The organism is Niastella soli (assembly GCF_017742245.1).
Lineage (GTDB): Bacteria > Bacteroidota > Bacteroidia > Chitinophagales > Chitinophagaceae > Niastella > Niastella soli.
This window is the reverse complement of record NZ_JAGHKO010000006.1, coordinates 115343-210681: the sequence shown is the minus strand read 5'-3', so window position 1 is coordinate 210681 and position 95339 is coordinate 115343. Positions and strand designations below refer to the sequence as shown.

At 42.4% G+C, this 95339-nt stretch carries 94 protein-coding genes and 1 tRNA gene (1 of these 95 cut by a window edge); 45 read left to right on the top strand and 50 right to left on the bottom strand.

The genetic code is table 11. The annotated features are described in order from the left end of the window. Positions 1-154 precede the first annotated feature (154 nt). The gene (locus J7I42_RS24250; RefSeq protein ID WP_209141469.1) at positions 155-1132 is read left to right on the top strand and encodes a Gfo/Idh/MocA family protein; all 978 of its coding nucleotides are present in this window, start codon (positions 155-157) and stop codon (positions 1130-1132) included. On the opposite strand, the gene J7I42_RS24245 is transcribed toward J7I42_RS24250, so the two are convergent. Next, entirely contained in the window at positions 1119-1550 is a 432-nt protein-coding gene (locus tag J7I42_RS24245; protein WP_209141468.1) for a response regulator, read from the bottom strand. The genes J7I42_RS24250 and J7I42_RS24245 overlap by 14 nt on opposite strands. Positions 1551-2022: 472 nt before the next feature. Between J7I42_RS24245 and J7I42_RS24240 the strand changes: the two genes are divergently transcribed. After that, entirely contained in the window at positions 2023-2427 is a 405-nt protein-coding gene (locus J7I42_RS24240) for a nuclear transport factor 2 family protein (RefSeq protein ID WP_209141467.1), read from the top strand. Between the two features lie 343 nt (positions 2428-2770). Here the strand turns inward: J7I42_RS24240 and J7I42_RS24235 are convergent, their stop codons facing one another. The 7 genes from J7I42_RS24235 to J7I42_RS24205 all read right to left on the bottom strand — a co-directional run bounded on the left by J7I42_RS24235 (position 2771) and on the right by J7I42_RS24205 (position 14963). Next, positions 2771-3640: an FHA domain-containing protein gene (locus J7I42_RS24235; protein WP_209141466.1), complete on the bottom strand. Its 870-nt coding sequence runs from the start codon at positions 3638-3640 to the stop codon at positions 2771-2773. Positions 3641-3775: 135 nt separating this feature from the next. Beyond that, on the bottom strand, positions 3776-7795 hold the full coding sequence (locus J7I42_RS24230; protein WP_209141465.1) for an FtsW/RodA/SpoVE family cell cycle protein: 4020 nt from the start codon (positions 7793-7795) through the stop codon (positions 3776-3778). A 332-nt stretch (positions 7796-8127) separates the two neighbouring features. Further along, positions 8128-9909 (bottom strand): serine/threonine-protein kinase, encoded by a 1782-nt coding sequence (locus tag J7I42_RS24225; RefSeq protein WP_209141464.1) that lies wholly within the window; start codon positions 9907-9909, stop codon positions 8128-8130. Positions 9910-9912: 3 nt separating this feature from the next. Beyond that, positions 9913-11382, bottom strand: a complete 1470-nt coding sequence (locus J7I42_RS24220; protein ID WP_209141463.1) for a PP2C family protein-serine/threonine phosphatase — start codon at positions 11380-11382, stop codon at positions 9913-9915. Between the two features lie 93 nt (positions 11383-11475). Beyond that, positions 11476-12462, bottom strand: coding sequence for an FHA domain-containing protein (locus J7I42_RS24215; RefSeq protein ID WP_209141462.1), 987 nt, complete (start codon positions 12460-12462; stop codon positions 11476-11478). Positions 12463-12877: 415 nt separating this feature from the next. Further along, entirely contained in the window at positions 12878-13738 is an 861-nt protein-coding gene (locus tag J7I42_RS24210) for an SMP-30/gluconolactonase/LRE family protein (protein ID WP_209141461.1), read from the bottom strand. Between the two features lie 349 nt (positions 13739-14087). Beyond that, positions 14088-14963 (bottom strand): helix-turn-helix transcriptional regulator, encoded by an 876-nt coding sequence (locus tag J7I42_RS24205; protein ID WP_209141460.1) that lies wholly within the window; start codon positions 14961-14963, stop codon positions 14088-14090. A 264-nt stretch (positions 14964-15227) separates the two neighbouring features. Here J7I42_RS24205 and J7I42_RS24200 point away from each other — a divergent pair, with 264 nt between their 5' ends. From J7I42_RS24200 to J7I42_RS24175, 6 genes are all read left to right on the top strand, one after another. Next, the gene (locus J7I42_RS24200; protein ID WP_209141459.1) at positions 15228-15584 is read left to right on the top strand and encodes a VOC family protein; all 357 of its coding nucleotides are present in this window, start codon (positions 15228-15230) and stop codon (positions 15582-15584) included. A gap of 87 nt (positions 15585-15671) precedes the next feature. After that, positions 15672-16514: a helix-turn-helix domain-containing protein gene (locus J7I42_RS24195; protein ID WP_209141458.1), complete on the top strand. Its 843-nt coding sequence runs from the start codon at positions 15672-15674 to the stop codon at positions 16512-16514. 90 nt (positions 16515-16604) lie between these two features. Continuing rightward, entirely contained in the window at positions 16605-17375 is a 771-nt protein-coding gene (locus J7I42_RS24190; RefSeq protein ID WP_209141457.1) for an isocitrate lyase/PEP mutase family protein, read from the top strand. Between the two features lie 27 nt (positions 17376-17402). After that, positions 17403-17780, top strand: a complete 378-nt coding sequence (locus J7I42_RS24185) for a YybH family protein (RefSeq protein WP_209141456.1) — start codon at positions 17403-17405, stop codon at positions 17778-17780. Between the two features lie 197 nt (positions 17781-17977). Then, a complete protein-coding gene (locus J7I42_RS24180; RefSeq protein ID WP_209141455.1) occupies positions 17978-19273 on the top strand; it encodes a beta-propeller fold lactonase family protein in 1296 nt (431 codons plus the stop codon). A 345-nt stretch (positions 19274-19618) separates the two neighbouring features. Then, the gene (locus tag J7I42_RS24175; RefSeq protein WP_209141454.1) at positions 19619-20182 is read left to right on the top strand and encodes an RNA ligase 1 family protein; all 564 of its coding nucleotides are present in this window, start codon (positions 19619-19621) and stop codon (positions 20180-20182) included. 78 nt (positions 20183-20260) lie between these two features. Here the strand turns inward: J7I42_RS24175 and J7I42_RS24170 are convergent, their stop codons facing one another. The 3 genes from J7I42_RS24170 to J7I42_RS24160 form a co-directional block, all read right to left on the bottom strand. After that, on the bottom strand, positions 20261-20956 hold the full coding sequence (locus J7I42_RS24170; protein WP_209141453.1) for a hypothetical protein: 696 nt from the start codon (positions 20954-20956) through the stop codon (positions 20261-20263). A gap of 323 nt (positions 20957-21279) precedes the next feature. Next, positions 21280-22356 (bottom strand): hypothetical protein, encoded by a 1077-nt coding sequence (locus tag J7I42_RS24165; protein WP_209141452.1) that lies wholly within the window; start codon positions 22354-22356, stop codon positions 21280-21282. Between the two features lie 182 nt (positions 22357-22538). Continuing rightward, positions 22539-22775 (bottom strand): hypothetical protein, encoded by a 237-nt coding sequence (locus tag J7I42_RS24160; RefSeq protein WP_209141451.1) that lies wholly within the window; start codon positions 22773-22775, stop codon positions 22539-22541. A gap of 510 nt (positions 22776-23285) precedes the next feature. On the opposite strand from J7I42_RS24160, the gene J7I42_RS24155 reads away from it, so the two are divergent. Then, positions 23286-26222: a LamG-like jellyroll fold domain-containing protein gene (locus J7I42_RS24155; RefSeq protein ID WP_209141450.1), complete on the top strand. Its 2937-nt coding sequence runs from the start codon at positions 23286-23288 to the stop codon at positions 26220-26222. A 65-nt stretch (positions 26223-26287) separates the two neighbouring features. On the opposite strand, the gene J7I42_RS24150 is transcribed toward J7I42_RS24155, so the two are convergent. Then, a complete protein-coding gene (locus tag J7I42_RS24150; RefSeq protein ID WP_209141449.1) occupies positions 26288-27391 on the bottom strand; it encodes a helix-turn-helix domain-containing protein in 1104 nt (367 codons plus the stop codon). A gap of 428 nt (positions 27392-27819) precedes the next feature. Between J7I42_RS24150 and J7I42_RS24145 the strand changes: the two genes are divergently transcribed. The 4 genes from J7I42_RS24145 to J7I42_RS24135 all read left to right on the top strand — a co-directional run bounded on the left by J7I42_RS24145 (position 27820) and on the right by J7I42_RS24135 (position 29646). After that, positions 27820-28260: a hypothetical protein gene (locus J7I42_RS24145; protein ID WP_209141448.1), complete on the top strand. Its 441-nt coding sequence runs from the start codon at positions 27820-27822 to the stop codon at positions 28258-28260. 18 nt (positions 28261-28278) lie between these two features. After that, complete coding sequence (locus tag J7I42_RS24140; RefSeq protein WP_209141447.1) at positions 28279-28890, top strand: metallophosphoesterase; 612 nt, start codon at positions 28279-28281, stop codon at positions 28888-28890. Next, positions 28887-29012: a hypothetical protein gene (locus tag J7I42_RS35455; RefSeq protein ID WP_262898154.1), complete on the top strand. Its 126-nt coding sequence runs from the start codon at positions 28887-28889 to the stop codon at positions 29010-29012. The genes J7I42_RS24140 and J7I42_RS35455 overlap by 4 nt, the downstream gene beginning before the upstream one ends. Positions 29013-29094: 82 nt before the next feature. Further along, positions 29095-29646, top strand: coding sequence for a hypothetical protein (locus J7I42_RS24135; RefSeq protein ID WP_209141446.1), 552 nt, complete (start codon positions 29095-29097; stop codon positions 29644-29646). A gap of 72 nt (positions 29647-29718) precedes the next feature. On the opposite strand, the gene J7I42_RS24130 is transcribed toward J7I42_RS24135, so the two are convergent. From J7I42_RS24130 to J7I42_RS24085, 10 genes are all read right to left on the bottom strand, one after another. Continuing rightward, positions 29719-30048: a hypothetical protein gene (locus J7I42_RS24130; protein WP_209141445.1), complete on the bottom strand. Its 330-nt coding sequence runs from the start codon at positions 30046-30048 to the stop codon at positions 29719-29721. 546 nt (positions 30049-30594) lie between these two features. Beyond that, positions 30595-31059: a peptidoglycan DD-metalloendopeptidase family protein gene (locus tag J7I42_RS24125; RefSeq protein ID WP_209141444.1), complete on the bottom strand. Its 465-nt coding sequence runs from the start codon at positions 31057-31059 to the stop codon at positions 30595-30597. An 18-nt stretch (positions 31060-31077) separates the two neighbouring features. Beyond that, entirely contained in the window at positions 31078-31521 is a 444-nt protein-coding gene (locus tag J7I42_RS24120; protein WP_209141443.1) for a hypothetical protein, read from the bottom strand. A gap of 303 nt (positions 31522-31824) precedes the next feature. Beyond that, the gene (locus J7I42_RS24115; RefSeq protein WP_209141442.1) at positions 31825-32340 is read right to left on the bottom strand and encodes a hypothetical protein; all 516 of its coding nucleotides are present in this window, start codon (positions 32338-32340) and stop codon (positions 31825-31827) included. Between the two features lie 48 nt (positions 32341-32388). Next, entirely contained in the window at positions 32389-32562 is a 174-nt protein-coding gene (locus J7I42_RS24110) for a hypothetical protein (RefSeq protein ID WP_209141441.1), read from the bottom strand. Between the two features lie 245 nt (positions 32563-32807). Continuing rightward, positions 32808-33215 carry a hypothetical protein gene (locus tag J7I42_RS24105; protein ID WP_209141440.1) on the bottom strand — a complete coding sequence of 136 codons (408 nt, stop codon included), beginning with the start codon at positions 33213-33215 and terminating at the stop codon, positions 32808-32810. Between the two features lie 380 nt (positions 33216-33595). Further along, on the bottom strand, positions 33596-34729 hold the full coding sequence (locus tag J7I42_RS24100) for a PDDEXK nuclease domain-containing protein (protein WP_209141439.1): 1134 nt from the start codon (positions 34727-34729) through the stop codon (positions 33596-33598). A gap of 1 nt (position 34730) precedes the next feature. Beyond that, entirely contained in the window at positions 34731-35450 is a 720-nt protein-coding gene (locus J7I42_RS24095; RefSeq protein ID WP_209141438.1) for a tyrosine-type recombinase/integrase, read from the bottom strand. 230 nt (positions 35451-35680) lie between these two features. Then, on the bottom strand, positions 35681-36367 hold the full coding sequence (locus tag J7I42_RS24090) for a hypothetical protein (protein ID WP_209141437.1): 687 nt from the start codon (positions 36365-36367) through the stop codon (positions 35681-35683). 531 nt (positions 36368-36898) lie between these two features. Continuing rightward, positions 36899-37120 (bottom strand): hypothetical protein, encoded by a 222-nt coding sequence (locus J7I42_RS24085; RefSeq protein ID WP_209141436.1) that lies wholly within the window; start codon positions 37118-37120, stop codon positions 36899-36901. 1010 nt (positions 37121-38130) lie between these two features. Here J7I42_RS24085 and J7I42_RS24080 point away from each other — a divergent pair. Genes J7I42_RS24080 through J7I42_RS24070 form a run of 3 tightly spaced genes read left to right on the top strand, consistent with a single transcriptional unit; the run spans position 38131 to position 42449 of the window. Then, positions 38131-38925 carry a hypothetical protein gene (locus J7I42_RS24080; RefSeq protein ID WP_209141435.1) on the top strand — a complete coding sequence of 265 codons (795 nt, stop codon included), beginning with the start codon at positions 38131-38133 and terminating at the stop codon, positions 38923-38925. 1 nt (position 38926) lies between these two features. After that, complete coding sequence (locus J7I42_RS24075; protein ID WP_209141434.1) at positions 38927-41263, top strand: hypothetical protein; 2337 nt, start codon at positions 38927-38929, stop codon at positions 41261-41263. 4 nt (positions 41264-41267) lie between these two features. Continuing rightward, positions 41268-42449, top strand: a complete 1182-nt coding sequence (locus tag J7I42_RS24070) for a hypothetical protein (RefSeq protein ID WP_209141433.1) — start codon at positions 41268-41270, stop codon at positions 42447-42449. 38 nt (positions 42450-42487) lie between these two features. On the opposite strand, the gene J7I42_RS24065 is transcribed toward J7I42_RS24070, so the two are convergent. Together J7I42_RS24065 and J7I42_RS24060 are read right to left on the bottom strand one after the other, a co-directional pair. Next, the gene (locus tag J7I42_RS24065; protein WP_209141432.1) at positions 42488-42817 is read right to left on the bottom strand and encodes a hypothetical protein; all 330 of its coding nucleotides are present in this window, start codon (positions 42815-42817) and stop codon (positions 42488-42490) included. A gap of 38 nt (positions 42818-42855) precedes the next feature. Beyond that, positions 42856-43857, bottom strand: a complete 1002-nt coding sequence (locus tag J7I42_RS24060) for a WG repeat-containing protein (RefSeq protein ID WP_209141431.1) — start codon at positions 43855-43857, stop codon at positions 42856-42858. Between the two features lie 492 nt (positions 43858-44349). On the opposite strand from J7I42_RS24060, the gene J7I42_RS24055 reads away from it, so the two are divergent. From J7I42_RS24055 to J7I42_RS24045, 3 genes are all read left to right on the top strand, one after another. Then, positions 44350-44796, top strand: a complete 447-nt coding sequence (locus tag J7I42_RS24055; RefSeq protein WP_209141430.1) for a hypothetical protein — start codon at positions 44350-44352, stop codon at positions 44794-44796. 441 nt (positions 44797-45237) lie between these two features. Further along, entirely contained in the window at positions 45238-45501 is a 264-nt protein-coding gene (locus J7I42_RS24050) for a hypothetical protein (RefSeq protein WP_209141429.1), read from the top strand. Then, on the top strand, positions 45494-46123 hold the full coding sequence (locus tag J7I42_RS24045; protein WP_209141428.1) for a zeta toxin family protein: 630 nt from the start codon (positions 45494-45496) through the stop codon (positions 46121-46123). Before J7I42_RS24050 ends, J7I42_RS24045 begins: the two co-directional genes overlap by 8 nt. 62 nt (positions 46124-46185) lie before the next feature. Here the strand turns inward: J7I42_RS24045 and J7I42_RS24040 are convergent, their stop codons facing one another. Beyond that, on the bottom strand, positions 46186-46356 hold the full coding sequence (locus J7I42_RS24040) for a hypothetical protein (protein ID WP_209141427.1): 171 nt from the start codon (positions 46354-46356) through the stop codon (positions 46186-46188). A gap of 564 nt (positions 46357-46920) precedes the next feature. On the opposite strand from J7I42_RS24040, the gene J7I42_RS35730 reads away from it, so the two are divergent. Continuing rightward, positions 46921-47232, top strand: a complete 312-nt coding sequence (locus tag J7I42_RS35730; protein ID WP_209141471.1) for an energy transducer TonB — start codon at positions 46921-46923, stop codon at positions 47230-47232. A 295-nt stretch (positions 47233-47527) separates the two neighbouring features. On the opposite strand, the gene J7I42_RS24030 is transcribed toward J7I42_RS35730, so the two are convergent. The 4 genes from J7I42_RS24030 to J7I42_RS24015 form a co-directional block, all read right to left on the bottom strand. Further along, positions 47528-47863, bottom strand: a complete 336-nt coding sequence (locus J7I42_RS24030) for an ORF6N domain-containing protein (protein ID WP_209141426.1) — start codon at positions 47861-47863, stop codon at positions 47528-47530. A 29-nt stretch (positions 47864-47892) separates the two neighbouring features. Beyond that, positions 47893-48120, bottom strand: a complete 228-nt coding sequence (locus J7I42_RS24025) for a hypothetical protein (RefSeq protein WP_209141425.1) — start codon at positions 48118-48120, stop codon at positions 47893-47895. 41 nt (positions 48121-48161) lie between these two features. Further along, positions 48162-48431, bottom strand: coding sequence for a GIY-YIG nuclease family protein (locus tag J7I42_RS35725; protein ID WP_209141424.1), 270 nt, complete (start codon positions 48429-48431; stop codon positions 48162-48164). Between the two features lie 513 nt (positions 48432-48944). Beyond that, the gene (locus tag J7I42_RS24015) at positions 48945-50627 is read right to left on the bottom strand and encodes a BACON domain-containing protein (RefSeq protein WP_209141423.1); all 1683 of its coding nucleotides are present in this window, start codon (positions 50625-50627) and stop codon (positions 48945-48947) included. Positions 50628-50992: 365 nt separating this feature from the next. On the opposite strand from J7I42_RS24015, the gene J7I42_RS24010 reads away from it, so the two are divergent. Further along, a complete protein-coding gene (locus J7I42_RS24010; protein WP_209141422.1) occupies positions 50993-51826 on the top strand; it encodes a hypothetical protein in 834 nt (277 codons plus the stop codon). Between the two features lie 80 nt (positions 51827-51906). On the opposite strand, the gene J7I42_RS24005 is transcribed toward J7I42_RS24010, so the two are convergent. Further along, positions 51907-52239, bottom strand: a complete 333-nt coding sequence (locus J7I42_RS24005; protein ID WP_209141421.1) for an EF-Tu C-terminal domain-related protein — start codon at positions 52237-52239, stop codon at positions 51907-51909. A 161-nt stretch (positions 52240-52400) separates the two neighbouring features. Here J7I42_RS24005 and J7I42_RS24000 point away from each other — a divergent pair, with 161 nt between their 5' ends. From J7I42_RS24000 to J7I42_RS23990, 3 genes are all read left to right on the top strand, one after another. After that, positions 52401-52736, top strand: a complete 336-nt coding sequence (locus J7I42_RS24000) for a helix-turn-helix domain-containing protein (protein ID WP_209141420.1) — start codon at positions 52401-52403, stop codon at positions 52734-52736. 468 nt (positions 52737-53204) lie between these two features. Next, a complete protein-coding gene (locus J7I42_RS23995; RefSeq protein WP_209141419.1) occupies positions 53205-53600 on the top strand; it encodes a plasmid mobilization protein in 396 nt (131 codons plus the stop codon). Further along, positions 53585-54907, top strand: coding sequence for a relaxase/mobilization nuclease domain-containing protein (locus J7I42_RS23990; RefSeq protein WP_209141418.1), 1323 nt, complete (start codon positions 53585-53587; stop codon positions 54905-54907). The genes J7I42_RS23995 and J7I42_RS23990 overlap by 16 nt, the downstream gene beginning before the upstream one ends. A gap of 58 nt (positions 54908-54965) precedes the next feature. On the opposite strand, the gene J7I42_RS23985 is transcribed toward J7I42_RS23990, so the two are convergent. The 4 genes from J7I42_RS23985 to J7I42_RS23970 all read right to left on the bottom strand — a co-directional run bounded on the left by J7I42_RS23985 (position 54966) and on the right by J7I42_RS23970 (position 57096). Further along, complete coding sequence (locus tag J7I42_RS23985; RefSeq protein WP_209141417.1) at positions 54966-55604, bottom strand: hypothetical protein; 639 nt, start codon at positions 55602-55604, stop codon at positions 54966-54968. 168 nt (positions 55605-55772) lie between these two features. Further along, positions 55773-55988 carry a hypothetical protein gene (locus J7I42_RS23980; RefSeq protein ID WP_209141416.1) on the bottom strand — a complete coding sequence of 72 codons (216 nt, stop codon included), beginning with the start codon at positions 55986-55988 and terminating at the stop codon, positions 55773-55775. Positions 55989-56005: 17 nt separating this feature from the next. Next, positions 56006-56662, bottom strand: coding sequence for an XRE family transcriptional regulator (locus J7I42_RS23975; protein WP_209141415.1), 657 nt, complete (start codon positions 56660-56662; stop codon positions 56006-56008). A 41-nt stretch (positions 56663-56703) separates the two neighbouring features. Next, positions 56704-57096, bottom strand: a complete 393-nt coding sequence (locus J7I42_RS23970) for a hypothetical protein (RefSeq protein ID WP_209141414.1) — start codon at positions 57094-57096, stop codon at positions 56704-56706. Between the two features lie 383 nt (positions 57097-57479). Here J7I42_RS23970 and J7I42_RS23965 point away from each other — a divergent pair, with 383 nt between their 5' ends. The 4 genes from J7I42_RS23965 to J7I42_RS23950 all read left to right on the top strand — a co-directional run bounded on the left by J7I42_RS23965 (position 57480) and on the right by J7I42_RS23950 (position 59639). Further along, complete coding sequence (locus J7I42_RS23965) at positions 57480-57707, top strand: helix-turn-helix domain-containing protein (RefSeq protein ID WP_209141413.1); 228 nt, start codon at positions 57480-57482, stop codon at positions 57705-57707. A gap of 100 nt (positions 57708-57807) precedes the next feature. Next, positions 57808-58083: a hypothetical protein gene (locus J7I42_RS23960; RefSeq protein ID WP_209141412.1), complete on the top strand. Its 276-nt coding sequence runs from the start codon at positions 57808-57810 to the stop codon at positions 58081-58083. A 108-nt stretch (positions 58084-58191) separates the two neighbouring features. Beyond that, positions 58192-58845, top strand: coding sequence for a DUF3885 domain-containing protein (locus tag J7I42_RS23955; protein WP_209141411.1), 654 nt, complete (start codon positions 58192-58194; stop codon positions 58843-58845). A 35-nt stretch (positions 58846-58880) separates the two neighbouring features. Then, positions 58881-59639 (top strand): hypothetical protein, encoded by a 759-nt coding sequence (locus J7I42_RS23950; protein WP_209141410.1) that lies wholly within the window; start codon positions 58881-58883, stop codon positions 59637-59639. Positions 59640-59825: 186 nt separating this feature from the next. Here J7I42_RS23950 and J7I42_RS23945 read toward each other — a convergent pair whose 3' ends face one another. The 4 genes from J7I42_RS23945 to J7I42_RS23930 all read right to left on the bottom strand — a co-directional run bounded on the left by J7I42_RS23945 (position 59826) and on the right by J7I42_RS23930 (position 62802). After that, positions 59826-60233: a hypothetical protein gene (locus J7I42_RS23945; RefSeq protein WP_209141409.1), complete on the bottom strand. Its 408-nt coding sequence runs from the start codon at positions 60231-60233 to the stop codon at positions 59826-59828. Between the two features lie 389 nt (positions 60234-60622). Then, a complete protein-coding gene (locus J7I42_RS23940; protein WP_209141408.1) occupies positions 60623-61183 on the bottom strand; it encodes a PDDEXK nuclease domain-containing protein in 561 nt (186 codons plus the stop codon). Between the two features lie 10 nt (positions 61184-61193). Next, positions 61194-62567 carry a site-specific integrase gene (locus tag J7I42_RS23935; protein ID WP_209141407.1) on the bottom strand — a complete coding sequence of 458 codons (1374 nt, stop codon included), beginning with the start codon at positions 62565-62567 and terminating at the stop codon, positions 61194-61196. A 161-nt stretch (positions 62568-62728) separates the two neighbouring features. Then, positions 62729-62802: transfer RNA gene (locus tag J7I42_RS23930), tRNA-Asp, on the bottom strand. 307 nt (positions 62803-63109) lie between these two features. Between J7I42_RS23930 and J7I42_RS23925 the strand changes: the two genes are divergently transcribed. Together J7I42_RS23925 and J7I42_RS23920 are read left to right on the top strand one after the other, a co-directional pair. Next, entirely contained in the window at positions 63110-63571 is a 462-nt protein-coding gene (locus J7I42_RS23925; protein ID WP_209141406.1) for a hypothetical protein, read from the top strand. A gap of 16 nt (positions 63572-63587) precedes the next feature. Then, positions 63588-64352 (top strand): glycoside hydrolase family 16 protein, encoded by a 765-nt coding sequence (locus J7I42_RS23920; protein WP_209141405.1) that lies wholly within the window; start codon positions 63588-63590, stop codon positions 64350-64352. A 2-nt stretch (positions 64353-64354) separates the two neighbouring features. Here the strand turns inward: J7I42_RS23920 and J7I42_RS23915 are convergent, their stop codons facing one another. Beyond that, a complete protein-coding gene (locus tag J7I42_RS23915) occupies positions 64355-65041 on the bottom strand; it encodes a putative periplasmic lipoprotein (RefSeq protein ID WP_209141404.1) in 687 nt (228 codons plus the stop codon). Positions 65042-65130: 89 nt separating this feature from the next. Between J7I42_RS23915 and J7I42_RS23910 the strand changes: the two genes are divergently transcribed. Together J7I42_RS23910 and J7I42_RS23905 are read left to right on the top strand one after the other, a co-directional pair. Continuing rightward, positions 65131-65658, top strand: coding sequence for a hypothetical protein (locus tag J7I42_RS23910; RefSeq protein ID WP_209141403.1), 528 nt, complete (start codon positions 65131-65133; stop codon positions 65656-65658). A gap of 10 nt (positions 65659-65668) precedes the next feature. Then, positions 65669-66481 carry an ATP-grasp domain-containing protein gene (locus tag J7I42_RS23905; protein WP_209141402.1) on the top strand — a complete coding sequence of 271 codons (813 nt, stop codon included), beginning with the start codon at positions 65669-65671 and terminating at the stop codon, positions 66479-66481. A 15-nt stretch (positions 66482-66496) separates the two neighbouring features. Here the strand turns inward: J7I42_RS23905 and J7I42_RS23900 are convergent, their stop codons facing one another. Continuing rightward, the gene (locus J7I42_RS23900) at positions 66497-67222 is read right to left on the bottom strand and encodes a tetratricopeptide repeat protein (protein ID WP_209141401.1); all 726 of its coding nucleotides are present in this window, start codon (positions 67220-67222) and stop codon (positions 66497-66499) included. Positions 67223-67451: 229 nt separating this feature from the next. Beyond that, a complete protein-coding gene (locus J7I42_RS23895) occupies positions 67452-68594 on the bottom strand; it encodes a histidine decarboxylase (protein WP_209141400.1) in 1143 nt (380 codons plus the stop codon). A gap of 172 nt (positions 68595-68766) precedes the next feature. Here J7I42_RS23895 and J7I42_RS23890 point away from each other — a divergent pair, with 172 nt between their 5' ends. Together J7I42_RS23890 and J7I42_RS23885 are read left to right on the top strand one after the other, a co-directional pair. Beyond that, positions 68767-69243: an Lrp/AsnC family transcriptional regulator gene (locus J7I42_RS23890; protein ID WP_209141399.1), complete on the top strand. Its 477-nt coding sequence runs from the start codon at positions 68767-68769 to the stop codon at positions 69241-69243. Between the two features lie 58 nt (positions 69244-69301). Then, the gene (locus tag J7I42_RS23885) at positions 69302-69772 is read left to right on the top strand and encodes a hypothetical protein (protein ID WP_209141398.1); all 471 of its coding nucleotides are present in this window, start codon (positions 69302-69304) and stop codon (positions 69770-69772) included. A gap of 71 nt (positions 69773-69843) precedes the next feature. On the opposite strand, the gene J7I42_RS23880 is transcribed toward J7I42_RS23885, so the two are convergent. Next, entirely contained in the window at positions 69844-72546 is a 2703-nt protein-coding gene (locus tag J7I42_RS23880) for a glucuronyl esterase domain-containing protein (protein ID WP_209141397.1), read from the bottom strand. A gap of 214 nt (positions 72547-72760) precedes the next feature. Beyond that, positions 72761-74662 carry a carbohydrate-binding protein gene (locus J7I42_RS23875; protein ID WP_209141396.1) on the bottom strand — a complete coding sequence of 634 codons (1902 nt, stop codon included), beginning with the start codon at positions 74660-74662 and terminating at the stop codon, positions 72761-72763. 333 nt (positions 74663-74995) lie between these two features. Here J7I42_RS23875 and J7I42_RS23870 point away from each other — a divergent pair, with 333 nt between their 5' ends. Beyond that, the gene (locus J7I42_RS23870) at positions 74996-77377 is read left to right on the top strand and encodes an ABC transporter permease (RefSeq protein WP_209141395.1); all 2382 of its coding nucleotides are present in this window, start codon (positions 74996-74998) and stop codon (positions 77375-77377) included. A gap of 131 nt (positions 77378-77508) precedes the next feature. Here the strand turns inward: J7I42_RS23870 and J7I42_RS23865 are convergent, their stop codons facing one another. Together J7I42_RS23865 and J7I42_RS23860 are read right to left on the bottom strand one after the other, a co-directional pair. Further along, entirely contained in the window at positions 77509-77943 is a 435-nt protein-coding gene (locus tag J7I42_RS23865) for a TonB family protein (protein ID WP_209141394.1), read from the bottom strand. Between the two features lie 134 nt (positions 77944-78077). Continuing rightward, entirely contained in the window at positions 78078-78428 is a 351-nt protein-coding gene (locus tag J7I42_RS23860) for an energy transducer TonB (protein ID WP_209141393.1), read from the bottom strand. A 158-nt stretch (positions 78429-78586) separates the two neighbouring features. Here J7I42_RS23860 and J7I42_RS23855 point away from each other — a divergent pair, with 158 nt between their 5' ends. The 3 genes from J7I42_RS23855 (at position 78587) to J7I42_RS23845 (ending at position 80806) form a co-directional block, all read left to right on the top strand. Next, positions 78587-79507: a helix-turn-helix domain-containing protein gene (locus J7I42_RS23855; RefSeq protein ID WP_209141392.1), complete on the top strand. Its 921-nt coding sequence runs from the start codon at positions 78587-78589 to the stop codon at positions 79505-79507. 110 nt (positions 79508-79617) lie between these two features. Continuing rightward, on the top strand, positions 79618-80358 hold the full coding sequence (locus tag J7I42_RS23850) for an SDR family oxidoreductase (RefSeq protein ID WP_209141391.1): 741 nt from the start codon (positions 79618-79620) through the stop codon (positions 80356-80358). Positions 80359-80380: 22 nt separating this feature from the next. Continuing rightward, positions 80381-80806, top strand: coding sequence for a nuclear transport factor 2-like protein (locus J7I42_RS23845; RefSeq protein ID WP_209141390.1), 426 nt, complete (start codon positions 80381-80383; stop codon positions 80804-80806). 96 nt (positions 80807-80902) lie between these two features. On the opposite strand, the gene J7I42_RS23840 is transcribed toward J7I42_RS23845, so the two are convergent. From J7I42_RS23840 to J7I42_RS23830, 3 genes are all read right to left on the bottom strand, one after another. After that, positions 80903-81520, bottom strand: a complete 618-nt coding sequence (locus tag J7I42_RS23840; protein WP_209141389.1) for a class I SAM-dependent methyltransferase — start codon at positions 81518-81520, stop codon at positions 80903-80905. Between the two features lie 152 nt (positions 81521-81672). Continuing rightward, the gene (locus J7I42_RS23835; RefSeq protein ID WP_209141388.1) at positions 81673-82176 is read right to left on the bottom strand and encodes a hypothetical protein; all 504 of its coding nucleotides are present in this window, start codon (positions 82174-82176) and stop codon (positions 81673-81675) included. Between the two features lie 88 nt (positions 82177-82264). Next, positions 82265-82612: a hypothetical protein gene (locus J7I42_RS23830; protein WP_209141387.1), complete on the bottom strand. Its 348-nt coding sequence runs from the start codon at positions 82610-82612 to the stop codon at positions 82265-82267. 127 nt (positions 82613-82739) lie between these two features. Between J7I42_RS23830 and J7I42_RS23825 the strand changes: the two genes are divergently transcribed. After that, positions 82740-82904 carry a hypothetical protein gene (locus J7I42_RS23825; RefSeq protein WP_209141386.1) on the top strand — a complete coding sequence of 55 codons (165 nt, stop codon included), beginning with the start codon at positions 82740-82742 and terminating at the stop codon, positions 82902-82904. A gap of 281 nt (positions 82905-83185) precedes the next feature. Here J7I42_RS23825 and J7I42_RS23820 read toward each other — a convergent pair whose 3' ends face one another. Next, positions 83186-83821, bottom strand: coding sequence for a hypothetical protein (locus tag J7I42_RS23820; protein WP_209141385.1), 636 nt, complete (start codon positions 83819-83821; stop codon positions 83186-83188). 84 nt (positions 83822-83905) lie between these two features. Here J7I42_RS23820 and J7I42_RS23815 point away from each other — a divergent pair, with 84 nt between their 5' ends. Beyond that, positions 83906-85519 (top strand): Na+/H+ antiporter, encoded by a 1614-nt coding sequence (locus J7I42_RS23815; protein ID WP_209141384.1) that lies wholly within the window; start codon positions 83906-83908, stop codon positions 85517-85519. A 24-nt stretch (positions 85520-85543) separates the two neighbouring features. Continuing rightward, positions 85544-85933, top strand: coding sequence for a DUF1398 domain-containing protein (locus J7I42_RS23810; RefSeq protein ID WP_209141383.1), 390 nt, complete (start codon positions 85544-85546; stop codon positions 85931-85933). Between the two features lie 750 nt (positions 85934-86683). On the opposite strand, the gene J7I42_RS23805 is transcribed toward J7I42_RS23810, so the two are convergent. Continuing rightward, complete coding sequence (locus J7I42_RS23805) at positions 86684-86890, bottom strand: KTSC domain-containing protein (RefSeq protein ID WP_262898155.1); 207 nt, start codon at positions 86888-86890, stop codon at positions 86684-86686. Positions 86891-86948: 58 nt separating this feature from the next. Here J7I42_RS23805 and ligD point away from each other — a divergent pair, with 58 nt between their 5' ends. From ligD to J7I42_RS23785, 4 genes are all read left to right on the top strand, one after another. Then, a complete protein-coding gene (gene ligD / locus J7I42_RS23800) occupies positions 86949-89000 on the top strand; it encodes a DNA ligase D (protein ID WP_209141381.1) in 2052 nt (683 codons plus the stop codon). A gap of 260 nt (positions 89001-89260) precedes the next feature. After that, a complete protein-coding gene (locus tag J7I42_RS23795) occupies positions 89261-92581 on the top strand; it encodes a SusC/RagA family TonB-linked outer membrane protein (protein WP_209141380.1) in 3321 nt (1106 codons plus the stop codon). A 21-nt stretch (positions 92582-92602) separates the two neighbouring features. Continuing rightward, complete coding sequence (locus J7I42_RS23790; protein WP_209141379.1) at positions 92603-94693, top strand: RagB/SusD family nutrient uptake outer membrane protein; 2091 nt, start codon at positions 92603-92605, stop codon at positions 94691-94693. Positions 94694-94839: 146 nt separating this feature from the next. Further along, positions 94840-95339: the 5' end (the start) of a glycoside hydrolase family 2 protein gene (locus J7I42_RS23785; RefSeq protein ID WP_209141378.1), read on the top strand. It continues 2560 nt past the right edge of the window; the window shows 500 of its 3060 coding nt (coding positions 1-500); it begins with the start codon at positions 94840-94842; the stop codon falls past the right edge of the window.

Below are 95339 nucleotides of genomic sequence, written 5' to 3'. Positions count from 1 at the left end.
TAAATGACATTGCTTGCCTAGTCAGCAACCATGTGTCAGGGTCGCGTGTAAAGACCTGTCACGTCTGTTCATCTCGCTGGCCCGGCAAGTTCAAAAGGCAGACCTTACAGGTCTTCCTTTTTACATTACATTTGCTCCATTCAAAAACAGTCATATGAATAAAGTACGCTGGGGAATATTAAGCACCGCCAAAATTGCCCGGGAAAAAGTAATTCCCGCCATGCAACAAAGCCCTTATTGTGAGATAACGGCTATCGCCTCGCGCAATAAAGAACAGGCGCAGGAAGCAGCCGGCAAACTGGGCATTCCGGTGGTATATGGTTCGTATGAAGAATTATTAAGCGATCCCAATATCGATGCGGTATACATTCCCCTGCCCAATCATATGCACGTAGAATGGGCCATGAAAGCCATACAGGCAGACAAACATGTGTTGTGCGAAAAACCAATCGCGCTCTCTGCTGAACAGGCCACTGAATTGCTCCAGACCGCACAACAGCACCCCAATCTGAAAGTGATGGAAGCCTTTATGTACCGCTTTCACCCCCAATGGATACAGGCCCAAAAGCTGGTGAACGAAGGCCGCATTGGCCAGTTAAAGACCATTCATTCTTTCTTCTCTTATTATAATGCCGATCCTAATAATATCAGAAATCAAAAAGACTATGGCGGCGGTGGTATGATGGACATAGGCTGCTACTGCGTTTCACTGGCACGCTTCTTATTTAACAGCGAGCCGGTTCGGGTATTGGGCCATGTTACCATAGACCCTGTTTTGCAAACAGACACCATGACCTCCGGCATTTTGGAATTCACAACCGGCACGGCCACCTTTACCTGCAGTACCCAGTTGATGCCTTATCAACGCGTGCAGATCATGGGCACTGATGGCCGTATTGAAATTGAGATCCCATTCAATGCACCACCCAACCAGGTCACCCGGTTATGGCTGCATACAAAAAACGGTTCGGAAGAAATAAGTTTTGAACGGGTTGATCAATATACTTTGCAGGCCAATCTGTTTGCTCAGGCGATCTTGAACAATACACCGGTGCCTACCCCATTACAGGATGCTATAAACAATATGAAAGTAATTGAGACAATATTGAATACCGGTCTTAGCAGCCTTTAAATGCTTCCTGGCGTACGCCTGAGGCAGACTCGTGTAAATAACGAGCAGCTGAGATCGTTTGCTGGAAACGGGCGGGCTTTTTTATAAAATCAGCCGCTCCTATTTCAAGACATCGTTCTTTCTCCACCTCATGTATAGAGGTAGTGAACATAATTACGGGGATGCTTTTGTAAACGTTGTGCGCTTTCAAACGCGCGAGGGTTTCCATGCCATCGAGGATGGGCATATTCAGATCAAGCACTATAAGAGAAGGCATGCTTGATTCATCAAATGAGGTCTCCAGGTATTTAAGAACCTGCAGTCCGTTTTCTACCAGGTATATATCATTTGACCGACCAATTTCTTCAAATGCAGTATGCAACAAGTAGCGATCTTCCTGGTCATCGTCTGCGATTAAAATAAAAGGTTTCTGACTCATCTTTTTTTGGATAACAGTTAACAATACAAATCAGGTAAGTACACGAGGTAATTACACAAATGGACTCTAACTCGGGCTTTCCATCCTGATAGAAAAAATTCCAAAACAGTGTCTTAATTTGGTACAGAGTACTAATAATCAGAGAGAGAACCTTGATCCTTGTAATGAAAGTGGTCTTTGGGCTTGCTAATTTCAATCGTGGAGTAAGTTAGCCTATTCGTATGAAAAATAAAAACATTTCATAAAATTTCATACAATTCCCGTCATTTTACGGTGAAGTGATTACACATCGAAGTTAAACCTTTAAACAGTTTACACTGACCGTGATCAGTAAATAAAATAATCCGCTTCTTCATTGTCACGATCATTTTTAAAATGTAGTATATTTAATATCCGCTTCAGTTTTTACCATCTTATCCCAATCAATACTTATCCCGCTAATACATCATTTATTAACCTAAAAAATTTGATTATGGAAACGCTCGTTCACTATGGTCAAAAAGTTAATCAATTGTATGATTGCTTCATGCGGCGCGATTTAAACCCAATCATAAACACTCTGAGCCGTGATTGCATTTGGGAAGTAATGGGGCAACCCGACATTCCTTATGCCGGCATTTATCATGGCCGCGAAGATGTAAAACAATTCTTTACTAAATTGAATGATTGTCTTGACATGACCGACTTTGTGGTTGAACACATTCTTGAAAATGGCAACATGGTCATTGCAAGTGGTCATATGAATGCCGTGGCAAGAAAAACCAATAAACGTTTTTCTTCTTTCTGGTGTATGACCTATGAATTTAATGAAAACGACGAATGCGTCCACTTCCGCGATTGCGTTGATACCTTAGCTTGTGCAAGGGCTATGAAGTAATAAGAAGACCTGTAAGAGCCTGTCCGCCTTTGGCGGATTCGCCTTTTGAGTTTGAATAAACGGAGAGATGGACGATCCTGACAGGTCTTATTGAATTATGAAGACCTGTTAGGTTCGCCATCTGAGTTTGCATAAACAGAGAGATCAGCGATCCCCGATAAATCGGGGCGGGCGCTGACAGGTCTTATTGAATTATGAAGACCTGTTAGGTTCGCCATCTGAGTTTGCATAAACAGAGAGATCAGCGATCCTGACAGGTCTTATTGAATTAGTAAGACCTGTCAGGTCCAAGACATCAGACTGAGAGTGCAAGACTCAATGATGGACCTTACAGGTCTTACTATTAAACTTTCATAAACACAAGAATAGCAGCCCCACCCAATTCAATCTGATCGCCATTTTCGAGCTCATGCGACACGCCCGGTACGTTCAGTGACTTCATTTTGTCATCCGTGGTATAGATGCGGGTTTTATTGCCATTTTCGGGCAATCCGCCTTTATCGGGAAACAGGAAGAATTTATCGAGTTGTGGATTATATAATATATAAGCATGATTACGGCTTACATGCAAATTGGCGGTGCCTCGTTGCGCGTCGAATTGCGGATCGTCCTGCGCCCAGAAAACAATATCATTCGTATGGATCCTGCCTGTAGACAGCTTCGGATTTTTTGTCCGGCCTATATTGAACTTTAATTGTTGTTGCGGATCCAATTCGTATTCAGGAAACTCTGTTTGTCCTACCAACACCTGCAACCGCGCAACGGAATATTGTTGAAAAAGGTCCTGCCCCCGCCTAATCACTTCCAAACCAAAAGAACCACGGGTGATGCAGTAATCAGGCACTTTATCATTGACCAGGTGATGTTCAAAAAACCAGCCGCCCGCCAGTTGAATGAAATTATTTATCAGCTTACGTTCCAGGTGATCTTTTTGGAACATACCCGGCGTATCGTCGCACAGGGCTACCTTCAGCGTTTCTTCCAGCTCTTTACTATTGCATACTACGTATAACCGCAAACCGGCAATGGTGTGTCCTTTTTCATCAATATATGGTTTCAGGCCATTTATGATGAATTTGATGATCTCCTCCCGCTTGGCTTTTGTGGCAGGTATCGACAAGGTGGGTTGCACATTACCTGTTGGCAACGACTCGCTTTGCTCGGGCGCTGCCGGCGTGGGGTTGGTGAGGAGCCTTTTAAAAAAGTTTTTCATTCGGTCAATTGTTTATTGATTGATTAAAGGGGCAGTAGTTTTAATTTGGAAGTTTACTGTTGAAAGTTTCAAGTTGAAGGTTTCAAATTGAAAGGTTCACCTATTGGCTTTCAACTTTGAACTTTTAACTTTCAACTAGAAAGACGTTATATACCCTCTCTTCTCCAACACTTTTGCTATCGAATTAGCCACCAGCACAGCGTTAGACGACCCCTTTCCTCTTTCAATCCTTATACAGGTCACAGTGCGTGAGCGGCCATCGGGTGTGGGCGCAAAGAACACATACCATCCATCGGATTCTATTTCACCATTGATCACCCGCTCGGGCGTACCGGACTTTCCGGCCACTACTATATTCTTTACCTTTTGTTTTCCCGGTTGGTTACTTTGATCTATCATGAACCGCATCAACGTGCCGGCATAGGCCGAATCTTCAGCTACCTCAACACCAGTTGCCATTGGCTGTTTAACCCCTGCTTCTTTCAACAAATACCTCGATGGCATCATCACACCGTTATTGGCAATGGCGCCCGCCATCCGCGCCATAGACGCCGGTGTGGAGGTGAGCGAACTTTGCCCCCAGGCCAATCCCGAAAACGGACTGCGGTACCGGTTCTTGGTACCCATTAATTTGGGATTGTTATAAGCCCGGCGATCGTGGTTCATCACTTGCTTCTGCCAGTCGGCCAGGTCTTCTGCTGCTTTTACTTTATTGGTAGTAGGTGCATAATCATAACCACCGCGCTGATCGATATTCATCCCCGTTGCCTGGTACAAGGTGGCCATCTGTTCTTCCAGGTTGTTCTCATTGGCCATGCGAATAAAAAAGATATTGCTTGAATTAACGATGGCCTCATGCATATCTACATAATTCACCTTGGGAATAAACGGCTCCTGTTCTGTTGGGTTATCCCGGAAGATCTCAGGGCGATAGATATCTTTATATTTTACTTTGGTGGCATCAGGGCCCAATTTATTAAGGGCAGCCATCCCGGTCAGGATCTTTGCAGTAGAACCAGGCGCCGTGGCATAGGTCATCCCCAGATCACGATCGGTAACCGGTTTAGGCAGTTTATTTCTTTCCCGATCGGGTAATAACATCAGATCGGGCATTTGCAAATTCGGTAAGGGATTCAGTGCAGAAGCCAGCAGATCGCCAGAGCCGGCATCTAACACTACCACGGCTATACGATCGTTTTTGAAATTGCTTTTATGCAGCGAATCCTGTATTTCCTTTTGCAGCGCCGCATCGATGGTCAAATGGATATCCCGGTCTTTGTGTTTTATACTTCGAAGGGTTTCATTGGTAGTATCGATACCCGATTGCAGGCTTTCTACCAGGGGCGAATAATCATAGCTCACCAGTTTGATGGTCTTTTGTACCGGCCGGGTAAATTTATCAGGGCGATATTCTGAGCTTACATAATCGCGCTTTTCCGGACTGGTAGCATAACCGCGTAAAGCCGTAAGGTGTCGGGCCTCGGCAAAATAACCATTGCTTTGTCCCCAGAACAGCCGGGTATTATAATCGCCCGTCCAGAAGAAGAGATCTTCTTCAAAGGGGTAAAAACGCACCACTCTTTTCTGCATCAGGTTATCGAGCCGGGTGGTATCGATGCCTGCTGCGAGATAAGCATCCAGATGATCTTTGATCACCTTTGGTTCACTGGTAGCGATCACCAGTCCATTACGATCGTAAATAGAACCGGCCGCCAGCACTCGCGTCAATTTATCAATACGTGGGTTGTAACTATAAATAGGCAATCCGTTGCGATTGATGACCCGGGCTGGCCGCACTAAGATCTCTTTACTATGCACCACCTGTACCTGGTACAACTTCACCATCAATACGGCAATGCCCGATAAAAAGAACAGGATACCGGTACCCAATACAAAGTCGTAATACTTACGCAGGTGTTGGGTTTGAATGGCCAGTCCGGGCCGGGAAGAAATACCGGCTACAATGCCCATGGCCGCGAGGTTAACAATAAGGGAGATCTTGCCATAACTAAGAAAAGGAACGGTGACCCCTGTCAATGGCAAAAGCCCAATGGAGCCACCAGCAATCAGCAGGAATTGTATACCCGTTGCAATGGCAATACCGGCGCACAAATAAAAGCTAAACGGCTGACCTGCCCGGCGGGCATGCAAAAAAGAACGATGGATCAACATACCGAAGATCAGGAACACCGCTACCAGCCCCAGCCAGCCCAGTTCTTCGCCAATGCTGGGCAGGATCATATCTGTATGCGCAGCGGGCATGGTATTGGGAAACCCACGACCGGGCCCTTGTCCGGTCAACCCGCCCGATGCGAGTGTCCAGTAACTATGTGCAAGGTGGTCGCCGCCAAAAACGTCATTATCCCATTGGCTAAGCCACATGGCTTTGCGATCGGCCAGGCGATCGCCAATACCGGGCAATTGATCCCCAAAGGCAAAGGCTGCAATCACTAATAATACGATCACCGGTGCATCGGCCAATACCGCTAAAACACCATACCATTTCACCGTTTTTACCTGGTGCTGAATGATCATAGTTAGAATAACAGCCACGAAGCTGATGGAGGTTGCCAGCCAGCCGGGGAGATAATTCAGCAACACACAATACACCACACCTGCCAAAACCGTCAATAATAAATTGCCCCGGGCAATGCTATAGAAGAATAAAAAGGTAAAACAAACTACCATAGCTGGCCCCATATCACCCATGAGCAGGTACAGTGCCAACACCACGCCTACCCCTGCCAGCACACCAATACTCACCAGAAAACGCCAGCGGATATCTGATAAATTGCGGATGTTCTCTTCATTGGCGGCAAAGAATCCGGCCAGGAACAACAACAACAGGTACTTGGTTATTTCGCTGGGTTGAAAAGTAAAACCACCGAGTTGAATATTTACTTTCACCCCACTTCCTTCAGGACCTGTTCCTATCAGCAGCGTCAACAATGCCATACCAATGGCCAGTGCCAGCCAGGTCCAGCCACGCAGGCCGTATACATTCTTTTTCCTGAAATTGAACAGGGCATCGAACCACCAGCGCGTATATAATTTACGGATGTCGATCAACGCAAAAACAACAAACCCCACTAATCCAATGAGCACACCTTGCATGGCCTGTGCAGCATGCAGGGTATCGGTTAGCGGGTTTTGTATACTAAATAATAACAGGGTAGAAATGCTGCATAATAACAGCAGCAGTGGCAGCATAAAAACGTCAGGTTCTTTTTTTCGCAGCCATAAAATGATATGCGCCAGGAAGAAGGCCAGGATGCAACCACCGGCAATCAGCCAGTAAGCCGTAGTAAATTCTTCCGGCGTTCTTACCAGCAGCACGCCGTCTTCTTTCATTTGCGCATAGGCGATAGGCCCTATCAACCTTATCTTATGCGGTTTGCCAGTGAAGGTAAAGAACCTGTCTTTTGACAGCCGGGCACTCCCCTGACGGGCGCCAAATTCAAAACCGGGTTTCAGCGGTAGCACACTATAACCTGAATCTTTTATCAGACCAGTAAAATGAAATTCACCATTAGCACCGGTACGGGCATACAGCACATGATCATAGAGAGAGTCTTCATCGAGGGTGGCAATGTGTTCGCGCAATTGCACCAGGGTGCCCGCCATGGGTTGGTCCTGGTATAGGATACGACCGCCCATTTCATGCGTCCCGGTTGATACATTCACCGATGCCGGGTAGGCAGTAGGATCATGTAATTCTTTTTGATACAACACCGAATCAAAACCCAGTCGTTGTCTGGAGGCTTCCAACCGGCCCTGAAAATCTACACCGCCATTGGGTGCTTTCCATTCAACAGGCGCCAGCAGGCCAAAGCTGCCTTTATTGATGGCACCGAGATTATCTACGCTGCCCACGGTGATCAGCCGCATCGATAAGCTGTCAACCAGCAGATCAACATCGCGATCGTCGGCAAAGAAGTTACCGTTGGTGATTATCTTTCTTAGGGAGTCTTTATTTAACCCGGCTTCCAGCTTGATGGCCCGGCCTGTTTTCAAGGCCACCTCGGCGCGGTTCAATGCGGGTGAGAGTGTAATAAATAATTTTACAAATAGTACGAGCATCAACACGGCGGCGCCTGCCAGGAGTAACCAGGCTTCCTGTCTGCTCTTATTAGTATTTTTCGGGTTAACTTCCATTTTCGTATTACTTATATCGAAGACCTGTAAGGTCCGCCATTCGAGCTCGCATTAATAGTGTGATGACGCGGTCCTGACAGGTCGGATTTACAAAAACAAGCAATGTGACCCAAGGTAGAACTACTCTTTGAACAAGACCTGTCAGAGCCTGCCCCGCTTTGCGGGGTGCAATTCAATTGTGGCAGGCGGCTCTTCGAGCAAGACCTGTCAGGTGCAATTCAGCCCACTACTATGGCAACCTCAAATGATGGACCTTACAGGTCTTCCTCTCTATTACCTCGTGCCATTCATCTCTGCCGTTTGCTCTCGGCTGAGCCGAGACCGTTTGCCGTCTACCTGGTTCCTTTAACAATCAACTGATCAAAAGCCACTGTCTGTGCGCCATCTACCCGTAAGCCAAAACAATTGCCATAGGCACCGGTAAACGGCAACACGTTCTCAACCTTATCATTTATATAAAAGAAGATCGCGTTGTTCCTTTTCTCAATAGACAGGGTGTTCATATCATTCCTGGTGCGGATATTGGTGCTGCGCGTCCAGTTTATGATCGGCTGCCAGTCGCCGTTGGTCATAGACCCAATGGCGTAATAACCGCTGGAAGTGATATAATACACATAATAGGCATCAGTATCGGTATTGCCGCAAAAGTTAATACCATAAGCTTCATCGGGTTCATTGCCCCATTGGGTAGCGCTGGCCGAGATGCTGAAGTTCCGTTCTATATTCAGGTCGAATTTTACCGTAGCGTGATAAGTCAAACTATCTGTAAACCCTTTGATGATATATTTACCATGAGAGAATTTAAATTCACTGTTCTCATCCTTGCCGGTTTCCCAAATGCTGTCCACGTCTTCACTAAAATCATCGTAATACATCCCGTTGTGTAAGGTTACCCCTGCATCGGTTTGCACGGCAGGTTTTGCATTTGCCCCGGGACTTAATTCAGTCTCCGTCTCGGGGTTGGCATGCACAACCGGGGAGATCAGGTCCTTGTTATCATGTGAGGGCATCGTTTTACGGGTTACCGCGGCAACAGACACCGAATCAACCGGTAACACGGTGGCGGCATTGTCGCTGCCCGACTCCCCTTCTTTATGGGGGTACACGGCCCACATGCCCATCATAAAACCACTGAACAGCAATACGCCCAGTATCGTGAATACGATCTCTTTCTTTTTACTACCCCCCGCTGCCGGCACATTTGCTTTGGCATGTACTTGCGTCACCTTTTTTGTTTTATTGACGCTCACTGGTTTTACATACCGGGCCTGCGCATTTTCCACGGCGGCCTTTTGCAATAGCTGTCGCACCTGTTCTGTATCGCTCATTCGAAAGGTGGCCTGTTTAGCCAGCAGGCCATGTAACAATTGCAACAAGCTGGGTGGCAGGATGCGGTTATCGGGTAAAACGATCTCCGGAAAAGGGCATTCAATTACCCGGTTGATGTGCCATAACAAATCTTCTTCATTATAAGCAAAGGGCACGGAGCCCGTTAAACATTCATACAACACAATACCCAGGGAGTAATAATCGGTAGGCGTTGAAACGGTACGGGCATGACTGAACTGCTCAGGTGAAGCATATTCATAGGTAAGCATGGAAGAACCGGTAACCGTATTGGTTTGCTCCCTGAGTTTGGCGATGCCAAAATCGGTCAGCAGAAAATGGAGCTCGCCATTGGGCAGTCGGCGGTACATGATGTTCTCCGGCTTTATATCCCGATGCACAACGCCTTTGGCGTGAATGGCGTCCAACGCATCGGTCATGTGTTGCGCCAGTTGTATTACGGTGTCCACCTCCAGTGTGCCGCGGTCTTTTAGTAACCGGCGTACATCACCACCTTCTATCAGCTGCATTACGATGTAAGGCAACTCTGCATCGAGGTGAACGTCTACTATTTTTACGATGTGATCATGTTGGATGGATTTCATGATCTCTGACTCACGCTGAAAACGACGCAGCGTATCGGCATCGGTATTAAACGCAAAGTGTTTAATGGCAACCAGGTTACCCGATTCCAGGTGCCTTGCCTTCAGCACGCGGGCATTGCCCCTGCCGATCTCACCCAGGATCTCGTATCCTTTGAAGTATTCTTTAAAAATTGAAGTTGCCATATTTTATTGCATCTCTGTGCTAACTACTTGTATAGAGAGACTTTTATTTGTACTATCAGGTTTAACCTGGTTACTCACAGGATACTTAACGTTTTCAAAAAATGTATTCTCTAACCTTATATGTACCGGAATACTTACTTTGATGCCAACTTCAAACCCTTTCAATCGCAGGTTTCTTATTACTAAGGTATCACCTGCTTTAGCAGAAGCCTTGTTAATTTCCAGCGCTGCAAAATGATTAACTTTTTCTTTAGCCGGCAACAACAGTATAGTATTACCAACACTATCGGCATAACGCTGCACCGCTACCAGGTTACTGGTGGCCGACAGCCGCAGGGTATCCGGTGTTTGTGCCGACCCAGGCCCCGAGGGCGCCGCATGTTGTCCACTGAAAAGCGTTGCTCCCATTTTATGCGTGGTATCGTCAACCGCCTTTACTTCCTGCACCTGCGTGGGTTGTTCAGGCGTTGGGCTTTCATTACTTCGTGAGAAAAAGAACCAGGAACTCGCTGCCAACAACACAATGACCGGGACGTTCCATTTCAACCACTTGTTACTGCTACCTGCTTTTTTAACAGCAGCGGTATCTGATTGCGAAGTTTTGTTTGGCTTCTCTATGGCTTTATTAGACGATGGAGAGGAGGTAGAATCTTTTGGATCGGACTTTGGTTTAACAGTTTTTTTAACCCTGGTGCCATTGGCGGGTTGTGCCACCTGTTTAACGCGATTGTTCTTTAACAGCACCACGGTTATGTTATCATGGCCGCCCATTTCATTGGCCAGTGCAATAATATTATTGACTTTGTTATTCAACGCAACACTGGTAGCCAGCACCTCAGAAATCTGTTTGGCGGTGACCATATCGGTGAGCCCGTCGCTGCACAACAACAAGCCATCACCCGGCAACAACTCTTCTTTGCCATACTGCATAAAATCTTCATCATCGATGCGGTGAATGGCAGAACCTACTTCGCGTAAGATCTGGTTGCGTTGCGGATGGTCCATGGCTTCGCGCTCGGTTATTTCACCGGCGTCTTCACGCAGGCCAACAAAGGAATGATCGCGGGTGAGCTTTTTCAGTTCGCCTTTGCGGTACCGATAAAGGCGGGTATCGCCCACATGCACAAAATACACAAGGCCGGCCGCAGTATCGGCCACGGCAGCCGTAAGTACGCAACACATTTCACCGTACTTCGGGTCCTGCATCCGCTCTTCAGCAATCCGGTTGTTGGCAAAGATCATTGCTTCGCGCAACATAGTAAGCGTATCGCCCTTGGGCGTTTGCATATACTGATCAATAGAATCCCTGGCAATAGCCGCCGCCCGTTTTCCGCCCGCATACCCACCAACCCCATCAATCACCACCAGCAAGGCCTTATCAGGCGACCATAACTGATGGCAGCTGAAGGTGTCTTCATTCTCCTTTCGCCGCATCCCGGGATGCGTATTGCCACTAAGCAAAATAGTTTTCATATTTATCGTGGCAGGTTTTTAAAATGCCGTAACAATAAAACAATCACAAATACAAACAGCGCTATGGATGAGATGGTATTGATCATAGATCGTTTAAAGCTGTTTTAATGTAAGGGTAACCATGCCATTTAACAAGACCTGGCTTTTGTCGTTCAAATCGAACCAGCGGGGATTACCGGCTTCACTTTTCTCGATCACTGTTTCATTTACCCGGGTTTCATTGTTGCTGAAGGAAGCGATCTGGAACGACTGCTGCGCTTCATTCCACCTGATCCTTGCATGCGGGTTCGACACAAACCCCGACTCAATGAGCAGGTAATTGCTATAGCCCAGGTTCTCTGGTTCCTTTCGTGCAATTACAATCTCTGTATCCTTCATAATGTACACTGCATCCCTGTTTTTATCGGCCATGTGGTATTCAATCTGAGCCAGACCGGCGTCGGCATTGCGGGCCGTTTTTTGTACCATGTTATTGGTAACCGCCACATTGGTGACATTTAATTCGGGGTTGAACTTCACCGTGAAGGTGCCATTCTCGGCAAAATGTAAATGTCGCAACACATCGAGGTTGATATCCATTTTGTCGAACACATTGGTAGCCTTCGATTTCATGGTCACCTTGGCCGTATTATGCCGGTCGTTGCCGCCACTGCCGGCCGGTTTCATCCCCGTGAGCATCCCGATCACGCGCACATCGTCTATGGCGATCTTTTCCTGGTTGAAATCGGTACCGGGCGCAAATCGGAACTGCCAGTGAAACGACACGGGCGACAGTTCATCATATTTCTTTCTATAACTTTTCAGATTATTGTAAAATGCCTTCAGCGCTTCTTTAACGATGATGGGAAGTGAGGGTAAGCGCTCTTCGTACACTTCAGGGTGCAGAATGATGAGGTAATGCATGTTAAACAACAGGCTTCTGCCAACCGACTCCCGTTTACACGAATTATCAAAACAATCCAGCAATTCTTTTAAGATAACGTTGTTGGTAACCGGACCATTGGCGGGGCGATGGTCATTGCTTTCCGGTAGTATTATTGATTTGAGGGCCGCAAAAAAATCACCTGATTTTTTCTTCATGGTTATCCCTGGTTTTACACGGTTATTATACGAACTAAAAGTAATGGATTTGGTGTTTGGCACTTTGTAAAGAAAATATAATGTTTGGTTATTGGAACGGTCTTTGTGTACGGGAGAAAATCCTGCCAGAATTAATTTAACAGTTTTGGTTAGTGGGTTTAACGTTGTGTTAAGGAATGGGTAAACGGCAGACGGCAAACGGCAGACGGCAAACGGCAGACGGCAAACGGCAGACGGCAGAAGGCAGACATGAAAGACAAGTTGATAACGTTGACTGAGGATAGAGGGAATAAATTTAGAACGCTTTATTATATAAGTGAAAGAGCCTTGAGGTTATCCCCAAGGCTCTTTCTTTAAAATATTTTATGACTAATGGCTTTCGGCTGTTTCTTTCTGCCGTTTGCCGTTTGCCGTCTTACAGTTGCTGAATCACCAACTTACCTTCCACCAACGCCGGGATAAAGATCTTCTTATCGCTGGCATTCAGGTAAAAGTCGGCCGGACCGCTGATCACAGGCCAATCGAGTTTGGTGGCCTTATTTGTTTTAAGATCAAACTTTTCTACAAAACCAGCCGGATGGTCCATAGCGCCCCAGTCAGAAACAACAAGGGTATGGTCATCGAGCAGGGCCAATCCGTCAAAAGCGCCATGAACGTCACCTAATTTTGCATAAGAGGGTTGTTGTTTTTTCCAGCTGATCACACCGAGTTCACCACCCTGCATATTCTGAAAATCGAAACTACAGGTATACAAGCGGTCGGTTGCTTTATCATATTTAATACCATTGGCACCTTTTACCTCAGCAATAACCTTTACCTGGCCTGTTTTCAGATTCACTTCTGCAACCTTGCCCACATCGGTACACGAAGCAAATAAGGTGAGATCGTCTTTTGCAGTGAGATCGTTAACAAAGCTGGAGCCGGTACCAGGAGCCAGGTTTATTTCAGCAGTTTGTTTACCGGTAGCCAGGTCAAAACCCACGATGCGGTCGATATCGGCCACATACAGGATGCCTTTGATAATGGCCGTTCCTTTTGGTGCATTCAATGTTGTAGTGGCAAAAGAACGGGCTATTACTTTACCATCGAGCGACAATTTGCTGATATAGCCATCCCCGTCCTTTGCAGTAGGGTCCAGGGCATTACCAATATTGGTTACATATAAGAATTTACCATCGGAGATTACGCTTTCCGGATGCGCCAAAGCCGTGCTATCCTGAGCCATGGTGTTAATAACCAACACCATAACAATCAAAAATGAGAGTACCTGTTTCATCTGAATTAATTTAATACTGCTAAGGTATTGGATACCGGGCGGGCGATGATAACGGGAAAAGCTCAAATAATAGCGTTTTTTTAAGGCAGTGGGTAATGGGTAATGGGCAATGGGCAATAGGCAGTAGGCAATGGGCAGACGGCAGACGGCAGAAGGTCTCGGCTCAGCCGAGAGCAGACGGCAGACGGCAGACGGTCTCGCTCAGCCGAGAGCAGAAGGTAGAAGGCAGAAGGCTCGCGAATTACGAGACTTCCGCCAGCTGGCGGATCGAAGTTTTTCAATTTCGCAGATAGCTCCAATGTCGCGAGTCCACTCACCACTCACTACTCACCACTCACTCTTCAACTGATCAACTGGTTAACTGATCAACCTCCCGCCCCCTCACGCTATTAGGCGTAACACCAAATTTCTGCTTGAAGATCTTTATAAAGTGCGGGATGTTTTCAAAACCGCATTCCATAGCGACTTCCGTCACGTTCTTATTGGAATGCAACAGCAACATCCGGGCATGGTCTAACCGTTGTTCGTTGATCCATTTTTTGGGAGCACTGTTGTATTGATGTTGAAAATCGCGTTTAAAGGAAGCCAGACTGCGGCCTGAGAGTTTGGCCAGTTCATCCAGCGACAGCGGTTGAAACAAATGTTTGCGAACAATAAAATCGATCTCGAGTGGTTGTCCAAAGGCAATGCTTTGAAAGAACGTTTTTACCTGTTGTCCTTGTGGTCCTGCCAGCAGCAACAACATTAACTCCTGCAACTTTAATTGTAAAATGCTTTCCAGTCCCGGGAGGTTTTTACCAAAATAGCCCATGAACTGCGTTTTAAAACCATTCAGTAACTCATTGGTGGGAACCACCAGGTGCGCGCCAGTGACAGGCGATTGCGTGGTGGTTAACTGATGGGTATGCATGAATTTCTTTACAAAATCATCCGTAAAAAATAACAAGAGGGCTTCATAGTTCAGTCCGTCCGGCACAAATTCAGACAGCGCATAAATACCTCGCTTTAACAAAACCAGGTGACCGGCTTCCGCCATATGGGTTTGCTCTTCCAGATGCAGGTATTTATGTCCATGCAGTACAAAAATGAGCGTATGTTCCGTGATAAAACTGGTCCTTTTACCAGCCGCTGTGGCTTTTCTATATCTGGCCAGCGGCGAATTTCCCAGTTGGAGCACATCGAGGTCTTCTATGTCTTTGGAGGAAGTGGGAAAACGTATTAACATAATACAAAGTAAAGAAATCCTTAAATAAAGATCATTCATTCTATTTCCACATATAAATAATACCCTCATTCGCAGTAGGTTAAATTGATGAGGTCCCCATCAAGTTAACATGAGTTGGATCATTCAGGTGTTAGCCGCCTATAATTCAATTGGTTAATAGCGTAAAATTTTGTAAATTATAGTAGATAATTTTTTCCATTATCCTTCGTACGAACATTGGTTGCCTTCCGCTACAAGCTCAACTATAAAAAAAACTTACATAATATGACAGCGTTAATTAGCAACCCGGTTGTCTTTTTTGAGATCGGTTGTAAGGACCTATCCAAAACCGCTACATTTTACTCCGATCTGTTTGGCTGGACGCCCACCGGAGTTCCCATGGCTTCTCTCATCAATACCAATACGGAAGAAGGTATTCAGGGACAGATCACTTCTTTAGGACATAACCCCCACAATTTTGTAATGTTCTATATTCAGGTCGATGACATTAACGAGAGTTTGTCGAAGATCATTGAAGCAGGTGGTAAAAAACACGTTGGGCCGGTTATTCTTCCCAATAACAAACAATTTGCCTGGTTTACCGACCCCGAAGGAAATATGGTGGGTCTGGTGACCAGATAGTTCCGAATTTTACAATTCCGGCCCTTTCGCAGTTGGTATTTTCGTATTTTAGAATCCTATTCCGGTACAGCCTTAAAGACATCGACCATGACCTATTATGAAATAAAGCCGGGCCAGCTGTTGCAGCAATATATAAAATGCTACTATGTGTATGAGTCATCAAGCACGGTAGCGTTTGAGGACACGGTGTTCCCCAGTGGTTGTATGGAAATTATCTTTAACCTGGGCGCCGGGAACTGGCAAACCCAACCAGGAGATGAATTTATTACCCATCCGCCCATTGAATTATGGGGGCAACTCAATCGCCCCCTGCCTGTACGATCTGTAGGTAGTAATACCATGCTGGGCGTTCGCTTTTATCCCCATGCTGTTGCCAGTTTCCTGCCAGAAAAAGTAAGTCTGTTTAACAACCAGGTTATTGATTACCGCGATGTATCGGGTAAAGCAGTCAGCACCCTACATGCCCAATTACAGGAAACACGATCCTGGAGCAAACGCGTTACGTTGTTAGAAGCGTATTTATTGAAACAAATTGAACAGGCGGGAAAGAGATTAGGTAAAGTAGACGTTGTAAAAGACCTGATGTACGAACTGCGCCATCAGGATGTATATAAAACGATGGAAACTATTGCAACGCGCTATGGCATCTCCGCCCGTTATATGCAACAATTATTTTTACAGTACACCGGCCTCACGCCGAAATTATACAATCAGATCAACCGGTTTCAACACAGTCTGCGCCTGGTTACTGCCAGAAGCACTTCATTGACCGACATTGCTTATGAATGCGGTTATGCAGACCAGTCGCATTTCATAAAAGAGTTCAAAGCATTTACCGGCACTACCCCATCGGGTTACTCTATCAATAACTCACCGGTTACGCTGGCCACGCACCAACAAGAGGAAGCATCACCCCTTTTAGCTTATTAACAGTTTTATTCCGTTTTATACAATTTCATCTTTTTAAACGCTGATAACTTTGTTCTGTAAACGAAATTATAGAACATAAAAATATCAGTCATGCCATCCTTATTTCAACAATTCAAAGAATTACATCGCTCACTTTTTATTATACCCAATGCCTGGAACCCTAAAAGTGCGTTGCATTTTCAACAACAACACTTTCCTGCAGTAGCTACTTCCAGTGCGGCCGTGGCCAATAGTCTGGGGTATGAAGATGGCGAGGCCATGCCCTTTGACGAGTACCTGTTTATTGTTCGCAGGATCCTGGCAACGGTACAGGTGCCGGTAACAATAGACATCGAAATGGGTTATGGCAAAACCAATGAAGCCATATATGCCAACATCCGGAAGCTGGCAGCACTGGGCGTAGCCGGTATCAATATTGAGGATTCAACTATTCAGTCAGCAAAAAGAACGCTCAGGGATGCCAACAGCTTCGCCCAAACCATTGACTTTATAAAAACTAAACTTGCCCAGGACCAGTTGGAGCTTTTTATAAATGTGCGTTGCGATACTTACATCTTAGATGTAGCCAACAAACAATCTGAGACTGCCAAACGCCTGGAATTATATGAAGCAGCGGGCGCCGATGGTATTTTCCTGCCCTGTATCAGTGCGGAGACCGACATTGCCGAAGCTGTTAACAGTACTACCCTACCCATCAATGTAATGTGTATACCCGGATTACCCGATATAGAGACATTAAAAACCCTCGGCGTAAAGCGGGCAAGTATGGGTCCATTTTTATTTAACAGGCTCTATGAAGGTATTAGCACGTTAACGGAGGCTATTACTGCCACCGGGAGTTTTGCGCCATTGTTTGCTTAATTATCATTCACCATAAAAATCAACAACATGAATTTACCAACCAGGGCGCAGGATGCGCATGCCACCTTAGCAGCCGCTTACAACACGGGCGATGTAGCCACTGTATTAAGTATGTATGATTATAACGGCATCATAGTGCCTGAGCCAGGCAAACCCGTTTCAGGGAAAGAAAAATTTGAAGAAGCAGTGAAAGCCATTTTATCAATCAAAGGAAAAATGGAGATCAAAACGGTGTATTGCCTGCAAACAGGTAGTCTGGCCGTTGGCAGATCAGAATGGAGCATCACCGATGGTGAGGAAGTAAAAGTAAAGGCCCGCGGAATAGAAGTGATGCAGCAACAGCCAGATGGCACCTGGAAAATTGTTATTGACCATGCTTTTGGCGCGCTTGAAAATGTAGTGTAGTGGAACAGTTAGGAATACCTGGTGGCCGCTCAATTGAGCGGCCTTTTTATTAAAGGCACAGATCATTAAAGTCCTTGCATGCTGAAAAACGGGTAAAAAAATCTACGGATCAACCACCAGGATAGATTATAACTCACAATTTATGGCAGGGTATTTAAATTGTAGATTTCAAGAGTACTTAAACTGAAGTCACGCCAATGAGCAAGCAAATCCCTGCACGTATGCATGCATCCCTATGGGCAATTGTCATCTGTTGTTTACTGGTTGCCTGTAACAAAGGCTGGCTCAATGAATATAGTGGCAGCTATAAAGCCGATACCACCGGAAAAGTCATAGATATTATTTACCTGGAATCAAATAGTTCTGAATGGGCCCAGAACTCAATTTTAGGCTACCGGGTTTACGAAGGAGGTCAGGTAGTACCTATGGAAGAAGGACCGTTCCTTACCGGTGGTACGGGTATACCAGGCAGTCAGAATGCAGGAAGTTTTAACTCAGACCATGAAGTGCGGTTAACAAACGACAAGCGGTTCTTGCTGGCCGTTAATTCAGGCGACAATACTATTTCAGTATTTTCTATACAATCGGATGGCACTTTAAAACTGACGCCAGGTTCGCCTATTTCGTCAGGCGGTGAAACACCAGTGAGCATCGACATATGGCAACAATACGTTATAGTGCTGAATAAAAGCAATCATCCTGTACTCCCCACCTATTCAGCGCCCAACTATTCTGTTTTTACTTTAAAAGGCGATGGTTCATTGGTGTTTGTAAGCAAATTTGAATTGCGTAATGGCATCTCGCCCGGACAGGTACTTGTTTCCCGCAGCGGCGCCTTTGTGTACGGATCCAATACCTGGGGTTTTGATTATTCACCACCAGCAGAACGACTGAATATATTTTCCATTGGTAATAATGGAACGTTTACTGCAGGACCAGCAGCGCCTTCTTTTGACTCCAATCTTCCGGGGGCATTGGGTTTGTATGAGAGCTCAGATCAACATGTTTTGTATGTTGCTTTTCCATTCTCGGCCCAATTCAGTTTCTATGATATAAACAAGAACGACGGCTCCCTGACACATGCAGGCGACGCAACCGCCCGGCCAGGCTGCAGCCGCTTTTGTACAAACAGATCGAAGCATAGCTTATTTACAGCCAATACCATCGACAATTCAGTGAGCCTATTCGATATAACAGATGCCCATTCGCCACGTAAAACAGGTGAGCTATCCCTTAAGGAAACCGGACCCGCATACGCCGGCTATTTCGGACAATACACTACCAGTCAGTGTGTTTCACTGGCTACCAGCAGCAATGACCAGTATTTATATGTAGTTTCTCAACACGGCAATCCAGATACGACTATTGGCAATTATAATTATTTACACGTTTTGCATATCGTTGAAGGAAATTTTCAGGAGCAAGACGAACCCCTTCAATTGCCTGTTGCCAATAAATTCCGGCCACGGGGGTTGGCGGTTTTGGGGAGATAGACATAAACGTTGGAGAGAAACTAAGGGCTAATTAAGACCGGATAAAAATAAATTTTGTACCATTGTTAAAATTTCTACTTTTGCATCCATGAAACAAATGACAACATATCAATACCTCCTCTGCGGCTATCCATCGGGTACGGGGCGTGCTTTGGTATGATGTTAAACATAAAACATTGTAAAGCCCCCCCGATGTATCGGGGGGGCTTTTTGCTTGCACTTATAGCGAAAAAGACTATCGCTGGCCAGTAAGTGCAGCATCCTGCCTTTTCAACCAGCCAGGAACACCATTGAATATGAGTGATCACCATAGATAAAACAATTATTAATCACAAAGAATGGTAAATGAAAAAGATACCAACCTTATTCAAACGGGAAAATAGCCTACCCAACAATCCTGTAAAGAATGAAGTAACACCCGGCTGTGAATGGGTGTTGGAAGGAATGGGCGTTGCTACCCATAAATGGGATGGTACGTGCTGTCTTTCAAAAGAAGGCGTACTATACAAAAGATACGATGCCAAACAAGGTAAAACGCCGCCAGAAGGATTTGTTCCTGCACAGGACCCGGACCCAATTACAGGCCATTGGCCTGGATGGCTGCAAGTAACTACCGGAGCAGAAGATAAATACTTTATGCAAGGTTGGCACAATAGCTTTGCTACCTTAGGCAATCCTATTCCAGATGGCACATATGAATTGATTGGCCCCAAGGTCAATAGCAATAAAGACGGCGTACAGGACCATATTCTGATCCCGCATGGAAAAAGCGACTACCCGGATTTTCCACGGACCTTTGAAGCCATAAAAGCATACCTGGAAACTTTTCAGGGCGAAGGTGTCGTATTCCATCATCCTGATGGCCGCATGTGTAAGATCAAACGCCGGGATTTTGGGTTCAAATGGTAGTCATTATATTGGAATATAATAAACAGGCCCCGGCATAATACCGGGGCCTGTTTTGTAAATAATCTTGTATTGAGATGATCACATTTGAGTGGCGGCTTTTTTATAACCCGAATTTCCTATCACAACCTTTACCTTCTTTTTACTTGCTTCCAGGGAAGTTGTTTCAGGATATTGCGTTTTGTCGGGAAGGGTGTTATATTTTATATTGAATATCACCTTATCATCGGGATCGTCAATATAGGTATTGACATCTATGCCAAGGATGATCTTTCTTACTTTGTCAATGGTTACACTCAACCCATCCCCTTTTTGATTATAATCGACAAAATCAAGCTTTACTTTTTTGCCAGGCTCAAGTACATGGAGACTTGTTTTACCATCGGCATATAATTGTTGGATTTTTTCTGCATCGGGCGGTAGATAGGTTTGAATTTTTTCAATGGACTTCTTTATATACTCTTCCATGTCTTCTTTCTTGTTTCCAGCAATCTTTCCTTTTATGCCACCCTTTTTCTTCACCGGTGTTGAGCCACCTGTTTCCACTTTAACAAGTTTTCCATCAACGCCGTAATAGCATTGGTTCTGCTTTTTAGACTTCTCCTCTCCCTTAACAGAAGTGGTGGTTGTTTCTATCCATTCATACTTTTTTAATTTCTCCTTACTCTCTATCAGATTTGTTTTAATGATGCCCACTGTTTCTTTTACTTCAGCCTGCCCTTGTGCAACTATTTTTACTGTTCCGATGACCGTGATCAGCGCGAGGGTTAAAAACATATTTTTCATGGTTGATACTCCTTTCCATGAAGTTTTATTATTTTCTTACCATCGCCAAATAAATAGCCCACAGGAAAGCCATGATTTATAAATCTTGACAATTCAAATACAGACTTAAGCGCCTGCTTTAGTTTACGTCAAGCAAATCCCTTTCCGGCAACCGGGAAAAAGGCGCATGGGGTTCTGTTTGATACCAGAGTACAACAGATGCTATATCATTTTGCTGCGGTAAATAACGACCATCATTTCGCCACCCAGGAGACTGTATAGTAACTTTCAAATTTTGTATAGGAGAGCCAGCCTCATTTAGTTTAACAAGGCGGTTACTCCATGAAAGAGTACAATTTTCCATTTCTGAATCTTAACCACCTTGAGAACCCATAGAACCAGGTTTCATAGAGTGTACCGGCTGTGGTTGTGGTGTATATTTTATCAGCCGATCCCCAGGCTTCCCGGCACATATCTTTCGTCATGCCTGATTTTACAACCCCATCAGCAATCAGGTTTCCATTGGTGGGGCCAAATACTTTTATTAAACGAGCTTTGTTAGCTTTAAACTCTTTTTCATACTGAAGGTTCCTGGCTTTTTCTTTGGCGATAAGCGAGTCCCTCACTCTTTTCTCTTCTTTTTTCCTGGCCAGGTATTTGTCTTCAGTAATAATGTTACTTTGGTTAAGGCATTTGTCTTCCGGATCTATAAACTTGTCATAGGTTATACGAACGGCGATCTCCTTGTTTGCGCTGTCTTTAAGTATTAAAGCAAGCTGACCAAAGTATTTTTTTTCTTCCTCTAAAAAAGTAATTTCCGTACATCTCCATTTACTGCCGGGCACGAATTCCCTGGTTTGTTTATCCAGTGGGTTTTCATATTCAGCAGGAATGTCATTGGGATCTATACTGAAGAAGATATTTTTGTTTACATAGGTCTGTTTCAATTTTTCAAGATATCCGTTGAAGAATGCAGCCACGTTTAGCTGCCACCTGTCCCCAAATTGCCAACGTATTCTTTCACCACTCTCATCCTCAAGCGTGATGGTACGCGTACAATACTCCTCATCGGTTACTTCCCAGTTTACAATTTTAAAAGTTTTGTTCTCCAGGGCACTGAAGGGAGTATACCCCTTTGAAGTTCCCTTGTAGGCCTTCTGGTTCTTTTCAGAAAGGAAAAGGGGCCAGGAAGGTTCATCCCATTCGGCTTTTTTAGCATAAGGAGTCCTTGGAAGAAAATGGATCTCCTGACCTATTAAAGATGCGGGTTCGAACTCACATTCAATGCTGTTAATATTAATGGAACTGTCATAGGCAGGTTTGGCAGGTTTGCTTGCTACGCTTCGGGTACCGATCTGAGCAAGAGCAACCTGGCCAATAAACAGGGCAAGGAGCAAAGGGCTTCTTTTCATAATAGGATCTTACTATATTTCGATAAAGGTTAAACGCAGGTAAGCTATACATTGTAAACCGATTATGCAAGATTTTTTTTAATTATCCTGGAGCTTTGGCTTGTAAGGCTGCCTTCAAAGCATTTAAGCGGGAAAAAACAAGGAGGTGTTTCTTTTTGGGACGGAGGTAACGGAAAGTTTACTTATTTGCCAAGAGAAAGATTATTTTTTTTGCAAAATTCATCGACGCCTACGGTGTGGTTCAGTTCCCGGGTATGGGAGGTGGATTTGGTCCGGTTAGCCTTGGCAAGTTCAGCTATTGCGTTTAGGATGTCTGCGGGAATGTTAGTCCCATATGTACTTTCTATATGATTCAAGATAGAGCGCATTTCCAACATGGCCAACCGCTGTTCTTCTATGCTGTTATGAATAGTGTTCATAAAAGTGGGATTAAATTTCTCTGTCTAAATTTAAATCCTTTGTAATAGAGCTGCCCCAACTATTATACGGTTTTTAACACCGTATTTTTACGGGGATACCAGAAAGGAGCCTGAATATGTCCCGAATTGGTATTAAATTTAATTGGTCAGCCCCACTGGCCGGTTATATTACATTGTTTTACAGACCTATGCAATTAAACCATCAGAACTAACGGTGTCCTACCCTTTTTATACTACCATTCCCAGGAATAAGAAATAAAAACGAACCTGCATCCAAAGGATGTTACTGGTAATTTGGCATTAGCGGCATCCCATCCCTCTTTTTTCCACGATACGTTTTATTTTATCAGCAGCCTCTTTAAAAGGGGATTTAAAAGCCTGCCCAACTTTTCGGGCTATTGATTCTCAGCATTTATGTCTTTTCGGGCGACTGCGAAGAGAATACCTATATTATTATTGCAACGCCAAAATCATCAGCGCATTTCTGTTCGGACTAAAACGTTTAACCCTATGCATAAAGTCTACTCTTTATTTTATAAATTTCTATTTGTCTGGTTATTTTTTACCGGCATGTCACAACGATTGTTCTCGGCACCAGGTACGAACCTGAAGTTCGATGGCAATAATGATTACGTCAACTGCCCCGGTTTAAGCCTGGCAAACACCTCTTTTAGCATAGAATTTTGGGCCCAGCGCCAGGGTGGAATTGGAAATTACCAATATATTATGTCTCAGGGTACTGCTACTACTGATCAATTTGTTGGAATACTCTTTCGGGTCACCACTAATGTACTTTCATTCAGTTTCTGGGGCGACGACCTGGATGCAGTTACTGCCATAAGCGATCTGAACTGGCATCATTATGCATGCACCTATGATGCCACAACAAAGTTGCAGTCCATTTATATTGACGGGGTTTTAGACGCATCGAGAACTGCAACAGCCAATACATCTTCCACAGGCACTTGTTATATCGGCGGAAATGGCGGCTCCTCACAAACGTTCAATGGAAATTTAGATGAATTTCGTGTTTATAATTATGCATTGACCGCTACCGAAATTTCGAGCAGAAAAAATTGCGAATTGAACGGTAACGAAACCGGCCTGATAAGATATTATCAATTTAATGAAGGAACAGCTGGCGGCTCTAACGGGAATATATTCAGTGCATTGCCTCTACCAGATGTAACTGCTGGCGGCAATAACGGCAGTCTTAAAGGCTTTGCATCAACGGGCACATCTTCCAACTGGATGGGCGGTTCACCGGTCACATCTGGCATTACGGTCCCCGCCCCGCCCACAGTTATCACTCCCGTATATATTGCAAAAGGTGCTACCGCATCTGCCTTAACGGCCACAGGAACCAGTTTAACCTGGTTTACAACAGCTACCGGCGGTACAGGAAGCAGTACTGCACCCACTCCGACTACTAGCACAGCAGGCACCACTTCCTATTGGGTAACCAGCGGCAATGCAGCAGGCTGTCAAAGTACAAGGGTAGAAATTGATGCCATTATTAAATCAACAGCCAGTTATTTAAACTTTGACGGGGTAAATGATGCCATCACACTTGCAGCTACAGGTTTTCCAACCGGCAATAGCGCCCGGACCATTGAAGCCTGGATACGAACAACACAAAACAATGGTGGCGGTACCATCATGACATACGGCGACCTATCATTAAGTAACCGGTTTGCATTATATCAAACTGGCGGGAAGCTTAATTTTGTCGCAGAAAATAACGATTATAATACGAACGTTGTTATCAATGATGGCGTATGGCATCACGTGGCCGCCACCTATGATGGCACCACGGTAAAAGTTTATATAGATGGAACACTGGCCGGCAGTTCGGCAAAATCGCTTAATACTACCGGTACAGCATTTAATATTGGTTACAGGGGTACTGCTTCGGAATACTTTAAAGGAGATATTGATGAAGTAAGGGTATGGAATACTGCCAGATCTGCAGCCAATCTTAGCAGCAACTGCCCCCTGGTTGGCAACGAAACAGGGCTTTTAGCATACTATCGCTTTGACCAGGGCTCCCCCGGAGGGACCAACACAAGTGTAACTTCATTACTGGACGCAACAGCCAATAACAAAAATGGTACATTGTCAGGGTTTGCTTTAACAGGAAATGCTTCGAATTGGTTAATAATGGCTCCCTTATCAACTGGGCCGGATGTTATATCACCGGTAACATATTGCCAGACAACTACTGCCGCTGCATTGACTGCACCAGGAAGTGGTTTGTTATGGTACACCACGCGATTTGGAGGCACCGGCAGCAGCACCGCTCCTACCCCTTCCACTTCAGGTACAGGCACCACCTCTTACTGGGTTACACAACCTATTACTTGTGGAGAAAGTCCCAGAAGCCGAATAGATGTAGTGGTAAATCCCCAGATACTGGCAACAGCCAATACCACTATCTCCTTAAACATCAGCAGTACCACTTACTTTAAAAATGCCTGTAAAGATGTTATTGCTATTGTTTCTCCTACCGGCGCCAGCCCGATCAGCGGGAATACAACAGCAAAGGTTTGGCTTGAAGGAACACAACCCGCGCAATATGTAAAACGCCATTATGAAATAACACCGGCGTCCAATGCAAGTACAGCTACCGGTACTATTACATTATATTTTACACAAGCGGAATTTAATGCTTTTAATGCCGTTAACAGTATTAAATTACCAACCGGCCCCACCGATAATACAGGAATTTCCAATCTTCTGGTTGAAAAACGCGGCGGTGTGAGTAGTGATGGCACCGGCATACACAGCACCTATTCGGGAACCATTACTACTATTAAGCCTGTCAACTCGAATATAGTATGGAATGCAACGGCCAGCAGATGGGAAATAACTTTTGATGTGACCAGCTTCAGTGGATTTTTTGTAAAAACAATCAGCAGCACATTACCTATAACATTGGTAAACTTTACTGCCCAAAAAAGAAACAACGAGGTGTTAATAAGCTGGAAGGAAGAAAACGCGCTCAACTTCAGCCACTATGAAGTGGAGCGTAGCAAGGACGGTTTGGTTTATACCAAAATCGGCACCGTAGCTGCAAAAAACATCAGCAGTACTAATAACTACCAGTTTACAGACGCGGAAGCCTGGGATACAGATGTGCGCTATTACCGCTTGAAAATGGTGGATAATGATGGCACCTCCCGGTATTCAACTGTAGTCAGAGTTAGCAATAAAGCGACAGGAAGTATAACTGTTTACCCGTCGCCCGCAGACGACTATATTACTGTAGATCTTAACAACAATTCCAACACCAACACTACAGCGCTGCTATTAGATGTGACCGGAAAAGTAATCAAACCTGTTACAATAACAGGTCAGCATACCACTGTTGGATTAAGCGGTTTATACAGTGGAACTTATCTGCTACGTTTTGATAATGGGCAAACCATCAAATTCATTAAGAAATAATATGCTTTGATCAGGATAAACGGTGCATTTTAAAAGAGCCGGGGTTAACAGCCCTGGTTCTTTTTTTATTGGGTAACCTTGCTCAGTTCCGAGGGTAAAACACCATGGTGTTTTTTAAAAGCCGCTGAAAACTTGCTGGTGCTTTCATAACCAAATTTCCAGGAAATTTCCTTTATCAATAACTGATTTTCCATAAGCAGCTCTTTCGCCAGTTCCATTTGTTTTTCCTGAAAGTATTGATAAACCGGTTTACCAAAGAGTTGTTTGAACTCCACTTTAAGTTTGGTTTCAGAAAGGTTGAATTTGCGGGCCAGCAAGTCGATGCCGGGGAATTTTTCGAACAGATGATTACTGAGGTAATGCTCCACCTTGTTCATGTTAAACTTGTCGGTATAATCAACAAGTACATGCCTGGAAACTATTTCATCTTCCCGGCAAAGTTTGAAAAAGTCGAAGATCAGCTCGAGGGTACAAAATTTCAGGTTGAGAAAATCTATTTCCTGCGCATTGCCGCCAATATTCATGGTGACGTTAAACCGGTCGAATTGCGAAAGGGCGGCCTTGCCATCCTCCAGCGGCCATACAATGTAGCCCGCGTCAGACCTGATGAAACTATCAAGCTTACCCTCTGTAAATAATTTATTCGGCATCAGGTTTTTTTGCAACCAGGCCTCGTTAAAATATAAAGTGAGGTATTGATTATTCGATCCTTTGAAATTAAGGTCACAATTACGCTCCCGCGGTTTAAAAAACACCCAGCTAAAACGTGGGAAATTGATAGATTTACCGCAGAGAGCATTTTTACCAGGTACTACGTTAGTGATATTATTAAGGCTAAGCATGTAATAATCATCGGCGGTCATTGGACCGGGCGTGGGGGTGTCATACATCAGGTCGAATGCAACATTTGCTTTATAACGCATTTTAGAGAATACAATCCAGCAACCCTCTTCCAGTTTATGATAATAAAATCCGCCGCTGCAAAAGGGATTATTTGAACTAACAAATTGCTTTTCAAGGGAATGCTTTACAAAAGGAAATTTTTCAAAACTGTTGATCAGCTTCTGGGGAGAATTAACATTGCAGGGGAGATGATAAAAACCTTTGCTATAGGTAAAATAATATTGTTTGAACTGACTGAGCCAGGTTTTTACTTTCTGGGTTAGCATAGAGCACGTTAGGGGTGTAAGTTTTGGATCACCAAATATAATAAACTTGCATTTGGGTCGCCAGTAATGGCCAAATTAAATCTTGGCGCACCAGCATTTTCTCAAAAACAGGTCTCCCATATCATGGCAATTTCATTCCTGCCGGCAATAAACGACCATAAGCAAATATTTTTTATCCAGCCCCGTTGAAAATATGGTAACATCCCATTTCATCGCTCAAATTTATGTATAAATGTAATCCTGTTCCATCATTTGAAGTTGCCGAACAAAAAATTCTGTTACTTTCTTCTAAGCAGGCTAATTTTTACCCTATTCTTACAATTAAGTATACCTACCTTTTTTGAGCCTGTTTACAATGGTATTTTTTTTAGCTATCTTGGGACAAATTAAGAGATCAAAAGGACTTAATAAGCTTATAACGTTAAATAATGGATGTAAAAGTATTTGTATTTGGAAATGGGAATTTGAGTTTCAAGAACTTTCTCGAATACTATGAAAAACCGATTACCGAAATTTTAAAAACAAACAACCCGAGTTTTGTTCTTTGTGATTTTAAAGGGGTAGACACCCTGACAATGGAGTTGCTAAAATGCGAGACTGCCAATGTCAGCATATTGCATATCGGCACAACACCAAGATACAGCCCTGACAAATACAAAACCAAAGTAAGCCAGTGGAATTTTATTGGCGGATTTCAATCAGATATAGAACGAGATACCGCTGCCATACATATGTGTACTCATTTTCTTGCATTTGATTTCAACTCAAATGAAAAAAGGAAAAGCGGCACTTTAACCAATATTGAGAACTGTTTAATTCAAAATAAAATAAATATAGCAAGCACCTTGCTAAGGGAAATAAAAGGGTAAAATTCACTTTGACAATTTATGAGAACCTACGTTCTTGGTGACCTGCACGGACAATACCAATCTCTAAAACAATGCCTGCTTACATGCAATTTTGACTACAGTCAGGATACACTTATCCAACTAGGTGATATAGCTGATCGCGGAGATGAGGTCTTTGATTGTGTGGAAGAACTATTAAAAATAAAAATCCTTATTGCAATAAAAGGCAATCACGACGATTGGTTCTTAGATTTTATCAGAACTGGTTTTCATCCAGCCGCCTGGAATTTTGGCGGAATAGATACAATAAAGTCTTACTCAACAAAAGCAGGTAAAACACCTATTATCAGAAAATCACGCCAGGGCTACAAAACATCCTTCAATCCGGATGACATCCCATTATCACACAAGCAATTTTTTGAAAGCCAAATACCATATTATATAGACACAAAAAACAACTGCTATGTACATGCTGGCTTCAATCAATTTCAACCATTCCATCAGCAACCCTCCAGTATTTATTACTGGGATAGAATTCTGTGGCAATCAGCAATGAATTGGCAATCGAAAGCAAAACAAGATCCCAATCTCGCGCCATTCGAAATAGTCACAAAATTCAACAACATATTTATTGGCATACCAATACTATGAAATGGGGATTAGATAAACCGCTACAAGCTGCTAATATTTATAATTTAGATACCGGGGGAGCTAAAGGTGGAAAACTGACGATTATGGATGTTGATAGTAAACGTTTTTGGCAATCAGAGTAATAAACTAGCTGTTATTTCATTAGACATAAAAATTACTTAATTCCAGATGTTCAATATTTTCAAGAATAAAACAGTTAACCCATTGGAAACCGAGATCACAATAAATCCTTCGATTCTTTTTGAAACTACTGTACCAACCTCTCTTTTAACATTAGGTAATATACACTTGGGAGACACCATTCAGAAGATTAATTATTCTGGCATTGTTTTAACAGGACTGGAAAAACCTCCAGAAAATACCACTTCAACAAGTTGGCGTGATGGTAAAACATTTTATACTGTTAACGGAATAGAATTTGAGTTTGAGTTAAAAGACAGAATAGCCTCTGTTTTTGAAAATGGCGGATGGGTTGGAATGGATACTGGAGCGAGGTACAGAATTAAAGAAAAAATTATTGTTGAGTTTACAATTGTGAACAACCTGCTGGAGGTATATAAAAAAATTCCAAAGAATCAAATCGAAAAAAAATTTGGGAAGGCGGATAAGATTATAGAGACCTGGGAAAGTTATGATGGCACTTTATTCCACACTGATTACATCTATTTTGACAGACAGATAAGAATTTATTATCAAGATTGGGACAAGGAAATATATATAATTAATATCGGTGAAAGTCAAATTGATTATTCTTAGACTTACCGACTTAGCACCGTAATGTAATTGGCCAGTCACTAACTGGCCGCTTTCTTAACAAGCGGGCAAAAATTAATCCGTAACCAATGGTTCCTTGTATTCTATTAAAAAATTACTATCGACCTTGATGGTAGCAGAATCGTCAATGGCACCATTATCATTTATACTATAATAGGAATATAGCCTGTTTTTTATGCGATCGGCCAGCACTCTTTGAAACCCGGCAGAGGTCTCTTCACCGTGGCTTACAAGCCCATTGAGAGGAGACCTAAGAAAAAATATAAAGGACCTATTGGCTTTAATAATAAGCTCATTGGGCAAGAGAGACGACAACATTTCATTTGCTCTATTTCCGTTTACATCGAGCATAAAGATGCTGCCAGTTTTCTTTTGACCCGACACATTTTGAGAAACAAATGGCGGCTTGTATTTTTCAATATATAGGTGAATCGTTTGTCTATTTCTATTGAAAATTCGGCATTTAAAGTATGCGTGCCCATAAAAAATGGTATCGCCGACAAAACCCTTTTCAAGACTAATATCAAGGTGCGACAATTTACTCCCTGCTTTTTGATTACAGGAAACTATGCAGAAAAGCAAAAAACAGATCAATGATATCCTTATTAATCCTGGCATTCTTGTTATTTTTAAAACTGTGCGCTATCAATCACAACCTTCCGCCACGACATGGTATTTTTAAGTGATTCATTTGCATGTATGTTTCGCGGTCTAATCATTCGGCTTTTTAAGAAGTCGCGCAGATGTTTGATGGTTTCATAAAAGTAAAGATGTATAAAAAGTAAAAAGGACCATTATTGCTGATGATCCTTTTTTACGGACCGGACGGCTTTGATTCCATCCGATATTTTATTGATAATCAATTACCTTTGTTTTACAACAATGAGCGTCGCCTTCATGTATAAATCAAATGATAACAATTGATTTCCACTAATGAAGTTGTTGCAAGAATTTTATGTGATCATTATAAAATACATCCTTTCTGCCTACAGTAATCTTAAAAAAAAGTTGGAACCTGTCATCAGCCGAATCCTTCTTTATAGTCCCTATTAAGTCCCCTTTATGTATTGTATCACCAACTTTTTTATAGAATTTGTCCATATTCGCATATAAAATCGTCGTATCCTTATCTGTTATTAAAATACTATCAAATTCATCCCCGGTAAATATCTTTTTAACTTGCCCTCCTTTTACAGCAACAACATTACGATCCGCAGAATAAATACATACAACAGTTGCAGGATCTGCAATACTACCAATCTTATCTTTCCATAAATAAATGTATCCTTTTTCAACAGGGTACTTGGAAATATACGCAACAGTATCATTACAGCTTTGAGAAAATGAATTAACGCTGAATAATATACAAATTATTACAACTACATTAAAAGACATAATAGTTATTTGCCTTTATTAATTATTCAAAGTGCTATATTTTTCCCGGTTCCTAGCAGGAAAACAACTCAGTATAAAGTTTAAGGTTTCTTTTGTCATGCAATATGGCTTGTTTAAGATCTTAATGCAGTCTCCTCCAGCACATATTTCCATCTCCATTCCTAACTTACCTTTCTCATATACCTGAATATAGATCCTAGTGTCAAAAGGCAGTCCACATTTTTTACATGCGGTTGTACTATCATATTTTCCTGTCATTTTCAAAAATTCATTTACATATTCTTCCCCTGATAGTCGGGTGCAAAATTCATAGGAGGATTTGAGCAATTCCTTATTCATAGGAATATTTCTGCGATCAAGCAGATCCGTCGCATATATGACTACTTCGCTTTTTGATTTTTGTAACACAGGGTCAGCAAAATTAAAAATTCCTGACACCATCAGTAGGATATAGAATTTCATAATCAACTTTTTTGATTTTTTTCAATTTTCGGTTAATCTCCTTCAGTTGTTTTCTTTCATTCTTTGTAGGCTGCACTTCCAAACTCCTTTTCATGCGTTTCCTTACCATTTTATTCAAACTTATTATCCGGCTATTCGCCGCCTTACTACTTATCCCCGTCATCGTCAACCCAAAAGAATAATAATGCGTTTCCTCTGTTATAGGCCCATGCGTGTGGATCATCTGTAAATTATCAAAGAACACTTCCTGCGTTTGGGTTTCATTGCTGCAGAACACGAAAATATACCCATTTTTAACGACATCTATAACGGGTATAGTGTTGTTATCATGGGGTTTAACACAATTTGCAGATCCGACTGGATCAGCACCCCACTTACATACCTGAACTGTTCATCAAATAACACCCAATTTATATATGCCCGGGGATGTCCTGATCCCGCGTCCGGGTGGTTCTGCATATAACTTTGTAAGGCTGTAGTTAAACCAGGAACCCCACTTGATAATCCTTGAGCTGTCAGTCCTTTCCCTTGAAGCGGTGATCCTGAAACAAACAACCTTAATACATCGGCAACGGTCAGGGGCAGATCGGTTCGGGAATTAACACTTCCAGGCTGATAAAAATACAACTTACCAAAAATATTTATTTTATCGCCGGACATTACCTTCAGGAGACCGGTTGTAACAGGCCGGTTCATATTGTCGTAACCAGTTACCATCCATTTACCCTGACCGCGCAGTTTGGCATCCTGTGTCATTACCACCCTGTCCTGCTTATCATTGACCAGATATACCACGCCTGCACCTGGCACTTTTTTCATGATCATCCGGTTCTTATAATCATATTCATACCGGAAACATTGTTCATTCTAAATATCGCCATTGAGCGCAGACACGTCCCAGCCGTTTTGGATCAGCAATTCTACACCCCGGGGTTGTACCACACATCGCAGGTTATTCAGGTCGTCATAAATATAATACGTACATAACCACCCGCCCAGTACTAAGAATGTAAAAAAAGGACGATCCCCAAAGTAGCACATGCAAAAGGATTATCATTCTACGACCTTGCCATACAGCATGCTGATGCAAGTCAGTAGGATCAGGAAGAGGTTCTTTTTCATTTGCAAGAATGGTGTTGGATACTCCGAATGTAAGATACCGAAGCTCCTAAAAAAGAGAAGGAGGTCCCACTTGATAGATGTGCATTGGGAAATAAACGCCAGGAACGGTAAATCCCTGGCGTGTCGATAATATATCTGTGTTTTTTCCAGTTTAGTTGGTTGATTTAATCAAATAACCAGGCTTCTTTGTACAAATTATTTATAATATAAAACGAAGGCCCTGGACTGCGTCCAAAAAGAATGCTATCAACATCTTTAATATTATACATAAACGTTGTGTCTTTATTATCAATTTTTAAATAGACTTTAATTGAATCACCAACAGGAATATACTCATTAATGAGGCTCCACGGTTCGGAATAATTTCTTTCTAATGAATCTCTATAACTAAAGTCCTTATTTATCCTCAACACATAAAGATTCACTTTCTCTGTTGATCTAAATATTTTGAGGACTCTGCCATGATTATCATTCACTGTCCTGCTGGTTTCGTTTGTTTTTTTATTCCTGCAACAACAAACAGCACAGGCAATGACTATAACTGGGAAATAAAAAATCAGATACGTTCTCATTAATTGCTTTTTCTAACTGTATTATATGTCACTAGTCTTGGCCAGCCCGCGCCGGTATTGACAATTGTTTAATTCGTTTGCAATGGTAGTCTCAAACATAATAAAAGCGATATAATCTTCGAATAAAAATGCCTTCAAATTTACGGCTTGAAGGCATTATCAATGCTTATTTATATGATATAGTGGCTGGGCAGTTGTCTATTTACCTTGAGACTTTTTGAATAATTCAGGCAATCCCGCTTTTTTCAGAAACGCCGCTGCCATTTCCCTTTTCTTAATAAAGTAGGGATCGTTAACGTATTGCTTTATAGCCCTATTATTGGTTACTCTAACTATACCCGGTACATTCTTTTGAGTTATTCTTTTCACCAGTACCCCTTTTAAATTAATTTACGTAATTGATCACTATCAGGCAGCACCTGTTGAATTTCAGCTGGTGGTTCGCTCGAGTTCATAAAGGTGGCTACTCCCATCGGTGTGTTCATGTTCCTGATGGAGTACTGTACAATGGAATCCTGCTTTTCTTTACAAAGAATGACACCAATACTGGGAAGTTCATCTGGAAGTTTAATTTTGTCATCCAGCACATTCAGGTAAAAATGTAACTGACCAGTATATTCGGACTTGAAACGATCTTTTTTAATTTCAAATGCCACCAGGCGCCGTAGAATACGGTTGTAGAAAAGTAAGTCGATTGAAAATTCATGCCCCTCTACCTCCAGGCGAAACTGGTTACCAATGAAAGTAAACCCTTTTCCCATCTTCAGAATAAACTCTGTTATATTGGAAACTATGCTATTCTCTATTACGCTTTCGTTATCGTCATCCTTTAACTGTAGAAAATCAAGCAGGTACTTATCTTTAAATAATTCGGCAGCTACATTATTATCACTAGCGTCAATAGTTGTATCAAAATTGTGGTGTAGTTTGCCAATGTGCAGAAATAAGTTCTCCTGTATGTGATGTTCCAGCACTGAAACCGACCAGTAATCTTCTGCGGCCCTTTGCATATAAAACATTCGCTCTTCCAGGGCTTTGCATTTATTGAGCAGAATTAAGTGATGAGTGAATGTAATCGATAAAAAATTTGTTAGAATAGGATTATCATTATCTGTTTCCAATGGCCAACTTTCTTTTGCCTCAGAATTTTGCAATTGGACCGTCAGCAACGGTCCAATTATATCTCCTTGTTTATCATACCTTTGTAATTGGACCGTCAGTAACGGTCCAATTGGATCGTGCTCATATGCGATGTAAAACTGTCGCATTTTTTTAAGACTACTAGCAGAAAAACCCCGCAGGTCAGGCATCTGATTTTTTAAATCAGTTGCTATTTGTGACAATACTTTGTCGCCCCAATTTTGCTCCATTATTTTGTCACTAAGTAATTTGCCGATATAATAATATAACAGCAACTGCTCCCGGTTAACTAATCTAGCTGCGATGTAGCGACTTTGAGCAATACGAGATTTGAGATCTTGTAACAATTGAGTGTACTGTTGACTAGTTTCCATATTATTGATTATTGGTATTACTTATTAAAACAACTCCCCCACCCTCCTGTACTAACCGCATCCCATCCCTCTTTATCCACAATTCCTTTATTTTATTAGCCGCCTCTTCTGGTGAAATGCGGATGTATTTGTAAAAATCCTTTGTTCGTTTATGGCCGCTGATCTTCATAATCAACTCGACCGGCGTACCGGCCAGGAATTCATTGGTGCAGAATGATCGGCGGGCCGTATGCGAAGTGATCCAGTCGTATTTGGGTTTTATGACCTCAATACTTTTGTTTCCTTTTTTGTAGGAGAATTTAATAGAGCGGTTTAGTGCAGCCAATTTGCCGATGGTTTTTATGTGGCGGTTAAATTCCGGATTGGTAAGCGCGGGTATGCGTTCTTTGAACTGCCGGGTAAAGATGTGTTTCGCTTCTTCACGTAAGGGAATAATAACCCAGTGATCTGATTTTTCTTGCTTCTTATACAACATATCCCGTTGCAGGTCTTCCGGCTTTAAGGTACTGAAGTCGGAGAACCGTAAACCTGTCAGGCAGGCCAGGACAAACAGATCCCGGTATTCGATCAGATGAGGATGGTCAGAAAGATCAGTTTGGTAAATGGTGGCAATTTCCTGGTGACTTAAATAAATGGCATCACTTTTCACCCGGTCTTTTATAAAGCCGCGTAGGTGTTTGATGGTTTTACCAATGGTGTTCAGCTTTAATCCGGTCAACACTTCCTGGCGAACGTTTGCACAGGAGTTGAGCCTCCAGGAACAGGTTTATGATGAAGAGGACAAATGTAATTATGCAGTTATGGTGAGAGGAATACCAGAACTTGATAGTTTGGAGAAAATTCGACTGATGGACGCTGACATCCCATATTGGAAAGAAGCAATTACATATTGGTCATCCGAATGGCAAGCATTTAGGAATGAATGAAAAATGAATCGAATTAGAATCTGAATTAAATTGAGTGATTTGGGATACTGTCCCTAACTATAAATTCATCTAAGAAGTAAGTTTGTGAATTGCCATCTTCACAAATAATAGCAGCTCTATTTTTATAGAGTTCAAATTCTTTTGCCACAAAGCTTTTGCCATCGCTTAGAAGTTTTTTGCAAAAAAATTTATTCCTACTTAAATCATATAAAAACAACCAGTTATCTTTTATGAAAAGTAAACCGTCATTCTCCGAAGCCACATCTATTGCTGTTTCAAATTTATTGATATTAATTTTTTTAGCTTCCTTATTTAAACTGCAAAGGGTTAAATACCTGTAGCTTGAAGAACCTTGCCCCAAACCTAAGTAACCTAAATCTGATTTAAATAATACTTTTGGAATCATTCCACTATGAGTTTTACAGCCGAGATAAAAATCAAGTGTATCTAATATATCATTAATCTTTACTTCTATTTCATAATGTTCTTTATCAATTGGAATATATTTAAGGTAGTCGCCATTTGCAAAAAAAGTATCTCTAGCTCCAGTACAATTAAAAAAAAATTCTTTGGTAAGAGTCATTTCATTGCTAACATCCCCTTGTTTATCCCTATTTTCTTGTTTAGGTAAGTTTCCTTTGCAATTCACAAAAAAAATAATAAGGAATACTATTTTAAAGTGGCTTATTGGTTCTTCCTTTAACTTTTTCATAGATTGCGTTTAAGTTTACAACGTGAATTATAAATAGGTGTTACTTTCCAAAATATTGTACCGCCATAAGCTACCGATGAAGTATAAAGAACCATTCCTTTTCAAATTCCTTTATTAGCAGCTGAATATGTTAAAGAGGCCTTTCCATTCATTTAAGTATCTTTGATACCTATCCGAAGTTAAAGTTTTCATGCCTACATAACAAAATAAATATCCACAACACATCCAACAAGTACCCCGCATTTATTTTTATCCCTCACTGCCCGCCTGGAAGTGGCTGGGGAGGTATCCCCAATTATCCGCCAGCAGATTCACTGGTGCTTAACGCAATCAGTTCATTGGATAACCAGTTTGCCATAGATATAAAAAGGCGTTATGTAACAGGCATATCAAGGGGCGGACAGGAGCATAGCACAAAAACGCCCGGTACCGTTTTTTTATTTTTATGAGCGCACCGATCTCCAGATAAATAAGCCTATTTCTTTCTACCTCCTGCTGAATCAAACTTCCAATGTGAATTGGCACAGATTTTCATTGCGGGGTGTATGTATATGATTTGCCTTCAAGTATCTCATTATCTGATAATCCGGACACCTCCCTGATTACCTGCAAGGCTGCAGCTTTTGTGAGATTATCGCTATTCTTTTGAATATACTGGGCAATGGTAAATTCAGTGCAGCCCAGCACATCCATCAACCGGTGGCGGGTAGCCGGGTTATTTATAGCTTTGAGCGATTTTTGAGTAAGTTTCATAAGGTGATAAGTATTGATTAGTACTATGTTATTCATATAATAATGACGACTACGACTATCAACCATTACTAACTACCAAATTAGATCAGGCTCACTCCCAGACCTTCACTCAAGAATTAATCAACGAGATTGTGCTATGGAAAATTAATCGCTATGCATAAATTAATCCTGAAACGCTAGAACTGTTAAACTCGGATCTTTTAAAAGCCGACATTTTAGATTCAGAATTTACCAGGCACATATTAAAAGCGCTTTTGAAAACGCCCGGCCTTCGCCTGCCAATGGCATCAACAATACTAAGATTTCGCAACCGAATGTTTACCAGATTATTGATCAATGTGCCTTCAGAATTTTGTATGGTTCGGAGTTGGGGTCAACCGATCCAAGAAATAACAAGATTATTGATCAGCAAATTCAGCTTTATTTAAAATACCTGGAAAAGTTGAGAACTACAGCTGTAGAACACTCCTGGCCATTTTCAGAAATGGACCGTATACTTTATATACTAGACATAAAATATAATAAGGACATCCCTATTAAAGCCTAATGAAATTGGAGCAAAAACTTGCGTATATTGACTGGCAGTGATAGTCCATATTCTACAATACTTTTCCAAACTGACAAGAATTTAAAGCCGGGGTTCAACATTTACAGCCCACGGAAATTGATTGTCTTCTTTACACTTCCAACGGTTGCCACCACCCGCCGTCAACGGCATGACAGTGAAGCTAGATCGCCTTTTGTTGATCAAGCTCAATGTATTATATAATACCACCGTATTTTTTCTGTATTTTACTTGACAATTAATTTTATCTTTCCCATATTTGCGCCTGAGAATATCCGAAAAACTCCACTGTCCGAACCAGGAATATCCGAAAAACTTCACTGTCCGAACCGAAAAACTGCCTTTTACAGGCTAACAGCATTGGTTAGTTACCATTTTTCGTGGCTGAAAGGGATGTGAGTAACTATAAAATGCCCCCTATTATTAATAACACCCCTAAACTAATATGCAAACAGCGCGTATACTTCTCGCCGTATGGGCTATTGTCGTCCTCCTGTTCAGCTGTAACCGCAATTCCGACCAGCTACCACCCAAAAAAGCGCCACCCACAGAATTGGTAATATCATCCAAAACCAATGGACTGGCCCAGGTAGATTTCATTTTCCACCAAACCAGGATCGCTTCAGGAGATACCGTATGGCTTTCCATCCGCAACAATACCAATGCACCGATCGTAAACCTGAAATATATTGTGGAGTTGTGCAAAGCGGTTCCCCAGAACTATGACAACTGCGACCTTCAGGTACATGGGCTGATCACCGACTCCATTCAAAGTGGCCAAACCCGGCCAAAGGTCTTTACCTGGATCAACAGGAATATCAGACTGGATTCTTCTCTTATCAATACCGGCGTAATTGCCCACAACAGCCTCCCACCCCATCCACTTGGCAATGTATACAGCAATATTTACGCGAGCTTTGAAACCGATAGCGAAGTAGGATATTATGGAACGGTAAGGGGTTATGTACTGGCGGACGGCCTGGCCCGGTTCAGGATAAAAGGAAAAGACAATGACCAGTTCAATGCAACCGGTTTGTTTACCCAGGCATTTGACTTCACCGGCAATTTATACAAAGACAACAGCCTGCTTACTCCGTTTAAGCTTGACTCCATTACCGTAAACGGCAACCGGCAGTTGATAGACACAGCCAATAATAAATTCAACTTCAGGCTTGCCCTGCAAAAACCGGTACGGGATACCATCCAGTCTCTATTGCTCTTCACCCAAAGAAACTTTTAGCATGAAGCTTTTATTACGTTATTTTATTTTATCTCTGCCGACCCTTTGTTTCCACAGCAGCTTTGCACAGGCAGATATAACAATAACCGACCACCGCAACTTTGTATTGCAAACGGTGGAGAATAATGGTTCAATCAGTGGCAGTGATGTGGTAGTAAAGCTGACGGCTTTTTATGAGAGCTCCAAACAACAATATACAGTAAAGCAATTTGAGGGCGAGAAGCTTTTTGAGGTAAAAGCGCCCTTAAACAGGACCGAGTTCAGGAATCTGCTTACTGCAGCCCTGAACAAGGATGGCCAGGATGTGAAGGCCTTTAGCGAATACAGCATAGAAGCCGTGTTCCTGTGGGTATATTCCTTAAAACAACAGGATGGCACAATAATCAGCGGCCGGCTCAACCTGGGACTGTTGACCCAACCTTTTACTGATAACAACGCGGACAATAGCCCGGAACGCGTAAAAGATCTGGAGGAAACCAGTAACCGCTATGCCCGCTGGGAGGCCATTAGCATGGCGAAAAAAAAGATATTTATTGACAACCTGAAGTTGTTCATCAAAAGGGTAAATCGTTCCAACGGAGACAGCGCCCTGATCACAGCCGAAGACTCCTTATTATTGGAAAGGATGATGAACATTTTTGAAAACCAGAACCTTCCCTCCCTCGATTCAAACATCAGGAACAGCTTCTCTACCATTTATCAAAGGATCAGGGGACAAATAGACACTGGAGGCAAGGCTACTAAAGAGGCAACGGAGTTGGTAAAGAAATTAGAGGACGAGGCAAAAAGTAATGGCAATTCTATAAAAAAAGCAAGAATTGAAGATAGCACTGCACAGACCGCCCAAACCGAGTTAAAAAAAGCTTTAAGGGATACACTTTTACCTGCTGCTACCAAGGCGACAATCGAAACGCAAATCACCACCATGGGAGTGATGCAAGGCATCACGGACAATAGGCTCCAGGGCTTTAGGAAAGACAGTTCTCTTTTGAGCGAAGAGATCAAAAAAGCGCGGGACAAAGCCGACAGTATTAAATATGTGGTCCGTTTTATAAAAAGCCACCCTTACGTTCCCTTCAATAAAACTGACGTGGCAATACAAAAAGAAACTGATTCCCTCATTTGCCTGCTGACTTATTTCGATACTGCCAGGAAAGTGCTGGAAGAAGTACAGGCTTACATGAGGGCCAACAATATTTATCCCATTGAAAAAGTAAGCCTGCAATTTGAGCGCGGCCATATTGAAAGAGTGCAGGCCTGGGTTCGCAATGAGCAGGGCTCACTCGATATTTATGAGAATATTTTTGCCATTGGCTTTTCTTCGATCAATAACCTGAAGCAATTCCAGTCAACCCGTCTTTTCATCAGGAAATCTAACAATTTCCCCAATGGTATATTCCTCAGTGATGTGCTGGGCAATTACGACAATGTACTGGACCTGTTTACCCGTGATTATAGCCCCGGCGACACTGTCATCAATGAAATCCAGCCGGCCACCGGCCCTATTACCCTATACAAGGAAAAAAATATCAAACTCTTCGAATCGAAAATATTTACCGACCTCCAGGGCTTCGAGGAAGATGCCCCCAATGGACTTGTTCAGATTGAAGTGAACAGAAGATTCAACCTGAACACTTCCCGCGTTCAGGTTGGTAACCGCAAGAATGTAAGCTGGGTTTCTTATATGGAGGTGTTTGGCGCCATAAACAAAATAGAGAACAAATTCAGGGAACTGGTGCTGAGAAACCAGAATACTGTAGAGAATGGCGTGATTGTATCACCATCGTACGCCACCAACCTCGACATCAGGCGCTATGAAAACGCCTCCCTTGGTTTAGATTTGAATGGCCTGCTCTTCGACTGGCCCGATATGAAATTCACCTCCTACTTCGATGTAGGTGTGCGGTACGGACACCTCAAAACGCTGGATACCGTGTACAACGTAGAAAATGGAACCGCCATTAAAACAGACATAGCCAATAAATATACTGGTAATACTTTTACCCTGAGCCTGCCGAAGATTACTTTTGAGTTCTTTTCTGAAAGGCGGGTTGGTTTCAAACTGGCCTACAATTACAATACCACCTGGTTATTCAGCAACAATGCATTCAAGCAGATTGTGAGTTATGCCAAATCAGATCTCAACAGCGTAACAACGGAAAGTAATGCCCGTAAATCACATATGCTTGAAGTATTCCTGCGGGCGGAGACCAGCCACGACAGCCATGGACAATTATTCCTGCGCGGCCGGTTCTTCTGGCAGCAGGGCGATGCGAACACCTTTTTCCCTCAAATACAGTTAGGCTATGCGTACAATATCATTTTCAGAAAACAATAACGCAATGCGACAAGTAACCCTTATTATTCTGTTATGTTGCTGCTGGATGACCATTTGTGCGCAATCGACTCATAAATGGTCGCTATACAAAGTCCCTGAACGGAATAAAGTAACGAACGTAAAATGGAAAAAGGATACGGTAATAGTTACCTTCAGAACCGTGCGGGTAGATTCCATGCGTACCGAAAGCGGCAGAAAATTTGGCTACCGCCATGAACGCGTTGAATCTTTACTGGAAATAAGAAAATATACACGGAATTCAGTATTATCAACATTTACATTGTCAGGCAATGTTAACCATGTTCCCGACCCTTCCAGAAAACCCTTTGAGCTAAAGATACCAGTAACCAGGTACGATCCCCAATACACAACTGATACCACCTGGTTCCTGTTTCCCGATACTATAGTTAATGGCGAAAGGAAAACCGAAAGCTACGAGAGCAGAAAAGATACCGCCACGACGCTCATCAGAGCCAGGCGGGTAAACATTTACAACCGCTATTACTTCTCAATTAATAAAAACAACACCAAAGCAAGGTTCCATATTGGAGCCAGCTATTCCCCCCAAATGGCCTACAGAAAAGTATTTGTAAATGACCCCTCCTTCAATGAACCCGCCAAACTCGACAGCCGCAGTACAAACGAATCAATGAAGTTCGGTTATACCATTTCGATGCAGGCAGGCATTGCCCTTGGCAAAACCCATACCCTATACGCTGAATACATCAACATGCGCCAGGGCTTCAAGAGTAGACAGACCGCCATTGACTGGAACACCGGGTTACCCAGGCCTTCCCCGTTAGATATGAACTACCGGTTTAACTACAATGGAGTGGGAATTGGCTATTTCAAAAGCGGCATCGATCATAGAGTGAATCTGGCTGCCGATATGGGCTTGTCTGTTTTGTTCCTGAATTGTTATGAGGACGATGTCGCCGGCGAAGTTAAAAGAGAGTCTTTAAGAACGAACCCTGCTACGAAGGATTTGAAAGGCACCAGCCTGGTGGGTAAATTCGGATTGGGTATCAATTGCAGGTTATTCAGTGAATGCACCCTGAAGATCATTCCCACCATTTATTACAACTTTACACCTGTCAGCACCCAGGTGCTCAGCACAAGATTATTCAATACAGGGCTCACCGTGGGCTTCCTGTTTACCAACCAGGATATTGGTATCCTTAGATAAATATTCTTTATCCCAATAATTACATCTATTCCTTTGCTTTACACTTCGATTGTAATTTCTTTAACACCGACTTCAGGTCGGCCAAATCGAAGTGTTGCTTTTGCACCTCTCATAAATTCAATTTCCTTTAAAACGGGCTGAACAGTTTTGAACAGATTATCAGCATTGGGCCCATACATATATAATGTTCCGTCGCTATAGTCCATTGCAATTTCATGACCGTCATATTCTCCAACCTCTTTTTCTGTGATTACTTTCTCTAAAACGTCCTCAAGTTCAAATAACGCATCAAGGTCATCTATTCCATATTTAAACCGGACTACAACAGCATGTTCTGGAGTATTATTTGAGTCGGATTTTATATTCATTTTGCTTATTATTTAATAATCGTTCTTATATCTAAACACTACTGAAATTCACTGTCTTTATTAATTTCAAATTCAGGCTTAATTGCAAACTTTCCTTTCTTGTCTACAAACCCTGATTTACCATTAAACTCAACGTATGCCAAGCCATTTTCAAATTGACTTGCATAGTCAAAAGTTGGCTCAATGACAATTCTTCCTTTTTTATCAACGTATCCCCATTTTCCATTCAGTTTAAAATTGGCATACCCTTCATTATAGTGCCATATTTCATCAAACTTTGGTTCAACAATTAGTTTGCCTTTGTCATTATAAGCCCCCCATTTTCCCTTTAGCTCCACTATATACATATGATCAGATAAATTTCCAGTCACATCATAAATTGGCGGGACTATAGTGTCTCCTGCTTTATTAATTCGACCTTGCCCAGTCTGAGTTGTAAAACTTCCTGGGTATGAGTTTAACGCCCACAGCCGTTTATATTTATATCGGTCTTTATTGTATGCAAAAGTATTTCCCTTCTTATCAATTAAAAGGGTTTGTCCGTCAAATGTTTCAACGCTGGCTACATCTGAAAGAAAAGGATAGCTAGTCTTATAAATAAGAGGAATAACAACCTTACCGGATTTATCAATGTAACCACAACTATCATTTACTCTTACATCAGATAACCCATTCGAAAATCCAAGAAAAACATCATCGAAGACAAACGGAATAACGGTATCGCCTTTTATATTTATGAATCCAAATTTATTTCCATTGCTAACACTAGCAAATCCATCGTAAAAAACCATCGCGCTTTTATACTTCGGCTCTATTAAAACATTTCCATGATTGTCGACAAAACCAAACAAACTATCTTTTTCAACTAATATTTGCTTATTCTTGTCACCCTGTAACATCCAGTCCCATTCCGGTTTAATAACAAGGTTTCCCTTTTTGTCAATGCAGCCAAATTTTCCGTTTTGCTTGATGATGGCGAGTTGAGTGGTCTTGCAAGCTGTGAAAAACAAGGTCAATATAATTATTAGAAGGTGTTTCATCAAAATGGCAGATAACTTTATAATCCGCTATTATACACCCTTTTTAGCTGAAATCAATATTTACAGGTTATTAGTAGCTATTTGCTCCAAAAAAACGGTCGCTATCATGTCAAATTTAATAAAATCATTCATTTAACATTATATCAGTAAGGCCTACCTATTTACGATCCTTAACATTTAGTATCTTTAGAAAAAGAGGCTATGAAGAGTATGAAATTGACGCAGTTAATTCCTTTCCTGACCTTTGACCTACCGTTAGACAGCCGAAATTGAAGAGTATTTTAAATAATAAAATTTAAAGGGAAGGTTCCAATAAAAGAATCGCAAAGCCTCGAACTATTAGCTTTACAAGATCATAGCGATGAACTATATGGATACGGGTACAGATGCAGTTTTAGAAACCAGGAGTCAATTATCTGGTAACACCCCTAATAAAACGGAGTTAATACGATAAACAGTTTTAGTTATCTTAAATTTTTTAAATAGAATTCTATGCGATTCTTCTCTATTATACCACAAATATTTTTCATACCTGCAATCCTTTTGTTAGGGAAAACGGCAATAGCTCAAAGTGATAAGAATATCTCTGGTATCGACCAATGGAATGATGCAATTGGCATCAGGATCTCACTGGCTGAATGGAATAAGATGGTGGCTGATGTTTTAGACCAAACCAATGGCGCCGATAGCAGTAAGCGTGATACTGCTTTTTATATAAAATATGTAAGAGTTGTAAACACTATTGAAAGTAATGCCTGGTTTGATAAATATGCTGAGGTGCGAAATCTATTTTATAAAAAGGTATTTGTAAACGCAATATTTAGTTTAAACGCTGGCCCTTATAAGGGCGGGTGTTTTTATAACGCAAAAATTGATCTATTTATTGGTGGCGTCCCTCATGCAAATAGCATGTTTTATATTACTAGTTTAAAAGAGTAATGCAACTAAATAGGAAAGTAAGCCAGGCCCTCAACCAGCTTGGCTTTTCTTTTGTTGCCGGGTTAAATATACAGTATTTGTCCAGTCGCCAACTGTCCAATTGTATTGCAGGCTCACGTCACTGTAATTGGATCGTCGGCAACGATCCAATTACAACTAACAGAGAGTCATCCTTTTATAATTTGGCAGTCCGTAACTGCCAAATTGAAAACAATTTATTGACCCTTTATTAGAAACAACTGCCCTACCCTCCTGTACTAACCGCATCCCCATTATCCACATCCTTTATAAGCAGCCTCTTCCGGTGAAATGCGGATATACTCAAAAAAAAAAATCGTTCACTGGTGTGACAGCTAGGAATTCATTGGTGCAAAATGACCAGCTGACAAAAATTGAATTATGGCATTTTTTTTATTAAATTCGTGTATAGAATCATATTGAATGACACAAGTGCAGAAGCTGGAACAAATTGGACATAATGCTATAATGCGGGTTCGAATAAACAAGCTAAGGAGAGGCAAACCGTTTATGATCAATTCACCGGATTTGCCTTCCTATCAATGTTATATGGAGTATGCAGATGGCAAAATTACCATAGAGCAGATTAATGAATCTGGCAACGATTTCAAAGCCATTCGTGAATTATCGCCCGAAGAAGCTGCTCAGCTCAGGGTTGCATTAGGATTAACTCCTTTCCATGCCTGATCTTTTTATAATTTCTGGATCTAACGGAGCCGGCAAATCTACAATCGGCCAGGATTATGTTCCTTCACATGTTTTAGAAGATTCCTCAATTTTTGATGGTGACAAGCTTTACATGCAAAAGCATTTAGAGCTTTGGAAGTCGGGAATGCGGGTTGATAAGAAAATAAGGGAAATAGCTAATGATTTTGTGATAGAAACGTTCAACCAACTGGTTGATAAAGCAATTGCCTTCAGGAAGCATTTTGTTTATGAGGGACATTTTACTGAAGATAGTTCCTGGAATGTACCCCGGCTTTTTAAAAACGAGGGCTATGCTGTGCATTTGATTTTTTTCGGGTTAAACAATACGGATCAATCCGAGCTTCGTGTTCTGGAGCGCGTTAAAGATGGGGGGCATAACGTACCACGATTGATGATTGAAAATAACTTCTATGGGAACCTGGACCAACTTAACCGGAATTTCAAACTTTTGGATTCTTTATTAATTTTCGACACTTCTACAACAACGCCGTTTCTCCTGGCCAAAATGATAAATTCAAAATTGGAACTGTCTGCATCAAAAGATAAACTCCCAGATTGGTTTATCAAGTACCTTCCTGAAGTTTTAAAAATAGTAACCTAAGGGAAAACAAACCATCCACGGCTCTATCAAGCCTGTATTTTAGAACATTCGTAAGAAGTAATCTATTTGTCTTGCTGCTTAGTAAATGACTCAGGCAAACCCACTTTCTTTAGAAACGCTGCTGCTATCTCCCTTTTCTTGACAAAGTATGGATCATTGATATAATCCTTTGCAGCCTTAGGATCTACTTTTTTAGCTTTACATTTTTGCTCACCTTTTTTGGTGTTCTCCATAATCAAAATTTAAAATTAAAAATAGACTAAACAAAACCAAGATATAATTGGCCAGTCACTAACTGGCCAATTATATCTTGTTCTTTATCTGCCTTTTACAATTTGGCAGTCGCTGACGGTCCAATTGGGCAGTCAGCAACTGCCCAATTACGTTTGACTGTGTATCAGGAATGTGCAATTGGATCGTCGGTAACGATCCAATTACAACATATAGAGTGTCATCGTTTTATAATTTGGCAGTCGGCAACTGCCAAATTACAAGCACTACTATTAATCTCTATTAGAAACAACTCCCCCACCCTCCTGTACTAACCGCATCCCATCTTTCTTTATTCACAACTCCTTTATTTCACTATTTTTTTATGGAATGCCTTTAATTGCGCATCCATCTATAGTAAAATAAGAGTAATCCCTACACTCTATCATACTATGAAACAACTTATATCCGTCATCTTAACGTTGTTGATATTTTCAAGTTGCGGGAAAATTGATTCAGAGAAACGGACTTCAACTGTCGAAATATAGGGTGATACAGTTACTGAAAATGAGAATAATGATGCATTTATTTGTGAGTTTCCCATTCCCGCTGAATTCCCAGGTGGAACCATTGCTTGGCATAAGTTTCTAAAACAAAACCTTGTTTACCCTGAAATTGCTATAGATCAAAACATTCAGGGAACTGTAATCGTACAATTCAAAGTTTGTACGGATGGTACTCTTTGCGATATAGAAGTCATTAGCGGCCCTAATGAACTAAAAGAAAGTGCAGTTCAGGTATTTAAAAAATCGCCGAAATGGACTCCAACCCGCCTTAATGGACGTAATATAAAAGACTATAAAAGGCAGCCCATAACTTTTCGATTGGAGAATGAATAATGCAATTTGCTCCCGGTTAAATCAACCATTAATCAACCGCATCCCATCTCTCTTTATCCACAACTCCTTAATCCTATTAGCCGCCTCTTCCGGTGAAATGCGGATATACTTTTAAAAATCCTTTGTTCGCTTATTACCACTGATCTTCATGATTAGCTCAACAGGTGTACCAGCCAGGAATTCACATTGATTGCTGTTTACCAACAGTAAGGGGCTGTTCAACTATTTCCATTTTGGAAATAGTTCCCCTAATTAAAATCACTTTTTAAGTTAATTAATAAACAATGTTACAACTCTACCTTTTAAATCCTACTCTATCACTATCTTCCCATTTCCTTTGTTCCGCTTTTTCATCCAGCAAGTTTTCGAGGGCATCATATATTTGGATGAGTTGGACATCATGTTCGCCTAAGCGCTCTTTAATTTGTTTTAATTGTTCTACCAGGTCGTTTTCCTTATAGACAACCCGCCTTATTTGAATAAAAGCTCTCATAATAGCAATGTTCATATTTATTGCCCGATCACTATTTAGTATACCGCTGAGCATAGCAACGCCCTGTTCAGTAAAAGCATAGGGCAACGCACTATTGGGGCGCCTACTTGGGTATGTCATCACAAATTGTGATGACATAATTTTCTGTAAACTCTCCATCTGCAATCTTACACTTTCCCATTCGTTCTTACTTTTCTTTCCTTGGTTTTGATGCATTCGTCAAACTGAAAGTAAATATCCTGTTTGGCTTCTTTCTTGGCAAGCTCCTGTTTGGCGATTGTGGTTACCCGTTCATCGAGTGATTGTAAATCGAGAGTAGGTGTGAATGCCTTTTTTACAAATGCTCCTTTGTCGGCAATCTGTTTGCGGGTAGCCTCTGCAACCAGGTCTTCCACCAATCGTTTCTGACATCAGCCCATCGCTCAGCCGGGGCATATCAGGGTGTGTTCTTTAAAATGTTTGTAGGTTGTTCAACCAACCACTCAAAATATTCCGCTTTGCATCGCTTTAGTTTCTTTTCTCTAAGTAATGCAGTTCGTTTGTCAGGATGCTCCTCGACGTAAATTAATTTCCAGGGTATTTTAAAGGAGGTATATTTTGAAAGTCCAGCATTGTGATCTTCCAATCGCTGTAAATAGTTTTCTGAAAACCCTTTGTAATAGGTTCCATCAACTGTGCTTTTCAATATGTAGACATAATAAGGCATAAAAAAAGGCTCTGAATTTAATCAGAGCCTTCTTACTTGCGGACCGGACGGGATATGTGCGGCCGTTATATCTACAGTAAAATCAGCTATTTATTTTTTCGGTCGATTTTTTGGTCGATTCAATGAGCTGGAGAGGCTTATTCTTACCTGGGTTTGTTCAGGTAGACGTTGGCATTACGAAGGTAGGCTTAATTTTATTTATTCTAACACCAGGGTTACAGTAGGCTACTGTTTATATGATTACATGCAAATGGGCCATTCCAAGATATGAGGCATGACTGAAAATGGTGTTCAATTACGAGCATTCAGAAATACGGACAAAAATGCCTGTGCGAAAGAATCTGAATATACTGATAAAAAGAAATGTCAATTGAGTACGTCCATAAAAGAAGGCTCACAATTCTGTGAACCTTCTTTTGTGACCCCTTAGATTCAATAAATTTAGAAGACTTAACGCGACTTGCAAAGCTTGTGGTTGATCCAATGCCATTGCGAAGCGTTCTTGGTTCTTACTTAGAAATCACTTAGTTTTATAAGCCAGCCATCATCAGCTCCATGAGCTGATTTTCTATCTCCATTTGCAACGGAGGATGTCGCATACGCATATCCCCCTACATAAATACTGTTATCTTTATTTATAATAATCGAGTTTGCAGTTTCCGATTCTGAGGAGCCATATGTTTTACTCCATAATTTGTTCCCTGTATTGCTTAACCTCACGGCCCAAAAGTCCGATGTTATTTTCGAATAGTCAGGGTTCTCATGAATTTTTTCAATATCTCTACCAACCTCGTATGCCTTGCCGACCGCAATACATCCACCGTCAGGAGTAACTGCTACTCCCAAACAGTCATCGTCATAGGGGCCTCCCAATGCATTTGACCAGATTATGTCCCCACTGGGATTTAATTTTACAACCCACATATCGATATATCCATCTCCAGCCGTCTGGGTTTGTGCATGATTTTTACCAACAATATCCTGATCAAGTGAGCTACTGCTGCCTGCTATTATGAATCCGTCATCGGGTGTCACAGCAATAGCATTTGCCATATCTCCGTCTTTACCACCATATAATTTACTCCATATTTTGTCGCCATTACCGGATAATTTCAACACCCACATATCAACGGATCCATGATTGTTCCCTATATCTCCGGTATTGTTAGCTAGAGTCCAGCCCGCTACCAGTATTGATCCATTAGCAGTGACGGCTACAGAAGTAGCATTGTCTGCCCCTACTCCGCCAACAACCTTTTGCCAAACTATGTCACCATTGCTATTGAATTTTACAACCATTGCATCCTTTTCATTGGTGTTACTGTAGGTCTGTCCAACAACAATAATTCCTCCATCAGCAGTAGTAGTAATTCCATTTGCAATATCCTGATTAACGCCACCAACTAACCTGGTCCAAAGGGTATCGCCATTGCTTTTCAATTTCACTATAAACCAATCTCCACCGCCATGATTTACTGCCCTTACATCGCCACTTTGGCTACTATAAGTGGCGCCGGCCACAGCAAATCCGCCATCCGCCGTAGCTGTAGCTGAGGTAATATATTCACTAAGTGATCCACCTATCGAACGGGTCCAGGCAGTATCGCCGTTACTGTTTAATCTGGCTATCCAACAATCCTCAGCACCATGATTAGGAGCCCCTACATCGCCGTTTCTCTGGCTGCCTGTTGATCCTGCAATTAATAACCCGCCATCGTTTGCTTTCGCCATCGTATATATATAATCAAAATTGCTTCCACCGTAAGCCCTTTCAGATACCAATTGTACATTTATGAATTTTTGTTCGATGATAATTTGCGATTGCAAGCCTTCCAATCCATCAGTGGCCACTGCTTTAAGGGTTATTGTGCGTGTCTGTGTTGTAAGATTTTCTTTTATTACCGTTAAATGTATTGTATCGTTCCCTTTTCCCGACGTTTTGCTAAGCTGTAACCAATCATTTTGAGAACTTGATACCTGCCAGTCAACATTTGATTCAATTACCAAATCTGCTGAAGCGCCGGTATAAGGCAGTAGGGAAAGCGTTTGTTGCGTAAATTTTAAAATAGGTGTCGACGCAGGGGGATCAACGGTATCGTTAATGGCGTCGCTTTTCTTATTACACGATATTATTAATTGTAATATCAGGCATGCAAGAAACAGCCATTTCAAAGGGCTAGGGTAAATAATTTTCATACTTTCAAAGGATTTGAATTACGCGGCAAAGATAATTCAAATAATATTTTTTTTTCATAAAAAGTTGATAAGTGTGCAGTTGGAGGAATAATTGTTCAGATTGGACCACCACTTAATTACAGAATTTTATCAGAAAGATAGATATCATGTTCTTTAAAATACAGTTTTTACTAAACCTATTATATATTACGCTGGTATCACCCTGTAACCAAAGTAAGGTGGGTTTATCCGTTGTTTACGGAACGCCCCTGTTTCCGAAATTTCCGGTATCAAACCAATTCAAATTGAATCAAATAATTCATTTAGCATTATAAAGCCTATTCGTTTAAGATAAATAGCATTTCGTATCTTTAAAAAAAGAGACTATGAAGAGCATGAAACTGACGCAGTTGATCCCTCTCCTGACCTTTGACTTACCGCTAGACAGCCGTTATATCGGCACCACGTTTACCATCACCCACCACCAATTAACAACCATGTACCCAGGATGGGCATTACAGGCCACCCGCCAGAAACTTAAAGCCAGGTATTGGTTTGGGTACGTTTTGATACATTTTGCTACTCTTTATTCATTGGCGATTGTCGTAACCTTACCATTTAATACCCATCTTAATCAATTTTACTTGGCAGGTGTTCTGACGGCAGGCATTATTTGCTTTACTATAATCACCATTACACAATATGCCCCCCGGTTCTTTTCTGACTATCTGCCCAAACTGGAAACCATCACCGCTGAGTTGGAATCCCGGCAAAACGAGCTGATAAAAGATCAATTACAAAAAGGGTTAAATAATCAAATTGCCGGCGAATACGAGAAACTCGGTTATGTGTTGGATCAAATAACTTGTCAACGGGAACGACTAGCTACATTGCAAAATGAAATTCCTAAATGCCGCCAGAAACAAATGCATACTTTTTCCCAGGTGCTAATTTTTTATGCCTTTTATAAAACCGCTGGACTGAACGCTCTTCAATGCAACGACGTCACCGCTGGCCAACTTATGAAGCTATTCGGGAAAGACCAGGGCGGCATAAAGGACAGCCTACAACTAATTATAGGCCCAAAGCAGGAACTATCACATCGGTTCAGAACCGAGATCCAAAATCGGTTTAATGACGTGTATGCGTTTTTTGAAGAATTGCAGTTTTCGGCAGGTATAAGTTTATTGAAGAGTTTGGAATCTAAATTCAGGGAATAAAGAATCTAATAGAAAATACTTCTTTGGAAAAGTTTGCTGGGCAAAAGAAAAAGATTTGTACCGCTTGGTTTTTACTTCCCCTAAGATTGTACAATTTCTAAAATTTCACCTTCAGCTACCAACCTTGGCACTTCGTAAATAAACCATCGTTGGCCGACTTTTATATATTGTTCAACTGTAGGGTTTCGTAGAAATCTTACCGTCACAACTTTTGTTTCACCTGGTTGAATAAGCTCCTGCTCATCGAACTGGATATCCCCGACATATGTGCGGATGTTTCTAATATCTTTTGGTTGTTCAAAAGCATGATTAGGTCTATAACCCGATTTAATGGCCGTGTTCCTGCCACCTTCTTCGGAAGTTTTAAGATAGATTCGTGCTTTAACGATAATCAGGTCGTTTATCAAAGTCATAATATTAGCGTTAAAAATAATCGAACGTCAACCTTCTCAGTGTATCTCCTCTACAAACCAACCCATATTGCAAACTTACTGGCAAAAATTCAACATTTAAGTATACTTACCTTTTTCTGGCCTACTCAGGATAGTATTTTCGAAGCCTAAAAGTAACGAGTATGCAAGAACTAATGAAGAGTGGAAATACCCCCATGTTATTTCCATATGACCCTGTTGAGTATTGGCAAAACATCAGGCAAATTATCCGGGAGGAGGTAACCAAAATGGAGAAGGGAAAACCAGATCCAGGTTCGGTACTAAAAACACCCGGCCTCACCTACAAACCCCTTTTAAAGATCTCCGAACTCTGCACACTTTTCCAGGTCACCAAACCTACCATTTACGGGTGGATCAAGGTCGGAAAAATCAAGCCGGTAAAGGTGCGTTCACGCGTCTATTTCCTGTGGCAGGATGTGACGCAATTAATGAGCACTCAAACAGTCTCCAATGAGTGATTTTTTTCTTTTGGCCAGCCCTGTTCTTTTGGCAGTCGGAAGCATTGGAATTGGTATAAAAAGAAGGGACATTTTATGGGTGTGTTTTCAATCTTGGCATTGGCTTCAACAACTGAATATTTAGCCGGCAAAAAGCTGCAAAGCAAGAGGAGCTTAGAGGCAAAAATCACCTTCAATTATATCCTTTCCAAAGAATTCCTCACCCTGGTTTCCCGTGCGTTTTAGGCCGCTATTAAAGCCTGGAGGCAATCCCTTAGACAAGCGCCTATTTTGAGCAACGCCAGAGGCGTTGCCACTTTTTGTTCGACAAAAAGTGCTCAGGGTGCTGCACGTTGTTGCACCCGGCGAGATGTCCGTTTGTCCGACAGAGTCTCCCAAACGATCTCGCCCCTTGCCTCCGAAGTCGGCAGGGGTGAACAGCCCAACAGCCACCGTACCCTGTTTTTTAATCTTAAATGTGAAAAGAATATGAAGAGAACGAACAACAAAAACAGAACAAGAAAAGTCACCATCCGGCTAACGCCGGAAGAGTACGAACAGCTAAATAACCGGTATAAAAAAACGACCTGCCGAAAGCTGAGCGACTACGTTAGAAACCTACTATTCCAGGGTAAGGTAACCATCCTCACCCGCGATCAATCTATGGATGCCTTTATGGCAGAATTGATCCTACTGAAATCCGAATTAAGTGCTGTCGGAAATAACTTCAACCAGGCTGTCCGAAAATTGAATGCGATGCAACATTATCCTGAGTTAAAAATATGGCTACTAACCCATACGCAAATGGCGCAGGACGTAGTCAAAAATGTAGACACTATTAAAATAAACATCGCAAAATTTTCAGACAAATGGTTGCAAGAATAATTAAAGGAAGTAGCCTTTCCAATACACTCAATTATAACGAGCACAAAGTTCAGCAGGGGGTTGCTGAATGCATCCATTCCGCCAACTATGCGAAGGACACGGAAAAGCTGAACTTTTTTGATAAACTGCGCAGGCTGGAACACCAGGCCGCACTTAACGAGAATGTGAAAGCAAACAGCATTCACATCTCCCTGAATTTCGATGGCGCCGATCAGCTTAACAAAGAAAAGCTGGCAGCCATTGCCGATACCTACATGCAACAGATTGGATTCGGGAATCAGCCCTACCTTGTTTATGAACATAAAGACGCGGGCCACAAACACATCCACATTGTTTCCACCAACATCCAGCAAAATGGCCGGCGGATCGACATGAATAATATCGGCCGTAACCAGTCCGAAAACGCGCGAAAAGCGATTGAACAGGAATTCAAATTGGTACCGGCAGAATCCCATAAACAGGATCAAAAACAGCAGCTTAAGAAGCAACTGGTAGTAACACCCAAACGGGTAGAATATGGTAAAACCGAAACCAAGCGGGCTATCCAGAACGTATTGGATTATGTGATCCGGCGGTACAAATACACTTCATTACCGGAATTAAATGCCGTTCTGAAGCAATACAATGTTATGGCGGACCCCGGCAAAGAGGGTTCCCGTATTAATAAAAACGGCGGATTGGTTTACCGGGTACTGGATGCCAACGGAAGCAAGATCGGCGTGCCTATCAAAGCCAGTGCTTTTTACAACAAGCCCACATTGAAGACACTTGAACAGTTATATCCCAAAAACGAGGTGCTTCGACAGGGTTTTAAAATCCGGGTAAAAAACTCGATAGACCTGGCTCTATTAAAACCGGTATCAATACCTGATTTGAAGGAGTTATTAAGAAAAGAAGGGATAGCCATGGAACTACGGCAAAACGACAAGGGGCTGATATATGGTATCACATACGTTGATCGCCGTAATCAGTGTGTTTTTAATGGCAGCGACCTGGGCAAACAATATAGCGCCAAAGCCATCCAGGAACGCTGTTTGCGCCAGGCTCAACTACCGGTGCAAATTGAAAAACTACAGCCAAAAATACAGCAGAAATCCAATTACCAATCTTTGAAGAATAACCCAAAACACCATTCCAAGGACACACCTCTAAAAAGTGGAACACTAGAGGAAGATTTAAAACTACAAGGTTTGCAAAAAGCAGCCGACTTGTTGACCACTTTAATGAAACCGGAACAAGTCGAGAATCAGGCAATGCCAGAATGGTTGAAACTCAAGAAAAAGAAAAAACATAGGCACCGACTGTAGAGTTAAAATGGCCCGGGCGGAAACGTCCGGGCTTAAATCAATTCTTAACTTTTACAATTTATGGAATTCTAAAAGCAACTCTCATTGAATCAGGATTGTCATTTTCAGGTAATGAGGCAACAAAATAAACAGGCTTAACCTGATGATCAGAAGAATCGATTTCAGTGACCTGCTTTCCATTTATTATGTATGGCCAAAATCTGTAGTAAACCAACTTAAATTCACGTTGGCCCTTTTTCAGGAATCTTTTAAATTTAAATTTATGTGCAAGATTAGAAGCAATTACCAACCTCTGCCTGGGTTGCAAGATAATGAAGTTGCTAGTATCCATTTTGGGAACTAAAAAAATTGACGGTTCCCCATTTTCGTATTTTAAGTATTCTTCACCATCCGGTTGATCTTGACCTATAAATTCCACATTATGATAACTTTCCCTTTCCAAAACACTAAAAAGCTCTAATCTACTTGTATCAGAAGGTAACATTGGCTTATAAATTGCCAGCTCATTATTCCGAATATTGGTTATTATAGCATTTACCATTATGGAATCTGATGAGAAAGGTTGCACGTTCAATTTCATTTGAATAAAAGGACCTTCTTTTACAATGGCGTTATTACTTAGATTCTTTCCACATTCAATGCTATCGGTACATTTTACAAAAATAAACAAACTAAAAATCAGGAAAATTCTACTCATATCAATATGTCAGTACGCTAAATCTAAAAAAATCATTCTTTATTATGCCGCAATGTAATCATTTGTAATATCCTTCACAAATCACTTCGATGAAAAAGCCCAGATGTAGAAACATCCGGGCTTTATGGTAATGGTACTGACTAGTAGTTTTATTAAACCGATAGCTGACTAAACAGTGTTGGTGACCGATTCCTCTAATATTTCATTGTCCGACAATCCCATCACTTCCCTGATAATCTTCATGGAAGCGGCTTTGGTGAGATTATCGCTATTCTTTTGAATATACCGGGCTATGGTGAACTCAGTACAGCCCAGCGCATCCATCAACCGACGGCGGGTGATGGGATTGTTTATCGCTTTTAGTGCCTTTTGACTAAGTTTCATAATTGGATAAGTTTTGATTAGAATTTAATTAATGCCGCACCTACTTTAAAAATGGCAGCTATATGGTCCAGGCCTTTTTCAATGGGCGGATGCCTTAATTGGTCAGGGTTATCAGCAACCAGCCGGATACTATTTTCCTTTTCGCCGGGATATACCCGCCGGACAATTCCCTGCCAATTAGTGTCGATAACATAATAGTACTGGCCGGGAATAAGAGATTGAATATCGGAGAGCCGGGTTATTGCGATTCGGCTTCCATTGTAAAAGGTAGGTTCCATGCTATTGCCAATAACTTCAATAGATCCTTCCACTGTACCAAGACAAGGGGCGTTAATACGATCAACAATTAATTCCGGTTCATTATTGGAAAAGATGACTGTGCCGCTGGCCGCTTTACCATCAGACTGTGGAATCGCAGGACCTGAGCTGGTCAGAGGAATTCTTAATGTCGCCGGATGTTGTTTTACGAGTTCAAAGGTCTCTTCATCCAGACTAACTTCCATCTTATCCAGGTAACCCTTTAGTTTATAATATTCTTCAATACTACTTGGCTTTGTTCCTTTTTCCCATTTGTACAATGTCTCCTTTGCGATACCGGTTGACGAAGCAATAGCAGGCATCTTTGTGTTTGACCGGCTCCTGTATTCACGAAGGCGGATACCAATATCTTTCATACCTCTACTTGATGAAAATGCTGGATGGAATTCTTAAAGAGTTATAAGCCGGTTTGCGGCTTTTCATTTAACTTATTCATTTTATATCTTCTTCTTTCCTGCCTACGCCGATGCTTATGCATCTTATTTTTCATGACATATGCCAATTCAATAATCGCTTCTATTTTTTCATAGAAATAGATATGATTATTACGATCAAGTGGCTCAATGGCTATACTGCGCTGGCTGGAAAGGACTTCCGTAAGCCATTCCCATAGTGTTTGGCGGACCTCATTTAGATGGTAACATTCGAAAAAATCGTCCAGCACCAGCAGGGGATCGTTTTTCTGCTCTTTGGTAAGGCGTAAAGGCTGGTTGTACCATTGAGGATGTTTGTTATAGGTTTTACCAGAAAAGGATATCCCAGGACGGGAGTTGTTTAATGGCTCACTCATCTGAAAAGTTTTTAGGTTATTTGATATGGTTTGATGAGCCTAAAAAGAAAGGAAGGTTTCCCGGGGTGGATTAAAACGGCCATTTAAAACTATAGGGTCGGAACCTACCTGCCCTTTGCCACACGGGCTCTGACTAAGCCCACCGCCTTACGGCGGCCAAATGCGAAAAGACATAAGTAGGCCCAACCCTATAGTGCAATATAAGGATTGGGCGCTTTACTTACCTCGCATTTGTGAATTAGTCAGATTCGTGTGGCGAGACTCGTAAGCGTACCTGTTTTACTTGAAGTACTTCAAGATTATATTAATATATCAAAACTAATGCAAATAATGACATATTCGTCATTAATCGAATAATTCTTTATTCACATCTTGGTTCACATATGAGCCAGATAAGAGATAATAAATTATTACAGAAAATAGCGATTGTCATTAAGGAATTAAGAGATGATAAGGGAGTTTCCCAGGAAGAAGTTTACAATGACATTAATATCCATATTGGCCGGATTGAAACAGCGAAGGCAAACCTTTCCGTTAGTACACTATCCGCATTATGCAAATATTTTAAAATTAGTTTATCAGAATTTCACAAAAAGGTAGAAACCTTATAAACTAGGTTTCCCTTTTAAAATACATTTATCGTTGTTGAAAATCCTAACGGGATATTTTCCATAAAACTCCACATAGGCCTCAATTAATACATTATTCTAAATGGAACTGTACACTTTTATCATGGAATACCTCGGGGGCACCTATATTAGTCAGATTGAGGCAACAAGCAAGGAAAACGCAAGAGTCATTTGGATTAAAACTCTCAACATAGAAGAGATTGAAGGTTTTACGATTGCTGATAAGGAAAACATAATTAAAGAAAACTTTAGTGATGACGATATAACACCTATAAATCAAACGAAGAGCGTTTGGTTTTTCATGGTTGAAGCAAAAAATGGCTATGGCCATGTTAATATGGTTAAAACAAAACTATAGAGTGGCAATTATAAATGGATTCTGATACATTTTAACCTTTGTGGTAGTTTCGCATCAGCTAACTTTATCAGTATATAATCCTTTTGAATTGCCATAACAAAATGAATAATGCTACGACAAGAATTACAATCCTATTTTGACAAAATTTATCCCTACTCCCAAATAAACACTCAGCACACACTTCGAGGTCAGGTTGAAATTAGATTTGAGCTTGGTGAGGGCTATCCAAACGGCTCAATCGACAGGGTAAATCAAGCCACAGAAAGAGCAATCACATTATTTACAGATACCTTTCAAGCCCCCGCCAATGAAATTTTTGTTTTAATTTATGAGTACCAGGATTCAACCCTGTTTGAAGTAGACAGGAAATATTTATATAAACAATTCCCCGAGGATCTACTTAATGGATTTTATAATCAGTTGGAATTTGTAAATAGCCGCATGATCATAACAAATGAAAACGGGAATAAGGTTTTTGAAAAATATGAAGCAAGAATAGTTATCGGAAAGTTACCTGTCAAAGATATTAATGCAAGAAATATTTTTAATGCTATAGCCAATACAGAAATGGGGTTTGACCCAGGCATCGACCAAAGCATATACTTTTTTGACCCACTAACCGACAAAGGATTTCATATGTATGACGACAGGGGGTGTTACGTTTGGAGTAAAAGTGCAGATAAAATCCGTGACATTTATATTAACAGAAATAACTGGATTATTAATTACCATAGACCGGAAATTGATGAGTATTTTAAATAAAGAAATTTATAAAGACTGAAACCTATCCAAGAGACATGAAATTGATATTACAAATTTTACTATCCTTTTATTCTCTTGTTTCTTTTGGGCAGACACAAGAGACTACAACAATAAAACTTTCCACAGGTGACTGTAGAAGAAGTGAAGCCTATTCCTGGCGTGTAGCAGACACAATCAAATTCTACAAACTACCGGAGGACACTTTAGTTTATAAGATCATACCGAGACAATACAGACAACGGCCTATTAAAATTGAAAATGCTTACCCAGGTAATTATAAGCTAACATATAAAAATTTATACGACCAGGAAGTCATTGAACAAATAATCTTGACAAACCAGTCAACCAATTCGATTGTAATTTGCCCTGACAAATTACTGGCCTATCCACAAAATACTTTGGCAAAACTTCAGGACAAGGATTTAATTTCAATAAACTTTCATACCCAAGGTTGCTTTCATTCAGGTTTTCAGAAACTAATAATCATTAAGGAGAGTGACAAGTTCGTTGCCCGGCTTTATTCCCTTTCTTGGGAATATGTCAAAAAAAGGGGAAAAACGGTAATGAAATACGGAGATAGTACATTATTAAAGGCCACAATTATGACCAGTCAGAACATTCAGGATTTAATCAGATTCGAGAATGAATTAAATTATGCAAAGGATGATGGCTGTACGACAACTGACTGGTATGATTTTAAAAGCAAATATTTGAACATTAAGAAAACAGATGGCACTTGTAGTTGGCTTGGTTTCTATTATTTGAAAAAATCTCTTTTTAAAGAAATAGATTAACATCGGCGACCATTTGTATGATTAACTGAACTTAACAAACGCTAATGAATATTTTTATTACTCTGTAAAGAATAAAGAAAAGGTGGCCCCATTTGATAGATGTGCATTGGGAAATAAAACGCCAGGAACGGTAAATCCCCGGCGTGTCGATAATTTATCTGCGTTTTTCCAGTTTAATTGATTGATTTAATCAAATAACCAGGCTTCCTTGTACAAATTATTTATAATATAAAACGAAGGCCCTGGACTGCGTCCAAAAAGAATGCTATCAACCCCTTTAATATTATATATAAACGTTGTGTCTATATTATCCATTTTTAAATAGACTTTAATTGAATCACCAACAGGAACATACTCTTTAATGAGGCTCCATGGTTCGGAATAATTTCTATCTAATGAATCTCTATAACTAAAGTCCTTATTTATCGTCAACACATAAAGATTCACTTTCTCTGTCGATCTGAATATTTTGAGGACTCTGCCATGATTATCATTCACTGTTTGGCTGGTTTCATTTGTTTTTTTATTCCTGCAACAACAAAGAGCACAGGCAATGATTATAGCTGGGAAATAAAAAATCAGATACTTTCTCATTAATTGCTTTTTCTAACTGTATTATATGTCACTAGTCTTGGCCAGTTCACCCCGGTATTGACAATTGTCTAATTCGTTTGCAATGGTGATCTCAAATATAATAAAGGTTATTTAGAACGATATAATCTTCCAATAAAACGCCTTCAAATTTACGGATTGAAGGCATTATTAATGCTTATTAATATGATATAGTGGCTGGGCAGTTGTCTATTTACCTTGAGACTTTTTGAATGATTCAGGCAACCCCACTTTCTTCAGAAACGCTGACGCCATTTCCCTTTTCTTAACAAAGTAGGGATCATTAGTATAATCGTTAACCGGTAAATCAGTGGCTACCCTAGATTTTCCTTTTATCTTTTGTCTAGTTATTTTTCTCATCATTATCCCTGTTAAATTAATTTTCGCAATTGGTCACTATCGGGCAACACCTGTTGTATTTCGACAGGCGGTTCGCTCGAGTTCATAAAGGTGGCTACTCCCATCGGTGAATTCATGTTCCTGATGGAGTACTGCACAATGGAATCCTGCTTTTCTTTACAAAGAAGGATACCAATACTGGGAAGTTCATCCGGAAGTTTAATTTTGTCATCCAGCACATTTAGATAAAAATGTAACTGACCTGTATATTCCGGCGTGAAACGATCTTTTTTAATTTCAAAAGCCACCAGCCGTCGTAGGATTCGATTATAGAAAAGCAAGTCGATTGAAAACTCATGCCCCTCTACCTCCAGGCGGAACTGGTTACCAATGAAAGTAAACCCTTTTCCCATCTTCAAAATGAATTCGGTTATATTGGAAACAATGCTATTTTCTATTCTACTTTCGTTACCACCGTCCCGCAGTTGCAGAAAGTCTAACTGGTTAACCATTCGTGCAGCTACATATCGGCTTTTCGAGATGCTGGATTTAATATCCTGTAATAACTGAGTATAATGTTGATCAGTCTGCATAGTTTATTGATTAATTGTTTATGTCTTTACTTAAAACAATTTTTGTATCGGTTTGTACTAGCCGCATCCCATCCCTCTTTATCCACAATTCCTTTATTTTATTAGCAGCTTCTTCGGGCGATATGCGGATATACTTATAAAAATCCTTTGTTCGTTTGTGGCCGCTGATCTTCATGATCAGTTCTACCGGTGTACCGGCAAGGAATTCATTGGTACAAAAGGAGCGGCGGGCAGTATGCGAAGTGATCCAGTCATATTTAGGTTTTATAACCTCAATACTTTTATTTCCTTTTTTGTAGGAGAATTTAATGGAGCGATTTAGTCCAGCTAATTTGCCAATGGTTTTAATATGGCGGTTAAATTCCGGGTTGGTAAGCGCGGGTATGCGCTCCCTGAACTGCCGCGTGAAGATGTGTTTGGCTTCTTCACGTAAAGGAATAATTACCCAGTGATCTGATTTTTCCTGCTTCTTGTACAGCATATCCCGTTGCAGGTCTTCCGGCTTTAAAGTGGAGAAATCGGAGAAACGTAAACCTGTCAGGCAGGCCAGGACAAACAAATCTCGATATTCGATGAGGTGAGGATGGCCAGAGAGATCAGTTTGATAAATAGTTGCTATTTCCTGGTGACTTAAATAAATAGCATCGCATTCTTCTTCGGGTATTTTGAAATCGGTGAGATCGATGGGTGCAATGATCTTTCTTTTCACCCGGTCCTTAATAAAGCCGCGCAGGTGTTTGATGGTTTTACCAATGGTGTTCAGCTTTAAACCAGTCAACACTTCCTGACGGCGGATGTGCACATGTTCAAAGGTGAGGTAGTCAATAAAATCGTGGTAGAAATTAAAGTCAAAACTGGCAAAGCTGATCTTCTCCTGCCGGTATTTTTCAAACGCCTGTAAATGGGCTTTAACATTGCCATACACGGTAAGCGTTGCCTTACTTACTTTTCTCTCTTTTGTTTTAATGTATTCATCAAACTGGTAATAAATATCCTGTTTGGCTTCTTTCTTGACCGTCTCCTGTTTAGCGACCACGGTTACCCGCTCATCGAGGGATTGTAGATCGAGCGTTGGTGTGAACGTCTTTTTTACAAAGGCTCCTTTATCTTCAATCTGCTTTTTGGTAGCCTCTGCAACCAGGTCTTCCACCAATCGCTTTTGGCGAAGCAGCTCATCATTTAGTTTTGAAGCATCGCCGAATTGCGGCGGAAGTTGTGGAGAGATGCGTAAATGTTTCCGTTGCCAATATTCTGGCGGTACAGCAATTCCTGTGCTTAATAATGTACGTTTCGTTCTGCTGTAGCAGTATTGCAGAAATATGGGCGCAGTTCCATCTTTTTTAATCCTATTGCTGCGGCAAATCGGTTTGATAGGTAACAACATAATTTGGTCGATTCAATTGGTCGATTCAAAATGTGTCTACCTGAATTAAAGATCGGAAGAATAAAATCGCCGCGCTGTTATGAATTGCTGAAAATCAACCGGCTAGAAGTAAAGATGGGTAAAAAGCAAAAAGGTCCATCATTGCTGATGAACCTTTTTTGCGGACCGGACGGGACTCGAACCCGCGACCTCCGCCGTGACAGGGCGGCATTCTAACCAACTGAACTACCGATCCTTTTCCTTTTCAACGTTTTCGCCGGATGGCTCGTCGTTTTTGGGAGTGCAAAGATGAGGAGTTTTGAGATATCTCCAAAAAATATTTTCATATTTTTTAAAGAAATTTATCTCAGCCCTTCTCTCCTCTCTTATTCATTTTATTACCTCAGGCTATTTACAAAGAACCTAATTGCTCACCGCCTGCAGATCATTCTACCCACAAACCGTTTGCTGCGGCGAAATTAAGGAATTGATATTTGAATATCCAAAAATCTATGACATTTCATAATGGTTATTTATATTGCCTTATCCTTAAAAAATTCAAAATGAGCCTTGACCTACCGGTTTTTGACCTTCGAAACCTAAAGCGATCATTCTACTATTTTCTTGTGTGTAATTTAATCACCTGTTTAATCGGGATACTTTTCAGAGGATCTTTAGGCGCCCTGGTTGGTCATGGCGCCGTAACCAGGTACACTACCTGGATCATATTTTTTCTGCTGCTTATCCCTTCCTACATCTATTCAAACTGGAGCAAAAAAGAAATCAGGAAAATAATTGCCATAACTGATTTCAATGTGCAATTTGAAAAATATGAGCAGTTCTTCAAAAAGAGATTGCTTTGGAATACCTTATCTGTAGTGATCTCGGCAGCATTCCTGTTAATTATAAACAAGAATTCGTTCTTCTACATTCTCATCATCCAATCATTTCTTTCAGCCCTGTTCTGGCCCTCAAAAAGGGTAATTTCCAGAGAACTCAATAATAACGATATCGTATTTACCTGATATAATTGCTCTGCATATGAAACAACACCTTTATTTGCTACTAGTTCTTTTCCTTCTCCCCCACTTCAGCGCCTTTTCCCAAACCTGGCAATTGGTATGGCAGGATGAATTCACCAATGGCATTGGGCCCGACTGGGTTTTTGAAACAGGTAATGGCGGCAATGGCTGGGGCAATAAAGAACTGCAATTCTACCAATCTAAAAATGCTACGGTAATAAACGGGGAACTGGTTATCACAGCCCGTATTGACAGCATTGGCGGCTTTAATTATACCTCCGCCCGTATGAAGACCCAGGGCCGCAGATCATGGAAATACGGCAAAATAGAAGCGCGCATAGCCATGCCTCGTTTTCAAGGCATCTGGCCGGCTTTCTGGATGCTGGGCGACAATATTAGCTCGGTTGGCTGGCCTGCCAGCGGGGAAATTGATATCATGGAACATATTAATACCGAAAACCTGACTCATGGCACCATTCATTGGAAAAATAATGGCAAACACGCTTCTACTGGCGACTCCTCCGCTATAAACGTATCAGACTACCATGTATATGCTATTGAATGGACACCGGCTGCCATCAAATGGCTTGTTGATGGCGTTCAATTTCATGAAGCGAATATTGCCAATGGCGTGAATGAGACCTCTGCATTCCATAACAACTTTTTCATCCTTCTCAACATGGCTGTTGGGGGTAACTGGCCTGGCTTTACTATTGATAAAAATGCATTCCCGGCCAGTATGAAAGTCGACTATGTGCGGGTATACCAACAGAAAAAACAATAGGACTAATCCTCAATTTCTTTCATTTCCAAAAGCTGCTTCAATTCCAATGACTTTTCCTGATGCAGCTTTTCTGTATTAAAGTCTTTGGAAATCTTCGCCTTTACGCCGCGTAAGGTATAATCAAATTGTTCGAGGGCATTGGTAAATACAGTCCGGGTTGTAGTGTGGGGTACTTTATCCTGAAAATGATAGACCACCTCTTCTATCTTCCATTTTGTATTTGTACTGTCTGTAGGCCATGTATCAATACCTACAGTAAAATTTCTAACGTACGCTAAACTGTCATTTCTTAAAAAAAATTGATCATTTGAAAACCCATACTCACTCCCATCCCCTTTAAACAGGTAAAGGGTCGCATTTTCCTTTTTATTTACTATTGTCTTCCAGGACTCACAATTATCCCCCATACAGATATTTTTTTTAAAGGAGACAGCCCCTTTTTCTGAATAGGCTTTGTGCAGACTGTCGATGAAAGGATCTCCAAAACTGATCTCAAAGTTATTTATGACTCTATAAGGATCATCATAAACATTCTGAACTTTTTCAAGCAGACTATCTACTGTTGAAATATCCTTTTGAGCGGTATCATTTTCCTGTATGGTCGCGATGCGCTCTACCTGGTTGTTTTGGGGGTTATTACAATTAGCCAGAAGAAAGGCGCCAAAGAATGTAAGTAGTATTTTTTTCATAGTTCGAATGCTAAAATAGCAAAAACTGCTAAATTTCGCTTACCCATGATTATCTTTACAAAACGTCAGACAATAAAAAAACGCAAATTATGTCAATGGATTATAGCATCCAGGCTAACGTAGATACAGATTGTGACGATTTTTTTCCGGAACTATTGTCAAATTTCCTGGAGCAAATTACTATAACTGAATATAACAGCGAAGTAAAGCAAGTATCAGAAATCCTGAACATAAACCTGGATGCATTTCTGATGTATTGGGAAGGAGATTCCGATACAGAAGATAAATACTGGCAGGACATAGACACATTCGCATCCTTAATAGATAATTTTATTATTAAAATCTCAGAGAATAAGGATTATTATAGAAAGGTTCGATACAATAGTCATAATCGTGATTCCTTAAGCGATCAATTGCATGAACTGTTGCATTCAAATGATGAACAATCATTAACCAATGTATTATCAACTTTATACAGTACCCCTGGCTTAGACCTCCCCTTTGACAGAGGATATTTGAGTTCAAACCAGATCCTCGACGATTTAAACGACTTACAAAGCATCCTGAATTGTTATAAAGAAGCCGGTGCAACAAAAATCAGACTGTTATACGGTTAATATTTAAACCATGAACCCAACCTACAACAACATACAGTGGGTCATTCAGCGAAACCTAACCAACACAGACGACCTTTCTACCTTAAAACTGGGTTGTGAAAAGATTGGGGTGGACGCTATTGAAATTGACATTATCCCATTTACCCCTCACCTGCCCGAATTCAATAAAGACAAACAAAGTATCTTTTATGGCTCTACCACCATGGGTCAGTTGATCTATAAAGACAACAGCCTTAACAAAGGATTCTTTTTCGATAGTAACTCGTTTTCAATAGCCAACTATTTTGATAAATGGGGCACCCATATGTTGAACTTTGGAGCTATGGTCACCTCGTTTAATGAGCTGATGGCAAAAGATCATGACGCTGATAAACTATTTTTTATCAGACCTGATGATGACAGCAAATCCTTTTCCGGTGAAGTAAAGAAATACAGTGAAATAAAAAACTGGTACCACAAATTAAAAATGTTTGACAATACCAGTTTGTCGCTGGATAGTAAAATTGTAGTATCCGAGCCTTATCACCTTCGTTATGAGTGGCGCCTGTGGATAGTGAACAAACAGGTTATTGCAGCTTCCAAATACCGGGAAGACTTCAAACTTAAAAAAGAAAGAGGCTGTCCGCAGGAAGTTATTCAATTTGCAGAACAGCGATGCCAGGAGTATACCCCGCACAACCTGTTTGTAATGGACATTTGTGAAACGGGCGACAGCTACTATATTGTAGAATGTGGCTGCCTGAACAGCGCAGGGTTTTACGCTGCCGACATTCCTGCCATTGTAAGCAGTGTGACAGATCATTTTTATTTAAGCCTATTATAATAGCTAATACCTGTACTACTTTTTCCGCAGATCTTCCAGTGCTTTCTTACCACCTTCATTCTGCGGGTTCATTTGAACTGATTTTTCGTAATACTGTATGGCCAGATCTTTTTTACCAGCTTTTGCATACGCCTCAGCCAGGCTATCCCATACATTAGATGAATTAGGAAAAAATTTAGCGTTCAATTCAAATATCTGAATGGCCTCTTCCACTTTGTCACCATACAAGAACCAGTACCCTGCATTATTTAAAGTTTCCTCGCTTGTAAAACGTCGATATGCAGAGGTTTCTGTTGTTATTTGATTGGCAATTTTCCATTGCCCATTCGATTTTACCATTACCCTGTGTTCACGGGTAGCATACTGATCGAACGGTGGCTGGTATTTCGGAAACTTCAACGTTTGTACAAAATCAACAATGGCGATATTCCCATCTTTGCGAACAAAAAAACTATCTCTTTTAATTTCTGCAGGATCTGGTCCGGAGTCTCTGGCAAAACCTCTTAGTTGCCTGGCCATAACACTATCCCAGCCGGCAGTGTAATAATAGGCATATGTACTTACATAACATCTGGATATACTCGAATCCTGCAACCATACCGACTTCCATGTTGCTGCATCTTTTTTCCAATACGCTTCAGATTCCTTGATAACTACCTGTTTAATTTCATCATCCTGTGCAGAAGACGACATAGCAATTACCACACAAGCAACTGCTAATGCAAGTTGTTGAGTCAACATACAATGTTGTTTTAAGCGTGATTATCTGTTTCTGGTACCTGATGGAAGAATTGGCAGGAACGAATCAACAATAAATTTAATATTATTATTACATGCCTCAAAAAAACAGTTGCCAAAAGATAGCGGTGATTATGCGCAAGGTGAGTATTTGAAAAATGCGCTTACATAACAAAAGGCAGGTCTAAAAAAAAGGATCATCCGCCAGCAGGCGGATGATCTCTTTGGTTTATTAATGGCTATACTGTTCACGTTCGTGTTGCATATGCTGCGCTAACTCGGCTATAAACTCATCAATTTTCTCTTTGCCAATGCCAGGCATGCAAATAATATGGCTCATCCCATTTTCACTGGCCAATTGCCATTTGCTACGCAAATACACAGATGGCTCTGGAAACACCACAGTCAATGCATTTTCATTTCTCCATGCCTTAACACCCAACTGCTTCAACCGGTTTAGCGCATATTCAGCTACTTCCAACGCCTCCAGGGCTCGTTGTTTCAATCCTTCTGACCCCAGCTTCTTGATCGCATACCACATAAACACCGGACTATGTCCATTACGACTTCCGGAAATAGTAGTATCGCTTGTTCCGATATATGGGATCACTTTACCTATCCGCTCTTTGTAATTCTTTTTTACAATCACCAGTCCGCAGGGAATTGGAGAACCGATAAATTTATGTCCGCTTATGGCAATACTGTCGCAACCATGTACAAAATCAAAACCAGGTTTTAATTCCAGCAGGGCACTATAGGTACCAGCCAATGCAGCATCGCAATGAATATAATGGTTCTTGATAGCCAGCTTACGGAAAATATCCTGAATAATACTTAAGTCATCCTTCGCTTCGGTCATGGTAGTACCGATATTAGCCAGCACAATAACTGGTTGATCGCGGTGCATCCGCACCATTTCGCGCAGATCGTCATAATCCATTTCTCCATTGGGCATTGTTCTTATCACAATACTCTGAAGATTCAATAACTGGATATTCTTTTGCACACTGTAATGCGTGGCCTCGGAATAATAGACAATACCATTACTAAACAATTCACGGGCTACATACAACCCATACAGATTCCCTTCAGAACCACCATTGGTCACATATCCCCAGGAATTACCAACAGGCGCCTTAAACAGTTTGGCGAAATATTCCACCACCTCCTGCTCCAGCGAGCGGGAATTCAGGTCATACGTTGATTCTATAGTTGGATCGCCCACATTATTCAATGGAAGGTTCAATAAGGGGAACAATTCCGAATAATCAAAGTCCTGGGCAATAGGATAACCTATAAAATGGTTAGATCGCTCCTTTGCTTTTTGCATATAGTTCTGCAAACGCTGGGCATCTGTTAAAGAAAGGCAAGTCATGTAGTTTGTTTTGTCTGTGTGCAATAAAATCTAGGCAAAGGTGTAATAAATAGAATTAAATTGCAATAGAAGCATACTATTTAGCAAAAACAACTATTTTTAGTTCGTTTAAGTAGAACTTATATGTTTTCACTGCTTTAATTCGCTTATTCAAAGCAAAAAAAACTATTATATGGAAGACCGCCTTGATCAGATAGACACCCAGATCCTGGACCTATTGCAACACGATGCCCGCGTAACCACCAAAGAGCTGGCCGATAAATTAGGACTGACCATCACTCCCGTTTCGGTCCGAATAAAAAAACTGGAAGAGGCTGGTTATATAAAACGATATGTAGCAATACTGGACAGGGATAAGGTAGGAAAAAGTCTGATCGCTTTTACCAGTATTCAATTACGTGAACATTCACAAACAGCGCTTCGCAACTTTGAACAAAAAAGCGTTAAGTTTAAGGAGGTAATGGAATGTTATCGGCTTACCGGTAACTTCGACTTTCTTCTTAAAATTGCTATTCGTGATATGAAGGAATACAATGACTTTCTGATGAATAAATTGGCTACCCTTCCCAACATCGGTTCCGTACAAACCTATTTTGTGCTTTCGGAAGGAAAATCTGAGACAGCTTATCCACTTAATATGCCGTTATAGCGTTTGCTGCATTTATGACTTAATTAGAGATTTTTGACCTAAATTGGTATCACCCTATATGAAATACAAACTCATATTATTATTGATATCTATTTCGATTGCATATGCTGGGTACACTCAAACAGAAGAACCGGTATCCATTGACTCGTATCGAAAAATACCAGGGGTGAAATTTATAGATACCATCTCGGAGAGCTTTATTACCGGAGAACTTATGATCAATTGTACTTTTACAGGTCTTATCGTTCGTCTGGACCCCAATATGAGTTATAAGAAATATGATTTCACCTGTGTGAGCAAAACAAAGATAGGCCAGGGTACCTGGAGTATCTTTAACAACCGCATGCTGGAACTGAAAAACGAAAATAGCCGGAAACTTTACGACATCATTCAATACGACTCCTATTATTTCTTTGTAGAACTGGCAGAAAGAAAAAAGTTTATCTCCGCATTAAAAGATAAAACTACAGGCAGATCCCTAAATACTGAATATCTGGCCAAACAACCTCCAGGATCACCCACCCGCTAAACGGACATAAAAAAACCCCGATGCATCGAGGCTTTTTACACTATATCCCAATTCATAGGGTACGCAATTAATTATAACTTCAGCAACAACAATACTTCTTTATCAAGCCCCTGGGTAAACTCCAAATAATACAAGCGTAACTGGTAGTTCTGCCCTATACGGAACGACTGACCGGTTTGCAGGTTTTGCCGCTGCTCAATAAAACCGCCCACCGCATTGTACACCTTCATACTTACCGCTTCAGTGGGACGCCCATTTTTAATGGTGATCAAAAAACTGCTATTGGAAGGATTGGGATTGCCGGTAACTTTAAATGCCGGGTAATCAGGACCTGGAGCGCAGGCACCAATACAATCACCATGTCTGATGTGGGCAATGGCAGCCAGCCTGGAAGTGGTTATGCCGTTCCCATTGTGGCAGATCTTTATTTTGCCTGGCATGGTAACCGTTACCGTTTGCGGCAACGTGGTATACAAGCCATCACTTACCGTAGTTAACAACGTGTAACTGTCATGGGTTAGATCAGCCAGTCCCAGATCTGCGATCGTTATTTTACCAGTGGCTTCATTAAGAGCAAAGATGGCAGCACCAGTTCCCCCTACTAATTGCCAGTGATAAGTAGTAAACCCGGGATCATTGGTATCGTCGGCATCGGTAGCCTTCATTGTACCTGGCTCATTACAGGCGCCACCATCCAGCGCAAAACTGATACCCGTGGGAATTACCGGGGCATTGTCGTTTACATTGGCAACATTGAGTGCAATGGTCTCTTCCGCACTTTTATTATACCCATCTGTTACGGTCAGGGTAAGCGTATAGCTTCGTGTGGGTGAATCAAAATCAAGCAAGGTGCTGTCTTTTACTATTACCTTCCCTGTAGGGGCGTCAATGGCAAATGCGGAAACGCCGGTACCGCCGGTGATCGCCCAGTTTTGAAACTCCGAATCGGCATCGGGGTCGGCGGCTGCAACCTGTGCAACCACCGCATTGTTATTAGCATTTTCAGTAACACTAAAAGCCTGATCGTGGATTATTACAGGCTGCTGACCGCAATTACTCCCCTGCGTTCCCTTGCCGTTAATAGCGCCGCTTGAGGTGGTCAGTAACACTTTATCCAGCTTCGCGCCATCTTCGCGATAGGCAATGGTAAGCGTATGCTGCCCTACTGTAAGGTTGGCGCTTGTCAGGCGCATCCACATCCATCCGGATGTGGCCAGGTTGTTCACCGTTACAAAGGCACCATTATCAAATTTGATCCAGTAACTATCATCATTGGCGGTGAGACAATTAAGCCTGGCCATTACATTATAAGCAGCAGCGCTGTCGATAGTAAATGGTAAAACGATAGCACCCGTAGCGCCGGCAGGCGCAGCAGCCGTACTATTTAAACCATTCACCACTACATACCTGCCATTCGAGGCAGCGGTATCGGCTACTACCTGCCAATCGGTCCCAACAATAGCACATTCCGGTTCCATCCAAATTTTGATGCCCACCGGTTCTGCTGGTAATTCAGGGTTTCCCGTCCCCCACCATTTATACCAGCGCTGATAATCCATATCGGGATACGGATTCACGGCAATGGCCGTATTAGCATTGGTATTGCCCAGCAGGAATTTTTCAATAAATGCTTCAATAGCCGGGCGCTGCGCATCTGGAATGGCACAATGATTATGCCCACCGTCGATATAAAACCCAAACCGGTCGCTCACCCCAAATGTTTTCCAAACTTCCTGAGCTGCCCGTGCCGATACATAACAGGAAGGGTTAGCCAGCCAGGTAAAATCTGTGTTCCCGGTAACCAGCAATGCCCTGGGCGCCACCATGGCCATCAGCTCATGATGGTCGTGTGGCAACTTCGATACATTTGTGCCTGCAAACTGGAACATACTTTCTTTAAACCACTCATGACTGGTAGCGCCTAATTTTTCTACATCTCCCAATGTTTCAGAAACCCGCCAGGCCGGCGCACCGCCCCCTCCCGATTCCTGCGCAATGGTCAATGCAATGCGTTCATCGAAAGCTCCGGCGAACAAAGCCATTTTACCAGCATACGAGCAACCGGTCACCCCCAGGTGTTTCAGGTCTATCGGCAGGTTTGCCTGCACCAGTTCCAGTCCATCTATAATGCGGCTTACGCCCCAGGCCCAGGCACTGTACTGACCTATGTTATCACGATTATAATTGGGGTACAACCGGAAATAAGCATCGGTTGCCAATGGTGTGGGATACGTAGTAACCTGGTTATGACTAAAGGTGATGCGCGCAATATTGCGGCTGATAAAAACGTCGGCAGGCAAACTGCCGTTCAAACTGTTCATCCCGATCACTGCAGGGAAAGGTCCAGCGCCCGAGGGAAGCGATACATTCGAACTCAGCGTTAGCGTTTGACCGTTTACGGTAACAGTAACCTGTAGCGTACCGGAGGAGGGTGTAGCCCCGGGAATCCAGGAGGCTGAAATGGTATCGGGTTTATTCGGTTTGGGCCCTATTTCATAGTTTTCAATTTCTGCCTTTATTTCACTGCGCCGGCGAGCCCAGTCGGCGAAACTGGTTGAACGCCCGCTTCCATTCGACCACATAAACGGGTCAGGCAAAGGTGCAATGGCAGACAACTGATCAACGGTAGGCAATGGCGGGAGTGGATAACCGGCACCCGTATTTTCAACCGGGTACACAAGCGGCACCTGGGCCTTTGATCGCAGCGAAATAAAGATCAGTAAAAGGCAGGCAATAGTGATCCTTACCTGCATAGCAGCTAAAATTCTTTTCATAGCAAGCGTGGTTTGATCGTTAATGAATAATGGTAATTTATAATGCAACCGATTTCATCATTAAATTTAAATTATTCCCTTTACCCATGCTTACAATAAGGCAAATTAAAATTGTAACCGTTTTCATTAATTTGAAGGAATTCATCCGCTAAACCTAAAAAAAAGGCTCCCCGAGTTTATCGGGGAGCCCATACTTATTATAACCAACTATAATTTATTTCGCCTTTTGCACTTTCACTCTCTTATGATAATCGCCGCTTGAAATATCCAGGATATACATTCCTTTAGGAAGTCTGCTTCCATCGAGTGAATAGGTACCCTGATTACCATTGACCTGATAGTGCAGGATCTGCTTACCAGAGAAATCATAGACAGTTACCGTATGCGCATTGTATTTATCAGGCAGTGTGTAAAACAGCCGGGTAGTGAACGGATTGGGATAGGCATCCTTCACCGCAGGCGTTGTAATAATGCTTTGTGTGGTAACCTCTCTTGCTCCTGAGGTAACCGTTGCAAAATTAAATTTCTCCCAGCCACCGATAGTAGCCCGGTTGCAGGTCATTGCTTCTTCACCATTTTCAGAGCTTACGTAGAAGCCATTGTTACCACGCAGTGAAATGGTACCATCTGTATTCACGATCCAGTCAAACACTTCCCAGCCTTGTGGGGCAGCCCGGTTACAGGTAATGGCCTTGGTACCATTTTCTGATGACATATATTGTCCCATGCTGCGCAGGTTCACTTTACCATTACCGGCATCTAACACGGTAAACTGTTCCCATGTTTGTGGGGCAGTTCTGGTACAGGTCATGGCTTTTGTGCCATTCTCGCCACTTACATAAAAGCCATTGTTACCTTTCAGGGTTATAACCTGGCCAATTGGCGCCTGGTTTGTTGGAGGCGTAACAGTTTTAGCAGTAAAGGAGATCCAGTTGAGATTATAACCACCAACTGGCGCCTGTATCCTTATTGTTTGCTCGCCGGCAGCCAGCACAACACTATCAGTGATGGTTGTCCAAACCTGCCAATCGCCGGTAGCTGGTACTGCCGTAGTAGCCAGTATGGTGGCATCTTTTTGCAATTGAATACTGCCGCCACCGCTTTGGCTGGCCACGCGGTATTGAACCGTGTATGTACCTGCTGTTTGTACATTCACTTTATAATCGAGCCAATCGCCGGCATCAATATAACCTACGTTTGAACCACCGCCTGCATCAGTCGTAGTTTCTGTTTGAATTCCACTCATGTTAGTATAACCCTCGGCTTGTACAGTGCCGGGAATTGGAGCAGCAGGGGCCGGACCCGCAGGTTGTCCACCCAGCCACAACAATGCATCGAGAATGAATTTGTTTTGTGTTTCGCTGGCGAAAGTTGACGACAATCCTACATTGGTAGAATAGTTCATAGCGTTATGCCCGAAGTTGGCATACACCATTTTGTAATTCTTGTTCGTCCAGATGATGGGATAATAACCGCTGGTCCATACCTGGCTGGTGCCTAAAGGAAAGCTGGATGGATCAACAGAGCAAAGTACTTTAATGTTGCTGTTGTTGCGCAGGTCATTGTTCCAGCTATACCACTCGCTTACAGAGGAAGTAAACGTAGTAGGAAGGCGCAAAGTGCTGGGATGGGTGCGGTCTTCACATTTCAACACCGCCGTGGTTGGTCCCCAGGTGTTGCTTCTGAAATTACCAGAGCCCAGGAAGGTGTTGTAATACCAGCTCCAGCCAGCGGAGTTATCGGTATACGCACTAACGTGGAAGCCCATCCAGCCACCGCCATTATCCATGTATTGCTGGAAAGCGGCGCGTTGGGCAGCGCCTGTAGGCGCATCATCCAAAAAAAGCACTACCTGGTAGTTCTTCAGGAAGGTAGCATTCAGGTTGTTCCAGTTGTTGGTTGATTCGTAAGAGAAACCATTCTGGGCCGCCAGGTTGGTGAACCAGGGGTTGGCTTCATGTACGAAATTGATGTGGGCTGCATCCCAGGTGCCATTGTAAAAGGCAATTACCTTGAACCTGGGTGTTTGTGCGGTTGCACTTAATACTGCTGATAGTAACAGCATGAGAATAGACATAGAAAGCACTAGCTGCTTTCGTAGCTTGGTGATCTTCATTTGAGGGCACGATTTTAATAGTTAAACATATCTAGTTAGCATGCCTAAATTAGATAAAATATACCCCGGCCTGTTAAATGTGAACAAGTTATCAATGCAAACGTTTTCGGCTCATAAGACTCATTAAACCAGTTTCGGTTATATATTAAGTAAAGTATCAACCTGTCCGTTATTTTCATGTTCCCTAACCAGCTTATGGGGATTGTATTGAAACCGTTCATACCTGTGTATCAAAACCGGACGGCAAAAACCATTAATACCTTCTAACCTGTTTATTTTTACGATATTACAAACTGGCACCTATTTCGTATTTACCTCATCAATACCAAGACTATGTTCACCAACTATTTAAAAACAGCCTGGCGTAATCTTTTCAAGAACAGAACTTCTTCCATTATCAACATTAGTGGTCTGGCAGTTGGCATGGCAGTAACCATTCTCATTGCTCTTTGGATAAATGATGAAGTAAGCTTTGACTCCTATCATAAGAATTACGATCGCATTGTACAGGTGATGCAACACCAGCTTTTTAATGGTAAATATGAATCACAGGTAGCCAATCCGTATGTAATGGCTGAGGAGATCAGGCGCACGTACGGCAATGGGTTTAAATATGTCATTCAGGCCTCCTGGAACTATAATCATGGCCTTGCCTACGGCGACAAACTATTTCTAAAACCGGGCAGTTATTTTGAACCACAGGTAGTTGATATGCTGGGGCTGAAAATGCTGGCCGGTTCAAAAGACGGGTTGCAGGAAATGAATTCCATTCTGCTTTCGCAATCTGTGGCCACCGCTATCTTTGGAAAGGAGAATCCGATCGGCAAAGTGATCCGCGCCGATAATAAAACGAACGTAAAGGTTACGGGGGTGTATGAAGACCTGCCCAACAATACCACTTTTCGGGAATTGACCATCATTTTTCCCTGGCAATTATACCTGAGCCAGAACCAATGGATAAAACAAATGGATAGCCCTTGGGGGAGTAACTTCACCCAAACCTATGCCCAGGTAGCCGACAATGTGGATATTGAAAAATTATCTGCCCGCATTCGCAATGTAAAGCTGAACAAATTAGGAAATGAAGAAAAGCGGTATAAACCTATTGTATTTCTTCATCCCATGCGTAAATGGCATCTCTACGCCGATTTCAAAGGCGGTATTAATACAGGTGGACGTATTGAAACGGTATGGCTGTTTGGCATCATTGGCATATTTGTATTATTGCTGGCCTGCATCAACTTTATGAACCTGAGCACGGCGCGGTCTGAAAAAAGAGCCAAAGAAGTAGGGGTCAGAAAAACTATTGGATCAAACAGAAAACAACTGATCGTACAATTCTTTAGTGAGTCGGTACTAACTGCCGTGATCGCTTTTGTATTCTCTATATTATTGGCAAGCCTCATTATGCCGTTCTTCAATTCGGTCGCTGATAAAAAGATGGCCATTCCCTGGAGCAGTCCTCTCTTCTGGTTGATAGGCATTGGCTTAAGCATGCTCACTGGTTTGCTGGCAGGTTTGTATCCCGCTTTGTTCCTTTCTTCTTTTCAACCGGTTAAAGTGTTGAAAGGCACCTACCGTGTTGGCCGTTATGCATCATTACCAAGAAAGGTGTTGGTAGTGACCCAATTCACCATTTCTATTGTGCTGATCATTGGGACCATTATAGTTTATAAACAGATCAACCTGGGTATGCAACGACCCATAGGGTATGTACGCGATGGCTTGATCACGCACGACGTTTCTGACGAAATACATAAACACTTTGAAGCATTACGAATTGATCTCAAAAACTCTGGCGCGGTGATAGAGATCGCAGAATCTGGCAGTCCTACCACGGGGGTATGGAACACCAATGGCGGTTTTGATTGGGAGGGCAAGGACCCCAACTTTGCGGTTGATTTCCCAAACAACGCCACCACCTATGAGTATGGTAAAACAATAGGCTGGAAAGTAAAACAGGGCCGCGACTTTTCCCGCCAGTTTGCTTCTGACTCCTTAGCTTTTATTTTAAATGAATCGGCTGTAGCCTTTATAGGGTTGAAAGACCCGATAGGCAAGATCATTCGTTGGGACAATAAACCTTATAGAGTGATCGGCGTGGTAGAAGATATGCTGGTACAATCGCCTTATAAACCCGTGCGGGCCTCTTTCTGGCATATTTCAACGGACCAGCAGAATGTGTTCATTATGAAAATGAACCCCAACTGGAGCGTTGGTAAAGCGCTGGCCAAAATTGAAAGCATCTTTAAGAGATACGATCCTGCAACTCCATTCAAAGCAACCTTCGCCGATGAGCAGTTCGCTGAAAAATTTGATAACGAAAAACGGATCGGCAAACTGGCTACTTTCTTTGCATTGCTGGCTGTCTTTATATCCTGTCTTGGTTTGTTTGGATTAACCTCTTTTATGGCCGAACAACGGGTAAAAGAGATCGGCATTCGCAATGTGCTGGGTGCTTCCATGTTGAGTATCTGGCAATTACTTTCTAAAGATTTTATTCTGCTGGTGGGGCTTTCTTGCCTGATCGCGATCCCCATTGCCTTTTATTATATGCATACCTGGTTACAGAAATATGATTTCAGAACTGATATTTCCTGGTGGGTATTTGCGGTATCTGCGGCAGGTGCACTGGTCATTACCCTGATCACAGTAAGTTTTCAGGCCATTAAAGCAGCCCTGGCCAACCCGGTAAAAAGTTTGCGTACGGAGTAATACAAAAGGCAAAGGGCAAAGGGCAGAAGGCAGAGGGCAGAGGGCAGAGAGAAAAAAGCAATGGGCAATGGGCAATAGCTCTCGGCTTCCGAGAGCAAAAGGCAGACGCAGCGCAGAAAGAACACAGCCCATCATTTTTCTTTAAACCGAAAAATGATGGGCTGTTTTTTTATGCCTTTTGTACTTTTTACGTTTTTAACTGGGATCCATTGGGGCGATTTCTTTATTACGTCTATAGCAGCCTGCCTCAATTCCTCAGGCCCGCTCAGGGCTTCTATATCGGAGATCTTTCCATCAGCATTTACTACAAATTGAACTACTACTACCCCCTGTATATTGGCTTTCCAGGCTGCACGCGGATACTTAAGATTTTGCTGAAGGAATTTAAGCCATGCTGCGTTTCCACCCCTAAATTCAGGCTCAAAAGCTTCAGTATAAATAAAGTCAACGTATTCTTCACGGGCACTATCAATGGCAGGTGCTTCAATAGACTCAGCTAATTGCCCTTTTGCAGAAAAACATAAGGAACCGGGCACAAAATATAAAACAGCTATCAGCCTTTTCATATACTCAATCAGGATTTGAAATAAAATGCTCTACAGCCATTATGGTACATTTGAGAATACGAAGGGCTGTCTTTTTATGCTTTTAACCTTGTGGCCTTTGTACACGGCAGGATTCCAGTCAGGAGATCTTTTCATCACATCAATAGCTGTTGCCTCAATTCCATAGGACCACTCAAGGCCTCTATCTCGGTTACTTTCCCATCAGGACCTATTACAAACTGAACAACCACCGTTTCATGAATTGCTGAATCCATATATGCAGCCGGAAATTTAAGATGTTTGGCTAGGAAACGAGACCACGCGCCCGCTCCATCCGGATATTCGGATGGTATCGTATCAGCAAGGTGAAAGCAAACAATTGTTACATCTTTTTCTGAACTATCTATTTTAGCAGCTTTTACAGATACAGCCGATTGCCCCTTTGCAGAAAAACACACTGAACCGGTCACAAAAAATAAAAGCATAAAGGGTATACAACTCTTCATATCCTAAGTCAGGGTTTGAAATAAGATGCCAGGCATTCAAAATTCCATATTCACTCCTTTTTGTTTTAAATCTGTCAACGTGTTAACCTGTCAACGTGTTAACCTGTCAACTCTGTCAACCCTGTCAACATATCAACCTATTTTCCTACTTTCGAACCATGCCATCAAAAAATCTTGTAGTTAAAACCCTTAATGAACTGTATGAGCTCATGGGGCTTTCGCATGAGATCGTAGATCAAACCTCGGGGTTTTCTATCCTATACCTGCAGGACCTGTTCAAGGAATACCCGGTTTCCTCCATCCCCTTCCGACCCAATTTCTTCAGCTTTCTTTTTATCAAAGACGCATTTGGCAATTACACGATCGATGACCTAAGTTTTCCGATGGTACCCGGTACCGTTTATTTTACCAACCCTGGTAACTTCCGCAAATTCGAATGGCATAAGGTTACCGAAACCTGTCTCGTTGTTTTTACTGAATCTTATTTAAAAGAACAGGTGCATCCTGATATCTACCGCGAATTCTCCTTTTTGCTTACAGAAACGGTGGAACCACGGGTTCTAACACCCGGCCAATTTGCGATCATTGAAGAATTGTATAAATTCATATACCGCGAACACCAGGGCGATTCTCCCTACAAAAACAAGATCATTGGTAGTGCGGTGGTTACCCTCTTATTAAAGATCAAAGAGTATTTTTTCCAGGGCTACAACCCTATTTATGAAGGTAACCGCAGCTCCCAGATCGTTAAAACGTTCAAGCAAAACCTGGAACAGCATTTTCGCGATCTGGCCAATGGCAAGACCGACGCCCAGCTACGGGTTCAGGATTATGCGGATAAACAATTCCTTCATGTAAACTATCTTTCGAGCGTGATCACCAGCAAAACCGGTAAATCTATCAGCGCCTGGATCGCCGATAAGACCATTGCCGAAGCCAAGGCAATGTTGCAGGACAAACAAATGAATATTAAAGAGATCGCCAGCAGACTGGGATTTCTGGAAGCCTCCCATTTCAGCAATTATTTCAAGAAACACACCAGTCAAAGTCCGGCCGACTACCGCAAACAACTGGTTTAATAACCCCCATTCTTAGATTTTTGCAACTCTTGCTGTAAACTTTGTACGTTTTATGGGCCATTCATGGGCCATCTTTGTGTTATCAAATCAAACAAATAAAACAAAGGACCATGAACAGATTAAATAACAAAGTAGTATTGATTACCGGCGCTTCAAGAGGTATTGGCGCTGCAACAGCACACCTGATCGCTGCCGAAGGCGCAAAAGTGATCATCAATTATTCAGGCAACCAGACGGCTGCAGATAAAACAGTACAGGAGATCAAAGACAAAGGTGGCGATGCCATTGCCCTGAAAGCTGATGTTAGTAAATCGGCTGAAGTGACCGCCTTGTTCGATGCCGCCATTGCCCATTATGGTAGAATTGATGTGCTGATCAACAATGCCGGGGTTATGATCATGAAATTGCTGAAAGACACCACTGATGAAGATTTTGAACGCCAGTTTGATATAAACGTACGCGGCACCTTTAATACCATGCGCGAAGCCGCTACCAAATTGGCGGATGGTGGTACTATCATAAACACTTCTACTACGTTAACCCGGGCCATGGTACCTACTTATGGAACATACGTTGCCTCTAAAGGCGCGGTGGAACAAATGACCCGCGTTTTTGCCAAAGAAATGGGGTCAAGAGGGATAACGGTAAATGCAATCTTACCTGGTCCTACCAATACCGAATTATACATGGAAGGGAAAACTCCTGAAATGATCGCCCGTCAGGCTGCATTGAATGCGTTCAACCGGTTAGCTGAAGTAGGTGACATTGCACCGGTGATCGTTTTCCTGGCCAGTGATGATGCCAAATGGATCAGCGGCCAAACCATCGGCGTAAATGGCGCTATGGCTTAATTAACACCCCACACTTTCAACTATGCACATTGCAACGATATTCATAGCCTTTGCGCTGCTTACAGGGTGTATGGGAGCCGAAGCACAAAAAGAAAACAACAATGACAACTCAAAAATAAAAAGTATGGATACCAGCAAACTTTCCAATCCTACGGTAAAAGAGGCATTTCAGGCCTGGCAGGCGGGGGATTCAACATTGTGGCTTTCTTATTTCACTCCCGATGCACAGTTGCTGGATGATGGTCATCCCCGTGATTTTCAAAATTTTTCGAGGGAAGCCATTGGCCATGAACGGTTCACCAGTATTGACATTGTAAAAGACACCGGCCGATCCATCTATGGAAAGTTTCACAGCGATACCTGGGGCAACTTTAAAACCTATTTCAAGTTCCATCTCGATGCCCATAACAAAATATACAAACTGGAAATTGGACAGGCTGATTACTAATTATTAAAACTAACCGTTCGTACAGGAGACAAATAAGAAAGGCCCGTGATTCACTCAGAGAAATAAATTAAAGCCTCGCTTTATCAGCATTTGCCCCTACTTCCGCCTGAAGCCACAAAAGATAAAATGCTGCACTTTATTGGCCGGCGTTACATGATCTTCATAAATGCATTTGATACGCTCAAAGTCAGCCGAAAACCTGGCGGTCATGGCAGGTTCTGAATATTGCTTTATTTCCAGTCCGCTGCACTTGGTGGGACCGTTTTCAGAGAAGGTGCCTAACAATAAATAACCGGCTTGCTTTACAGCCTGGCCAGCGATAGACACATATTGAGTGATCTGTTCTTCAGTGGTCAAAAAATGAAAAGCGGCCCTGTCGTGCCAAAGATCATATTGTTTTGTTGGGTTGAACCCGGTAACATCAGAAACGATCCAGGTAACCTGATCGGCCTTTTCTCCCAGTCTGGCCTTTGCCCGGTTGATGGCGGCTGCTGAAATATCCAGCACGGTAATATTGCTATAACCTGCGGCCAACATCGCATCTACAAAATGGCTGTCGCCACCACCAACATCAATGATCGCAGCGCCAGATGGCAGGTTAAACAGTTTCATCAACTCATTCGCATGTTGTGGGTTGGCCTGGTACCAGCTCACTTCATCCTCGGCCTTCGTTTCATAAACATGGTCCCAATGGTGTTGCGATGCGTTGTTCATACAACAAAGATAGGATGAATAATAAAAAAGGGCCCCGCTGCAACCAGGGCCCCTTTCATTGAAGGTGGAAACACACCATGAACTTATGAAAAACAAGTAGCGATACGGATTACTACCATCATTCTTGCAGCACCTTCGGTTTTCCCGGATCATTAATTTCCAGCTCGTGCTTTCTCTATCTTTTCGCGCAATTGATGCGCTTCTTTATCAAGATCAGCCATCAGGTATACGTTGTGCTCCAGGTGATCGTATAGGGTGAGAAATCGCTCGCCGTCAACTTTTCTAAACTTGAGTTCAACACCGATCCTGGTAGTAAGATGCTCCTTTTTCTGTCCCTTTCCTTCTAATGTAAAAGCTTGCGTATGATTCACGACTGCAATTCCGCTCACTGCATCAAGCGGGAACTCCTCATGTGAAAAAACACCATTGTGTTCAACGATCAACAGCTTCCGGGCCTTTTCATCGAGGATCAGGGTTTGACTGAGCAACTGTTTACGATAATAATTGGTAATGCCGGTTTGCCGGGTGGCTTCCGTTATATAGGTATTTATTTTTTTCTGCGCTTTTTTTCTCCGGCGTTTATTCGCGTTATTAAGGATTATAACAACAGCTATTATAGGTACTAATAGCATTAGTACTATCACTACATCTGACATAGTAAAATAAGTTTAGGTAATAGAATGCCGTTAATGATCGTGGTGATCATTAACCAATAGGGTTTTGTTCAATAAAACAAAACAGCGGTTACCAGAAATAGTGATTGGGAAATAATAGCAGCCTTCTGAATGAAGACCAATGTGGTGTAGGAAAAGCGCTGACACGTTTACGCAGGTCGCCAGCCATGTAATTGCTAAGACGCGCCACCATAATAGAACCATCTGTATCCCGGTGGTCCCTTCCATTAAACGCAACGCAATTAAACTGAATGGCATATGCTATCTCTGCGAAATGATCAATTAAATGATCATTGGCCAGCAGGGATGAACTTTTTTCGTGAGCTATATTATTTGCAGGCAACGACGTTCCCGCGCTGGCAGTAAAACAGGTTACTACCTGAACAAATAATATCAGTAATGTAAATAAGTACCTCACGCGGCAAAAGTAGCCTAATATATGCGCAAATGCAAGCGAAGGGAACGTTTAATCAGCAGCCAAAGTTTTAACGAAGTATTAGGTGGTTTATAATACTATCTCAATTATTATTAGTAAGTTTGGCCCAATGACCAGTATTCCTTTACATACATATATTACCAACTTCGTCAGGTATATTATACTTGACATCAGTAATAGTGTAACCTGGTCATTCCCCGAGTTTGTTCCTTTTTGTCCGCACCTGTATTACTTCTCCACTTATAAAGACTTCAACAGGTTTGCCCAGGCCTGATTATTAAAGGCTTGGGATAACATTGATGTGTATTTAATTATTCCAATAATTAACCTGTAAATTTTTGTCATGTACCGGAAGCAACGACCTGTTTCTGCTGGGAGCGCTATGCCCGTCATACTGGTATTAGCAAGCGCCATTGCAGTGGAGCAAGGATATGTAGTTAATCCTAAATGGTATTTATGGCTGCTAATAACTGTTCCCTTGTTAGTGGTAAAGGCTTGTGGTGTCAGGAAATAGCACCTGTATTAACGTACCCTTGTTGCTATAACCAGGGTTCGTTATATTTTTTCCAGGTCCGCCGGTAAATATCTTTTTGAGTATTTCTCTCCATTTATCATTAGAAAATACAGATTCGTACTATCATTAAAATGGTATCCGCGGTGGAGAATATATCCGACCCGTTCGGTTTTTACATTATTATTGAGAATGGTTTTTACCCGTTGCCCTATCTCAAATTGATGTTCATGGTTGTTTTTTTTGAAGAACAATTGTCCAACCTTCATACATAGTGCCGTATTGGTATGCTGCGTTAAGATGGACATCACCTTACAATAAAATTCGTCTTTATAATTAGGGGCCCACACCCCTTTACGCAGCACTTCATCATCTATATTATGATGTTTATACCTGATAATAACATTTCCTGTGTTATACAAAATAGTGATGGTTGCTCCACCATTGCTGAAGGCATATTGAAAATTACCATTTACTGTGACCGAAGCGTCATACCACCCGTTATAAAACTCAATTAAATTGTGCAGGGGAATAGTATTACCGGGTGTCCAGATAAGCTTATTACCCAGCCCGGTATTCAACTCACAGCTACAATGAATTCTTGATTGGGTATCCCACGATGGGTTAGGGTCGCTGATCTTATTATCTCTTTTTGTGAACAGCCGGATGTTTTCAAACATATTGGTATTCTTTAGGAACAAGCTTTTGCAATCTATATAGAAGTTTGTATCAGTTTTCCTATTTTTATGGTTAACACCCGATTCATGCAGCATCTTTTTATCCAATACGTTTATCTTATTTTAATTATTCTGGCCCTGGTCATGCTCGCCAACCGGCTGAAACTGGCTTATCCTATAGTACTTGTTTTAGGCGGGCTGGCACTCAGTGTTACGACTACTTTTTCTAATATCACCATAGATCCTGAACTGGTCTTTTTTATTTTTTTACCGCCCCTGCTGTTTGATTCTGCCTGGCAGGTGTCGTGGAAGGAATTTTGGAAATGGCGACGGGTGATCACCAGTTTTGCATTTCCCATTGTAATTCTTACCTCCTCTGTAATTGCCCTTGTTTCCTGGGCCTGTATTCCCGGGTTTACCCTGGCATTAGGCTTTTTATTAGGCGGCATTGTTTCGCCGCCCGATGCTATTTCAGCCAGTACTATCATGAAACAGGTAAAAGTTCCGAAAGGACTGGTAAGTATTATCGAAGGCGAAAGCCTGCTTAACGATGCCTCTTCGCTTATTGTTTTCCGGTTTGCCATTGCCGCGGTGATCACCGGACAGTTTCATATGTCGGAAGCAGTGGGCAGCTTTTTCCTGGTTATTATTATGGGTACGCTCATTGGCCTGGCCATCGGTTTTATTTTCTACGCCATTCATAAATGGTTGCCAACCACGCCCAGTATTGAGATCATTCTCACCCTGGTGACCCCTTATTGCATGTATTATACCGCGGAACATTATCATTTTTCAGGGGTGCTTTCTGTGGTAAGTGGCGGCTTATTGTTATCAGCCCACCGGCATCGCATGTTAAGTTATCGCAGTCGTATAGAGGGCGTAAATGTGTGGAACAACATTGTGTTTGTCTTGAACGGACTGGTATTTATGCTGATCGGTCTGCAACTTCCTTCTATTATAAATCAATTAGGTGATATCAGTTTGAAAACCGCCATAGGATATGGCCTGACCATTTCCCTGGTGCTGATCGTTTGCCGTATTCTTTGCACCCTGGGTGCTTCTGTATTTACCGTTTTTATAAGCAAGTATATTACCGTGGCCGATAAAAGTCCAGGCTGGCGAAACCCGCTGGTAATTGGCTGGGCCGGCATGCGTGGGGTGGTATCATTGGCAGCAGCGTTGTCAATCCCATTGCTTGGAAGCGACAATCAGGCCTTCCCCTATCGCAACCTCATTCTTTTTATAACGTTTATTGTAATTCTGGTTACGTTGGTTTTTCAGGGACTTACCCTCCCCTGGCTGATCAGGAAATTAAAACCAACAGCTGTCCGTAATACCATACCGGAAGACATTCAGGAGTTGAACATTCAAAAAAAGATTGCCAAATGTTCCATTGAATTTTTAGAAGAAAAGGCCAATAAAGGAGAAAATGTCAGCGAACATTTAAAGAATCTCCACGAACGCCTGAAGATCGATCTGAAATTATTGACCGAACAACTGGACTCATCGACCAATAATACCAAAACGGCGTTGCGAAACTTCCAACTCCTTTACCTGGAACTGCTGGAAAAGCAACGCGCCACCCTGAATAAAGTTAACCACCTGGAGGAATATGATGAAGAGCTGATCAGGAAATACCTGTCGTTGATTGATATTGAAGAATACAAGATCAGAGAGAAACTGGTAGCCGTAGAGGATTAAGCAACGAACATAAAATAATAAAAGATGTTTACGATCGAACAAATCAAAGCTGCTCACTCCAAAGTAAAAAGCGGTGCCGATTTTCCAAACTATATCAGGGACTTAAAGCAATCAGGTGTTACCGCCTATGAAACCTGGGTGCAGGATGGGCATACAGATTACTCCGGAGCAAACCAGTTTACCTTGCATAGCGAACCCAAGTATGCAAATTTGGAAATTGCTGCTACCAGCAATAAAGACCAATTTCAACAAAACCTGAAAGCACATCAACAGGGCCAAACCGATTACCCTACCTTTTGCCGGCATTGCGCTGAAGCTGGCATTGAAAAATGGATAGCGGATCTATCTGCCATGAGCTGCACTTATTTTGATAAAGCGGGAAGTGTTTTATTGGAGGAGAAAATTCCTGGATAAGGTCTTCTGTTTAAAGGTTAAAGTTTAAGGTTTTACGGGGCGTACCGCAAGCTTGCATCAGGGTGAAGAAAACAACCAGGGTGAAACGATCCCTTTTGCCTGATTAACCTGTCAACCAGCCCGCCACCTCAATGCTACCTCAATGGTACCTCTTTGGGTCCTCTTTGGGTCCTCGGAATTCGAGGCCTACCGAGGGAGAATCGGGGAGGAACCGAGGAGGCAAAGAGAAGAAAATAAAAACCGTCACAGAATTTCGACCACTCGTCACACCATTTCTCCTCAAACCGTCACACTTAAATTAGAAATTCCGGGGAGAAATCACCAACCGTCACAGGATTTCGACTGTCCATCACACCTTTTTCCTCGAACCGTCACACCTAAAATGAAATTTCAGTGGAGAAATTACCAAACGTCCCACCGGTTTAAAGGTAACCGTCCCAGCGGTTTCCGAAGCCCGTCACATGATGGCGCTTGGGGAAGAAAGTAAGGGGTACCTTTGTATGCCGACGAACCGAAGCTTGTCGGCACGCTGACAGGCTTCGCTTCGCCCCGTCAGCATATGAGAGTTCTTTGATTTATGGGTAGGTTGAGGGGAGTTGATCAGTTGACCAGTTGAGGAGTTGATCAGGAAGCCAGATTCATTGCAGAGATTTGGTAAGATCGGTCCCAGGCCATCGACTTGTCCGCCGTAGCCTTGGCGAAGGCGGATTGCCGAAAGTGAATCTCGGATTTGGTAAGCCTTTTCACGTCTCACGTCTCACGATTAAGCTTCTTATATTGAAACCGCCCCTTAATAACCGTATTCAAATATTTTCCCTTCGACCAGGACTGCTTCATGGCATCATAAATGGCAGCCGGTACTTTCAAATAATCATATATCTCCCCGGAAGTATAGGTGACCCGCAGAGTGGATGTTTCTGGATAATAATTCATATGGGCTACCACCGACGAAGGCATACCATAAGCGTTAAAAAACCATGCCGGCGCTGTGGCATAAAAATTATTCTTATAGTGCATGGCAGTTAGCACACAAAAAAAGAAAAAGACCATTGTTTCACGCAGGCGGAAAGCGGGGACACTCAGCCAACAAGCGGGCGTAAAGGCATCCTTTCCTCGCGGGTTCTCGCCCATGCTGGCCACCCTGGTTGACAAACCATTTGATGCCGATAACTGGTTATTCGAAGTAAAGTGGGATGGTTACCGCGCCATTGCGCATTGTCAGCACAACAAAGTGTCGGTCATTTCGCGTAACAATAAATCATTCAACGAAAAATTCTATCCAATCACTGCTGCGCTGGAAAAACTCAACCTGAATGCCGTGCTCGATGGCGAGATCATTATCTCCAATAAAGAAGGCATCTCCAGCTTTGGCGATCTGCAGAACTGGCGAAGCGAAGCTGATGGGGAACTGTTGTATTATGTATTTGACCTGTTGTGGCTGGATGGTTATTTATTAATGGACCTGCCACTAGTACAACGCAGAGAAATACTCAAAAAAATGCTGCCGAAGCATCCAACGGTACAACTCAGTCAAACCTTTAATGCGCCGGGAACTACTTTTTATGACATCGCCAAAGAGATGAACCTCGAAGGCATTATTGCAAAAAGAGCCGATAGTATATATGTGCCGGGGGTTCGATCAAAAGACTGGTTAAAGATAAAGATCGCAAAACGACAGGAAGTGGTGATCGGTGGCTTTACCCGCAATGCAGGGTCTACAAAACTATTCAGCTCCCTGCTTGTAGGTGTATTTGAAAACGGAGCCCTGCATTACACAGGCAAAATAGGTACTGGTTTTACCGATAAAGACCAACGGGCGATGATGGAAAAGTTTAAACCCCTGATGCGAAAAAACTGTCCGTTTGAGCGAGAACCCGATTATAATAAGCCGTCCCGGTTCCGCCCCAATCCCCCGAAAGCAACTGCCACCTGGTTAAAACCGGCATTGGTTTGTGAAGTGGCATTTGCTGAGATCACCAGCGATGGTGTGATGCGTCATCCTTCGTTTGAAGGCATGCGCATTGATAAAAAAGCAACCGACGTAAAAGCCGAAAAAGCAAAACCGCTTAAAAAAGTAATGCCGGAATCTATTCTGCATAAAGAAAAAATAATCACCCGCAGAAGCGAGTCGGAACGCAAAACCTTATTAAACCCCGGTGAAAAACAACAGGAACGCACCATTAATGGACACAAACTAAAATTCAGCAACCTCAACAAAATATACTGGCCTAAGGAAAAGATCACCAAACGGGATATGCTGAACTATTATTACCAGGTTGCGCCAATCATTTTACCTTATCTGAAAGACCGCCCACAATCAATGAACCGGTTCCCGAATGGCATTGATGGCGAAAGTTTTTACCAGAAAAATGTAGCCGGTAAAATACCCGACTGGATCAACACCTTTCCTTATACAGACAAAAGCATACAAAAAAGTTTTCTGGTACCGGTACGGGAAGCAGATGTGTTGTACATGGCTTCGCTGGGTTGCATTGAAATGAACCCGTGGAGCAGCCGGGTGCAACAACCGGACAATCCCGACTGGTGCATCATCGACCTTGACCCCGATACCAATACATTCGACCAGGTAATAAAGACGGCCCAGGTTACACACGAGATCCTGGAAAGTGCCGGCATTCCCAATTACTGCAAAACGTCCGGGTCAACTGGTATTCATATTTACATCCCGTTGGGGGCAAAATACCTGTATGAAGCTTCCCGGGAATTTGGCCGACTGATAGCCACCATTGTGAACGAGCAATTACCCAGGTTCACCAGTATAGAGCGCGCTACCGCCGATAGAAAAGGAAAGATCTACATCGATTTCTTACAGAACCGCCCGCAGGCTACCCTTGCCTGTGCCTATTCCCTGCGACCCAAACCCGGCGCAACCGTATCTATGCCCTTGCATTGGGAAGATGTAAAAAAGGGGCTAAAAATGAAAGACTTTACCATCCATAATGTAGTGGCCCGCATCAAAGAACAGGGTGATATTTTTAAACCGGTGCTGGGAAAAGGGATCAATATGAAAAAGGCAATTGTCTCGCTACAGAAGCTTTTTAGATAAGCCCATCCCCTCTATAACCGTCTCCATGTCAGTCAAATAACCAATAATTTCCATATTACCAGAATTTATACCTATTAGGACAATTATTGAACCTCCCCCCACTCATGATAAAATAGCTTTGAATTGGTCATTGCTAAAGCTGTATGAAAGAGTATCTGCTATACTTGCGTCTTTCCTACACTTGTCGCGTTTACCTATTTCAGGGTCAACACCAAAACGATTCCCTGGCTATTTATTCCTCATGTTAAAAATGCTTGCTTATGAGAGCGATTCTTCTATTGTTTTCCCTTGTTTTTAGCGCCGCTGTAGCAACCGCACAAATCAGGACCATCTCCGGTATTGTAAAAGACGGGTCTGGCGAAATGGTTTCGGGAGCTACGGTCAGTGGCAAAGGCACCCAGGTGGCAACCGCCACCGATGTGAATGGTAATTTTCGTATTGCATTACCGGAATCTGTGACCACCCTGGTTATTTCGCATGGCAGCATGCAAACCCAGGAAGTGTCGCTGGCCTCCGGCATCAACACCGTGGAGGTTACCCTAAAGGCTTCCATCGGCAATTTGAACGAAGTGGTGGTAATTGGTTACGGAACGGTAAAACGGAAAGACCTTACCGGTTCGGTAGGTTCGGTATCTGGTAAACAACTGGCAGCAGTGCCGGTGGCCAATGCAGCCCAGGCCCTGCAGGGTAAAATTCCCGGTGTTACCGTTACCGCCCAGGACGGCCGCCCCGATGCTTCCATGTCCGTACGGGTACGCGGGGGAAGTTCCATTTCAAACAGCAACGAGCCGCTGTACATTGTGGACGGGTTCCCGGTATCAAACATCAACGATATTCCGGCCTCGCAGATCGAGAGCATCGATGTGCTGAAAGATGCCTCTTCTGCCGCCATTTACGGCGCCCGCGGCGCCAATGGGGTGGTTATTGTGACCACTAAAAGCGGCAGGAACGGCAAATTCGCTATCAGCTACGATAACTACCTGCAACACAACCAACCCACCAAGTACCTTGAAACGCTGAATGCCTATGACTATATCGCCTACAACTGGGCATATGCCAAAACAGTCACCAATTCCTATGCATCTGGCTGGGAAAGGCTGTGGGGCATCGGCAGTTACGCCACCCAGTACAACAATACCGAAGGCATTGATCACTACAAAAATGTGAACGCCACCAATTACTCAAAAGAAGCTTATACCAGTTCCTTCTCCCATAACCATAACCTGAGCATCAGCAATGGGAACGACAAGACCAAGTACCTGATCTCTATGAGCTACCTCGACAATGATGGGATGCGGGTCAACTCCTGGTTCAAACGGGCCAATGCCCTGGTCAAGATAGACCAGAAGATCTCCAACAAACTTACCTTCTCCTTCGATGGCCGGTATGTAGACATCCAAAAAATGAGTAATGAAGGTACCACGAATGGTAAAGGATCAATTCTTTCTTCAAGCTACCAGTTCAGGCCCATTGCCACCAGCGATGTACTGGGCGAACTGGACGATACAAAAAACACCCCACTTGGTTTATACGATCAGGTTTTGCAAGACAGATACAATCCGGTTGAAAGAATGAAGGATTATCTGCCATTGCAAAAAGAAAGGACCCTGCGCGCTAATGGCGCCCTTAACTGGACCATCATAAAAGGATTGGTAGCAAGGACCGAATTCGGTTACAACCGCTTTTGGAACAGAGAAAAATCCTGGTCGGGCGCCATTTACAACGATTACCTGGATGGAGCCGGCAATAAGACCTATGGCGGAAATGCCACTATTACTGCAGAAGAAGGCTGGAAATATCGCTGGGTAAATACGTTAACCTATAATGTAACCGGTTTGGGCAAGGCACATAACCTGAATGTAATGGTTGGTCAGGAAGTGATGAATAATCAAAGTGAAAAGAATACTATGACCAGCAATAAATTCCCTGCTGGCTTTAGTCCCGATCAGGCCTTTGCGATGATGGACCGTTACGCACCTACCACAGGTACTATTATCAACTACAGTATTACCTCAAGTGTTGGGTTCCCAACTAAATACAACTCTTATTTTGGTCGCGTTAATTATTCGTTGCTCGATAAATACCTGGTCTCCTTTACGTTCCGGGCTGATGGGTCATCGCGTTTTGCCCCAACCAAACAGTGGGCTTATTTCCCTGCTGCCGCACTTGCCTGGCGTGCCTCGGATGAAGATTTCCTAAAGGATATTAGCTGGTTAAATAACCTGAAAGTGCGTGCTTCTTACGGTACTGTAGGTAATGATGGCATTGACCCTAATCAGTGGCACCAACAATGGACCTCCACCGGTTTAACCCAGTGGTCTATCAATGAGAACCGGCAGATCGGTTATACCACTTCTAACAACCTCGCCAATCCGAACCTGGTATGGGAAACATCTACCACCCGAAACCTGGGTATCGATTTCGGCTTGTTCCAGAACAGAATATACGGTACCATCGATCTTTATAAAAACACTACCAACAACCTGCTGTTGCTTTCAAGCCTGAACCCGATCTCAGGTTTCAGCACAGGTTTTGAAAATGTGGGCAGCATCAGCAACCGGGGTATTGAATTTTCACTGGGTGGCGATATTGTGAATTCCCATGATTTCAAATTATCGGCCAGTTTCAATATCAACTTCAACCGCAACAGAATTGAAAAACTGGCCAATGGTTCCACCGGCTTATACAAATCGCAATGGGGTTCAACTGTTACACAACCCAACACCGGCGATTATGTATTACAGGAAGGAAAATCCCTTGGCCAGGTACGTGGTTATGTATATGATGGCTGGTATACACCCGACGACTTTACCTACAACAATGGTGTATATACGCTGAACAAAAACCCGAACAACCCCGATGTTACTGGTGGTATCGTAGGTACAGTATTTGGCACTACAGCTAACAAACCAAACGGCCAGGCTGCACACCCCGGCGTTATCAAATTCAAGAATTTGAATGACGACGAACTCATTGATGAAAAAGACGTTACCATTATTGGCAACATGACCCCCAAACACACCGGTGGCTTTAACATCAATGCTTCTTATTTCAATTTTGACCTTGCACTTAACTGGAACTGGAGCTACGGCAACCAGATCTACAATGCCAACTATCTGGCAGCCTTTACCGGTGGCAAGGAAGATGGTTTGTACAGGAACAGGTTAAGCTACCTGAAAGATGCATATAAGATCTTTGATATTCAAAACGGACAACTGGTAAGAGTTACCGACCCCGCCGGGCTGAATGCATTGAATGCAAACGCAAAGACCTTCCTGCCCTACCAGGAGAACCCCGTGGTTTCTTCACTGGGCATACAGGACGGTTCATTCCTGCGCCTGAATACTGTAACCTTAGGGTATACCTTACCAACAACGCTGATGAAAAAGGCCAAACTGCAACGCATCCGCATTTACGGTGCTATTTATAACGCCTTAACATTAACCAGCTATCCCGGTCTTGATCCGGAAGTGAATACGAACATAGAACAGGGTAAAACAGGCTATCCAACCCTGGGGCTCGACTGGGGTGCTTATCCCCGCGCCCGTTCATTCACTGCAGGTATAAATGTTGAATTCTAAAACCACCGAAACGAATTTCATATGAAAAGGATAATATTATCAATAAGTGGCCTGTTGCTGATTGGCCTTGTTGCCTGTAAAAAAAGCTGGCTTACGGCGGAGTCACCATCTGCTCAAGATACCGACTTCGTATTCTCCTCCTCCGGCGAAGCGTTTGGCGCCCTGGTAGGTAGTTATGATCTGTGGCGCAGCAGCGTAGGCGGTATGTTCTATGATATAGATGTAGTAGGTTCCGATGCAGAAACACATCCCGAAGCATACGATGCCCAGTTACGGCACGTACCAGAAGGGCTCTATGCTACCGAGATCTCTTTGGACTATGCCAGCTCTTTAGGCATATGGGGCAATATGTACAAGGTTGCCAACCGCGCTAATATGATCATGGATGCGATCGCTAAAAAAGAGGAATATAAAGCTGCGGTGAACGAAAATAAGCCCAATGACTGGACGCAGATGTATGGCGAAGCAGCGGTATTCCGTGCATTTGCCTATCATAACCTGATACGTTACTTTGGCGATGTACCCTATTCACCGGTCACCATTACTTCAACCAAACAAACCGACACCGCCAAACTTACCTCGCGCGACTTTATATATGATAGCGAACTTGCCAACCTGGAAAAAGTAGCGCCATTGATGTACAAACTGGGCGAAGGCGGTATCAACGCCGAAAGGTTCTCCAGAACTTTTGCATATGGCCTTGCCGGTAAAATGGCATTGTATGCGGGTGGTTATGCATTGCGTCGCACTGATTTTGATTATGGCTCAGTTACCTTTACCCAGCTTGGCTCAGTAAAATGGGATGCCAAATATGTTCGCCGTACTGATTATAAAAAATATTACGAACAGGCAAGAACAGACCTGAAAGCCTGTATGGACAATGCCGGGACCTGTACGCTCATCACCAGCGATACCCGGGGCGCCGGTTTTAACAATCCGTTCCAGATGAACTTTCAGTATAACATGAACCTGGTTGTTAGTCCTGAATCGTTGTTCGAAATAGGAGAAACCCAGGCGCAGTTCAGCGAGCGCCCCTATGCTTTTGGCCGCCCTTCAAACGGCGCCAGTGCCAACAACTATCCCAACAAAGCATACGGACAAAGCCGCATGCACGCCTCCTTCTATTATGGCGATTACGACCCCAAAGACCTGCGCCGGGATGTAACCGTAACCGTTACTGCCAATTCAGGCCTTTGCTCTGAATTAATAATCGATTTTTCTCCTGGTTCCCGCCAACTCGGCGGTTTGGCACTCAACAAATGGGATGAAAGCCGGATGCCAACTCCATACACACAGGCACAACGCCAATCCGGTATCAACTGGCCTCAGTTGCGCATGGCAGATGTTATATTGTTGATGGCTGAAGCCCAGGCCGAACTGGGCGATGAAGGTGCTGCCAAAACAGAACTGACCAAAGTAAGGAACAGGGCTTTTGCAGCCGCCGACCAGGCGATTAAAGTAACCAGTTATATCAGCAGCTTATCGGGCGATGCCCTGAAAGAAGCCATCCTGCAGGAACGCAAACTTGAATTTGCCGGTGAAGGTTTTCGCCGTGAAGATCTGATCAGAAATGGTAAGCTGCCTCAAAAGATAAAGGCATTAAGAGATGAGCAGATTGCCATGGTGAACGATCTGAAAACAAAGAGATATCACGACTTCGCTAATGGTAATCAAATCCCCTATTACATTTATACCAAGAGTGTGAACGTGTCTTCACTGAGTATGACTAAAATGCTCACCACTCAAAACACCGTAGCGGAAACAGATCAAACTTATCCGGTGCGTTTCCCCAGCTGGCGCGGTAATTCAGATGCCTGGAGCCAATATACCGCTTCCGCTGGCAACCGCAATCTTGCCATCAAGGGATTGTTCAAATTTATCGACTCTACTTCTACTGAGGGATTGGACCTAAAAACACAAGGTTATAAAGTAACACCCTGGGGTAGTACCATTGTTCAATATGAAGGACAATACACTACCAGTATCTTTAAAGGATATCCTGATGCTTATTATTCAGCAGGTGTACCTCCCAGGTATTTGTTCCCCATTCCAACGGAATCAATTACGAAATCCTATGGCAATGTGACAAACGGTTACGGCTTCGGCAAGTAAACGATAAAAGCAGAGAGAATAGAGTAAGCAGATCTTTGATGAAAACAAAAATGAACGGTCCCGACTTCGTCGGGGCCGTTCATTTTTGCCTTCTGCCCTCTGCCTTCTGCCCTTTCAAAATTTCCACAAACTAACAACGTACATACATGCTGATCAAAAGATTGGTGCCGATTTGGATACTGGGTGCGCTCTTATTTACAACTACCAAAGGAGCCGCACAACAAAAAGGCCGTCAGGAAATGGACATCTCACAAAACAATTGGAAATTATGGCTTGATACATCCGCAACCTGGGAAAACGATTCGCTGTACACCCCACCGGTCAATATCAGCCAGCTTCCCATTCATGAACCCACTGGTGGCTGGCAGGCGTTACAGACAGCCAATGGCCGCACCGTTCACTTACCCGCCACCGTTGAAGAATATTACTGGGGCCACAATGGCAACGACTTTGGACTGGCGGGCAATTACCTTGGCGTATCGTGGTTTAGCACCAACATAATAGTACCGCCTGCCATGAAAGGGAAACGTATTGTACTTCATTTTGAAAGCACCCGCTTTCGCGCTGAGGTATTTGTAAACAAAAAATTGTGCGGGTACGATGTAGTCCCCGGCACCCCGTTCGATGTTGATATCACCAACGCGGC

What these genes read in the sequence shown, in the direction of transcription:
- J7I42_RS24250 (WP_209141469.1), top strand. Translation starts at nt 155, where the DNA reads ATGAATAAAGTACGCTGGGGAATATTAAGCACCGCCAAAATTGCCCGG.
- J7I42_RS24245 (WP_209141468.1), bottom strand. Translation starts at nt 1,550, where the DNA reads ATGAGTCAGAAACCTTTTATTTTAATCGCAGACGATGACCAGGAAGAT.
- J7I42_RS24240 (WP_209141467.1), top strand. Translation starts at nt 2,023, where the DNA reads ATGGAAACGCTCGTTCACTATGGTCAAAAAGTTAATCAATTGTATGAT.
- J7I42_RS24235 (WP_209141466.1), bottom strand. Translation starts at nt 3,640, where the DNA reads ATGAAAAACTTTTTTAAAAGGCTCCTCACCAACCCCACGCCGGCAGCG.
- J7I42_RS24230 (WP_209141465.1), bottom strand. Translation starts at nt 7,795, where the DNA reads ATGGAAGTTAACCCGAAAAATACTAATAAGAGCAGACAGGAAGCCTGG.
- J7I42_RS24225 (WP_209141464.1), bottom strand. Translation starts at nt 9,909, where the DNA reads ATGGCAACTTCAATTTTTAAAGAATACTTCAAAGGATACGAGATCCTG.
- J7I42_RS24220 (WP_209141463.1), bottom strand. Translation starts at nt 11,382, where the DNA reads ATGAAAACTATTTTGCTTAGTGGCAATACGCATCCCGGGATGCGGCGA.
- J7I42_RS24215 (WP_209141462.1), bottom strand. Translation starts at nt 12,462, where the DNA reads ATGAAGAAAAAATCAGGTGATTTTTTTGCGGCCCTCAAATCAATAATA.
- J7I42_RS24210 (WP_209141461.1), bottom strand. Translation starts at nt 13,738, where the DNA reads ATGAAACAGGTACTCTCATTTTTGATTGTTATGGTGTTGGTTATTAAC.
- J7I42_RS24205 (WP_209141460.1), bottom strand. Translation starts at nt 14,963, where the DNA reads ATGTTAATACGTTTTCCCACTTCCTCCAAAGACATAGAAGACCTCGAT.
- J7I42_RS24200 (WP_209141459.1), top strand. Translation starts at nt 15,228, where the DNA reads ATGACAGCGTTAATTAGCAACCCGGTTGTCTTTTTTGAGATCGGTTGT.
- J7I42_RS24195 (WP_209141458.1), top strand. Translation starts at nt 15,672, where the DNA reads ATGACCTATTATGAAATAAAGCCGGGCCAGCTGTTGCAGCAATATATA.
- J7I42_RS24190 (WP_209141457.1), top strand. Translation starts at nt 16,605, where the DNA reads ATGCCATCCTTATTTCAACAATTCAAAGAATTACATCGCTCACTTTTT.
- J7I42_RS24185 (WP_209141456.1), top strand. Translation starts at nt 17,403, where the DNA reads ATGAATTTACCAACCAGGGCGCAGGATGCGCATGCCACCTTAGCAGCC.
- J7I42_RS24180 (WP_209141455.1), top strand. Translation starts at nt 17,978, where the DNA reads ATGAGCAAGCAAATCCCTGCACGTATGCATGCATCCCTATGGGCAATT.
- J7I42_RS24175 (WP_209141454.1), top strand. Translation starts at nt 19,619, where the DNA reads ATGAAAAAGATACCAACCTTATTCAAACGGGAAAATAGCCTACCCAAC.
- J7I42_RS24170 (WP_209141453.1), bottom strand. Translation starts at nt 20,956, where the DNA reads ATGTTTTTAACCCTCGCGCTGATCACGGTCATCGGAACAGTAAAAATA.
- J7I42_RS24165 (WP_209141452.1), bottom strand. Translation starts at nt 22,356, where the DNA reads ATGAAAAGAAGCCCTTTGCTCCTTGCCCTGTTTATTGGCCAGGTTGCT.
- J7I42_RS24160 (WP_209141451.1), bottom strand. Translation starts at nt 22,775, where the DNA reads ATGAACACTATTCATAACAGCATAGAAGAACAGCGGTTGGCCATGTTG.
- J7I42_RS24155 (WP_209141450.1), top strand. Translation starts at nt 23,286, where the DNA reads ATGCATAAAGTCTACTCTTTATTTTATAAATTTCTATTTGTCTGGTTA.
- J7I42_RS24150 (WP_209141449.1), bottom strand. Translation starts at nt 27,391, where the DNA reads ATGCTAACCCAGAAAGTAAAAACCTGGCTCAGTCAGTTCAAACAATAT.
- J7I42_RS24145 (WP_209141448.1), top strand. Translation starts at nt 27,820, where the DNA reads ATGGATGTAAAAGTATTTGTATTTGGAAATGGGAATTTGAGTTTCAAG.
- J7I42_RS24140 (WP_209141447.1), top strand. Translation starts at nt 28,279, where the DNA reads ATGAGAACCTACGTTCTTGGTGACCTGCACGGACAATACCAATCTCTA.
- J7I42_RS35455 (WP_262898154.1), top strand. Translation starts at nt 28,887, where the DNA reads ATGAAATGGGGATTAGATAAACCGCTACAAGCTGCTAATATTTATAAT.
- J7I42_RS24125 (WP_209141444.1), bottom strand. Translation starts at nt 31,059, where the DNA reads ATGTCTTTTAATGTAGTTGTAATAATTTGTATATTATTCAGCGTTAAT.
- J7I42_RS24120 (WP_209141443.1), bottom strand. Translation starts at nt 31,521, where the DNA reads ATGAAATTCTATATCCTACTGATGGTGTCAGGAATTTTTAATTTTGCT.
- J7I42_RS24115 (WP_209141442.1), bottom strand. Translation starts at nt 32,340, where the DNA reads ATGAAAAAAGTGCCAGGTGCAGGCGTGGTATATCTGGTCAATGATAAG.
- J7I42_RS24110 (WP_209141441.1), bottom strand. Translation starts at nt 32,562, where the DNA reads ATGTGCTACTTTGGGGATCGTCCTTTTTTTACATTCTTAGTACTGGGC.
- J7I42_RS24105 (WP_209141440.1), bottom strand. Translation starts at nt 33,215, where the DNA reads ATGAGAACGTATCTGATTTTTTATTTCCCAGTTATAGTCATTGCCTGT.
- J7I42_RS24100 (WP_209141439.1), bottom strand. Translation starts at nt 34,729, where the DNA reads ATGGAAACTAGTCAACAGTACACTCAATTGTTACAAGATCTCAAATCT.
- J7I42_RS24090 (WP_209141437.1), bottom strand. Translation starts at nt 36,367, where the DNA reads ATGAAAAAGTTAAAGGAAGAACCAATAAGCCACTTTAAAATAGTATTC.
- J7I42_RS24085 (WP_209141436.1), bottom strand. Translation starts at nt 37,120, where the DNA reads ATGAAACTTACTCAAAAATCGCTCAAAGCTATAAATAACCCGGCTACC.
- J7I42_RS24080 (WP_209141435.1), top strand. Translation starts at nt 38,131, where the DNA reads ATGCAAACAGCGCGTATACTTCTCGCCGTATGGGCTATTGTCGTCCTC.
- J7I42_RS24075 (WP_209141434.1), top strand. Translation starts at nt 38,927, where the DNA reads ATGAAGCTTTTATTACGTTATTTTATTTTATCTCTGCCGACCCTTTGT.
- J7I42_RS24070 (WP_209141433.1), top strand. Translation starts at nt 41,268, where the DNA reads ATGCGACAAGTAACCCTTATTATTCTGTTATGTTGCTGCTGGATGACC.
- J7I42_RS24065 (WP_209141432.1), bottom strand. Translation starts at nt 42,817, where the DNA reads ATGAATATAAAATCCGACTCAAATAATACTCCAGAACATGCTGTTGTA.
- J7I42_RS24060 (WP_209141431.1), bottom strand. Translation starts at nt 43,857, where the DNA reads ATGAAACACCTTCTAATAATTATATTGACCTTGTTTTTCACAGCTTGC.
- J7I42_RS24055 (WP_209141430.1), top strand. Translation starts at nt 44,350, where the DNA reads ATGCGATTCTTCTCTATTATACCACAAATATTTTTCATACCTGCAATC.
- J7I42_RS24050 (WP_209141429.1), top strand. Translation starts at nt 45,238, where the DNA reads ATGACACAAGTGCAGAAGCTGGAACAAATTGGACATAATGCTATAATG.
- J7I42_RS24045 (WP_209141428.1), top strand. Translation starts at nt 45,494, where the DNA reads ATGCCTGATCTTTTTATAATTTCTGGATCTAACGGAGCCGGCAAATCT.
- J7I42_RS24040 (WP_209141427.1), bottom strand. Translation starts at nt 46,356, where the DNA reads ATGGAGAACACCAAAAAAGGTGAGCAAAAATGTAAAGCTAAAAAAGTA.
- J7I42_RS24030 (WP_209141426.1), bottom strand. Translation starts at nt 47,863, where the DNA reads ATGTCATCACAATTTGTGATGACATACCCAAGTAGGCGCCCCAATAGT.
- J7I42_RS35725 (WP_209141424.1), bottom strand. Translation starts at nt 48,431, where the DNA reads ATGCCTTATTATGTCTACATATTGAAAAGCACAGTTGATGGAACCTAT.
- J7I42_RS24015 (WP_209141423.1), bottom strand. Translation starts at nt 50,627, where the DNA reads ATGAAAATTATTTACCCTAGCCCTTTGAAATGGCTGTTTCTTGCATGC.
- J7I42_RS24010 (WP_209141422.1), top strand. Translation starts at nt 50,993, where the DNA reads ATGAAGAGCATGAAACTGACGCAGTTGATCCCTCTCCTGACCTTTGAC.
- J7I42_RS24005 (WP_209141421.1), bottom strand. Translation starts at nt 52,239, where the DNA reads ATGACTTTGATAAACGACCTGATTATCGTTAAAGCACGAATCTATCTT.
- J7I42_RS24000 (WP_209141420.1), top strand. Translation starts at nt 52,401, where the DNA reads ATGCAAGAACTAATGAAGAGTGGAAATACCCCCATGTTATTTCCATAT.
- J7I42_RS23995 (WP_209141419.1), top strand. Translation starts at nt 53,205, where the DNA reads ATGAAGAGAACGAACAACAAAAACAGAACAAGAAAAGTCACCATCCGG.
- J7I42_RS23990 (WP_209141418.1), top strand. Translation starts at nt 53,585, where the DNA reads ATGGTTGCAAGAATAATTAAAGGAAGTAGCCTTTCCAATACACTCAAT.
- J7I42_RS23985 (WP_209141417.1), bottom strand. Translation starts at nt 55,604, where the DNA reads ATGAGTAGAATTTTCCTGATTTTTAGTTTGTTTATTTTTGTAAAATGT.
- J7I42_RS23980 (WP_209141416.1), bottom strand. Translation starts at nt 55,988, where the DNA reads ATGAAACTTAGTCAAAAGGCACTAAAAGCGATAAACAATCCCATCACC.
- J7I42_RS23975 (WP_209141415.1), bottom strand. Translation starts at nt 56,662, where the DNA reads ATGAAAGATATTGGTATCCGCCTTCGTGAATACAGGAGCCGGTCAAAC.
- J7I42_RS23970 (WP_209141414.1), bottom strand. Translation starts at nt 57,096, where the DNA reads ATGAGTGAGCCATTAAACAACTCCCGTCCTGGGATATCCTTTTCTGGT.
- J7I42_RS23965 (WP_209141413.1), top strand. Translation starts at nt 57,480, where the DNA reads ATGAGCCAGATAAGAGATAATAAATTATTACAGAAAATAGCGATTGTC.
- J7I42_RS23960 (WP_209141412.1), top strand. Translation starts at nt 57,808, where the DNA reads ATGGAACTGTACACTTTTATCATGGAATACCTCGGGGGCACCTATATT.
- J7I42_RS23955 (WP_209141411.1), top strand. Translation starts at nt 58,192, where the DNA reads ATGCTACGACAAGAATTACAATCCTATTTTGACAAAATTTATCCCTAC.
- J7I42_RS23950 (WP_209141410.1), top strand. Translation starts at nt 58,881, where the DNA reads ATGAAATTGATATTACAAATTTTACTATCCTTTTATTCTCTTGTTTCT.
- J7I42_RS23945 (WP_209141409.1), bottom strand. Translation starts at nt 60,233, where the DNA reads ATGAGAAAGTATCTGATTTTTTATTTCCCAGCTATAATCATTGCCTGT.
- J7I42_RS23940 (WP_209141408.1), bottom strand. Translation starts at nt 61,183, where the DNA reads ATGCAGACTGATCAACATTATACTCAGTTATTACAGGATATTAAATCC.
- J7I42_RS23935 (WP_209141407.1), bottom strand. Translation starts at nt 62,567, where the DNA reads ATGTTGTTACCTATCAAACCGATTTGCCGCAGCAATAGGATTAAAAAA.
- J7I42_RS23925 (WP_209141406.1), top strand. Translation starts at nt 63,110, where the DNA reads ATGAGCCTTGACCTACCGGTTTTTGACCTTCGAAACCTAAAGCGATCA.
- J7I42_RS23920 (WP_209141405.1), top strand. Translation starts at nt 63,588, where the DNA reads ATGAAACAACACCTTTATTTGCTACTAGTTCTTTTCCTTCTCCCCCAC.
- J7I42_RS23915 (WP_209141404.1), bottom strand. Translation starts at nt 65,041, where the DNA reads ATGAAAAAAATACTACTTACATTCTTTGGCGCCTTTCTTCTGGCTAAT.
- J7I42_RS23910 (WP_209141403.1), top strand. Translation starts at nt 65,131, where the DNA reads ATGTCAATGGATTATAGCATCCAGGCTAACGTAGATACAGATTGTGAC.
- J7I42_RS23905 (WP_209141402.1), top strand. Translation starts at nt 65,669, where the DNA reads ATGAACCCAACCTACAACAACATACAGTGGGTCATTCAGCGAAACCTA.
- J7I42_RS23900 (WP_209141401.1), bottom strand. Translation starts at nt 67,222, where the DNA reads ATGTTGACTCAACAACTTGCATTAGCAGTTGCTTGTGTGGTAATTGCT.
- J7I42_RS23895 (WP_209141400.1), bottom strand. Translation starts at nt 68,594, where the DNA reads ATGACTTGCCTTTCTTTAACAGATGCCCAGCGTTTGCAGAACTATATG.
- J7I42_RS23890 (WP_209141399.1), top strand. Translation starts at nt 68,767, where the DNA reads ATGGAAGACCGCCTTGATCAGATAGACACCCAGATCCTGGACCTATTG.
- J7I42_RS23885 (WP_209141398.1), top strand. Translation starts at nt 69,302, where the DNA reads ATGAAATACAAACTCATATTATTATTGATATCTATTTCGATTGCATAT.
- J7I42_RS23880 (WP_209141397.1), bottom strand. Translation starts at nt 72,546, where the DNA reads ATGAAAAGAATTTTAGCTGCTATGCAGGTAAGGATCACTATTGCCTGC.
- J7I42_RS23875 (WP_209141396.1), bottom strand. Translation starts at nt 74,662, where the DNA reads ATGAAGATCACCAAGCTACGAAAGCAGCTAGTGCTTTCTATGTCTATT.
- J7I42_RS23870 (WP_209141395.1), top strand. Translation starts at nt 74,996, where the DNA reads ATGTTCACCAACTATTTAAAAACAGCCTGGCGTAATCTTTTCAAGAAC.
- J7I42_RS23865 (WP_209141394.1), bottom strand. Translation starts at nt 77,943, where the DNA reads ATGAAAAGGCTGATAGCTGTTTTATATTTTGTGCCCGGTTCCTTATGT.
- J7I42_RS23860 (WP_209141393.1), bottom strand. Translation starts at nt 78,428, where the DNA reads ATGAAGAGTTGTATACCCTTTATGCTTTTATTTTTTGTGACCGGTTCA.
- J7I42_RS23855 (WP_209141392.1), top strand. Translation starts at nt 78,587, where the DNA reads ATGCCATCAAAAAATCTTGTAGTTAAAACCCTTAATGAACTGTATGAG.
- J7I42_RS23850 (WP_209141391.1), top strand. Translation starts at nt 79,618, where the DNA reads ATGAACAGATTAAATAACAAAGTAGTATTGATTACCGGCGCTTCAAGA.
- J7I42_RS23845 (WP_209141390.1), top strand. Translation starts at nt 80,381, where the DNA reads ATGCACATTGCAACGATATTCATAGCCTTTGCGCTGCTTACAGGGTGT.
- J7I42_RS23840 (WP_209141389.1), bottom strand. Translation starts at nt 81,520, where the DNA reads ATGAACAACGCATCGCAACACCATTGGGACCATGTTTATGAAACGAAG.
- J7I42_RS23835 (WP_209141388.1), bottom strand. Translation starts at nt 82,176, where the DNA reads ATGTCAGATGTAGTGATAGTACTAATGCTATTAGTACCTATAATAGCT.
- J7I42_RS23825 (WP_209141386.1), top strand. Translation starts at nt 82,740, where the DNA reads ATGACCAGTATTCCTTTACATACATATATTACCAACTTCGTCAGGTAT.
- J7I42_RS23820 (WP_209141385.1), bottom strand. Translation starts at nt 83,821, where the DNA reads ATGTTTGAAAACATCCGGCTGTTCACAAAAAGAGATAATAAGATCAGC.
- J7I42_RS23815 (WP_209141384.1), top strand. Translation starts at nt 83,906, where the DNA reads ATGCAGCATCTTTTTATCCAATACGTTTATCTTATTTTAATTATTCTG.
- J7I42_RS23810 (WP_209141383.1), top strand. Translation starts at nt 85,544, where the DNA reads ATGTTTACGATCGAACAAATCAAAGCTGCTCACTCCAAAGTAAAAAGC.
- J7I42_RS23805 (WP_262898155.1), bottom strand. Translation starts at nt 86,890, where the DNA reads ATGCCTTCGTCGGTGGTAGCCCATATGAATTATTATCCAGAAACATCC.
- ligD (WP_209141381.1), top strand. Translation starts at nt 86,949, where the DNA reads ATGGCAGTTAGCACACAAAAAAAGAAAAAGACCATTGTTTCACGCAGG.
- J7I42_RS23795 (WP_209141380.1), top strand. Translation starts at nt 89,261, where the DNA reads ATGAGAGCGATTCTTCTATTGTTTTCCCTTGTTTTTAGCGCCGCTGTA.
- J7I42_RS23790 (WP_209141379.1), top strand. Translation starts at nt 92,603, where the DNA reads ATGAAAAGGATAATATTATCAATAAGTGGCCTGTTGCTGATTGGCCTT.